The organism is Agarilytica rhodophyticola, assembly GCF_002157225.2.
Classification (GTDB): domain Bacteria; phylum Pseudomonadota; class Gammaproteobacteria; order Pseudomonadales; family Cellvibrionaceae; genus Agarilytica; species Agarilytica rhodophyticola.
The window spans coordinates 5,511,779-5,627,121 of record NZ_CP020038.1 but is presented as its reverse complement, the minus strand read 5'-3'; the positions used below and the strand labels follow the sequence as shown (position 1 = coordinate 5,627,121).

89 protein-coding genes and 1 pseudogene (2 of these 90 running past the window's edge) are annotated in these 115,343 nt (G+C 38.8%); 41 read left to right on the top strand and 49 right to left on the bottom strand.

The window, feature by feature from the left end; genetic code table 11:
* Window positions 1-1,149, bottom strand: the 5' portion of a protein-coding gene (dbpA, locus tag BVC89_RS23360) for an ATP-dependent RNA helicase DbpA (protein ID WP_086933522.1). Its footprint begins 240 nt before the window's first position; only the first 1,149 of its 1,389 coding nucleotides appear in the window; it begins with the start codon at window positions 1,147-1,149; the stop codon falls past the left edge of the window.
* A gap of 118 nt (window positions 1,150-1,267) precedes the next feature.
* On the opposite strand from dbpA, the gene BVC89_RS23355 reads away from it, so the two are divergent.
* Complete coding sequence (locus BVC89_RS23355) at window positions 1,268-1,456, top strand: hypothetical protein (RefSeq protein WP_086933521.1); 189 nt, start codon at window positions 1,268-1,270, stop codon at window positions 1,454-1,456.
* Window positions 1,457-1,490: 34 nt separating this feature from the next.
* Here the strand turns inward: BVC89_RS23355 and BVC89_RS23350 are convergent, their stop codons facing one another.
* The gene (locus tag BVC89_RS23350) at window positions 1,491-3,191 is read right to left on the bottom strand and encodes a DEAD/DEAH box helicase (protein WP_086933520.1); all 1,701 of its coding nucleotides are present in this window, start codon (window positions 3,189-3,191) and stop codon (window positions 1,491-1,493) included.
* Window positions 3,192-3,548: 357 nt separating this feature from the next.
* On the opposite strand from BVC89_RS23350, the gene BVC89_RS23345 reads away from it, so the two are divergent.
* Window positions 3,549-4,823, top strand: a complete 1,275-nt coding sequence (locus tag BVC89_RS23345) for an MFS transporter (RefSeq protein ID WP_086934722.1) — start codon at window positions 3,549-3,551, stop codon at window positions 4,821-4,823.
* Window positions 4,824-4,997: 174 nt separating this feature from the next.
* Here BVC89_RS23345 and BVC89_RS23340 read toward each other — a convergent pair whose 3' ends face one another.
* Window positions 4,998-5,735 (bottom strand): DUF1223 domain-containing protein, encoded by a 738-nt coding sequence (locus BVC89_RS23340; protein ID WP_086933519.1) that lies wholly within the window; start codon window positions 5,733-5,735, stop codon window positions 4,998-5,000.
* Between the two features lie 510 nt (window positions 5,736-6,245).
* Between BVC89_RS23340 and BVC89_RS23335 the strand changes: the two genes are divergently transcribed.
* Together BVC89_RS23335 and BVC89_RS23330 are read left to right on the top strand one after the other, a co-directional pair.
* Window positions 6,246-6,989 carry a glycosyltransferase family 32 protein gene (locus BVC89_RS23335; protein ID WP_086933518.1) on the top strand — a complete coding sequence of 248 codons (744 nt, stop codon included), beginning with the start codon at window positions 6,246-6,248 and terminating at the stop codon, window positions 6,987-6,989.
* A gap of 242 nt (window positions 6,990-7,231) precedes the next feature.
* Window positions 7,232-7,684 (top strand): hypothetical protein, encoded by a 453-nt coding sequence (locus BVC89_RS23330; protein ID WP_086933517.1) that lies wholly within the window; start codon window positions 7,232-7,234, stop codon window positions 7,682-7,684.
* 68 nt (window positions 7,685-7,752) lie between these two features.
* Here BVC89_RS23330 and BVC89_RS23325 read toward each other — a convergent pair whose 3' ends face one another.
* Both BVC89_RS23325 and BVC89_RS23320 read right to left on the bottom strand, forming a co-directional pair.
* A complete protein-coding gene (locus BVC89_RS23325) occupies window positions 7,753-9,459 on the bottom strand; it encodes a sodium:solute symporter family protein (RefSeq protein ID WP_086933516.1) in 1,707 nt (568 codons plus the stop codon).
* 9 nt (window positions 9,460-9,468) lie between these two features.
* Window positions 9,469-9,735 (bottom strand): DUF4212 domain-containing protein, encoded by a 267-nt coding sequence (locus BVC89_RS23320; protein ID WP_086933515.1) that lies wholly within the window; start codon window positions 9,733-9,735, stop codon window positions 9,469-9,471.
* Between the two features lie 409 nt (window positions 9,736-10,144).
* Between BVC89_RS23320 and BVC89_RS23315 the strand changes: the two genes are divergently transcribed.
* Entirely contained in the window at window positions 10,145-13,570 is a 3,426-nt protein-coding gene (locus BVC89_RS23315) for a PAS domain-containing hybrid sensor histidine kinase/response regulator (protein WP_086933514.1), read from the top strand.
* Between the two features lie 37 nt (window positions 13,571-13,607).
* Here the strand turns inward: BVC89_RS23315 and BVC89_RS23310 are convergent, their stop codons facing one another.
* Complete coding sequence (locus BVC89_RS23310) at window positions 13,608-14,264, bottom strand: response regulator transcription factor (protein WP_086933513.1); 657 nt, start codon at window positions 14,262-14,264, stop codon at window positions 13,608-13,610.
* 374 nt (window positions 14,265-14,638) lie between these two features.
* On the opposite strand from BVC89_RS23310, the gene BVC89_RS23305 reads away from it, so the two are divergent.
* Window positions 14,639-15,802, top strand: a complete 1,164-nt coding sequence (locus tag BVC89_RS23305) for a DcaP family trimeric outer membrane transporter (RefSeq protein ID WP_086933512.1) — start codon at window positions 14,639-14,641, stop codon at window positions 15,800-15,802.
* Window positions 15,803-15,914: 112 nt separating this feature from the next.
* On the opposite strand, the gene BVC89_RS23300 is transcribed toward BVC89_RS23305, so the two are convergent.
* Window positions 15,915-18,449, bottom strand: a complete 2,535-nt coding sequence (locus tag BVC89_RS23300; RefSeq protein ID WP_086933511.1) for a TonB-dependent receptor plug domain-containing protein — start codon at window positions 18,447-18,449, stop codon at window positions 15,915-15,917.
* Window positions 18,450-19,181: 732 nt separating this feature from the next.
* Between BVC89_RS23300 and BVC89_RS23295 the strand changes: the two genes are divergently transcribed.
* The 5 genes from BVC89_RS23295 to BVC89_RS23275 all read left to right on the top strand — a co-directional run bounded on the left by BVC89_RS23295 (window position 19,182) and on the right by BVC89_RS23275 (window position 24,540).
* Window positions 19,182-19,484 (top strand): hypothetical protein, encoded by a 303-nt coding sequence (locus BVC89_RS23295; protein ID WP_216825030.1) that lies wholly within the window; start codon window positions 19,182-19,184, stop codon window positions 19,482-19,484.
* A 64-nt stretch (window positions 19,485-19,548) separates the two neighbouring features.
* Window positions 19,549-20,199: a LysE family translocator gene (locus BVC89_RS23290; protein ID WP_086933510.1), complete on the top strand. Its 651-nt coding sequence runs from the start codon at window positions 19,549-19,551 to the stop codon at window positions 20,197-20,199.
* A gap of 421 nt (window positions 20,200-20,620) precedes the next feature.
* The gene (locus BVC89_RS23285; RefSeq protein WP_086933509.1) at window positions 20,621-21,328 is read left to right on the top strand and encodes a BUD32 family EKC/KEOPS complex subunit; all 708 of its coding nucleotides are present in this window, start codon (window positions 20,621-20,623) and stop codon (window positions 21,326-21,328) included.
* Between the two features lie 87 nt (window positions 21,329-21,415).
* Window positions 21,416-23,713: a VIT domain-containing protein gene (locus BVC89_RS23280; RefSeq protein ID WP_158658091.1), complete on the top strand. Its 2,298-nt coding sequence runs from the start codon at window positions 21,416-21,418 to the stop codon at window positions 23,711-23,713.
* Between the two features lie 158 nt (window positions 23,714-23,871).
* Window positions 23,872-24,540: a YfaP family protein gene (locus tag BVC89_RS23275; protein WP_158658090.1), complete on the top strand. Its 669-nt coding sequence runs from the start codon at window positions 23,872-23,874 to the stop codon at window positions 24,538-24,540.
* 47 nt (window positions 24,541-24,587) lie between these two features.
* Here BVC89_RS23275 and BVC89_RS23270 read toward each other — a convergent pair whose 3' ends face one another.
* Window positions 24,588-25,061: a CYTH domain-containing protein gene (locus tag BVC89_RS23270; RefSeq protein ID WP_086933506.1), complete on the bottom strand. Its 474-nt coding sequence runs from the start codon at window positions 25,059-25,061 to the stop codon at window positions 24,588-24,590.
* A 227-nt stretch (window positions 25,062-25,288) separates the two neighbouring features.
* Between BVC89_RS23270 and BVC89_RS23265 the strand changes: the two genes are divergently transcribed.
* Window positions 25,289-25,726 carry a nucleoside deaminase gene (locus BVC89_RS23265; RefSeq protein WP_086933505.1) on the top strand — a complete coding sequence of 146 codons (438 nt, stop codon included), beginning with the start codon at window positions 25,289-25,291 and terminating at the stop codon, window positions 25,724-25,726.
* 58 nt (window positions 25,727-25,784) lie between these two features.
* On the opposite strand, the gene BVC89_RS23260 is transcribed toward BVC89_RS23265, so the two are convergent.
* The 5 genes from BVC89_RS23260 to BVC89_RS23240 all read right to left on the bottom strand — a co-directional run bounded on the left by BVC89_RS23260 (window position 25,785) and on the right by BVC89_RS23240 (window position 33,676).
* Window positions 25,785-27,512 carry a reverse transcriptase family protein gene (locus BVC89_RS23260; protein ID WP_086933504.1) on the bottom strand — a complete coding sequence of 576 codons (1,728 nt, stop codon included), beginning with the start codon at window positions 27,510-27,512 and terminating at the stop codon, window positions 25,785-25,787.
* Window positions 27,505-28,011 (bottom strand): hypothetical protein, encoded by a 507-nt coding sequence (locus BVC89_RS23255; protein ID WP_086933503.1) that lies wholly within the window; start codon window positions 28,009-28,011, stop codon window positions 27,505-27,507. The genes BVC89_RS23260 and BVC89_RS23255 overlap by 8 nt, the downstream gene beginning before the upstream one ends.
* A 2-nt stretch (window positions 28,012-28,013) precedes the next feature.
* Window positions 28,014-29,654, bottom strand: coding sequence for a hypothetical protein (locus tag BVC89_RS23250; protein ID WP_086933502.1), 1,641 nt, complete (start codon window positions 29,652-29,654; stop codon window positions 28,014-28,016).
* 9 nt (window positions 29,655-29,663) lie between these two features.
* Window positions 29,664-32,792 carry a hypothetical protein gene (locus BVC89_RS23245; protein WP_086933501.1) on the bottom strand — a complete coding sequence of 1,043 codons (3,129 nt, stop codon included), beginning with the start codon at window positions 32,790-32,792 and terminating at the stop codon, window positions 29,664-29,666.
* A gap of 635 nt (window positions 32,793-33,427) precedes the next feature.
* Complete coding sequence (locus BVC89_RS23240) at window positions 33,428-33,676, bottom strand: EF-hand domain-containing protein (RefSeq protein ID WP_158658089.1); 249 nt, start codon at window positions 33,674-33,676, stop codon at window positions 33,428-33,430.
* A gap of 359 nt (window positions 33,677-34,035) precedes the next feature.
* On the opposite strand from BVC89_RS23240, the gene BVC89_RS23235 reads away from it, so the two are divergent.
* Genes BVC89_RS23235 through BVC89_RS23225 form a run of 3 tightly spaced genes read left to right on the top strand, consistent with a single transcriptional unit; the run spans window position 34,036 to window position 37,593 of the window.
* Complete coding sequence (locus BVC89_RS23235; RefSeq protein ID WP_086933499.1) at window positions 34,036-35,478, top strand: sensor histidine kinase; 1,443 nt, start codon at window positions 34,036-34,038, stop codon at window positions 35,476-35,478.
* Entirely contained in the window at window positions 35,468-36,223 is a 756-nt protein-coding gene (locus tag BVC89_RS23230; RefSeq protein ID WP_086933498.1) for a hypothetical protein, read from the top strand. Before BVC89_RS23235 ends, BVC89_RS23230 begins: the two co-directional genes overlap by 11 nt.
* Complete coding sequence (locus BVC89_RS23225; protein ID WP_086933497.1) at window positions 36,220-37,593, top strand: sigma 54-interacting transcriptional regulator; 1,374 nt, start codon at window positions 36,220-36,222, stop codon at window positions 37,591-37,593. The genes BVC89_RS23230 and BVC89_RS23225 overlap by 4 nt, the downstream gene beginning before the upstream one ends.
* A gap of 23 nt (window positions 37,594-37,616) precedes the next feature.
* Here BVC89_RS23225 and BVC89_RS23220 read toward each other — a convergent pair whose 3' ends face one another.
* A complete protein-coding gene (locus tag BVC89_RS23220) occupies window positions 37,617-37,916 on the bottom strand; it encodes an SET domain-containing protein (RefSeq protein WP_086933496.1) in 300 nt (99 codons plus the stop codon).
* A gap of 589 nt (window positions 37,917-38,505) precedes the next feature.
* Between BVC89_RS23220 and BVC89_RS23215 the strand changes: the two genes are divergently transcribed.
* Window positions 38,506-41,460 carry a TonB-dependent receptor domain-containing protein gene (locus tag BVC89_RS23215; RefSeq protein ID WP_086933495.1) on the top strand — a complete coding sequence of 985 codons (2,955 nt, stop codon included), beginning with the start codon at window positions 38,506-38,508 and terminating at the stop codon, window positions 41,458-41,460.
* Between the two features lie 284 nt (window positions 41,461-41,744).
* On the top strand, window positions 41,745-43,673 hold the full coding sequence (locus BVC89_RS23210) for a S9 family peptidase (protein WP_158658088.1): 1,929 nt from the start codon (window positions 41,745-41,747) through the stop codon (window positions 43,671-43,673).
* 156 nt (window positions 43,674-43,829) lie between these two features.
* Here BVC89_RS23210 and BVC89_RS23205 read toward each other — a convergent pair whose 3' ends face one another.
* A complete protein-coding gene (locus BVC89_RS23205) occupies window positions 43,830-44,405 on the bottom strand; it encodes a hypothetical protein (protein WP_216825029.1) in 576 nt (191 codons plus the stop codon).
* Window positions 44,406-44,910: 505 nt separating this feature from the next.
* Here BVC89_RS23205 and BVC89_RS23200 point away from each other — a divergent pair.
* Window positions 44,911-45,567: a response regulator gene (locus BVC89_RS23200; protein WP_086933493.1), complete on the top strand. Its 657-nt coding sequence runs from the start codon at window positions 44,911-44,913 to the stop codon at window positions 45,565-45,567.
* A gap of 142 nt (window positions 45,568-45,709) precedes the next feature.
* Complete coding sequence (locus BVC89_RS23195; protein WP_158658087.1) at window positions 45,710-46,567, top strand: sensor histidine kinase; 858 nt, start codon at window positions 45,710-45,712, stop codon at window positions 46,565-46,567.
* 194 nt (window positions 46,568-46,761) lie between these two features.
* Here BVC89_RS23195 and BVC89_RS23190 read toward each other — a convergent pair whose 3' ends face one another.
* Window positions 46,762-47,682, bottom strand: a complete 921-nt coding sequence (locus BVC89_RS23190; protein WP_086933491.1) for a LysR family transcriptional regulator — start codon at window positions 47,680-47,682, stop codon at window positions 46,762-46,764.
* Window positions 47,683-48,026: 344 nt separating this feature from the next.
* On the opposite strand from BVC89_RS23190, the gene BVC89_RS23185 reads away from it, so the two are divergent.
* Both BVC89_RS23185 and BVC89_RS23180 read left to right on the top strand, forming a co-directional pair.
* Entirely contained in the window at window positions 48,027-48,986 is a 960-nt protein-coding gene (locus tag BVC89_RS23185; RefSeq protein ID WP_086933490.1) for a hypothetical protein, read from the top strand.
* Between the two features lie 186 nt (window positions 48,987-49,172).
* The gene (locus BVC89_RS23180) at window positions 49,173-51,191 is read left to right on the top strand and encodes an alpha/beta hydrolase family protein (RefSeq protein WP_086933489.1); all 2,019 of its coding nucleotides are present in this window, start codon (window positions 49,173-49,175) and stop codon (window positions 51,189-51,191) included.
* Between the two features lie 114 nt (window positions 51,192-51,305).
* Here BVC89_RS23180 and BVC89_RS23175 read toward each other — a convergent pair whose 3' ends face one another.
* A complete protein-coding gene (locus tag BVC89_RS23175; RefSeq protein WP_086933488.1) occupies window positions 51,306-52,373 on the bottom strand; it encodes a lipase family protein in 1,068 nt (355 codons plus the stop codon).
* Window positions 52,374-53,541: 1,168 nt separating this feature from the next.
* On the opposite strand from BVC89_RS23175, the gene trhA reads away from it, so the two are divergent.
* Window positions 53,542-54,195 carry a PAQR family membrane homeostasis protein TrhA gene (gene trhA / locus BVC89_RS23170; RefSeq protein ID WP_216825028.1) on the top strand — a complete coding sequence of 218 codons (654 nt, stop codon included), beginning with the start codon at window positions 53,542-53,544 and terminating at the stop codon, window positions 54,193-54,195.
* A 205-nt stretch (window positions 54,196-54,400) separates the two neighbouring features.
* Here trhA and gwsS read toward each other — a convergent pair whose 3' ends face one another.
* The 3 genes from gwsS to BVC89_RS23150 form a co-directional block, all read right to left on the bottom strand.
* Complete coding sequence (gene gwsS / locus BVC89_RS23165; RefSeq protein ID WP_158658086.1) at window positions 54,401-55,399, bottom strand: grasp-with-spasm system SPASM domain peptide maturase; 999 nt, start codon at window positions 55,397-55,399, stop codon at window positions 54,401-54,403.
* Window positions 55,400-55,618: 219 nt separating this feature from the next.
* Window positions 55,619-56,563 (bottom strand): grasp-with-spasm system ATP-grasp peptide maturase, encoded by a 945-nt coding sequence (gwsG, locus tag BVC89_RS23155; RefSeq protein ID WP_086933485.1) that lies wholly within the window; start codon window positions 56,561-56,563, stop codon window positions 55,619-55,621.
* Window positions 56,564-56,657: 94 nt separating this feature from the next.
* Window positions 56,658-56,864: a hypothetical protein gene (locus BVC89_RS23150; RefSeq protein WP_086933484.1), complete on the bottom strand. Its 207-nt coding sequence runs from the start codon at window positions 56,862-56,864 to the stop codon at window positions 56,658-56,660.
* A 177-nt stretch (window positions 56,865-57,041) separates the two neighbouring features.
* On the opposite strand from BVC89_RS23150, the gene BVC89_RS23145 reads away from it, so the two are divergent.
* Window positions 57,042-59,237: a peptidase domain-containing ABC transporter gene (locus BVC89_RS23145; protein ID WP_086933483.1), complete on the top strand. Its 2,196-nt coding sequence runs from the start codon at window positions 57,042-57,044 to the stop codon at window positions 59,235-59,237.
* Between the two features lie 2 nt (window positions 59,238-59,239).
* Window positions 59,240-60,565, top strand: coding sequence for an HlyD family secretion protein (locus BVC89_RS23140; protein WP_086933482.1), 1,326 nt, complete (start codon window positions 59,240-59,242; stop codon window positions 60,563-60,565).
* Between the two features lie 247 nt (window positions 60,566-60,812).
* Here BVC89_RS23140 and BVC89_RS23135 read toward each other — a convergent pair whose 3' ends face one another.
* From BVC89_RS23135 to BVC89_RS23120, 4 genes are all read right to left on the bottom strand, one after another.
* Window positions 60,813-61,172, bottom strand: coding sequence for a DUF2845 domain-containing protein (locus BVC89_RS23135; RefSeq protein ID WP_158658085.1), 360 nt, complete (start codon window positions 61,170-61,172; stop codon window positions 60,813-60,815).
* 208 nt (window positions 61,173-61,380) lie between these two features.
* The gene (locus BVC89_RS23130; RefSeq protein ID WP_086933480.1) at window positions 61,381-64,095 is read right to left on the bottom strand and encodes a TonB-dependent receptor plug domain-containing protein; all 2,715 of its coding nucleotides are present in this window, start codon (window positions 64,093-64,095) and stop codon (window positions 61,381-61,383) included.
* A 98-nt stretch (window positions 64,096-64,193) separates the two neighbouring features.
* Window positions 64,194-66,092, bottom strand: coding sequence for an AMP-binding protein (locus tag BVC89_RS23125; protein ID WP_086933479.1), 1,899 nt, complete (start codon window positions 66,090-66,092; stop codon window positions 64,194-64,196).
* A 579-nt stretch (window positions 66,093-66,671) separates the two neighbouring features.
* The gene (locus BVC89_RS23120) at window positions 66,672-67,646 is read right to left on the bottom strand and encodes a GlxA family transcriptional regulator (RefSeq protein WP_086933478.1); all 975 of its coding nucleotides are present in this window, start codon (window positions 67,644-67,646) and stop codon (window positions 66,672-66,674) included.
* Window positions 67,647-67,772: 126 nt separating this feature from the next.
* Here BVC89_RS23120 and BVC89_RS23115 point away from each other — a divergent pair, with 126 nt between their 5' ends.
* From BVC89_RS23115 to BVC89_RS23105, 3 genes are all read left to right on the top strand, one after another.
* Complete coding sequence (locus BVC89_RS23115) at window positions 67,773-69,581, top strand: acyl-CoA dehydrogenase (protein WP_086933477.1); 1,809 nt, start codon at window positions 67,773-67,775, stop codon at window positions 69,579-69,581.
* A gap of 107 nt (window positions 69,582-69,688) precedes the next feature.
* Window positions 69,689-70,690: an NADP-dependent oxidoreductase gene (locus tag BVC89_RS23110; RefSeq protein WP_086933476.1), complete on the top strand. Its 1,002-nt coding sequence runs from the start codon at window positions 69,689-69,691 to the stop codon at window positions 70,688-70,690.
* A 131-nt stretch (window positions 70,691-70,821) separates the two neighbouring features.
* Complete coding sequence (locus BVC89_RS23105) at window positions 70,822-73,233, top strand: zinc-dependent metalloprotease (RefSeq protein WP_086933475.1); 2,412 nt, start codon at window positions 70,822-70,824, stop codon at window positions 73,231-73,233.
* Between the two features lie 112 nt (window positions 73,234-73,345).
* Here BVC89_RS23105 and BVC89_RS23100 read toward each other — a convergent pair whose 3' ends face one another.
* The 5 genes from BVC89_RS23100 to BVC89_RS23075 all read right to left on the bottom strand — a co-directional run bounded on the left by BVC89_RS23100 (window position 73,346) and on the right by BVC89_RS23075 (window position 78,204).
* A complete protein-coding gene (locus BVC89_RS23100; protein ID WP_086933474.1) occupies window positions 73,346-73,897 on the bottom strand; it encodes a peptide deformylase in 552 nt (183 codons plus the stop codon).
* Window positions 73,898-74,167: 270 nt separating this feature from the next.
* Window positions 74,168-74,674: a hypothetical protein gene (locus tag BVC89_RS23095; RefSeq protein ID WP_086933473.1), complete on the bottom strand. Its 507-nt coding sequence runs from the start codon at window positions 74,672-74,674 to the stop codon at window positions 74,168-74,170.
* Between the two features lie 732 nt (window positions 74,675-75,406).
* A complete protein-coding gene (locus BVC89_RS23085) occupies window positions 75,407-75,703 on the bottom strand; it encodes a hypothetical protein (protein ID WP_216825027.1) in 297 nt (98 codons plus the stop codon).
* A gap of 71 nt (window positions 75,704-75,774) precedes the next feature.
* The gene (hemN, locus tag BVC89_RS23080; protein ID WP_086933471.1) at window positions 75,775-77,187 is read right to left on the bottom strand and encodes an oxygen-independent coproporphyrinogen III oxidase; all 1,413 of its coding nucleotides are present in this window, start codon (window positions 77,185-77,187) and stop codon (window positions 75,775-75,777) included.
* Window positions 77,188-77,574: 387 nt separating this feature from the next.
* Window positions 77,575-78,204, bottom strand: coding sequence for a hypothetical protein (locus BVC89_RS23075; RefSeq protein WP_086933470.1), 630 nt, complete (start codon window positions 78,202-78,204; stop codon window positions 77,575-77,577).
* A 201-nt stretch (window positions 78,205-78,405) separates the two neighbouring features.
* Between BVC89_RS23075 and BVC89_RS23070 the strand changes: the two genes are divergently transcribed.
* The 5 genes and pseudogenes from BVC89_RS23070 to BVC89_RS23055 all read left to right on the top strand — a co-directional run bounded on the left by BVC89_RS23070 (window position 78,406) and on the right by BVC89_RS23055 (window position 81,849).
* A complete protein-coding gene (locus tag BVC89_RS23070; protein ID WP_086933469.1) occupies window positions 78,406-80,457 on the top strand; it encodes a DUF294 nucleotidyltransferase-like domain-containing protein in 2,052 nt (683 codons plus the stop codon).
* Window positions 80,454-81,122: a 3'-5' exonuclease gene (locus BVC89_RS23065; RefSeq protein ID WP_086933468.1), complete on the top strand. Its 669-nt coding sequence runs from the start codon at window positions 80,454-80,456 to the stop codon at window positions 81,120-81,122. The genes BVC89_RS23070 and BVC89_RS23065 overlap by 4 nt, the downstream gene beginning before the upstream one ends.
* A 95-nt stretch (window positions 81,123-81,217) precedes the next feature.
* A pseudogene (locus tag BVC89_RS23060) lies at window positions 81,218-81,463 on the top strand (BrnT family toxin); the annotation flags it as partial.
* Window positions 81,464-81,515: 52 nt separating this feature from the next.
* Window positions 81,516-81,674 (top strand): hypothetical protein, encoded by a 159-nt coding sequence (locus BVC89_RS29945; protein ID WP_158658084.1) that lies wholly within the window; start codon window positions 81,516-81,518, stop codon window positions 81,672-81,674.
* Window positions 81,667-81,849 (top strand): hypothetical protein, encoded by a 183-nt coding sequence (locus BVC89_RS23055; protein WP_086933466.1) that lies wholly within the window; start codon window positions 81,667-81,669, stop codon window positions 81,847-81,849. The genes BVC89_RS29945 and BVC89_RS23055 overlap by 8 nt, the downstream gene beginning before the upstream one ends.
* A gap of 97 nt (window positions 81,850-81,946) precedes the next feature.
* Here the strand turns inward: BVC89_RS23055 and BVC89_RS23050 are convergent, their stop codons facing one another.
* The gene (locus tag BVC89_RS23050; RefSeq protein ID WP_086933465.1) at window positions 81,947-82,405 is read right to left on the bottom strand and encodes an Lrp/AsnC family transcriptional regulator; all 459 of its coding nucleotides are present in this window, start codon (window positions 82,403-82,405) and stop codon (window positions 81,947-81,949) included.
* Between the two features lie 127 nt (window positions 82,406-82,532).
* Between BVC89_RS23050 and BVC89_RS23045 the strand changes: the two genes are divergently transcribed.
* Entirely contained in the window at window positions 82,533-84,347 is a 1,815-nt protein-coding gene (locus BVC89_RS23045; RefSeq protein WP_086933464.1) for a trans-sulfuration enzyme family protein, read from the top strand.
* Between the two features lie 459 nt (window positions 84,348-84,806).
* Window positions 84,807-85,193 (top strand): hypothetical protein, encoded by a 387-nt coding sequence (locus BVC89_RS23040; protein WP_086933463.1) that lies wholly within the window; start codon window positions 84,807-84,809, stop codon window positions 85,191-85,193.
* Between the two features lie 429 nt (window positions 85,194-85,622).
* Here BVC89_RS23040 and BVC89_RS23035 read toward each other — a convergent pair whose 3' ends face one another.
* The 3 genes from BVC89_RS23035 to BVC89_RS23025 all read right to left on the bottom strand — a co-directional run bounded on the left by BVC89_RS23035 (window position 85,623) and on the right by BVC89_RS23025 (window position 88,852).
* The gene (locus BVC89_RS23035) at window positions 85,623-86,177 is read right to left on the bottom strand and encodes an NUDIX hydrolase (RefSeq protein ID WP_086933462.1); all 555 of its coding nucleotides are present in this window, start codon (window positions 86,175-86,177) and stop codon (window positions 85,623-85,625) included.
* A 234-nt stretch (window positions 86,178-86,411) separates the two neighbouring features.
* Window positions 86,412-87,107 (bottom strand): LytR/AlgR family response regulator transcription factor, encoded by a 696-nt coding sequence (locus BVC89_RS23030; protein WP_086933461.1) that lies wholly within the window; start codon window positions 87,105-87,107, stop codon window positions 86,412-86,414.
* A complete protein-coding gene (locus BVC89_RS23025; protein WP_158658083.1) occupies window positions 87,104-88,852 on the bottom strand; it encodes a sensor histidine kinase in 1,749 nt (582 codons plus the stop codon). The genes BVC89_RS23030 and BVC89_RS23025 overlap by 4 nt, the downstream gene beginning before the upstream one ends.
* Window positions 88,853-88,997: 145 nt before the next feature.
* On the opposite strand from BVC89_RS23025, the gene BVC89_RS23020 reads away from it, so the two are divergent.
* A complete protein-coding gene (locus BVC89_RS23020) occupies window positions 88,998-90,821 on the top strand; it encodes a serine hydrolase domain-containing protein (protein WP_158658082.1) in 1,824 nt (607 codons plus the stop codon).
* A gap of 75 nt (window positions 90,822-90,896) precedes the next feature.
* On the opposite strand, the gene BVC89_RS30620 is transcribed toward BVC89_RS23020, so the two are convergent.
* The 10 genes from BVC89_RS30620 to BVC89_RS22970 form a co-directional block, all read right to left on the bottom strand.
* The gene (locus tag BVC89_RS30620) at window positions 90,897-92,510 is read right to left on the bottom strand and encodes a M20/M25/M40 family metallo-hydrolase (protein ID WP_086933458.1); all 1,614 of its coding nucleotides are present in this window, start codon (window positions 92,508-92,510) and stop codon (window positions 90,897-90,899) included.
* Window positions 92,511-92,988: 478 nt separating this feature from the next.
* Window positions 92,989-94,167, bottom strand: a complete 1,179-nt coding sequence (locus tag BVC89_RS23010) for an MFS transporter (RefSeq protein ID WP_245929438.1) — start codon at window positions 94,165-94,167, stop codon at window positions 92,989-92,991.
* A gap of 39 nt (window positions 94,168-94,206) precedes the next feature.
* Window positions 94,207-94,857 (bottom strand): GrpB family protein, encoded by a 651-nt coding sequence (locus tag BVC89_RS23005; RefSeq protein ID WP_086933456.1) that lies wholly within the window; start codon window positions 94,855-94,857, stop codon window positions 94,207-94,209.
* 28 nt (window positions 94,858-94,885) lie between these two features.
* Entirely contained in the window at window positions 94,886-95,728 is an 843-nt protein-coding gene (locus BVC89_RS23000) for a sulfotransferase family protein (RefSeq protein ID WP_086933455.1), read from the bottom strand.
* Window positions 95,722-96,417 (bottom strand): SDR family oxidoreductase, encoded by a 696-nt coding sequence (locus tag BVC89_RS22995; protein ID WP_086933454.1) that lies wholly within the window; start codon window positions 96,415-96,417, stop codon window positions 95,722-95,724. The genes BVC89_RS23000 and BVC89_RS22995 overlap by 7 nt, the downstream gene beginning before the upstream one ends.
* 14 nt (window positions 96,418-96,431) lie before the next feature.
* Window positions 96,432-97,184, bottom strand: coding sequence for a sulfotransferase family 2 domain-containing protein (locus tag BVC89_RS22990; protein ID WP_086933453.1), 753 nt, complete (start codon window positions 97,182-97,184; stop codon window positions 96,432-96,434).
* 5 nt (window positions 97,185-97,189) lie between these two features.
* Window positions 97,190-98,539, bottom strand: a complete 1,350-nt coding sequence (locus BVC89_RS22985; RefSeq protein WP_086933452.1) for a coproporphyrinogen-III oxidase family protein — start codon at window positions 98,537-98,539, stop codon at window positions 97,190-97,192.
* Between the two features lie 5 nt (window positions 98,540-98,544).
* Window positions 98,545-98,820 carry an acyl carrier protein gene (locus BVC89_RS22980; protein ID WP_086933451.1) on the bottom strand — a complete coding sequence of 92 codons (276 nt, stop codon included), beginning with the start codon at window positions 98,818-98,820 and terminating at the stop codon, window positions 98,545-98,547.
* The gene (locus tag BVC89_RS22975) at window positions 98,813-100,129 is read right to left on the bottom strand and encodes an AMP-binding protein (RefSeq protein ID WP_086933450.1); all 1,317 of its coding nucleotides are present in this window, start codon (window positions 100,127-100,129) and stop codon (window positions 98,813-98,815) included. The genes BVC89_RS22980 and BVC89_RS22975 overlap by 8 nt, the downstream gene beginning before the upstream one ends.
* Before the next feature lie 2 nt (window positions 100,130-100,131).
* Window positions 100,132-100,644, bottom strand: a complete 513-nt coding sequence (locus BVC89_RS22970) for a chorismate pyruvate-lyase family protein (RefSeq protein ID WP_086933449.1) — start codon at window positions 100,642-100,644, stop codon at window positions 100,132-100,134.
* A 474-nt stretch (window positions 100,645-101,118) separates the two neighbouring features.
* Here BVC89_RS22970 and cysQ point away from each other — a divergent pair, with 474 nt between their 5' ends.
* Window positions 101,119-102,531, top strand: coding sequence for a 3'(2'),5'-bisphosphate nucleotidase CysQ (gene cysQ, locus BVC89_RS30615; RefSeq protein WP_281260973.1), 1,413 nt, complete (start codon window positions 101,119-101,121; stop codon window positions 102,529-102,531).
* A 31-nt stretch (window positions 102,532-102,562) separates the two neighbouring features.
* Here cysQ and BVC89_RS22955 read toward each other — a convergent pair whose 3' ends face one another.
* The 6 genes from BVC89_RS22955 to BVC89_RS22930 form a co-directional block, all read right to left on the bottom strand.
* Window positions 102,563-103,720, bottom strand: coding sequence for a serine hydrolase domain-containing protein (locus BVC89_RS22955; RefSeq protein WP_086933448.1), 1,158 nt, complete (start codon window positions 103,718-103,720; stop codon window positions 102,563-102,565).
* 220 nt (window positions 103,721-103,940) lie between these two features.
* Window positions 103,941-104,984 (bottom strand): helix-turn-helix domain-containing protein, encoded by a 1,044-nt coding sequence (locus BVC89_RS22950; protein ID WP_086933447.1) that lies wholly within the window; start codon window positions 104,982-104,984, stop codon window positions 103,941-103,943.
* 128 nt (window positions 104,985-105,112) lie between these two features.
* On the bottom strand, window positions 105,113-105,919 hold the full coding sequence (locus BVC89_RS22945) for a CPBP family intramembrane glutamic endopeptidase (RefSeq protein WP_086933446.1): 807 nt from the start codon (window positions 105,917-105,919) through the stop codon (window positions 105,113-105,115).
* Window positions 105,920-105,922: 3 nt separating this feature from the next.
* Window positions 105,923-106,171 (bottom strand): hypothetical protein, encoded by a 249-nt coding sequence (locus tag BVC89_RS22940; RefSeq protein ID WP_086933445.1) that lies wholly within the window; start codon window positions 106,169-106,171, stop codon window positions 105,923-105,925.
* 82 nt (window positions 106,172-106,253) lie between these two features.
* Complete coding sequence (locus BVC89_RS22935; protein WP_086933444.1) at window positions 106,254-106,928, bottom strand: VWA domain-containing protein; 675 nt, start codon at window positions 106,926-106,928, stop codon at window positions 106,254-106,256.
* 11 nt (window positions 106,929-106,939) lie between these two features.
* Window positions 106,940-107,173: a tautomerase family protein gene (locus tag BVC89_RS22930; protein ID WP_281261002.1), complete on the bottom strand. Its 234-nt coding sequence runs from the start codon at window positions 107,171-107,173 to the stop codon at window positions 106,940-106,942.
* Between the two features lie 1,015 nt (window positions 107,174-108,188).
* On the opposite strand from BVC89_RS22930, the gene BVC89_RS22920 reads away from it, so the two are divergent.
* The 5 genes from BVC89_RS22920 to BVC89_RS22900 all read left to right on the top strand — a co-directional run.
* Window positions 108,189-108,485, top strand: a complete 297-nt coding sequence (locus tag BVC89_RS22920) for a hypothetical protein (protein ID WP_086933441.1) — start codon at window positions 108,189-108,191, stop codon at window positions 108,483-108,485.
* A 769-nt stretch (window positions 108,486-109,254) separates the two neighbouring features.
* Window positions 109,255-109,824 carry an RNA polymerase sigma factor gene (locus BVC89_RS22915; protein WP_086933440.1) on the top strand — a complete coding sequence of 190 codons (570 nt, stop codon included), beginning with the start codon at window positions 109,255-109,257 and terminating at the stop codon, window positions 109,822-109,824.
* Window positions 109,821-110,915, top strand: coding sequence for a FecR family protein (locus tag BVC89_RS22910; protein ID WP_086933439.1), 1,095 nt, complete (start codon window positions 109,821-109,823; stop codon window positions 110,913-110,915). The genes BVC89_RS22915 and BVC89_RS22910 overlap by 4 nt, the downstream gene beginning before the upstream one ends.
* A 437-nt stretch (window positions 110,916-111,352) precedes the next feature.
* Complete coding sequence (locus BVC89_RS22905; protein ID WP_245929203.1) at window positions 111,353-114,556, top strand: TonB-dependent receptor; 3,204 nt, start codon at window positions 111,353-111,355, stop codon at window positions 114,554-114,556.
* Window positions 114,557-114,843: 287 nt separating this feature from the next.
* Window positions 114,844-115,343: the 5' portion of a SapC family protein gene (locus tag BVC89_RS22900; protein WP_086934716.1), read on the top strand. Its footprint extends 217 nt past the window's final position; the window shows 500 of its 717 coding nt (coding positions 1-500); the start codon lies at window positions 114,844-114,846; its stop codon lies beyond the right edge, outside the window.

The window sequence follows — 115,343 nt, the reverse complement described above, 5'->3', positions numbered from 1 at the left end:
TGTTGGTATTTCTTTTTCTAATACCTTTTTAGGTGGCAAAGTATCGCTTTGTATTTCTCGTCCTATATATTCTTCTAAAAGTGAGAGTTTATAAGACTCTTTTTGTGTATACAAAGAACAGGCTATACCTTTTTTGCCTGCTCGACCTGTACGTCCAACTCGGTGGACATGGACTTCTAAGTCGCGAGCAATATGATAATTAAAAACTGCATCGAGATTGTCGATATCTAAACCTCGGGCGGCAACGTCGGTAGCCACTAGAATAGAGACGCTTTTATTAGCGAAGCGGACTAGGGTTTGGTCACGTTCTTTTTGTTCTAGATCGCCATGCAGGGCCAGTGCGCTAAATCCGTGTTGACGTAATTCTTCTACTAGGGTTTGCGTATCTCGTTTAGTATTACAAAATATCACGCTTGATTGAGCTTGATAATTTAGTAGTAATAAACGCAAAGCTGTTAGACGTTGTTCATTACTTTCTACTTTAAAAAAGCGCTGTTGAATATTTGAGTGGTCGTGTGTTGCTTCTACCTGTACCGTCACGGGTTTGTGCATAATGCGCGTAGCAATAGACTGAATTTGGGCCGGGTAGGTTGCACTAAATAAAAGTGTTTGCCTTTTGTTAGGAATGTTGGCGATGATTGCATCTAAGGCTTCTTGAAACCCCATCTCTAACATTCTGTCGGCTTCATCGAGCACTAGTATATTAAGTTTATTAAGCTTGAGTGTGCCTTTACGCACATGCTCCTCAACTCTTCCAGGTGTCCCTACGACAATATGAGCGCCGTGTTCGAGCGACCCTATTTGCGGTCCAAAGGGCATACCGCCACATAGTGTTAGTACTTTTACATTATGAGTAGTGCGGGCAAGCCGGCGAATTTCTTTGGCAACCTGATCTGCCAGTTCCCGTGTTGGACACAACACTAACGATTGCACACAAAATCGTTTTACCTGTAGGTGGGCCAGAATGCCTAAACCAAATGCGGCGGTTTTTCCCGAGCCTGTTTTAGCTTGAGCGATAACGTCTTCACCGGCCAATATTGGCGGCAAGCTTCGCTCTTGTATTGGCGTCATTTTGTTATAGCCTAAAGATGCCAGGTTCGTCGATAAGTCTGAAGGTAACTTAAGAGATGAAAAGTCGTCAGCTTTCAAGGTGGCGTCCTATTGTCAAATTGCTAAACAGCCAATACGCTGAATACTATTAACCTGGCGGCTAAATATATCGTCCTGATATCTTTAGCCATAATCCTCTAAAATACAGCGCCGTTATGTGAAACAGCTTGATGTTAAAGGACTCGCGCGTGTCTATCGACATGCGGCGATGCAATCCTGCACCGTTATTAATCCGACATATACTGCCGCCAGGTTAATAGAAAATGACTCTACTATGGCAAATAGTGTAGCAAGTGTTATTGCGTTAAATATGAGTTGTAATACTTTAGCCGTTGGCGCATGTTAGGGGGAGGGTATTCCCCCCACTTAACATGTCTGGATTACTTCTTTTGCTTGGCTGAGCTTTTGCGCTTGTCCTTACGTGGTCGATGTTTCGCTGAGCTGCGCGAATCACCTTCATGTAATGAAATTTGCAACTGTTTCTGGCAAACCCAAACACGTTTCAAAGACTTAAATATGTCTTTAGGCATACCCGATGGCAAATCGACGGTACTGTAATCATCATGTATTTTTATTTGACCAATGTACTGACTCTCAATGCCTGCTTCGTTGGCGATAGCGCCAACGATATTGCCAGGGCTGACGTTATCGCTACGGCCAACTTCTATACGATAAGTTAGCATGTCTTTATCTTTACCTTTGCCGCGGGACTTGGTTTTTTTACCATCTTTATGGTCGTGATCTCGCTCTTTTCTAACAGGTTTTTCTGATAATAAAAGAGGTTGGTCTCCCTGGAACATTTTTGCCAAGGCTGCCGCAATATCCATAGGGTCAATATCATTTTCTTTTTGATATTCGCTAATAAGGTTTTTGAAAAATTCTAGGTCGCCTTCTTGTAATGTTTTATCTATTTTCTCTTTAAAGCGACTCAATCGTTTTTCGTTTATATCTGCCGCTGACGGCAAGGTCATAGCTTTGATCGTTTGCCCAGTAGCTTTTTCAATAGCTCGCAGCATTCGAGTTTCACGTCTTGACACAAACAGAATAGCTTCTCCGCTGCGACCAGCACGACCTGTGCGGCCAATACGGTGAACATAAGCTTCGGTATCGTAAGGGATATCGTAGTTGAATACGTGGCTGATACGCTCCACATCGAGACCGCGAGCGGCGACGTCGGTAGCTACTAAAATATCGATCTTGCCAGCTTTAAGGTGTTCGACAGTGCGTTCTCTTAAATTTTGAGAAATATCACCGTTGAGGGCGGCGCTGCGATAGCCTCTAGCTTCCAGTTTTTCTGCCAGCTCTACCGTGTTAGTTTTGGTGCGCACGAAAATAATCATGGCATCGAAGGGTTCTGCTTCGAGTATGCGAGTTAAAGCGTCAAGCTTCTGCAGGCCACCTACGGGCCAGTAGCGCTGATTGATTGTCGCTGCTGTAGTGGTAGCAACTTTGATTTTGACATGTACAGGATCATTCAGGTAAGTGGAGGCCACTTTGGCGATTTGTCGTGGCATTGTTGCTGAGAATAAGGCGATTTGTCGCTCTTCTGGTAGTTCACCCAATACCCATTCAACATCGTCGATAAAGCCCATACGCAACATTTCATCTGCTTCATCAAGTACTATGTGGCGAATATTATCTAATTTGAGAGTGCCCTTACGCATATGATCCATTACGCGCCCTGGAGTACCGACAACCACATGGACGCCGCGCTTTAACGCCCGAATTTGACTGTCGTAACCCTGACCACCATAGATAGGTAATACGTGAAAACCATTCATATAATGGGCGTAACTTTGAAAAGCTTCGGCCACTTGAATGGCCAGTTCGCGGGTGGGGGCCAATACCATTACCTGGGGATTTTTTTGTCTTAGGTTGATATCGTTCAAAATGGGCAATGCGAAAGCAGCTGTTTTACCCGTTCCTGTCTGCGCTTGTCCTAAAATATCTCGGCCCTCCATTAGTGGAGGAATACTCGCTTCCTGTATTGGTGAAGGCATTTCATAACCAATATGCTTTAGCGCTTTTAAGAGGTTGTTGTTAAGCCCTAATTGTTCAAAGGTTTGTGAAGCTTCGGTCATGTTATGTATCCAGGATAAGGTCGCGTAAATTGCTGGGTAAAAAGGGGGGCGGATTATACAGGTTTACTCATGCTATGTCTGTTTTTTACGCACATTAAATCAAGCTTATATATGCTTGCTTTCTCTTCTGTACAGGAGAAAGTAAATCTTTAATATAGATGATAGTCTAAAGATTGAGGTTAATGGTGTTTCCCTAGTCTTAGGACTGAGACCATAGAAACATGTCTCAGTGATCAATCTTCGCGGTGTTAGACAGCTGAAGTTGTGTATTTTGCCTTTAGCGCGAAGTGTAATACCATTTTTCTGATAAATCTATGGTGGAGCACTAGCTGGTTAGTGAGAACAGGCCCCAAAATTATGCGATCAAGATTCCTTATTATTTTTTGTTTGATTTTTGCAGGTGAGTTAATTTTTAGTTTGCCCTTTCATGTAGCACGTTTTTTCCGCCCGACTGTTTTATCCGTATTTAACCTATCAAATGCAGATCTGGGAGATATTTTTTCAGTATTTGGCGTAACTGCAACTATCGTGTATTTCCCCGGTGGCGCTTTAGCTGATCATTTTTCCGCACGTAAACTGATGACGATTTCGTTACTAGCAACAGCCGTGGGAGGCTTATATATGGCCACAATTCCCAGCCATCTAGGTTTGTCTTTACTGTTTGGCTACTGGGGGGTGACATGTATATTTTTGTTTTGGGCGGCTATGATTAAAGCCACACGAGATTACGGTGGTTCGTCCACTCAAGGTAGCGCCTTTGGCATATTAGATGGTGGGCGTGGTCTTGTGGCTGCTGGAGTTGCTACCGTAGCGGTCTATTTGATGGGGAGTTTCTTGCCTACAGATGTTGCTCAGGCGACAGAAGTAGAACGTCAAGCGGCTCTGCGTAATGTGATTTATTTTTATTCGGCGATGACAAGTATAGCCGCACTTTTTGTATGGTTGTTTGTGCCTGACTCTGAGCGGGTGATGGGTAATTCAGTTAAACAGTCTTTGGCGGGTATCACCGAGCTATTTAAACAAAAGAGTGTGTTGTTGCAGGCTGCCATAGTGGTGTGTGCTTATTGCGCTTATAAGGGCTTAGATAACTATGCCGTTTATGTAGTTGATGTGTTGAAAATGAACCAGCTCGAAGCCGCCCAGTTTACTTCTTACGCTGCTTATCTTCGTCCATTGTCAGCGGTTGCTGCAGGGTTTCTAGCAGATAGATTTCTTGCCAGTCGAGTAATTAGTAGTGGTTTTATGGTACTTGCGGTGATTTTCTTAGTACTTTCCTTCTTGCATCCCGACGGTATGGGGCTGAGTATTATTTACGGCTCGATCATCATTTCTTTTTGTGCCGTATTCGCACTGAGAGGTGTGTACTTTGCGCTTTTAGAAGAAGCCAAGACCTCCAATAAAACCACCGGTGCTGCGGTGGGTTTAATTTCTCTTATAGGTTTTACTCCAGACATATTTTTTGGCGCACTTACCGGAAGAATTATCGATGCTTCACCTGGTATTGAGGGTTACCAGAACTACTTTATGGTGATGATTGGAATTGCTGTTATTGGCTTTTTTGCCACTATGCTTTTTGCTCAAACTCTAAAGTCTTCAGCGCTAAAGGATTCTGAAGTATCCACTGTTGTATAAGTGGTATTCATGAAATATCGTTGTGAAGAGTTATGAAGATAAAAGAACGAGGTGTATAACAGGGGACCGGAATATACACCTCGTATAAAAATTGACACTGCTTATATATACTAAATTTATCTGTAATAGGTTCACTCTAACGTGTCCGACTAGTACCTATTTGTTAGTATCTATTTATGGCAAAAAACCACCAACAGCTTGTATCGGTGTTGGATTATTAATCGTGGTTACCCATGCTGCTACCGCAACATCTCCAGCATTTTTAGGTGCTTTAGGCAATTGTCCTTGCCAGATGTTGGACTTAGAATTATTACTGTCTAGCGATAATGCGACAAAATCGTGATTGAGCTTTTTGCCTGCATTTTCACCGCGAGGAACATCGGTGCTAATATCCATTCCCAGCAATGCGACATGCAAACTTAATACTTGATCGCCAATATTACTTTTAAAACTAGCGTGATAACGGTCACCATTGACAGTTAGTTTTAAATTTCCAGGCGTATAACTGCGTTGCTCAGGTAACTCTCTTCTAAGCCCAAACCAGCTTCGCCATTCTTTGCCTGCTACCACAAAACCTGGTGTGTAGACAGAATTGATATTGCCATATCGTTGATATTTTCGTTGTCGTTGACTAAAACTTGAAGAGGAGAACGGATCTTTCCAGCCCAGATAGTTCCAGTAATCCACATGAAAGGCAATAGGAACATAGCGTGACCACAACTCCTCTTTTTGAGTAAGAGAAGACATCCACCTATCGGCAGGAGGACAGCTACTGCAGCCTTCGGATGTGAATAATTCAATAAGCTGCACCTGTTTCTCGCCACTGTTAAAGCTTTTAGTGGCGCTTTCAGGCTCGGCAAATGTTGCTGATGCTGTTAATAATGTAAACAAAAATGTGATGTAGAACTTCATTCTGGGACTCTGTTATAAGCAGTAAGTAAGAACTTTGTCTATAACAATACGCCAATGTTCCAGGGTTACAAGCAGGTGTGATACTCTCGAGACAATTAATTGATAGTAGTTGATAGAATTTTTTATCTTTTTAATCGGTTTTTGAGAAAGTGCTTAAGATTCAGAGAATCATAAGTGCTAGCTATGGATAAACATCTTTAAATATAATTTTTTTGATATGACAATAATATCCTTATTATAAATTGTTCAGTGCTTTAAATTCTGTTTCTGTATATGACTTTTGACGTTGTTTTCATCTTTACTATAGTCCTTGTTTCTGTAATCACAGCTGTCAATCCTATACAATAGCTAGCACAATACATGTTAACCATAGGCTGTTTTAGGTAGGTACTTTTCACTATTCTAAGATATATAGTCTGTGATGGTAAATCATCTTAGCAATGATCAAATACCATGTATTAAAGTGCTTAATGACTGTCAATATGCTCGTACAAAAGTGGATGAGTTGAAATGGAAAGATACATACGAAAAGCAATTACTTTGGCTACTTTAGGACGTGTACCTACAAGTCCACCAAGTAAGGCCGTTGAAACGCGAATACCACAAACTGCACATTTTGTTTTTGGTTTGTGGAGTGATGGTTCACTACCACCTCATTATCAAGCAACTTTGGATAACTGGGAAAAGCAAGGTTGGAAGGTTCGCCTATGGGGGCCACAAGAGGTGAATGAGCTGTTAACTCGTTATCCAGAAGCGAAAGAGGTTTACGAGCAGGTGCCCCGCAATGTTCAGCGAGCAGATCTTGCGCGCTATGTCATTGTTTTAGACCAAGGTGGTTTCTATATGGACTGCGATGCCGGGCCAAAACATTTTTCCTTGTTAAATTTTTTACAAAAAAACAAAGATGTTTCAGCTATGTACTTCATTGAAGAAGTGCTTGCTCAAAAATGGATAGATTTTCGCAGCACGCATTTTATGAGGGAGCAGATTCCTGAAAAACATCAGCAAAAAATATGTAATTATATGTTCGGCTCAGAAGCTGGAAATCCAGTCACTAAAGCGATACTCGATGAAGCACTGCGACGCTGTAGAATGTTTGCCGGAAAAGAAATTGACGATCTTGGTGTGTTGACAACAACGGGACCAGAAGTCACTACCGATGTTGTGCAAGCTCATCGTGATCAAGTTCTAGTTCGTCACAATAGCTATTTTTGTGATCATGGTCGTACCGGCACCTGGCGAGACGAAGTATAAGCTTTACTTAATTCTATTGAGGGGTAAGTGTTGAATTACCCCCGCTACTTGCTACTCCTTTTGCTCTGTAAAACTCTTATCTTTATCACATTCCTATCCCTTCAATCACCACTGTTTTTATATTTCCTCGAATATAGTTATATGGCGTATAAATTTGTTTTAATCCCCGAGATGAAATAAGAAACTGACGTATTGAGATATATGTATATTGAAAAACGTAGATGATAGGAGTTAGGTACAAAATGATTAGTCACAATGTCACAACATTTGATATGGTAACTATGGAGTTTCCAACATCTTATGAAAATGCATTTCTTTATATTTCTAATCCTAAAAATATCCCAAAGTGGACTTTATATTTAGTTGAAGCTGATGAGACCTCAACAGTTATTGAGACACCAGAGGGTAAGAAAACTTACGGTTTTATTACCCAAGCCAGTTTTGGTAATGGCACCATTGACTGGTATGTCATTACCGCCGATGGACGCCAAGTAGAGCGATCTTGCTCGCGACTGACTCGTTTGCCTAACGGTAATTGTGTCTATTCATTTATGTTTTTTGCAGATCCTAATACAGTGGCGGATCCAGCCAAAAAAATAGCAGATAAGAAGCAGCAGATGGAAAAAGAGTTAGAAAACTTAAAAATAATATTTAATAATCAAAATAGTACTTTACAGGATAAAATGGATTTATAAAAAATAAAGGTGCTTAATAAAAAGGAGCTTAATAATAAGCCCCTCTACTATAGTTTAACAGAAAAACTCTAATGTTCTTGAGCTGCACTTGCTCCTTTAGGGTAGCGTATACTCTCTACTAGTTCTTGGATATGTGCAGGTGAGTCCTCGGTAAACTTATGTACTATGATGGCAACAATAAAATTCAATACCATACCAACAGTGCCAATACCTTCTGGTGAAATACCTAATAGCCAGTTATCTGAAACATTTGCAGCAGGATTTATAAATTTAAAGTAAATAATATAGGCTCCAGTAAATACAATGCCACTAAGCATTCCAGCCACAGCGCCGATATTATTCATGCGCCTGAAAAATATTCCCATAATAATAGCCGGGAAAAATGAAGACGCTGCGAGTCCGAATGCAAATGCTACCACTTGGGCAACAAAACCCGGTGGATTAATACCTAAGTAGCCTGCGACACAAATACCTGTCGCAGCTGCAATACGAGCAAAAGTAAGCTCCTGCCTATCGGTAATATTAGGCATAAAATTTCGCTTCAGTAAATCATGGGAAACAGATGTTGAAATTACCAACAACAAACCTGCAGATGTGGACAGCGCAGCAGCGATCCCACCTGCGGCAACGAGTGCTATAACCCATGCTGGCAAGTTGGCGATTTCTGGATTCGCTAATACCATAATATCCCGATCCACTTTCATTTCATTTCTATCATCGCCAGAATAAAACATTTTACCGTCATTGTTTTTATCTTCCCATTTGATAAGCCCCGTTTTTTCCCAGTTAACAATCCAACTAGGCGCTTCTTCATAGTTTGTCCCTGTTTGCTCTACGCCATTAATAGTTTCGATCATATTCACTCTGGCGAAGGAAGCCAAAGACGGCGCGGTGGTATATAAAATAGCGATAAACAATAATGCCCAACCTGCGCTACGGCGTGCGTCTCGTACTTTAGGTACAGTAAAAAAACGCACGATAACGTGAGGTAAGCCCGCTGTACCTACCATGAGTGCCGCGGTGATACAAAATACATCAATGGTTGCCTTTGTTCCGGACGTATATTCATTAAATCCAAGCTCGGTCGATAACCCATCCAATTTATCTAGCAAATAAACCCCTGAGCCATCAGCCATAGTGCTACCAAATCCAATTTGCGGAAAAACATGGCCAGTCATTAAAATAGATATAAAAATGGCGGGCACTAGATAAGCAAAAATTAGAACGCAATATTGAGCGACTTGAGTATAAGTAATACCTTTCATTCCACCGAGGACAGAGTAGAAAAAGACTATCCCCATGCCAATAATAACTCCCACGGTGATATCGACTTCCAAAAACCGACTAAATACAACGCCAACGCCACGCATTTGCCCGGCGACATAGGTGAAAGAAACGAAAATAGCACAAATAACGGCAACGGTACGTGCAGTTTGTGAATAGTAACGATCGCCAATGAAATCGGGTACGGTAAATTTACCGAATTTACGTAAGTAAGGCGCAAGACATAGAGCTAATAATACATAACCCCCGGTCCAGCCGAGTAAATAGACAGCGCCATCATATCCCATGAAAGAAATCAGACCTGCCATAGAAATAAACGAAGCTGCAGACATCCAATCAGCTGCTGTGGCCATACCATTTGCAACAGGGTGGACGCCTCCACCAGCAACATAAAATTCCTTTGTTGATCCTGCGCGCGCCCATATGGCTATACCTATATAAAGTGCAAAAGAAATACCGATAATAATAAATGTTAATATTTGAATATCCATGTTGTTCTCCTACTCTTCATCTACGCCATAGCGTTTATCTATCTGATTCATTTTTCGCACGTAAATAAAAATGAGCGCGACAAAGACATAAATGGCTCCCTGTTGTGCAAACCAGAAACCCAGCTTGAATCCAAAGAAGCGAATGCTGTTAAGCTCGTCTACAAAAAGAATGCCGCAACAAAAAGAAACAACAAACCAAACAATAAGTAATTTAATTACGAGCGAGATGTTGTCTCGCCAGTATGCTTTTTTATCTTCTTCTGACTTAAAGGCCATGGTGTTTACCTCGGGTTGACGTGATAAGTAGAGTCAAGCGTCTCTAGAGCTTATCGCAGTACAGGTTTAAAGCGCCTAGGCGTCTTATTTCTTATTTTTATAAGTGCTATCAACTCAGCGTAAATAGTCACTGGATTTGACACGATACTAATGTAAAGCCACCGAGGCATGAGGGGAATCAGACGATAGTCTTAGTCATCCGTCACTTATACCAGACTATGGTAAAGTAAAGCGAGTGAACGAGGCTGACCTTACAAAAGTCAAGCTTGCCTATAGTATGTGAACTAGCTTCAGGATCGGGTTTTTTTGCAATGCATCAAACGATGAGAAATATCCCTGCTATGCCTAGTTTATAATCTAGCAGGCCTAGTAAAATCTAAAGTGTCTTTCAAATGATCGGAGTCAATAAATGGCATTAGGGTGGATTATTCTTGCTTTGTTATATCTTATAACATTGTTTTGGATTGCGCGGTGGGGAGATATGGGGTCTCTATGGGCAAAAAAAATCACATCCCACCCGGCTATCTATTCCCTCGCCATCGCAATTTATTGCACTGCTTGGACTTTTTTTGGATCGGTTGGTGAAGCCAGTAGAAATACATGGAGTTACTTGCCTATTTTACTTGGCCCGATGCTACTTTACTTAGTCGGGTATCGTTTTATTTTAAAGCTAGCCTTGGTGAGTAAAAAGCAACATATTACAACTATTGCGGATTTTATTGCCTCTCGTTATGGCAAGCGGCAATCGGTTGCTCTGGTTGTAACAATTATCGCCTTACTCGCCATCGTTCCGTATATCGCTTTGCAATTAAAGGCGATTGGTGCAGCTTTTTCCTTGGTATCTACTCAGCAACAATCAGGTATAATTATCTTAATTGCGACTGTATTTATTGCTGTTTTTTCTATTTATTTTGGTACTAAACGTACCGATGTTACCGAATATCGTCGAGGGCTAATGTTAGCGATTGCCTTCGAATCAATTCTTAAATTACTGGCTCTGCTTATTGTCGCGTTAGTCAGTTACATGTGGTGGCAGAGAGAGAATGGGGGTTCTATTTTCCATTCATTCACTCAAACTAAAGTCGTTACTGGCATATTTTCTTTTTCTTTTTTTGCACAAACACTTATGGCAGCAGGCGCTGTGATTTGTTTGCCTCGGCAATTTCATGTAGCTATCATTGATAATTTAAGCTTGTCCCATATCAAAACGGCACGCTGGTTGTTCCCTCTATACTTGGCCTTGATTGCTTTAGTGATTCCTATTATTGCCGTTGTTGGTGAAAGCTTATTAGCAGAACAAGGTATTGAACCTGATACCTATGTATTACACTTAGCAATATTTTCAGACAACATTCTTATTGAAATTCTTGTTTTTCTCGGTGGCTTATCTGCGGCGACAGCGATGATCATCGTGGCCACACTCACTTTGAGTACCATGATCACTAACGATGTCATCCTGCCTAAGATACTTGCTAAACATAGACAAGATGAAAAATTATCGAGTTATACCCGTACTATCTTATCTATTCGTCGAGTGGTTATAGGTATATTGCTTGCTCTTGCTTACCTTTATCATCAACAAATGACTGATAGTCGCTCACTTGCGTCTATTGGACTTATTGCATTTTCTCTTGTTATTCAATTAATGCCAGCAATATTTGGTGGTTTATATTGGAAAAAAGGGCATGCGCAAGGGGTTTATGCAGGTTTAATATGCGGTGTTGTCGCTTGGATTTTATGGCTACTTATGCCGCTTCAAGGTGAAGGTCTAGACTTGCAAATTGATGCAATCTCCTATGGTGCGATGCTGAGTTTGAGTATTAATACTTTAGCGTACATTATTTTTTCGTTAACCGCACCTGTACGTCTTATTGATCGCATTCAAGCGCAAGCATTTGTAGCTCCGAAGGAAACAAAAACCAACCAGCATAAAAAACCTTATTCCACTACTGTTGGCGATCTTATTACTTTGCTGAATACTTTTTTAGGTGAAAATCGTTGTCAATATCTGGTTGAAAAGTACCAATGCAACGAAAAAATAACCCTAGTCGATTCATCTTCACCGCCTGATGAATTTTTAGTTTTTTGCGAAAGAGCCCTCGGAGGTGTTATTGGTGCATCAAGTGCTAAAGCGTTAATCGATAGCGCCTTAAGTGGGAAAAAACTAGATTTCGAAGAAGTCGTGAATTTCTTCGACGATACCACGCAAGCTATTCAATTTAATATGAGTGTGCTGCTAACGTCAATAGAAAGTATTGAGCAGGGTATAAGTGTTATTGATAAAAACTTGAACTTAGTTGCTTGGAATAAACGCTATCTCGATATTTTCAATTATCCTGAAGAACTAGTTAGTGTAGGTAATTCTATCGAAAAATTAGTGCGTTATAATGCAGAACGCGGTGAATGTGGTGTAGGCGACGTCAATGCTTTAGTTAACAAACGAATTGAGCATTTACGCAATGGTACTGCTCATCGATTTATTCGCCAGCGCAGTGATGGTCGCATGATCGAAATGGTGGGGAACCCTTTACCTGGAGGAGGCTTTGTCACCAGTTTTAATGACATTACTGAGCATATAGAAATTCAGAAAGCACTCAAAGAAGCAAACATCGATCTTGAGAATAGAATTCAGAAAAGCACCGAACAAGTACAGGCCATTAATGCCGAGTTACGTAAGGAGAATTCGCGTCGAGCTGAGGCTGAGAAAGAACTGATCCGCGCGCGTAAAGCTGCAGAAGAAGCGAATGCAAGCAAAACGCGATTTCTGGCATTAGCAAGCCATGATATATTGCAACCTCTCAATGCCGCTAAACTGTATCTGTCAGTACTAGATGAGATGAATTTGTCTAGTGATGCCGATAATATTGTACAGAAATTGAATGACAGTGTGTTGTCCAGTGAAGTTCTGATTGCCACTTTATTGGATATCGCTCGCCTCGACCAAGGCGAATTAAAACCACAGAAAGAGTCATTCCCATTAAGCGATGTGTTGCTACCTCTGATAGGTGAATTTTCCATAAATGCGAAGAAAAAGGACTTGGAACTTCGCGTAAGAACTCAAGATCTGTGGGTAAACTCAGATCGCACCTACCTCTATCGAATTATCCAGAACTTATTGTCTAATGCCATTAAATATACCGAGAGTGGAAAGATCTTATTGACATTAAAACGCCAAAGTAATCGAGCTCTATTGCAAGTGAGAGATACAGGCATTGGCATTGCTGAAGATGAGCAAAAGAAGATATTTGGTGATTTTTATCGTGTAGATGACAGTCATCAACATGGTGTTGGCCTAGGACTGGGAGTTGTTGCAAGGTTAAGTAAACAACTAGATACACCCGTTCAAGTGTCTTCCACTTCCGGTTTAGGAAGCTGTTTTTCTATTGCTCTGCCATTATCTGATGCCAAAATAGAGGATGGAGAAAGTAAGGCCGGCAGTAAGGCTTTGCTAAATTTTGCTAACATGAAGATTCTATGTGTTGATGATCAACAGGAAAACCTCGATGCACTTAATGCTTTGTTAATAAAATGGCAAGCACAAGTGATGCAGGCAACCCACAGAAGTGACGCAATGCAGTGTATTGCGGTTCAAAAGCCTGATATGTTAATGATCGATTATCACCTTGGGAATTCGGCTAATGGTTTGGAACTTATTCAGGAAATTCGTGAGTATTTGGCTGAGAATATTCCTGCTATTTTACTTACCGCTAATCGGGAAGATAGTATTGTTAAACAATGCCAAGTATTAGATGTGAATTATTTGAGTAAGCCAATAAAACCGGCAAAGTTGAGGTCGCTTCTGCAGGCGAGTTACCAAAGTCATAATATAATTTGATATCGCAAAAGTTCGCAAGACTACTTTTCATAAAAGTCTATGGTTGAGAGTCTATAGCCGGAGGTTCCAGCTGCAGTTGTGATGCAATTAAGACTGCCTGTGAGCGATTATTGATGCCGAGCTTACGAAACATTGCAGTTACGTGTGCTTTTACTGTTGCCTCTGCAATTTCTAATTTAAAGCCGATTTGTTTGTTAAGTAAACCATCGCGCATGCAACATAAAACTTTATATTGTGCTGGCGTCAGGCTTGCAACTTTATCTACCAGGTCAGAAAAATTGTTATCCATTTCTGATAGCTGATCGCCAATATCACTTTGTAGCCAGATATCACCCTCTAACATTGACTGTACAGCGCCTGCAATTTGTGATGCGCGTACTGTTTTTGGTATAAAACCGAGTGCACCGGTCTTCATTACTTTGGCGATAATATGTGGGTCTTCTAGTCCGGATACCACGGCGACAGGCAAATCTGGAAATAGTTTACGTATACGAATCAGTCCATATAAGTCGCCGCTGCCGGGCATATGTAGGTCTAATAATAGAAGATCGATTTCTTTGCTTTCCAGTAGCTTGACTGTTTGATTAAAGTCTTCTGCTTCATATAGCTCCAAATCCTCTAATGACAAAGAGAGAGCCCCACGCAAAGCATCGCGATAAAGAGGATGGTCATCGGCTATTAATAAATTTATCATTATAATTCCTAGTCCCTCTATTTGGGGAGTGTCCGATGAGTGTATCAACAATAGTTCCATCCGCCAATGCTGAAATGTCGCCGTTTTACTTATAGATATTTGTTTAACAAGCCTTAGCCATTAATTTAGAAAATGTGAGTATGAGCTTCTATACTACAAGCAAAATATAGAGGCTACTTATTCGATGTGTAAATTGGCGCCATTGTTCGCGATTTATGAATGTTTAGCCGTTTAAAATAAATATAGGGCAAATGCATGATCGTTTCTGTAACGTCTAGAAGTAATACTTTAGTCGTATAGACCATGCGCTAATATCCAAAATGATAAAGTTAATGCACATTAGCTGGCAGCTCAATTTGAATGGGGTCATAAGAATGAAAATAAAAAAACACTTGTTCGCAACATTCTCCGTATTTCTTGCTTGTTCCAATACATCTTTGGCAAATCCGCTTGACAAAACAAACATAAAATTTAACGGGTATATTAAAGCCGATGCACTATGGAGTGATTATAGTGACGGTACGCTAGCTCCAGGTAGCCTTGGACGCGATTTTTATATTCCAAGCCTTACTCCTGTAGGTGGTAACTCAGAAGGTGTTCAATTTGATACTCATGCTAGGCAAACGCGCTTTCGGTTTACATCAGATACCGATTTAGATAATGGTGAAAAACTTATCGGAGTATTGGAATTAGATTTTCTAGTAACTCCAGATGGTAACGAGCGTATTAGTAATTCTTACAATCCGAGGGTACGCCATGCTTTTATTAAATATAAAAATTGGACTATAGGACAAGCCTGGACAACTATGCTAGATGTCCAAGCACTCCCCGAGACATTGGACTTTATCGGTACTACAGATGGTTTACTGTTTAACCGCCAACCATTGATTCGTTATAGTAATAATGGCTTTGAATTCGCCTTAGAAAACCCTGAGACAACCGTGACACCATTTGGTGGCGGCGGTCGAATTGTAACCGATGATAATTCTCTGCCAGATATGGTCGTGCGCTACACGGCTAAAGGGGAAGGCGGCCACTTTAAGATAGCAGGAATAGTACGCCAGCTGTCATATGTCGACAAACAAGGTGGCGCTAATATTGACTCTACCGAGACGGGCTTTGGTATTAACCTAACGGGTAAAATAATGCTGGGAAGAGATGACCTCAGACTAATGGCTGGCTTCGGAAGTGGCTTGGGGCGCTATATATCTTTAAATGCCGCTAATGGTGTAGTGCTCAACGCAAATGGTGAATTAGAAGCTATTGACTCTTATGGCTTTGGTATTGCCTATCGGCATTTATGGAATGATCAATGGCGCAGTACTTTTACGTATTCATTTTTCGATGCTGACAACGATACCGCTTTAACAGGTACTGGCGTAACAGATACAACATTTAGCTCTAGAGTGAATGTACTTTATTCTCCCGTTAAACAGATGACAGTAGGCGCAGAAGTTACATTTGCTGAACGTACCCTAGAAAGTGATGCTGATGGTAATTTAACGCGGTTACAATTTTCGGCAACTTACAAATTTTAGGTATTGTTTTCATCAACAATGTAGATCCTCAAAAATAGGATCTACATTGCGATTACAGTCTTTGTACGCCTTAAAAAATTCTAATACTTTATAAATAAAATAAGATCATTATCTAAAAGCTGTAACGATAACGCGCATACCAAAATGCCCCATTGAAATCAAATGGTGTGTATTGGCTAAAAGTATTGCCCGAGCTTGTTGCATTAGGGTTATTTTCTGGCTCTTGATCGAATATATTATTGGCGCCAATGATGATTTCTGAATTAGATGTCACATTGTAAGCCAGCTCAGCATCGACCAAGAACTCACCGCTATATTTTATATCATCTTCACTGTCATACCATGAGCCATAGCGGCTAAGGCGGGTGAGAATACGCCAGTTCTCCAAAAGGTGTGTGGCACTAATATTACTCCTAAAGGTTGGCACTCCTTCCTCAACTTCGCGCACTCGGGTAGCATCTACAGTGGCAGTATTGAAGTCGGTAATATCTGTATTGGTATTATTGAGTACAAAATTCCATTCAGTGGTCCCGCCGAGCCACTCTGATGATGTAGATACAACAAGGTCTACACCACTTGTCTCTGTATCAAAATCGTTGGTGAAAAAACGGAAATTATTGACGCTTCCCGCGCCGGGTATGCTCGCGTCAAGGCTAATTTGTTCTGCATCGGTTAATTCAAATTCCGTGGATAGGTTTAAGCGCTCGTCAACTTTAATATTAAAATAGTCCAAAGTAATATCGAATACACCTACACTAAAAAATAGCCCGGCAGTAAAACTTTGTGACTCTTCAGGTTCTAGTTCTCGGCCGCCTCTTAATAAAGCAATGGGGTTGGTTGATGGTACGGTTCCATTACTTACCAGGACACCGTTTTGAAACTCGGTGGTTACGTTAAATGCATTTATTTGTCCTGGGGTAGGGGCTTTAAATCCCGTACTGAAGGTAGAACGAATACCCACCGAATCATTAAATTGATAGTTACTACCTATTTTATAATTTGTTGTAGTGCCAAAGCCATCGAAGTCCTCCCAACGTACCGCTGCGGTGCCGAGCCATGAATCTGTTAGTTGAACTTCTGTATCAAAGTATAGAGCAATGTTTTCTCGCGTGAATTCACCCGCCGAAAATGTTGGGAAGCCTGCAAAGCCATTTGAACCTGTACTAAATCCTTGATCCGCTAGAGGCCCAATAGCAAAAGACTCCGCTTGGCCGGCGGTTATTTCAAATTCTTCTTCTCGCCACTCCGCACCCCAAGCGAAAAAAACTGTATCGGATAATTCGTAACCGAAGTCCGCATTAACATTAATATCTGTTTGCGCATATTTACCGGGGTCGAATGAAGTTGGTGTATTTGGGCCAAGGCTCGCGTTAACTGTATCGCCTATAAAAAAGTCCACTTCATGATGTCCCAGATAACCACTTATATCCCAAGATAAACCTCCTTCTGTTTCACCTCTAAGCCCCGTTAAAAATGAATAGTCTACAGCATCGCCGCCAAAGAACGGGGTGAAGCCTCCAGGAAATAACTCAGTAAAATGAAAGCAGTTTGGATCCGACTGTACATCTGCTAATTCAGCCAGCCCCTGCGCATCTAGCATGCCACCAACAACGCGGATATCTGTATTACAATTGCCGCTGCCATCAGCGGTGAGGTCTCCAACTAGCAAGGCTGAAAAGTCATCGCTAGTGTCACTGGGGGTACCATTATCGTTAGTGTAGCCATTAACTCCACTTCGAGTCAGTGGATTACGAAAGAAAAATCCCCCTGTTACTGTTTTAGAAGCGTAGTTTGTATGACCATATAACTCTGCGCTTGGACTTAATTCAATGGCAAAGTTAGCCAGTGCTTTAATATCATCCTCAATCTCTGGTAGACCCCATATTTGAGCGGGGTCACGTGCGGGAAATCCGTTATTGATAACAGCTATTGCATCCGTTCGCTGAGTACTTCGATCTGTCGGATCGGCATAACTGTATTCAGCGCTTAAATTAATAAAACCGTTTGCTCCTAAGGGCAAACCAATATTCCCCGCAATAGTCCCTTTTTGCCCGTCTCCTTCGGCGTATTCGCCTAACTTAACTTCGAAACTACCACCTTGTGAATCATCCTTAATATTAAAGTTAATAACACCAGCGATCGCATCGGAGCCATATTGCGCAGCAGCACCATCTCTTAATACTTCAACATTTTTAAGTGCAATAGATGGAAACACTGATATATCCGGACCTTGAGAGCCGTTCGATATACCGTTGCCCTGCCAAGTGATTATTGAAGCGCGGTGTCGACGCTTACCGTTTAAAAGTACTAAGGTGTGATCCGGAGATAAGCCTCGTAAATTCGCCGGCCGTACAATCGTGGCACCATCACTAATTGGCTGTTGATTAACATTGTACGAGGGGACAACATTACGGAAGAGTTCTTGTAAATCATTCCCGCCTTGAGATGAAAATTCTGCTGCACCAATAACATCTACCGCTGCAGGTGAATCAGTTGCCGAGCGAGCACTTGAACGTGTACCAATTGAAATCACTTCTTCATCAAAGCGTTCATTTTCTTGTGCGAGAGCCAGGTTGGATGGAAAACCTAGACTGTATGAAACCACCACAGGTATAGATAAAAATGTATTCTTTTTAAATAACTTCATAACGTACATTGACCCTTTGGGCAAATAAGTTGTAATAAAATTGGGGGGATATATAAAGAATTAGCAAAGGCAAAATTTATCTTGCGATAATAGAGTTAACTAAATACAAACTGTCATAATAAAAGCATTTGTTTTGCTATCTGTTGTCACCGCTTACCTTGTTCATAGTGTTGTAACTATGAGCCCCGTTATGAATGGCGGCAAGCGCTTAAACAGACATCAAAATTTCTCTCATTTCTTTACGACAATTTATAGTGAATTAGCTCTATAAGTGAGAATATGCCTGACTAAACATATTTTGTTCATATCTTCCGCGCCAATATAATTTTCTTAAAAGAAATCAGTCGTTAAAATTTTGTTTTTGTCACTTCTGGTGATGAATATTTAGTAGTGAAACAATATAAAAATATTTCGACCATCGGCGATGGGGCACTTAAAACCTTTTGAGTTTTCTGCTGATATGAAATATGTCTAATTTAACTAGCTTTTAGCAGTGCTGTTTGTTCGTTTTTGTGGGGGTGATTATAAGCCAAATAGAGGTTATGTGAACAAACATTAATATATTTACTTTGACAAATTTTATACAATAATTCGAGGTTTATTAGGCAGTACTTCTACATGAATGTTTTCTTAATTTTGGCTAGCATATGAAATGCAATTGCCGCAGCTCTCCATATTGGTTGCATATATTTTGGTGCACCATGGTATCGCTTTTTTGGTGCAGGCGAACAAATGGTGAGCCTTGCTGAGAGAGGTAGCTATGTGCCGACTCTTATTACGTCTGGCATAGTGATAGTGCTGGTTATCTTTTCTGCATATGGTTACTTTGCGGCCGGTTCGAGACTCACGTTACCTTTCACCCGTTATGTCCTTATAACTATTACTGCAATTTACTTCATTCGCGGTGCGGCTGGATTGTTTTTTATCCTCAATCCTCTGGGGCGCCCTCCTGAGTTTTGGTTGTGGAGTTCATTGATCTGTTTGGCTTTTGGCATTGTTCATTTTATTGGCGTTAAGCAACTCTATTGTGTTTAAATATTAAACTGGGATGCTTGCACCTGTTATTCTGTCAACTCAAAAACGCTAAAGAGACTTTATTATGCCTTCAAACGAAGTATTGATTGCATTTACTATTGCCGCCATAGTTATGAATCTTTCGCCTGGTCCTTCCAATTTATATGTAATGGCTAGAGCTATTGCCCAAGGTACAAAAGGAGGAGTCGTGGCTGCCATGGGCTTGGCTGTCGGCAGCCTGGTGCATGTTGTTGCTACTGTTCTTGGTTTATCAGCGATTTTTAAGCATTCACCAATACTTTATAGTGCTGTAAAACTCTTGGGAGCTCTATATCTTGTTTATTTAGGCGTGAAGTACTGGCAAACAAAAACATCTTCGACAGCTACAAAATTAGAAGAAGTGAGAGTGAAGTCTCTTATGTCAATTTTTAGGGAAAGTATTATTGTTGAAGTTACTAACCCTAAAACAGCACTTTTTTTTATTGCTCTTCTACCTCAGTTTGTAGCGCCAGAGTCAGGGCCTGTATCACAACAATTGTTAGTGTTGGGCGTTATTGTGACTTTATCAGCTATACCATGCGATATCTTAGTGGCTGTTGCTTCCAGCAAAGTATCATCTTGGCTACTTAAGCATGAGCAAGCGCAAGTTATTCAAGAGCGAATTTCCGGTACTATTTTATTTGGAATGGGGGGATATATCATCGCTGATGACATAGTTCATGCGAAAAATACGTGAATAATAAAGCCGGAGCCTGCTTTCATACTCTAACTGCAATCATGAATACCTTGTCAATGTTGTTTTTTGTCCTCTATTTATCTTTCTCATAACCCTCTCCCGTTAATATAATAAATTTTTTTTATCGAACCGATTGAAGGTAATCATTCACAAATGATGTGAAGATCTCTTGATAAAAACTATATAGATCCAACCTAAACCTAATAAAAAATAGTTTTTTAAGGAACTTATTGTCTATTTAATTATCTTAGCACTACTACAATGCTAAAGTTTTAGTTTGATAGCTGTTTTAACTGTGTAATCTTCTACGTTTAGCAAGAAAAAACTCTCAGTAAAGTTTACACCCTTTCTACTAGAAAGCGCAGGCATTGTATGTCATGTAATTTCTATTTTTTAAAGCGGTAAGTAAAGTGTACCGCTAATGAATATCGGTAATACCATGTTTACTCGTACATTTAAACCTGTTGATTTTGTTGATATCGATTGTAGATGCCATAAATCTCTTCAGAACTCTTTTTCACCGTTCAAAGCAAATGTGTTTCGTATGCAATGCGGGGATAAGAATACAGTGGTCAAAGACTACTCTCATGCTAATTTCTTTATAAGAGCGACTATTTGTCGTCTACTTATCAAAAGAGAAATTTCTGCCTTGCGTAAGCTGCAAGGTATCCAGGGAGTTCCCAAATTATATGGCTTTTACGGTAAGTATGGTTTTGCTATGCAAACCATTGAAGGTTTTCACCCTGATATGGCATTTTTCTCTGACAACCCTCCTATAGCGAAGCAGTTGGAGAGACTTGTTGAGCACTTCCATAAACAAGGGATGACACATAATGATTTACGCCTGAATAATATGATTGTCGATAAACATGGTTGTTTGTTTATTATCGACTATGCTGCGACTTTTAATAATAGTCACAAGTTTAATTTTTTGGGTAAAATTTTATCCTCAATATTGCAAATAACTGACCAAGCCAAAGTAATACGTGTACTTCAACAATCACCATCATTTAAGTTAACTAAAAGTCAGCAAAATATTCTAAAAAAAGCTAAGCGTTTACACATATTGACTGATCTTTGGAAGTCAATTCGTAAGAAGAAAACTCAAAAAGCCAAGTTGGTAATGTAAAAGATTGTTTCCGCTAGTTATTTAGGCGCAATTTTAGACGGTAGAGCTTGCGAATTTTGCCGATTAGTCAATTTCTAGTAAAAAATTTTGAATCTGGTAAGCTTGAAGAAAAACAAAACTCTTCAGGCTGCTGTAGATATGGAAATTTTCTTAAGAAATATTTTTGTTCTGATTGTTATTTGTACACTTTCTTCTTGCTCATCTTTGCCTTTAACTAATCCTTTTTTTTCTCAAAATATCGTCGGTTGTTGGGAAACTCATGACGACAATGATGATGACTATGTCGTGTTTCAGTTCAACAAAGATGGCAGCGCATTATCTATCATTTATGATGAAAGTGAATCATTATCCTATTCTATTAAAGGCAATACTATTACCTTCCTACAAAATGCCAGAGAGTTTAGTGGCCTTTATAGAAGAATAGGTCGAAGAAAACTCGAGCTTTTAATTGATGATAGTGATGAATATCTACTCTTTTCTTGTAAAAAAAATATACATTTCCCTTCTGTCGTTAGTGGCTTCGAACGCCATTTAATTGATATCAAAAGTATTCATTTAGACCTTAGAATCGATGGCGATCAGGCTCATACTTCAGTGATGCATGAAGTTTATAATGGATCTCAAAATGAGTTAGAAGCGCATTTAGAATTGCCTATACCCAGCGATGCAAAAGTAACAGCTTACGCATTAGATATTAAAGGAGAACTTGTTGAAGGTGTTGCCACTTTAAAAGAAGATGCTCGTCATTCCTTTGAAACAATAGAAAGAAAACGTATTGATCCAGGTTTGCTAGAGGTTTCAGAAGGTAATGTATTTACTACTGAAATCTATCCTGTTATGCCACAAGAGTCTCGCTACGTAAGATTAGAATACATCCAGACGCTAAAACCCAATAGTCATGGAGAGTATGAGTACGACTATCCTTTTTCAAAATATCTTAATGATACTCAAGTAACTATATCCATTTCGAGAAATCGCAGGGCGCCCCTGAAGTTTAAAAATTTCCCAAACAAAGGAAAGAAACCTTATAAATTATTCACTCATAATAAAAAGTGGAAGGCACATTTTCCAGGCAGAGATTCTTATCAAAAATCCCCTTTAAATGATTTTCGTTTTTCCTTTAAACAAGAGGATATTGGCCGTGCAGTTTTGCAAAAAGCCAATGATGGAAATTATTACTTTTACAAAAGAGAAAAGTACAATAAAAATGATCTCGTGCCTACTGACGTTCCTGAAGAAATTACCATTCTATGGGATGTTTCATCCTCAATGGAGGATAACCATGAGGTATATAATCGGATATTAAATAGATTGTATAAAAATTATTATAAAAAAGGAGTAAAAAACCTAAATGTTGTAACTTTCTCAAATAAAATACTATCTTCTCGCAAGTTTAATTTACGCAATTTAACAATGGCTGATCTTAGTAAATTATCAAACAATATTCGTTATGATGGAGCCACTAATTTTAAGCATGTTCTATCTTCCGTTGAAAAAGAAATAAACGGATTTTATTTATTGTTTTCAGATGGTGTTCATTCCTTAGGTTCTTATGATCTTGACGATGTTGATTTAAGTGGAACAACATCTATTTATCCCATTACACCTGAAGTTCATCATAATATATCATTTTTGGAATACCTTGCTGACCAAACTGGTGGTTTTGTTTTTGAGCTTGGGAAATCTTCAGCTGATGATGTTGTTGACCTCATAGGTGCTTATTTGCCTGTTGATAATATAGGAACTCCTTCACTATATATGGAACATATAAAGCATAATTATGTTATTGGTAATTCGCTTTATGTCGAACACGTTGCTAGAGTTAATAGTGAAATAAATAATAAACAAAACGATGTTTCCATACAGTTGGGCGAAGATAGCTATAAGTTTTCAAAAAATAGTATTATTAATTCTGAAATTTCAAAGATTCGATTTCTTTCTTTAACTTTGAGTAGGCTGTTGTCTAATCCTAGTAAAAATAAAAACCAAATCATTACCCTAGGACTTGAGAATAATTTTGTAACGCCCTATACCAGTATGATTGTCTATGAAGATATTGAAGATTATATGTATTTCAATGTGAAGCCACCTAGTAATCACCCAGATTACAATAAGTATTTGATTCTAATCGAAGAAGAATCTCTTAGATCTGTGGACGTTGAAAAAGATGAGCAACATTTTTTATCTAACATTTTAAAAAACTGGAATAGAAGAATTAACTGGTGGCATAATATTTATACGTCTAAGCAATATAACTACTCATTTTCAACAGGGCTTTATAGGCCCTCTAAGAGATCTATGCCTTCTAGACTAGACGGGTATGAAACTGATGGAGCTAATATAGAAGGTGAAATACTAAAAATTCAAAAGAACACTATACATTAGCACCGTCTAAGGTCTATAAAAAATACCTTGAATTAAAAAAAATTAATCGTAATTCGGCTGTATTCTATATTGATAGTGCGCGTTTTTTTTACCAAATTAAAGAGTATGAATTAGCTCTTAGGATATTAAGTAATATTGTAGAGCTTTATCCTGAGCATGTGTTTTTTCAACGAATGCTGGCATTTAATCTTTTGGAGTTTAATTTCTACACGGAAGGCATCGAGGTGTTAGAAAGGGTTAAAAACATAAGGCCTTATCAGGGCCCTAGTTATCGTGATTTAGCTATTGCTTGGCAGCGATACTCAGAACATACAAGAAATAACCAAGATGCTGCTCAAGCATTTGCTTATTTTAAAGCCGCCGTATTTGAACATTGGGGAGAAGATTCTGATGGAAGTGAGCCACTGAGGATGACAGCATTGGAAGAGCTAAATCATCTACTGTATAAAAACGACAGTAATATCTTTGATTTAGAGGATATACAACCTAATTTATTGTTTTCTATGCCAAAAGATATTCGCATAGTTGTTTCATGGAATTCGAGGGCAGCAGATGTTGATCTTCATATTACAGAACCTTCAGGGGAAGAAGTATCATATTCAAAACCACTGAGCAAAACTGGAGGATTAATGCCCTATGACGATGTGGATGGATTTGGCCCAGAAGAATATATGATTCGTAATGCTACAAAAGGAAAATATCATATTAGTCTAGATCTTTTTTCTAATAATAGCATTGAGCTATTTGGCCCTGTTAGTGTTAGTCTTGATGTTTTTACGAATTACGGTAAAAAAAATGAAAAACATAAAAAACAACTATACGCCTAGATAAAGAAGGTAAGAACATCCCTGTCGGTGAGCTTATACTATAAGGCTTATTTTGAGTGCCACTGCTTAAAAGGATAAGTTAGTAAACTGGAGTTGTAGTATTTGCTGTCACCGCTAACTTCAGTTGTTACCCAAGTAGGAACTTCGAAATGCTCACTTTCGTGGTTAAGTTCTATTTCTGCTACAACAAGACCTTCATTGTCGCCATGAAAAATATCTAGTTCCCAGTTATGGTGACGATGGCGGATGAGATAGCGAGTCTTTTCTATACTAGGCCCCTTGCATAGCTGAGATAGCATCTCTTTAGCATCCTGTTGTGGTATCTCATATTCAAATTCTGTACGCGTAAGGCCTTTATTTTCCCCTTTGAGTGTAAGCCATGCTTTGGTTCCTGCAATACGCACGCGTACAGCTGTATTATCCGCTGTGGGAATATATCCTTGTTTCATAAGGACGCCATTTTCCAGTGTCCCTACCCTGGTAAGATCTACAAGATACTTTCTTTCGATTTCGTTTGGCATGGTATTTCTTGATCTAGAATCTGTTAATACAAGCCTTTAATTATGGGATAAATATTGGACTTTGTTAAGAACTTGATAGTGCTGTAAAGTTATTTGTTGGTTTTTTGTTCTTTTTTGTTGGCAATAACTACTGTAAAGAAAACTCAGCCATAGAGAATGACTTTCGTCTGTCGATAATCCAATGTATATTGATAAATAGACTCTTAACAATTTTTTGGAGGTGAGTAATGGATTCTTTTTTGGCTGCGGCTATTGAAGAAGCGCAGATAGGCTTAAGCGAAGGCGGCATACCTATTGGTTCGGTGCTCGTCCATGAGGGCAATATCATAGGCCGTGGCCACAATAAAAGAATACAGCAGGGTAGTACTATCTTGCATGGCGAGATGGATGCACTGGAAAATGCTGGTCGCTTGAGTGCTTCCATTTATCAAAATAGTACTCTTTATACAACTCTTTCTCCTTGCGCTATGTGTTCAGGTACGATGTTACTCTACGGTATACCTCATGTAGTGGTTGCTGAAAATATAAATTTTATGGGAGAAGAAGAGTTGCTTAGATCACGGGGTGTGAAAGTAGAAGTATTGCAAGATGCAACGTGCATCGAAATGATGAAAAGCTTTATTGAGCAAAACCCAAAACTATGGAATGAAGATATAGGCGTGTAAGCTTAAATATTTCAAGTACACTTTTGGTTTGGGGCCTTTGATAGGCCCTCAAAAAATCCTAATTTTTTAAAAATGAATAAGCTATAGCAAGTGCTGTTACAAAAAGAAATATTTTTAGCATATTGTAACCCGTAGAAGATACTTTTTTATCGTCTTGAGAAAGATTTGTGTTAGCTTGTGTCCAATGGTTTTTATTGTCTCTATCTTTACTCTTTTCTTGTTGATCTGTTACTTTGCTTTGTTTTATTTCCTCTGCTGTTTTTTCTTTTTCTGGCTTTGCCGGCGGGAGGGCTTGCCACCACTCTTGCCTTGGATGTTCTCCAGCTGCCGCTTTCAGACGCAATAACTTTTTATTCAAGCTAAGCACTTTACCTTTTTTAACATTAACACCATATTTTCTTTTAATATGTGCAACTTGTTGTTGTAGGGCTATTCCTTTATCTGGAGATACCATAGCTACATAGTTGGCATAGCCATCTATAGCACAAAAAATATCGCCATTGCCCCAAGTTTTTCCATCTGGACCATCTTTATCGATCTGAAATAGAACCGCACGGAAACGTTTTAAGGTTTTTTTATCCACGCCCATTTTGTCGTTGACTGTTATACCTGTAACCTCCTGTTTTTTGTGTCGACGCATAATCCTAGTTTTTTTGGGATGAATGACAAAACCTTCATCTTGTACTATTTTCCGGCATCGCCACAATAGTTTTTTAACTTGTTGCTCATCCTTGCTATCACTAGAAAATGTTAAATCGTCCGCGTAACGGGTATAGGTAAAACCTAGTTTTTCAGCCATTCCGTTTAGTCTAGCATCTAGTTTTCTACATAAAATATTAGTTAGGTTTGGGCTAGTAGGGGCGCCCTGAGGCAAATAACGTTCGCCGTTGCCAACAAACCACGTTTGTCCATCTAGTTCCACCTCTTGTATATTGCTTTGAGTACACAGCAAACCTAATATTGTCGCCAAATGCTCACTGTAGCCGAGCGTATGGAATACACCTTTTATTCGCGGGTAGGTAACGGTCGGAAAAAAATCTTTAAGATCAAGATTAATAACAATATCTTTACCGACGTGAGGTATGGCATTCGATACGATTGATCGCTTTGGTACAAACCCATGTGCTGCATCATGAATAGATAAGGGTTCCAGAACGTTTGCTAAAACCCAATATTGAGCGCGCTTTAAACGAGGCATAGGTGCCGAGATCAAACGTGAGCCACCGGTTTTTTTAAGAATTTCAAAATGTTGGTAATGATTAACTGCGCTAACATCTTTTTGATAGGCTAAAAAGCGCAATTCATTTAAGGTAATACCCATTGCACCGGCTAGATCTTTACTACTGTGTAATACCGGTAGCCCTTGCTGTTTCAATTTGTCTTCGTGACTTTCAACGTTATTCAAGCTTTTAGAAAAGTGATCACCCACATAGGTAATGAGTTTTTGCTGTGTTGTATACCAACGACTCGCCCTATCGTAACGTGCTTGATTACGCTCCTGTCTTTTTTGTTCTCTACGTTCTAGTGCTTGTTTCTTTCTCTGCTTATGAAGTTCTTTTAACGCAGCTTCTGGGTCACTATAAAGCCCTTGTTTCTGTCCTAGTTCACGTAACTTTTTGGAAATTTCCGACTTTTCATTAATAAATTCTTCTGCCAGAGAAGGCTTGTCAGAATCCTCGGGCCAAAAGCCCAGTCGTTTCATTTCTGAGAGGATGTATTCATCTTTACTGGTTTCGCGGATACGTTGATACAGTTGTTGGCGTGTCAGCTTATTCCCATCAGACATGAATTATTCTCCCTGGTATGTTAGTTCGTGTAAGCAGTTTTAAATAAAATAGCCAAAACAAATTAAAAATAAGTGGTAGCGTTTTGCACCTGCTTTTCTCACTTTGTGCCTTGTGCTGTGTTTTCTTTATTTGCAGGTGATAGAGATTTTGTACAAGTGCTTTATTAGTGATGCTGCTGGCTATGAGTGTTTTAAATAGGAGAAAGCGGACAATACAAAAGGTTAGCAGTGCAGCAGGAGTTTCCTTCGTAGGATTCTCAGAACTGGATCGATCAACTCGACGCCGCACGCCACTACTATCGCTCTTTGGCTTCATAGAAGCCATACCGCAAAAGCGATAGTAGTGGCAGTGCGGCATTATAAAGATCGAGCCAGTGATGCGTGAACAGGCTATAAGCAAGGACGGCGATCCACCGCCCGCATTGCAAGGTAGGCCTGCTGCACTGCTATTGCGCTGTAGTATAACAATGCTGCTAGTATTATAGAAGTCGCTTTTCATTATTATATTTCTTTACTCGCTGCCATTTTCCTTAACGCCAGCATATGTTCGCAAGGGCCTTTGCGTAACTGATTTTGCTGAAAGAAATGACATTGACATATTGCATCTGTTAGCCTTTGATCTGCGTCTATACTAATTCGCACTGACATTGAAACAGCATTATCTAAAACACTCCCTTCTAAGTGTGTTATACCTTCTCTGTGTGTATGTTGTTTTATTTCAACCAGATTAGCTGTTACAAAATTTGCAGCTTTTTCTTCCCGTTCACTGGAAAAACGTAAAGATTCTAGAGGCAATGGTTCTCGGCTTAATTCTCGAATGCGGTATACGCCAGAAGCGAGGTCAAAAAGTACTTGACCACTCTGGCTGTAAATAGAAAGAGCAGATTTCACTAAACCTTCATCCAACTGCAAACGCTGGGCGAGTGATCGGCTGGACTCCTGCCAAGTCTCAGTTAATGCCTTGTAGACACGTTTCATGGATATTTCATCCACTTCGGCTCTTGGTGCTAATAAATCGAAGTTGCCCATACGCGACCAATCATTCGCCGTCCAGCCGGATAACCCTAAAGTAAAACTAATATCGCCCATATTGGCAACGTAGAAGCTGGGTAAACCATCTCCCATTAAATAGAGTGTAAAGTTATCGGCGATAGGTATTAAGCGTTCCAGTATATGCAGACGCCGTCGCCCCCATACACGAATATTTTGTGGTTTCTCCCCTTGATAAATACTACGAGCGAGCACTACCTCATTATTCCAAGGTTCAAACGCCACTTTAATCGCTTTCCCTGGTACCAATTCAAAACGCATGGCACGTGGCCCAATGCGCTCTTTCTTGCGACGTAGCGTGTAACATAAATTATGGATATCCATTGGGTGGCAGTTGAGTTTTACCATCGGCATAGTCATAGCCGAACTCACCTGTAAAAAACCGCGTACCCAACTCTCAGGTAGGTCGATTTTCTTTTCGTCGAATTGTTCCTCATTTGTTGTTTGGATACTAAAGCCGTCAGGATCTATGGCCAATGTGGTACTACGATAGTCGCGAATTTTTTGAAACTCGTTATACAAACCTTCCGAGTAATCGATATTTGTTGTGCCACAAGCGGTTTCGCTGATATTGTCAAACATATCATAGCGGCAACTGAGCTTGCCGTAACTTGACTCGTCTTCAGAAAAACATTCGAAGAACACTTCATCAGGATGTACCGTGATGACTGGGTCAAGGACAAACCAAGCATCGTAATCATTTTTGTACAGATACTTAAAATATGTGTTTTGTGCTTTAAAGTAGGGGCCTAAGATATCGCTACTTTGTTTATTTAATTCAGCCAAACGTTTTTGTAGAGGTAAAGCTTCTTGCTCTGCTTGGCTTTTTTTGTTGATAAACTCAGCTAATAATCGTTCATTTTCCGACTCAAGCCATTCCATATATACCGAACGATCTTTCGGTTGCGTGCGCAAATCAGAGGTTACCACCTTGTGTAAAGCTGAGATCGCTTCCCTAAATACCAGCTTTTGTTTGAGTTGACCAACAAAATATGTTGGTGGGCGCAAACTGTCTGGCGCGAACGACAGGGAGGTGCTGTCGCTGGCATTAGATACTTGGCTTTTTCCTCGGTAACGGTAGCGAAATTCCATGAGGGGTCCTTAAGCAGATATTTTTATGGCCGGTTTTTTTGTTGCAATAGGCAGCTTTAAATTAGGGTACAATGTCTGTAATTGCAGCATTGCTTTAATCAGTGATGATTTGTCTTTATGCACAACAGTTAAGGATATGCGTGTAAATAATTCGGCACTCATAGTAGCAACCTTTTCATTCTTACTTGCTTCATGCAGTAAGAAAGAAATAACACGATCTTTACAAATTCTTCCTTTATTTACTTGACTTAGTACACTTAGGAAATACTGCTGTAAACTGAGAATTTTTTCTTCTTGCCCACCGGCGTGTTCTTCAAGAAAATTACTGACAAACAATTGCACATTACTTGACGGATGCTGACTGAGTTTATGTAAATACTCTGCGCCATCTTGCGCATTGAAAAAACGCTGGAGAATTTCTCTACCATAGTTTTGCACATCATCTCTTACACTATCACACAAATAAACAATAGTTGCGGGATCCCAATCCTGATCGGTGAAATTGTCTGTAAAATATTGGAAGCCAAATTCGCGGCCATCTTGCCAGTTATTATCGAGAATGAGCAAGGCATCTTTACGGTAGTTTCGGCAAAGATCAATATTTTCAGAAAATGCTGCAAAAGCATATTGTCGAACTTGTATATTGGGGTTGCGTGCAAGTAAAGCCCATTGTTTTACGGAGTAATCTTGATGATACCGAGTTACTAATATTTTGGCACCAATACTTTGTGCTGTCGATGACTTAGCCTGCAGCAAGCGCCAGACCATGTCTTTATCAAGCTTATTACTCGCTTGCTGTAGATGATTGGCAAAAAATGTTTCAAGTTCTTCTCGTTGTCCTTCCTTCTCGGTTTTCGTGAAAATTGAATTTACCATAACGTGCATAACTGCAATCGCCCACTGAGAATCGGCTGTTACCAAACGTTCGAGTATAGTCAGTAGCGATTTGCGTTCGTGAACCTCTCCTTGTTGATAAAGGCTTACTAGTAAGGGAATTTGATTGGCCAATGCTTCATCTGTTTGTTTGCCTAGTAGTGCCGCTGCCATCCCTCTAACAGCTTCAGACGAAGAAGTATTTATTTGCTCCAGCATTTTTTGGGGGATATCGCTGAAGTCTATGGCGTGTCCTACTAGTAAATATGCTCCCAGCAATTGCTTTGATATGTGTTCGCTGCTCAATAAACGCTCTACCAAAGTGAGTGCTAAATTTTGAACGGCTTCGGTGAGGTGATTTAATAAGAAGTCAGCAAGGGCTTCTATATGTTTCTCACCCAGTTCTTCTTTATACTCACAAATCTTATTAACAACAGCATGTAATAAAGTTTTCGCTGAGTCTGCAGTAAAATTAAGTTTTGCTAAATGACTAAGTACAGTTTGTTGTACATCATTATGTTGCAGCAATAAGAAATCTACAATTAAATAAGTATCATTGGCTGTTAGTGGAACACGAGTTAAACATTCCAAACCAAATTCGCGGGCCGGCCTTAAAGTGCTGTGTAATAATGCTAGTAGTAAATCTGAAGTTAACACACTAGCATTCTCTTGCAGACGTTTTTTTACGATCGCCAGAGCAAATTGACAGGTATCGTCATAAGGGCTACATAGCAGTACTTCAATGTCCGACGCGGATAGTGTGTTGGTGTACATGCTGTTTGATGCTAAAACTTTACGTGCAAATGCATGTACAGGCTCACATAAGCTTTGCTTTAGCAGCAATAGCGCATAGTCAGGCTGTCCATCCCAGAGATCGGGAAAGCACTCAGTTCGATGAGTTTCTGTTTGTTCTGCATTATCCTGTGCTTGCACTTTCTCCCAGGCTCTGGCGCTTGGGCTTAAATGATATGTTTCACTGTGTTCGAACAAAATATGATTAAAGGCTAAAAAACTTGCAAAGCCACCATAATTCTTGCTGGATACTAATTCTCTTCCCCAGCGCCCGCCGTTTTCTTGCCATCGATATACCACAGAGTTTCGCTCTTGTGCTGCGTGTTCGTCCTTTATAGACAACAAAACATAGGTGGCCATTTCCACATAACGACCATCGTTAGCACTACCTAGCCGGTATAAGCTACGCCAGCTTCGGCGGCGTAAGTAATCTCGTGTTTTATTGGAGTAAGCGAGTCGACTATCTGGTTTTTTCAGCTCTTTTGAAGGTGTTACATAGCCGCCGTCTGGAATATAGGCCCAATCATAGTCATAGCAGTTAAAGTAGGAGCGCGTAGTTTCGATACGCTGTGTGAGTAGGCCAAACATCTTAGCATCAAGACGCAATTCTGCAGCCTTATATATGGCGCGTATGGCTTTAAAACTGCCCGGTGCAAACACTTGTGATTGTAACTGCATCAGTAGGGCTTGATGTAAAGCAGGGTAGATCAGTGATAGGCGATAGCAGCTGACCAGTAAAATGTTGGTATCTATCTCATCCCAGTTGCAAGCAGCGCTCAATTGCTGCTGTATGTTCACAACTTTACCGCTATCTAACGCTCCACGTAGCGCGACTGGTAGGTTTTGTAGCGCGTCGGCGAGTAGCTCTTGCTTTGCAAATGTATCACTGAGTAATAGTTTGCTCTCGAAAGCTATGGTGCGTACGCCTTCATTTTTAGATTTTAATAAGGTTTCTATATCTGACAGTTGGCTTGTCGCTTGCAAACGTCCGAGTGCCCAAGCAATGGAATAATCCTCTAGCCAACCGCCACGCTTTATGTATTTTGCTATTTCGATTCCGAGATCGCTATCGCCTAATTCCGCCAAGCGCCAAATAATTCTGCTGCGGTGTTCACTCTTACGTTCATTTTTAAGTTGCTCTAGCATCTGCTCTATGGGAGCTTCATCATTGACCGAGTCAACGACTGAAGTTGCAGGTTTGTGATCTGCGGCGCCTGCTGAGTTACTGCTGTCATAATAGCCCTTGTTGGTCTTAGATATGACGACGCTGTCAAATAGTTTTTCCGCTGCTTCATATGTAACAGGGTTGGCTGTCTTAGTGCCTTCTCTGAGCTTGTGACCTCGTTTTCCATAGCGAAAGTTGACTAAATAACGCTCATCTTTGCGGCTGGCCAGTTCACATAAGTCAACTTCATAGACTTTATCTGAATTGCCCTCCTTAAATGCTAAACGAGATTTTTTAATTAACTTCATTGTTATTTCCCTGGTGCATGGTTACGCCTCTAAGCGCTTGATTATACCAAAAAATGCTAAATATGCCGCATTAAATTGAATATTTTTATGCTATAAATATTTAAGGTTATAGTAATACTAAAAATTTGAAAAACTCGAGAAACCGGGAGCGCTGAGGAAAACATAAGCCTAAACACAAGACTAATAGAAAAACTATATCAAACAAAAAATGCTTCAAAACTCATATAGCGAAACCCATGTAGCTATATATGAGGTGATTCCTTATTATAAATGAGCCTTTAACGCAAAATTATTGAATGGTTTTTAATTTGAGGATACTTCTAAGATATTAACCGTGAGGTAATCAAACGCTATTTTAAGTAGTGAATTACTACTTGTATTGGTAGTTCTTATTGTGTTAGTAATTCTTATTTTGGCTTTTTAGTATTAGCTTTTTTGACTTCTCTGGTAATAGATAATTTGATAGTAGATAAAGAATATATTTATATAAATACTTCAGGTCATCAACAATATCGTAAATTGTCTAAATAAAGTAAAAGGAAAAAAAATAATAGGGTACTAAAATAAAAAAGACCCGACATAACGTCGGGTATCAAGCAAAGGACCTATCTAATCATACTCAAAAAAATTAGGTGTTACTTGATTAAGCGTGTGAATTCTTCTTTGCTGATTAAGCCATCTTTGTTGGTATCTACCGCTGCAAAGTTTTCTGCTAGCCATTGATGGCTTTTAGATTCTGCTAAACTGATGTTGCCATCACCGTCAGCGTCTAGATCACTAAAACCTGTTTGATCACCTTGTGCTTGTTGAGCTATTGCGGGAAGCGCCATAAAAGAAACGGCAGTAATAGCGATAAGTGTTTTAAATCTAAATGGTATATTCATCTTACTCTCTCCAGTTATTGGTGCTCCGTGCTTCATCAAACATCGATGCAATCATTTGCTGTAATACTGATATAGCCAAATCTGTGCCAAGTAAAATATATCCGCATATTCAGTGGCTTTCAGGGAGTTTTCAAATTTTTTCTTTTGTTTTTTATTTAAATAGTGTTGTCAATTAGCAACACTATTTAAGTTTTTTTTGTATTTTTAAATTATATCCTTACTTGGATGTCTATAATTTCTGCCTTAATAGGCCGTTAAAATAAAAAGTAACAAAATGTTGTTATTTGACAACAGTTTAGTTTTTTAGGAAAAAATATTTATAATAAGACTATCTAAAGTTTTGGTTGCAGGTATTTTTAGTGTCTATTGTGCGTACAATATCTATTGTGCAGCTTATCCTCTTTGCTTTTATCGCCGTAGCTCTACCCCTTGTTTGGGCAGTATTAACTGCACTTTACCAGGTAGATAACTTAGTCGAAAAAAATACCAATACCATGGTACAAGTAAAAAATGAAACTTTAGTAAGTCGTTCACTTGCTGATCATTTAACTTCTATGGAGCGCAGTGCCAATCAATTTCAAATACTAGGGGACAGCGCACTAGAAGAAGTGTATATAACTAACAGAAATCAGTTTCATGCGCTGTTAAATAGTTTTCGGCAGAGTCAGCCTGACAAGAAGCGTTTAGAACTAATTAATGAGCTTTATTCGGGTGAACAACGCCTATTTCATTTATTACAGCCAAGTCCTAATAAAGCTACCATTCGTGAAGTGGAAACTTTAATTGCTCAACTGCATAACTATGCGTTACAACTGGTTGAACAAACGGATGCCATGCTTGTTAAACAGACGGAATTTTTAGGCATCGAAGCTAAAGACTTGAAACAGCAGTTACTCGCACAAGCTTTTTTGGCACTACCTATTACGATGGTTCTTGGTATTTTATTTGTAATTTTAATTACTAAGCCCATTCGCCAATTGGATATGGCGGTACGTGACCTGGGAAGAGGGGATTTAAGTTTAAATGTAAAAGTTGGTGGACCACATGATCTAAGAGAGCTAGGTGTGCGCCTTAATTGGTTGCGCGACAGACTTAGAGAGGTAGATCAACAAAAACAAGCTTTTTTGCGTAATATGTCACATGAGCTGAAAACACCTTTAGCGAGTATTCGTGAGGGGGCGCAGCTGCTTACAAGTGAGAGTGATCACACTTCTTTTGTCGAACAACAAGAAATTATTAGTATTATTAAAAGAAGCAGCCTTCACCTACAGTATCTCATCGAAAATTTACTTAAGTTTAATGAACTGACAGCTACTGGCGGTGATATTCAAACTATTAACTTTGTCACATTAGTTAATGATGTTGTATTGCCTTATCAGCTGACAATAAGTACTAAGAAACTATCCATTCAAAAACATATTGAACCAATTAGCGTTTCAGCTAATCCTAATCATATAAAAATCATTGTCGATAATTTACTGTCTAATGCCGTGAAATTTTCACCAGACGGTGGAGAAATTAAGATCGATGTTAAAAAGGTGAAAAAAAATATAGTGATTACAGTGCAAGATAGTGGCCCGGGAATTTCACGTGATAGTGTCCCCAGAATATTTGATTTGTTTTTTCGCGGCTCTGAGCTTCCATCAGGGCCTTTAGCTGGGAACGGTTTAGGATTGGCAATTGTCAAAGAAATTGTAACCCGATTAAGGGGTGGCATAGAAGTGGTGGATATAAGTAAAGGTGCGCTATTCCATATAACCTTACCTACTAATGATAACAATGGTTTGTATTATGGCCGCTAGAACCTTTATCGTAATTTACTTAATTTGTATTGTTTTTACTGCTGGCTGCCAGTCATCACCAGGAAAAAAATTACCGTTGCAAAAAAATCAGTCCTTAAATAAGGAAACAAAAGAGTCATTGAATAAAGAAAATTCTCTGCCAGTCATCCGTTCTTCTTGTGCTAATAATTGTATACCTAGTTTAGATAAAGATATAAATGGGCAACAGGATGATGAATACTTACTTACGTCTAATACTTATTACAATCAGATGGATCTCGATTCAAAAAAACGACAGAAACTTGTTTCACAAAAAAAAGTATTGAGCGAAACACAAAAAAATGCATCTATGGTAGCAGAGCTTATTGTTTACTTTGTCAATGCTAAACAATTTTCACCATCAAGTCTTGAGCAAGAAACTGAGCTGATGGAAGATAGATTCAAAGAAGATGCGAATGCTATTAACAGAATTAAGCTAGCTTACCTTTTAAGCTTGTCAAAATGGAGCCCTCGCAATACAAAAAATATTGCCAGCTTGCTAAATGGAGTGCGGCAAAATAGCCGCGCTGATGCTAATTACAAAGCGCTAGCAGAGTTTCTAACTTCTTATATTAACACACAAAATGACTTACGGTTTCGTTTGCAAGTCGAGCGTAAGCATAACAAGGAACTGAAAAAACAGCTCGATGCACTGACTGATATAGAAATGAAGATTAATGAACGAGAGCCAATCCCTAATAATAGTATTGAGGAGTCTGATTTATGACCGCTGCCAAAGTACTTGTTGTTGATGATGATGAGGGACTACTAAGGCTGATTTCTATTCGCTTACGTCGCTCAAAATTTGATGTAGAGGCGGCCACTAGTGGCGAAGCGGCGTTAACACATCTCATTGAAAGCCCTCCTTGTGTTGTTATCACAGATTTACAAATGGATGGGATGGATGGCATGACGTTGTTTGAAGAAATTAAGCATCGTTTTCCTTTGCTTCCGGTCATTGTTTTGACTGCACATGGAACTATTCCCGATGCTATTGAAGCCACCAAACAAGGTATTTTTGCATTTTTAACCAAGCCCTTCGACGGTGACATTTTAGTGAATCATATTCAGAATGCTGTAGCTCTCAATATGCAACCACAGAGTAATATTAGTGTGGATGCAAATAATGCTTGGCGAGAACATATCGTAACGCGCAGCAGTATTATGGAAAAACTGCTCGCCGACGCGAAAGTTGTTGCAGCGAGCGATGCTAGTATTTTAATCCAGTGCGATAGCGGTACAGGTAAAGAATTACTCGCTAAAGCCATTCACCAAGCCAGTGACCGCTGTGATAAAGCTTTTGTCGGTGTTAATTGTACCGCTATACCTGATACCTTATTTGAAAGTGAATTTTTTGGCCATGTTAAAGGGGCTTTTTCTGGGGCTACATCAAATCGAGAAGGCTTGTTTGAAAATGCTAATGGCGGTACTTTATTTCTTGATGAAATTGGTGATATGAGCTTGGAATTTCAGTCAAAACTGTTGCGCGCATTAGAGGAAAGAGAAGTTCGTCCAGTGGGAGCTAACAAGTCTGTTGCTATTGATGTTCGCGTTGTTTGCGCCACCCATCAAGACCTTGACAAGGCTGTTGCTGAGGGGCGATTTAGGGAAGATCTATATTATCGATTAAATGTTGTTTGTCTGGAGATTCCGCCTTTAGTCAAGCGCCGAGAAGATATCCCATTGTTGGCCAATACCTTTCTTAAAAATATTAAGCTACAAAGTAAAAAATCACCTAATCGATTCACATCAGAAGCTATGATGGCCTTAATGGCCGCACCTTGGCCGGGTAATGTCAGACAATTGCGCAATGTGGTTGAGCAATGCGCAGTCTTGTGTAAAGCCTCTCTCATTCCTGAAAGCTTTGTATTGCGCGCATTGCGCAATGATTCCAGCGGTGGCAGCATCACTCCCTTTGCCCAGGCTAGAGACGAGTTTGAATACGCGTATCTTGAGGAGCTTTTACACATTACTTGCGGCAATGTAACTCGGGCTGCAAAATTAGCAAGGCGCAACCGCTCAGAATTTTACAAATTGCTCAATAAGCACGACTTAGATGCAACAAAATACCGTCGTCTAGTCGATCCTAATCATTAGTGTGAACATGCCTTAATGAAGGTTTACAGCCATTCCTCACCATAGTCGTGAGTCAATTCATCGCCAGGCTTTATAGACCGTAAGGAAACTACAGATAAATCACTGTAGTATGCCACATTTGGTGTCTTCGAATGATTAATATATTTTAGTTTACAAGTAACGTCGACATCATTGCCATCCTCCAGGCTGAGTGTGTATGGCCCTTGCTTTTTCGATGTCTTAATTTTACACATCCCTATCACTTCGCCTTTTCGAATTTTTACAGTACTGAATAAACCCTTACCATGAATGGCGCTTTTTTTTATAACCAAGCTCGATTTCATATAGACGTCTTTATATTATTGTTAATAATGCATGAAGTTTAAGAGTTAAATTATTATTATCAAATCGCAGAATATCAAGAAATATATTTTTATTCTTTACTAAATTGAGGATAAATTTAATTTCACTGATGGATAGTAAGATAAATCCTATATATTGAAGCATTAAGATTGAAAACCTTGTTTGGGTTGATCGTTCTTAACTTCTGTTTAGTAAGTATTTTAGCGTTCATTATCGGTGCGATAAGAATTTTTTTATTGCACTGTGCACTCCACTGGTGCCTTTATTATTAAGGTTACTTCAATATCTAAAGTCCCATATTTTATTCCAAAAAGCGGTATGATTTTTTTGTATAACCTATGCCATAAACAGCATTGCTGTAGCGCAGGGGATTTTTATAATTGATATGGCACCTCAATTTCTACTTTTTTACAGTATTGGTCAATAAGTTCAGTATTCAAGATCGATGTAATAGGTAAAAAATCTAGATACTAACGTTGTATAAACACCGCAAAAAAATAAAAAAAAATGGTGATAAAAATAAAATCCAGAGAAGTCGAGTATTGGTAATCATAAAAATGGGGCATCGTAATGAAAAAATTCTCTGTCAATATATTAGCTTTCGCCGTAGGTCTTGTAGTTAACCACAATACCTTCTCGCAAGAAGTTACAGCAGCTGACCTTAATGAAAACCTTAACGATGATGCAGCTATTGTCGAAGAAGAAGTAACTGTTACCGGTTCGCGAATTAAACGCGATACTTTTTCCACACCGATGCCGATGTTTAGCATTAACAAAGAGGATATTATTTCAATAGGCTCCAATGCTTTGACCGATGTTTTATTGGAAGTGCCTTCTATCGTATCAGGCTTGAGCCAAACAAATACCACAACGAATTTGCAAAACTCGGGTCTGTCGTCGGTCGACTTACGTAACCTAGACGATAACCGTACCTTAGTTTTAATAGACGGTCGTCGGACCGTATCCAACAGCGCCAACGGTAACCGTGTGAGTTTAGGAACAATTCCAGCTAACTTTGTTGAGCGTGTTGAAGTAATTACCGGTGGTGCTTCTGCCGTATATGGCTCTGATGCTGTTGCTGGTGTGGTTAATATCATCACCGAAAAAAATCATGAAGGTGTAGAGATTAATGCTCGTTTTGGTGAAGGCAGAGACGGTGCCTTTGATGATAAGACATTTGATATCAGTTTTGGTGGCAAGTTCAATGATAACAAAGGCTATGTTTTTGCCAGTGTCAATTACGATGATGAGTCAGGCATTCGTGCCGAAGACTGGGACAGAGCGCTAATTCAGGCCAGTTGGGATTATGTTGATGGTGTCAATGTTTTTGAAACGGCTGATGGCGATCAGCCGGCGAGAGACTTAACAGTAGATCAATACGCGGACTTAAGTTCTGATCCTGATGGTGGCCGCTTTGACGGCAGTAACTTTTGGTATAATGATGAAGGCCTACAGCAGGATTTTGTTACCAACCGAGATGGCTTCGACTTTCGAGCCGACGACGATATATTAATTCCACGTGAGCGTCTCAATGCTGCAATTAAAATAGATTATCAATTCTCTGATGATTTGGAAGCATTCTTTACTACTATATATAGTAAAGTAGATACGGACAATCTGCGTGAACCAGAGGGGGATGACTACAACGATCCCCACACCTTATTTGATCCAGCGACAGGAACCTCCAGTCTAATTCAAGCCGGTCGTATCCCTATTGACAACCCTTTTGCACCACAAGAGATTATTGATGCAGAATCCAGTCGAGGTATTCGTTGGGATCGTCGTTTTGTAGAAGTAGGTTTACAGCGCACCCTAAACGAACGTGAAACGTCCAGGTTTTGGGGCGGTTTGCGCGGTACCTTCGCCAACGACTGGGACTGGGAAGCCAGTGTCGGCTACGGTAAATATGAGCAGACCCAATTGCGCTTTAATGAGATTAATATTGTTAGTTTACGGCAGGGTCTAAATGCTGAAGTAGGCCCCGATGGTGCTATACGCTGTGCTGACGCTAATGCCAGAGCCAACGGCTGTGTACCGGTGAATCTGTTTGGTCGTGGTTCTATTACTCCTGAAGCGGCTGATTATATTCGCGCGGATTTAGGTTTAACTTCCGAGGTGGAGCAGATTAATGTCTTGGCTTATACCACAGGTACATTGTTCTCGTTGCCCGCAGGTCCTTTTGATGTAGTGCTCGGCTTTGAGTACCGGGAAGATGAAATGGATTTAACGCCAGATGAACTCAATCGTTTTGGTGGGCATTCATCTAACTTTGTGCCAGCCTTTGATGCTAAAATTGATGTATCTGAAGTATTTGCTGAAGCCTCTATTCCCCTGATAAAGAATGTGCCGGCTATCCACGACTTGAATATGGATGTCTCCTTTCGCTATGCTGATTACAGCCTCGATAAGGTTGGCGGTGTTACGAGCTTCGGCACTGGTATTCAATGGTTTCCTGTACAAGAATTTAATGTAAGGGCGTCTTTCAACCGAGCCTTACGCGCTCCAGACCTTACAGAAGCTTTTTCTCCCCCACGTGGTGACTCAGACAGCTTCGATGATATATGTGAAGGCGTCACCATCGATTCTGTTGGTGTTATCGCCAATAACTGTCGTAGTGATGCCGGTGTACTGGCAAATATTCAGGAGAATGGAGCGTTTGAAGATGAAAGTAGTAGTAAATTCTCTCCCAATGCTGGTAACCAAGACCTGGTCGAAGAGAGCGCTGATACCTACACCGCAGGTTTTGTTTGGCAACCAAGTTTTATTGAAAATTTAAGCCTGGCAACGGACTACTATAGTATTGAAATTGAAGATGCCATTGATTCTTTTTCGAATGCGGAAATTCTACGTCAGTGCTATGGCAGTGAAGATAACTTTGGTGACAATAACTTTTTCTGTCAGCAGATCACCCGTGACGATGATGGCCAAATTGTCACTTTAGTTCAGCGCGAACAAAATCTTGATTCACTTGAAGTTAGCGGTGTCGACACAACGCTACGTTACAATTTTGAGTTAAGTAGTATTGGCTTACCCGGAGAATATGACCTACTTTATATCCACTCCCATCTCATTAAACACCAACAGATAGGACAGGGGGATGATGGCTTAATCATAGAAGATAACAAGGGTGAGCTTGCAAGTGGTAATTTTGAAGACCGTTCGCAATTGCGCTTAGCGTGGCGCTATGGAAATTTTAGAGCCACTTGGCGTGTGCGTTATTTCGGCTCAATTAATGATGACAATGATCTTGAAGATGATTACCGTGAAGCGTTAGCAAACGATCCTAATGCTGAAAAGCCATTTTATTTGGATATCGATAGTGAAGTCATTAACGATCTATTCCTTTCTTATAGATTTGATTTTGCTGGCGCAAGATATCGCTTGTTTGGTGGCGCTAGAAATATCTTCGATAACGACGGGCCTTTCTTGCCAGTTGGCACTAGTGGTGGTGCCGATAATCACGATAATATTTATGGCAATATACGTGGACGTTATGTCTATGCCGGCATAAATGTGAGATTCTAGAATTCGTGATAGTCCACTGAGGAGGTAGTAATAATACCTTCTTACAGTGTCAGCCTTACCATTCAAGGCTATTTTCGGAATTGTATTTTTCACAACTATATTTTTCACAACTATAAGAGTAGCAGCACTTTTCCTATATTTTTCTACCATGGCTCTGCTCGATAATTAATTGAACTAATCTTATGCAAAGAAAAATCTTTATTGTATTGTTAGTGTGTTTTTTAAGTTCATTCGCAACAAGCTCCCTATTGGCTAAAAACACTACTATAAAAAAGCCTAAAGCTATGACTGCGGTAGATGTATTAAATATTCCTTCTCTATCACAACCGCATATATCCCCAGATGGTAAATCTGTTATCTATACTAAGTTTGTCAGTGACTGGGAAAAAAATAAACAAATAGGAGATATTTGGCTGAGTGATATTGCCTCTAAAAAAGTACGCCAGTTAACTTTCGATGTCTACAGCGAAAGCAACTTGCAATGGTCTCCTGACGGTAAGTTTATTAGTTTTGTCGCTGAGAGAGAAAAAGATGACCATAAAAGGCTATACCTTCTGCCATTAGCCGGCGGTGAGGCTTTCCCTATTACCGACGATAAAAGTGATATTTTGCGTTACACCTGGACTCGTGATAGCAGGTCGATATATTTTCTTGCCAATGAACCGGTTAGTGAACTTGTGAGTAAGCGTAGAAAAAAGAAAGATGATATGCAGCCTTATGAGCGGGCGTTGACGTATCGCCATATTTGGAAGCTCAATGTTGAGGATAGATCTGTATCTAATATCACAAGTGGTAAATTTCATGTGACAGGCTTTGACTTATCGTCGGATAATCGCTTTATTGCCTACAACCGCTCCCCGGGTATTAATATTGACGATGCTCACAATGCAGATATCTGGTTTGTTCGTAGTGATGGTAAAAATCCAAAACAACTAACGGATAACAATTTTGCTGAACGACGTATTCAGATCTCGCCAGACAATAAAAAGATTTTATTTATTTCAGATATAAACGAAAAAGGCGATTATTTTTATGACGCTAATATTTTTATATTATCCATTGCCAATGGTAAAATAAAACCTCTCGCCCTCGATCAAACTTTTGAAGTGGAATCTGCCCGTTGGGCGAAAAACGGCAAAGATATTTATATTCAAGCGAATATGGGGGTACGCTCAGAGATTTGGGCCTTAAATGCTAAAACGGGTAAGGCCAAACAATTAACTGATGGCGAGCATACCGTAAAGCAGTGGCACTATGATGCTAAATCTAATAAGCATCTAGTTGTGTTAGCCACACCTAAAAGCCGAGGTGATATATGGCTAATGTCAAAACCTGGTAGCAGCTTACGTGCAGTTACTGAGGTATTTGCTCATTTAGAAGATAAGTTTTTACTACCGCAACAAAAAATTGTTCGCTGGAAAAGCCATGACGGCGTTGAACTAGAGGGGCTATTATCTTTACCGCTGAATTACCAAAAAGGCAAGCGTTATCCTATGGTACTTCACACACACGGAGGGCCTAGGAGTTCCGATCAATATGGACAATTGCGATGGCGCACTTACATACCTCTTTTGGCTGCTATGGATTATGTCTATTTTTCTCCAAACTATCGCGGTGGCCGTGGTTATGGTGATGAATTTATGCGTGACACGGTAGGTAAGTATTTTAATAATATGCACCTCGATGTTATGTCTGGTATCGATCATCTTATTGAACAAGGAATTGTCGATCCTAATGCATTAATTGCCACCGGCTGGAGTGCTGGTGGCCATCTAACAAATAAATTAATCACTCATACCAACCGCTTTAAAGCCGCGTCTTCAGGCGCTGGCGCTGTTGATTGGGTTTCCATGTACGGTCATAGTGATGTACGTTATAGCCGTACCCCTTGGTTTGGTGGTACTCCGTGGCAAAAAGATGCACCCATTGATGTCTATCGTGAGAATTCACCTTTAAAGGACTTATGGAAAGTAACAACTCCTACAATTATTTTTGTCGGTGGACGAGATCGGCGAGTACCAGCTGCTCAATCAATTATGCTCTACCATGCTCTGCAAGACTTGGGTGTGGAGTCCACTTTGTATATCGCGCCGCGAGAACCTCATGGCTATCGTGAGCTGCGTCATCGCTTATTTAAAATTAATGCAGAACTAGAATGGTTTGAACGCCATGTTCGTGAGCGTCAATATACTTGGCAGCATGTGGATAAATAATTGTCTTGACCAAAACTATTGTTTTAACCAACATCAATATAGATCTATTTTATTATTCAATTATTATAAAAACGGTGGCCGGAGCCACCGCTTAGCGGATACTTCTCAAACTGCTTATAAAAATTGGTCTGGTGAGTTAATGAGAATTATTTAGGTCTATTTAGGGTTGTAAGGAAGCGCTGAGTGATGAAGGTTAATCAAAAGTGCACCACCTTCTTCATCGTCGTCATCATCATCGCCATCTTTATCTCGCACATAACCAAAAGTAAATTCTACTTTAACTTCTTCTCCCGTATTGGCGTCTGTGAAAAAATAATTACCCATGGCTACAGCGGAATCAGAGTCAATGATAATGTCGGCATTTTCAAATCGAACAGCTGACCATGTCTGCAGAGCAAATCCCTTATCTTCAGCAACAACACCCGTTACAAAGTAGGAAACCGCATCGAGCTCGTTAAGGCGGAATTGTTGTTCGGCAGCTTTAGTCGGTTTGAAAAGCACAGTGTCTTGATCATAAGCATAAAGAGTTGCCACATGGTCAGCGGCTAAAGCTTTATAATCTCCACCATTTGTATAAGCATCGCCGATGGCGACGATGCCTTCTCCCCAAATTCTTTGTGCTTCATACACTTCAGCTTTTGTAATTGCGTCATCGTCATCATCAGAAAAACAAACGGTACTCCCTAAAGACAATGCAAGCATACTGATCATTATAGAAATAGTTTTTGTCATAGTTTATTACCTTTCGATTATCGTAGATAAAATTGGAATTTAGTGTTGATGATCATAAACACGAACTTATTTTTTGTTCGTTTCTACGTGCAGGGAATGTAAATAACAAAACTTAAGTCAAACTTAAGAAGACAAAAAAAGCATGTGATTTTTGAACTGAGTACCAAAAAAGAAAAGTTAGGATATTATGAATATCCACTTAATTGTTGTTGTTAATAATTTATTAATAAATCAGCTATCATAGATAAAATGGTCAGAGCAATCTATGAGAAGATAAAACATAAATAAGTAATACTTTTCTACAATAATATATACATATGCTTGTATCACAGTAGCAAATACTTGACTCGGTTCACATTATTATTCATCGTCTAGATATAATCGCTTTAACTTAGGGATCGCAATAGGCAAGACTTAAAATAGTCTGGTATGAATAGGCCCTAGACTACTTATTATTATCACTCGAACATAAGGCAATGTGCCTGTTTATTCAGGGGTCATCAAAATGAGAGTACTTATTGTAGAGGACGACCAAATTATTGGAAGCGGCTTAGTTCAAAGCTTGACTAACAATAATTATACCGTTGACTGGGTAGAAACTGTTGCATCTGCACAGGCGGCACTGGTTACACAAACATATGATATATTAATTTTGGATATCGGTCTTCCCGATGGTTCGGGTTTAGATATACTTTATAAATTACGTAGAGAAAATAACCAAATGCCGGTGCTTATACTCACTGCATACGATGAAATCTCTTCCAAAATTAGTGGGCTGGATGCAGGAGCAGATGATTACTTAATAAAGCCATTTGATTTAAATGAGCTATTAGCTAGAATGCGTGCATTAAGGCGGCGATCAAACGGAAGTGGCTCTCCTGTTTTGCAAATTGGTGATGTTGTACTCGATCCAGTTAGCCATAAAGTTTTACTCGATAATGAAGAGGTTGAGCTGGGCGCCAAAGAGTTTGCGATTTTGCATGCTTTAATGGAAAAGCCTGAGAGGCTTATATCGAAAGCACAGTTGGAAGATACTCTGTATGGGTGGAATGCAGAAATTGAAAGTAATACTGTTGAAGTTCATATACATGGCATACGAAAAAAATTAGGTAAAAACATTATACGAACGGTTCGTCATGCAGGCTATCAAATCAAGCATTAAAAATAAAAGTCGCACATTATCATTCGCTGTTTTCACACTTATTTCATTGTGGGTAATCGCAATACCGATACACCTGTTGGAAAGTCTATCTATTCTTTCTATTTCCTTTGTTACACTATCGGTATTTCTCGTAACATATATTATGTGGCAACAGAGTAACCTTATTCCGATAAAAAAATTTCAATACCTTGTCGATCTTGCTGAAAACATTAAAGATCAGGTAAATGATGACCGTATACCTGTTGATTCAGAAAATTTACCATTAGAACTTAAACCACTGGGTGAAGCCATTAATGCTCTACTCGAGTATGATGCAGATCGAATTCAGCAGGAAAAAATGTTTACAGCCGATGCGTCCCATGAATTGCGAACGCCACTGGCGGGTATACGTTTGCAAACACAGCTAGCTATGCAAAGTCATACTGATGAAGAACGAGAACTTGCATTAAATAACGTTATAAAATCGGTAGACAGGGCCACCAGGATGGTTGAACAGTTGCTCATTATTACGCGCCTGACAGGGAATCAAGTAGACCTATCTATGGATAAAATTGAATTAGGTCAGATCTGCGAAAAAATTGTCGATGAATTTAATGTTGAAGCACTTAACAACAATATTCATATTACGTTTTACTCAGAAAAAAATGAACACCACTATATTCATGCAAGCGAAGAAAGCGTTATTATCTTAGTGCAAAACTTATTGAGTAATGCACTTAAGTTTACACCTGCAGGCGGTAAGATTGAGATTTGCCTATCACGCAATAATGATATTGCTCGATTGCAAGTAACCGACACTGGTGTGGGTATTAATAAGGATCAGCGTGAGCGTGTGTTAAGGCGTTTTCAAAAAGGAGATAACAAGAATACCTCTGGAACTGGGCTTGGTTTAGCTATTGTAAAGCGTATTATTGAATTGCACTCAGGTACACTTTCACTCAATGATAACCCTAAAGGTAAAGGATTATCGGTATGCATAGAATTTCCATTGGATTACTAAAAAATAACGCCCGTCAGCTATAGAGCTTGTCAGCCATAAATTAGCTATAAAATAGCCCCTTTCTCATTTTCTTTGTTTTTAAAATATTTCTTTAATGTAAGCTTGGAAAATTTAAAGCAGTGCTATAGTCGCTTAACTTTTATTTAAAATAGGGGTGAATAGGCTTACTTAAGTGAACAATACGAAGATAGGTCTTATGTGTCCATGTAGTTATTCACAAGTTTCTGCCAAAAACCCATAATTTCTGCCTTGGTATTGAGCATATGGCGGTGAATTTCAATGACCAACGGAATATAATACTTTTCATTGCCAATCACTTTCAGCTCTCCTGATTGTATTTCCTTTTCCACAGCAGACTCGGGTAGCCAGGCGACACCATAACCTTGCATTACTAGAGATTTAATACTCTGAGCAGAGCTGGTTTCCATTACCGTTTCCAGATAAATCGGTGCGACACTGCTAAGTGTGGTAAGTTGAATAACCTCCTTAGCGAGCAAAGAGTAGGGTTTGTAGCTGATATAAGGCAGAGGTTTGTCTGGGGTTCCTGGTAGGAAATACCGCATGCTTTCTAGTAGTGATGACTTACATACAGGGATTAGTGATTCCTGGCCTAGAGTGAGAGAAGCGAAGTTTTTGGGATCGAGTAAGCTGACATTAATTGCACCTCGATAGCAAATGAGGAAGTCATATTCTTGCGAACGCAGAGATTCAAAAAAACTAACTCCAGATTTAATGCTCGACAACAACGCAAAATAATATTCAGGAGAGCTACCTTCTATTTGCCGCAACCATGAAGGAAAGAAATGTATTGCTAAATGGTCAGCAATACCTATGGTCAAAGAGCGTCGTTTACTGCTGTCCTCACTATTAAAATCATTTCTAACCTTATGGAACAGATGAACAGATTGCTTCGCTGTTTCAACAAAACGTGTACCATCTTCCGTTAGACGAATCGGATGAGATGTTCTATCGATTAACGTTGTGCCCAGCCATTTCTCAAGGGCCATAATTCTGCGGCTAAAAGCCGATTGTGTTACATTGCGATTTTCCGCTGCCTGGGAGAAACTACCGATGTTTGCAAGGCAGATAAAATCTTCTAACCACTTGAGTTCCATAAGTTTTTCTAATAATTATCTAATGTTAGTGTGGCCTAGTTGGATGCTCCAAATATATCGAAATCAATAGGCCTTTGGCTTAAAATAGAGACATTGCCTCATCATCGAGCCCCAGAAATAGTATGCAGCATGTTATGAAATATGTATAGATGGAATTAATGCATAAGAGAAAGGGTTAAAATCATTCGCCTGTTGGCAGATTGCGTAAAAAGTTTTTTCATTAGGTGGGCTTTTGTGAGAACTTTTAGTGTTGGTAAGCTCTCGAACTCAAGTAAAGGTAATTTTTCACTATAATCTTTCTACGCCAATTAATATAGTATGTAGGTGTTGATTGTGGAGTTCTTATGCTGTTGACTTATCGAAGTTTGCCTCGTTTCAATATGCCTTCATTGGCAATATTTCTATGCCTCTGGTTTTTAGTGCATTCACCAGCATCATACACCGAGGAAGGTAAAGTTTCTTCCGATACAGGGGAGCTTGTTAAAATAGGTGATAGTGAGATAGAGGTGGTGTTCACTGATGGTGGTTTAAAGAAACTTAGAGAGCAAGCTTTGATTTGGGTGGAAAAATCGGCCCAAACGGTAGCTAAATATTATGATGGCTTTCCGGTATCCAATTTGGTAATTGCACTAATCGAAGGAGAAGGAGACAGTGTTAGTTCAGGCATTGTATTCGGTGGAGAGCTGCCGGTTATTAACGTTTGGGTAGGCAAAAATGCCACTGAAAAATCGTTTATAAAAGATTGGGTGATGGTGCATGAAATGGCACATCTAGCCATGGCCAATGTGCGACGTAAACACCATTGGCTTGAAGAGGGACTTGCGGTTTACGTGGAGTCTATCTCACGCTTGCAGGCGGGTGATCTAACAGAAGACTATGTTTGGCGAGGTTTTATGAAGGGGATGCCTAACGGTGTCCCCAAGCGCCATGAAACGGGTTTGGATAATACTGCCACCTGGGGTAGAACCTATTGGGGAGGCGCGCTATTTTGCTTGCTCGTGGATATTGATATCCGCCGACAAACAGACAATCGCCATGGTATACGCGATGCTCTGAGGCATATTGCAGCATCTGGTCATACTATGGTGCGTGAAGCTGATATTCTCGATTTAATGAAACTAGGGGACGATGCCTTAAAAGTCGATGCATTTAAGCGCAACTACCGCGAGATGGCATTACAGTATACTCATATCGACTTGGATCAGCTCTGGCAGCAGCTGGGAGTTAGTATGAAAGGCGATGAGATTGTCTATAATGATAATGCGCCGTTGGCTAAAGTACGTAAGAAATTATTAGTCAATTAATGCTATTATACATCCTAATTTAGGGATAGTGATTATTTGAAAGGATTCGAGATGCACTTCATACTTATTAGCACCCATTTAACCCCCCCTTCTTCTCAGGATCATATTCTTCCATTACTTATCCCCAGCTATACTCTTAATACCTCGGTGTAGGCTATATTATTTACTTAAAGGATCATCTGCGTTATGGATAAACGTCAACTTATATATTTTTTATCTACTCTATTTTTCGTCTTTAGTACCTTTTCTTTGCGCGCGGAAGTCTTGCCTATCGAAACGTTTATTAAACATGGGGATTATCTCGATATAAAAATATCGCCAGACGGTAAACATCTAGCTGGCAGGCTTAGAGGTAAAGACGGTGTGGCATTAATATTTATCAATATCGAACAAGGAAAAATAGTTGGCGGTACTAGAGCTTTCGGTGGTGGTGACATCCATTCTGTAGCTTGGGTTAGCGATGAACGCGTTATCTACGAAATAGCTGAAAGACGCCCAGGTCATGATAGTAAATTTTCTACCGGTGAGTTATTTGGTATCAATATCGATAACTCAAAGGCAAAATATCTCTACGGCTATCGCGCCGGTGATAAACGCACTGGCTCTCGTCTATTCACCAAGGATGATAATTATTCCAGTTTAGAGGTACTCAACGTCCTGCCAAAAGATAAGAAACATATTCTAATTATTGAATATCCTTGGGAACAGCAGGGAAATTACTGGTACGACAGGCGTTCGCGCTCTGCAATTATAAGTAAATTAAATATTTATTCAGGGAAAAAGAAAAAAATTGAATTTATTCCTTATAACAATGTATCTGCATTAGCCGACGATAACGGCAACGTTAATTTTATTCGTTGGCAAACAAAAGACAATAAATTTCTTTCGGCTTATCGAAAGAAAAATAAGCAAGAATGGCAAATGTTGTCGCAATCCCTTGGTATTGATGACGATATCAAACCTGTTGCCATAAGTAGAGACTCTACCAAAGCTTATTTCGAAGTAGCGGAAGGGGATGCCGGTTTGACTAATGTCTATGAATTAGACTTTGCTGAAGGTGGATTGGTAAAAGTGTTTAACAATACTGAGTCCAATATTAATAATTGGATTTATGATCCACATAGCTTAAAGCCTGTGGTAGGTGTCGCTTATCCGGATAAAACCCAATATTATTATACCGATTCAGATAGTAATGTTGTTAAAAATCATAAGAAACTAGTAAAAGCTTTTAAGGGGCAAGATATATTTTTTACTAGCCGAACTAGGGATGGAAAACTTATTTTAGTGCGTGTCGAGAGTGATATAAATCCGGGAGAGTACTATCTCTATAATACCGAAAGCAAAAAGGCTCAACTCGCTTGGATAAATAAATCCTGGGTCGATCCAAGGTTGATGCGTCCGGTAAAGCATATAGCGTTCAACGCTAGAGATGGTATTAAAATTAAAGGCTTTCTTACTTTACCTGAAGTTAAAGGTGGTAAAAAATCACCTTTGGTTGTACTGGTTCATGGTGGCCCTCACGGGATTAGAGATTATTGGCAATACGATGATGAAGTGCAACTACTTGCCAACCGAGGCTATGCTGTTTTACAGATAAATTTTCGCGGTAGTGGTGGTTATGGCAATAAGTTTGAGGATATGGGCAATCGCCAGTGGGGTAGCGGCATAATTAACGATATTCTTGATGGCACTCAATATATTTTTAAGACAGAAGCCATCGATGCAAACCGCGCTTGTATTTTTGGTGCAAGCTATGGTGGTTACGCTTCGTTAATGGCTGCTGTACGAGAACCTGATACCTTTAAATGTAGTATTGGCTATGTTGGTATTTACGATCTGGAATTAATGTACTCTAAAGGTGATATTCCTGATCTATGGGGTGGGGAGGCATATTTGCAAAAAGTACTTGGTCACGATCAGCAGCAATTAAGAGAATTCTCGCCGGTTAATTATGCCGATCAAATCAAAGCAGCAGTAATGTTAATTCACGGCGAAGAAGATCTAAGGGCACCACTCATACATGCAAAAAAAATGCGCAAAGCTTTAAAACGCGCAGGCAAGGAGCCAAAATGGTTATTGTATGGCGATAGCGGCCATGGAGTTTGGAGCATGAGAAACCGCAAAGATTTATACAGTAGGCTCATTAAGTTTCTAGATAAGCATATAGGACAAGATGTTGCTATCCCTGCAGCTAAAGCTCAATAAACCCAGTAAAATAGTCTGCTTAGCAGACTATTAATAAATGGCATACAACCCTTAAATACTATTATGCGAAATTTAAAGGTGTATTTTTATTTACTTACAGCCTTAGCACTATAATTATTGGGTATTTTTGCACTGCCTATTGTAAGCAATTATTTTTAGCTTCTTCCGGTAAATTTCCACAGAGTGATCCGTCAATATTTTTGACCAGGGCATTTTTTTCACAATAAATGCTTTTACTCTGAATAAAAAACTAACAGAATATAGTAATTTAACATCTTCATAATACCCCTGAGGGCAGTTAGTTAAATAACGCATATCCCCACCGTGATAATAACCACTAAATCTCGATAGCAATGTATTTCTAATATCGTCACCAATATAAGGTATAAATTTTGATAGCCAAGCCAGTAAGCCAATCAATTCGTCACCTGTGGGCATCATGGTGACAGGGTCTGCGGCATTCACGATGCGATAAAGAGGTGTCTTCATATCACTGAACCAAACTCTATCTGCAACTCTAGGAGAACCGTATGTATAACATGCTGCAATACCTGCCGTATGAGTAAGTTTTTTTGCTGCTATAGTAGCTAAGGCTCCACCCAAACTATGGCCTGTTATAAACAAAGGCTTGTGTTGTGCTTGTTCTTTATCTAATGCGATTTGAATGTCGACGGCTACTTTATCATAGGCCTGGCTAAAGCCTGAATGTATTTTTCCTCCCGACTTACAGGGGATTGTGGAAGACTTAAAATCTGTTGTTATGTCATTTATACTGTTGGGCTCGGTTCCTCGAAATGCCAAGATAATCGAGGTGTCGCTCTCTAATAAAATTGCTTGTACGCCATCATTATCAAATGTTTCTTTTAACTCCATTTGTAAAAAATCAGCGTTTTCCTCTAGTTTTTTCCTTTCTTCTTCTGGATCGTACTCAAAACTTTTAATGAGTTTAAGCAATGGCGTCATTTTGTGCTGATCAAGAATGCTGGCCACTCTTTCGACAAGGTATTCCTTCTCTTTATGCTTGAATATGGGGTTAAACTTCAAATAGGAAAGCTCTGCTATACAAGCCATCAGCCACGATGTTCTATCACTATAAGCCTGCCGGTAATGAGGCATTTTCTTAGATAGTAGATATTCGACCTCAGCTAGTTCTTCTGTTGAACTTACTAATATATTTGACATATACAACCTTGATCAGATGATATTTGATTTGCAGTAAACACTATTTTGCTAGGAGTTTCTAGAGGCTTATTGTGAACATAATATAAGCAGTGCTATAGCTTTATTAATGTTGCTTCTCTGCTTAAATATTGTTATTTAGCTTTATTGTGAAGCCACATGCATTTGCTTTCGTCTATAGCAACATGTTTAAGCCTAAAGTGGACATAAAGTGTTCTATTATGTTTTCCGGTAGAACACTTATGAGAATTATTAGTAATCATGTTATTGGGTACGAGTGAGATATTTGTTTATTGTTGAAATTTTACAATCACTTATTATTGAATTGCGGAAATAATACAAAAAAATAAGTGCATATGGGATAACGTTGGTTATCCCATGATAATTTGCTAAAACGTTAAATAATTTGTACAAAACTACATCTAAGTCGATGACGGGGCTTGGCAATCATTATGTTTCTATCGACGCTATATTTTTAAGAACACTATATAAGCACGATAAATACTATTGCATCATATTGATAATGACTTCCAGACTAGTAGCATTTAAACAGCATACAATGATAAATATTAAATATTGCTTTAAGGTCATAGTATCAACTTTACGATAACGGTTCACGAGTGCCCATAAACTATGAATGGAATCTTAAGTAATCAATTTTTAATAAATAAAAATAGAAGATAAATGATTTTGTAAACAAATGTAATATCGATGTAAGCGATTTTGCTAAGGTTTTACAAAGTGCAAACTTGTATGCCATATCATTGCTAAAAAACCTTAAGCGTATCGATTTCCAGTGGTTAAGTTTGGCTATTTATCCATGTGAAGACTATGGGTTTAATAAGAAAATGGTCAACAATTCCCAATAATTGCATGCCCTAAAAAAGGGCTTTTAGGTGAAGTCTTGAAGTATGTGTCTTAAATAAGTATCACTACCATCAAGCTTTTTAGACGCTTTTATAATCGATTGACGCTAATTGTTGTATTTATAATGAATTAAAACTACATCAAAGGTTCATATTATTGAAGAAAATAGATGCTAACCTTAAGTAGAGGGCTTGGATAATATTGTTCTAAAGCTCTATTATTGTACAACTATCAGTCAAAAGTAACCGACAAGGATCAGCCTAATACACGCCCAATACAAGGGGCTGTAAAGGAGTTTATAAACGTGGAAACCGTTAATGAGCTTAAACGAGCTCACTCTGTAGGCGAGCAGATTGCCAACACCGTCAGTCATGGTATTGCCATGCTGGCAGCGGCGGCAGCGGCGCCAATTTTAATATATGCTGCTGCCCAACAGGGAAGTGTGTGGAGTATTGTAGGAGCGAGTATTTTTGCTGCAACTATGCTTTTGCTTTACGTTACTTCCACTATTTACCACGTTCTACCTAGTTGTCGTGCGAAAGAAATTTTTAAAATTCTCGACCACGGTGCTATCTTCTTATTAATTGCCGGTACATATACACCCTTTACACTGGGTGTTTTACGCGGTACTTGGGGATGGATTTTATTTGGCTTGGTATGGAGCCTCGCATTAATTGGTATTGTGTTAAAAGTAAGATCAAAAGCAAAAGACTCAAGAACATCCACCATTCTCTATTTGGTGATGGGCTGGTTGGTAGTAATTGCCATTGAACCACTCCTGTTGCATATGTCATCCTGGGGACTATTTTGGCTCTTTGCTGGTGGCATTGCTTACACGGTAGGCGTTATATTTTTTGTTCTAGATCATAGGGTGAAATACGCTCATTTTATTTGGCACCTTTTTGTAATTGCCGGGACATCTTGTCATTTCTTTGCTGTTTTATTTCACTCCTATTGACGCTGAACTTCCTGACCAAGGGATAGAAATGATCGCCCAACATAAAAGAAATCGTGTAAAACCAGCAGCTTAGGATGGATGATTGAAAACTTTTTTGATTGACATTGAATTTTTCTCTCGTAGATTTTAAAAATAAATTCCTATCAGGTAATATTATTTAAGTTTAAAAGTCTTCCTAATTATTTCAGTTTAATAGTGTAATTATCTAACTGACTTCACGCCAAATTAGAGCATTAGGATCATAGTGACACTTCGAGGGTTTGGCATAAAGGGTATTATCTTGAGTAAATGCTCTACAGTCTGAACAGATATATCGAAACTCACAATCTTTACATGTATCGATATCATCTTTTTTTATCGTCCATGCTTCACGAAATGCATCGTCTTTTATAATATCCTCTAGCTTTATGTGATCTATATGACCGAAGCTATTTTTCATTGCGGGACAGTTTTTTATTTCACCGTACTGATCAATTGATATTTTTCTATTGAGACAGGTATTATGTTGTTGTGCCTCTAGAAATACTTCTTGATTTATTCGCATATTCAAAGGGTGGATAATACCACAGTGTGTTTCGTCATAAATAACCTGATCAATAAATACGATGTCGTCGCGGAATATATCAAGCGATGGTGAGCTGTGAATAGTAACCGAATTCAAGCGTGAGTGCATCTGAATAAGAAGTTCAATTTTTTCGCCTATGAATTCTGTTCTATAAGGTATGATCAAATCTATAATTTTTATTCGGCTATTTTCTATATAAGAAGCGATTATATTAAGATCATTAAGAGTAATGTCTGAATCGTTAAAAAATCGTAATTGAATTTCTGGGCAACCGAGACTATCTAGCTGAGAAAATAAGTTACCAAAGTCATGCTGACTATTTTTACCAATATCTATAATTGCATTAGATACTTTTCTAGGTGAATTCCAGGTTAGATCTAACTTGGGAAAGTTTTCTGGTGTTGCAGTAATGAAACCATATTCTTTTTCTAATAGAAAATTTATTTCTTTGTTGATTGTAATTCCGCTCGGCTCCTTAAGGGTTTTTTCGAGATCAATATAAGAATAATTTAATAGTAAATTATATAATTGAGAGCTAATAACTTCATAGTCGCTACGTTGTAGGTCACAAATAATATTGCGTTTTGAACCATTCACAGGAATACAACTAGAAAATAGTATGAAATAACCTTTATTCATTGATTTTCCTATCATAATAATAGTAATTAATTGATTTAGATATAGGCTTGTAGTTACCTGAAGGTAACGATAGTCGGCTTTGATAAAAGTCTACAGATAGAAAATTATCTTCTTTCTCGTTATTTAAAAAGATACTATCTTCATTTGGGGTATCTAAAGAGAGGTCGAGTTGATAATTAATAGGTAATTTATTCAGGTTTTTTTTTGGAGTGTTCATAACTATCCAATTAAATATTCTGTGATTTTTTTTGATAAGTTATAATTGCAAGGGTAAGAAGTCATTTCGAATTGACCTACTGGGTTAACTTCTAAAAAAATATAATCGTTACTATCAGTAACAATGATATCAATCGATCCACTATCCAAACCAACATAGTTCATAAATAAAACCAACTTCTCTTCAATAACTTTAGGGAGTTTGTAAGGAACTGTTCTGTTGGGCTTTTCATCATTATAGTTCCTAAAGTCAATTTCTGTTTTAGAGTCGAGTTGTGAGAATATGGCCATGCTATAACAAGTTCCGGATAAATAAAATATTCTCAATTCGTAAGCTTTTTTTATTCTCCTTTGAATAAGAGAAGGCATAAAATATTCGTCGAGATTGGATAGGCAATCATGAGTTATAGATTTAGTTAAGCCTGTACTCATATGAAGTCCTTTACATATATACTCCCCACTGTGCATAAACGTAAGTGCACTTTCCTTGCGTGAAGTGCTAAGCGACTGTGGTACCATTAGGCCGGCTTTCTGTGCATAATATAGCGAAGTTAATTTGCTTATTTCAGTTTTATCTTGTATGCCTAAACCTCTATATTCTTGATGCAAAAACATATGAAAAAATTCGGATATAGCAGATCTGTCTCGTTGGATAAAACTCTCTACAAGTTCATAGTTGGGTATATCTTCTGATATATTAATGTCTATATGCATATTAATAAATCCACGTCTATACCATACGCCATGAATATTATCGGAGTAAATTAATCTTCCATCAACTTCCAGTGTGAATGAAATTTGTCCATCATCAATAACTAATTTGTTAAGAGTAATCGTGTCATTTTCATTAATTCGAATAAACGAGTACCCGATATAGTCGATCCAGTCTATTACTGTTTCGGTACTAAGGTCTGCTTCTTCGCTGATAATAAGTATTAATTTTGACATGACAAGTCTTCTAGTGTGTATCTTTTCTATTAGATTAAAGAATTCGCTTTTTCGAATTTCAAAAAAGCGAATCTTTGAAATGACTATATAGTCATTATACTTGTTTAAGAGTATTCAAGACGATTTCTCGATGGTCTCCACCGTTGTTACCTTGTATACAGCGACCGGTAACAGTGTCACTACCTTTGGACTTAGTTTGAGTTGCATCGTAGCGAGCATTAGTTCCTGCTATTCCGCCTTTGATATTATTCGCAGCAGTATTAGCTAGTGCATTAGCTTTAAAATCATTTAGATCTTTCATTTTAATATCTCCAAAAATTAATTAGAGCTTTCAAACCGTTGAAAGCATAAAAATTATAGAGCTGAGATGATTGGCGTTTCTATCCCCCCATATGGGGGGGAGAATTTTTTTAGGTGAAAGATAGAATTAGTTATGAAGATTTTTTAAAGTGATGGACATATTTTAAGTGAACTAAGTATGAAGTTTTTTAACCAAGTTAGTTTTCCTTTCTGTAGGCAATTTGATCAAATGGATTGTGGGCCAACTTGTTTACAAATGGTTGCGAAGTATTATGGCCGCCAATTATCATTAGAAAAGTTACGTGAGCGTTGTTTCCTTTCCAGAGAAGGAGTGTCTTTGTTAGGCGTTAGTGACGCTGCAGAAGATATAGGCTTAAGATCCTTAGCTGTTCAGGTTCACATCGATAAGCTAATCCAGGATGTAGAGTTACCTTGTATCGCACATTGGCAACAAAATCACTTTGTGGTGATATATAAAGTTACCAAGAGTCGTATTTATATTTCTGATCCTCGATTAGGTAAAGTTTCATATACTAAAAAAGAGTTTTTAGAGAATTGGGAATACGAAAATAAAGAAGGTGTTCTATTACTCCTCCAACCTACACCAGAATTTTCTAATAAGAACCTTGAGTTGGATGATGAGAGGCATTCGATTTCTTTCATCTTAAATTATCTGAAGAAATATAAAGCCTATATTATTCAGTTATTCGTCGGCATGCTATTCGGTAGTATTTTAAGTTTGATATTTCCGTTCTTAAGCCAATCCATTGTGGATTATGGTATTCAGCACCAAGATATGGAGTTTATTTACTTAATATTGACGGCACAAATTCTTTTATTTATTGGCAAAGTTGCTATTGAATTTATTCGCAGCTGGATTTTACTTCATATAGGGACACGCATAAATATTAGTATTGTGTCAGATTTTCTTACCAAACTAATGAAGCTTCCCATGTCTTTTTTTGATACTAGAATGATGGGTGATATTATTCAGCGGGTTCATGACCATGAAAGAATTGAAAATTTTTTAACGAATTCAACATTAAATGTGCTTTTTTCCTTGGTTAATCTCGTCATATTTAGCTTTGTTTTAGGTTTCTATAATTTGAGTATATTGCTTGTTTTTATCATCGGAACACTTTTTCACTCAGCATGGATCTTTATTTTCTTAGGAAAACGCAAATCTATCGATCATATGATTTTTACCGAAGAAGCTAGTCATCAAAATAACTTGATACAGTTAATAACGGGTATGCATGAAATTAAGCTATATGGATGTGAGAGAAGCAAACGTTGGGAATGGGAGAGAATACAAGCAAGGCTTTTTAAAATTAATGTTAAAGGGTTAACTATTGAGCAATACCAGGAGGCTGGCGCACTTTTTATTAATGAGCTAAAAAATATTTTAGTGGTGTTTTTGTCGGCAAAACTAGTTATTGAAGGTGAAATTACTCTGGGAATGATGATGGCTATATCTTATATTATCGGCCAGTTAAACAACCCAGTTATGCAACTTATCCAGTTCGTTCATTCCCTACAAGATGCCAAAATAAGTTTTGATAGATTGAGTGAAATTCACAATAAGAAGAACGAAGTAGATGCAAATTCGGTAGTTGGTATTTATAAGAATAAGACTGAGGGCATATATCTAAATCAAGTAAGTTTCCAATATTCTGGGCCAAATTCAGAAAAAATATTAGAAAAAATTACTATGCAGGCACCTAAAGCAAGTGTGACAGCTATCGTTGGCGCCAGCGGTAGTGGTAAGACAACATTGCTCAAATTATTGCTTAAATACTACCCTATTATTGAGGGTAATATTAGTATAGGAAAAATAAACCTCAATAATATCAATACTAGAGAATGGAGAAAAAATTGTGGTGTTGTAATGCAAGATGGTTTTTTATTTTCTGACTCCATACAAAAAAATATTTCTATAGACGATGAAAGTACTGATATTGATCGACTATATGAGGCAGCTAGAATAGCTAATATCCATGACTATATACAAGAGCTTCCACTAGGTTATCAAACAAAAATTGGTGCGGATGGTCATGGTCTAAGTCAAGGTCAAAAGCAGAGAATATTGATAGCTAGAGCTGTGTATCGAGATCCTGACTACTTATTCTTTGATGAGGCGACAAGTGCCCTCGACGCTAAAAATGAACGTATTATCATTGATAACCTAAGCAAGTTTTATAAAGGAAAGACAGTTGTGATAATTGCTCATCGACTAAGTACAGTTAAAAATGCTGACCAAATTGTTGTTCTAGATAAGGGTAAAATTGTTGAACAAGGAAATCATATATCTTTAACATCCCAAAAAAGTTACTACTATGATTTAGTTAAAAATCAGCTGGAGTTGGGTAATTAGATATGAATCAATACGTTAAGATAAGTTCTGAAAAACCATTAATAGAAGAAGGTTTTTCTACACTTACTATGTCTAATGAAACCCAAGAAATTATGGGGACAGTACCTTCATGGATTATTCGTTGGGGAAGTAGTGTAATAGCTATGGTTATCGCCATATTGTTGTTATTGAGTTGCTTGATAAAATACCCAGATGTTATTAAAGGGTCAGTTGTATTGACCAGTTCATCACCTCCTTCTCCTGTGGTGGCCAAAGGAAGTGGAAAAATAGAGCAGTTATTGGTGAAAGATGGCGATTATGTTAAAAAAGATCAACTTCTTGTTACTATGGAGCATATAGGTGATTTAGAACAAATATTATCGTTAAATTCTTTATTACAAAAAATTGAGAGCTACCTAGCGGAAACTAATAAGAACTATTCTTTTAAATTTCGTCACTATACCGATCTCGGTGAGATTCAACCATCATACAATGAACTTCTAGAGTCATTTGACCAATTAAAAAACTTCGAAGATATTAGTGACCATGAACGACAACTCAATGATGTTCAAGCTCAAATGGATATCTTGGAGAAAATTAAAAAAAGGCGAATTTCTAAATTGGAGCTATTAAGATCGGAGTATGCGATAGCTAAAGAACGTTACCAGCATAAGCTTAAATGGTTCAATGAATCTATTGTATCAAAATACGAACTTGAAGAGTCAGAAGAAAAGTTAAGTAGTATCCATATATTGTTACAGGATATTGAGTCCGAGCGGTTGGATACTCACTTGAGAAGTATTGAGCTTAGCCGTTTGGCTGAATCTATAAAACATAAATATTTAACGCAAAAATTAATATATAAGAATAAAATAAGAGAAACTATCCGCGAAGTAAAACATCGCTATAAAATTTTTGAAGATAGTTATTTACTGCGTGCTCCTAGATCTGGGGAGGTATCCTTTTTAAATTTTTGGAGTGAGCAACAATTTGTAAAAGCAAGTGAAAAAATAATGTATGTTGTAGCGAGTGATATTTTGCCTTTTGCAAGGTTAACTTTGACTAATCATCGTTTAGGCCAAGTTAAGAAAGGGCAGATAGTTCTTATTAAGCTTTCGCACTATCCTCATCATCAATTTGGAGCGGTAGAAGGTGTTGTTAATACTGTATCATTGGTGCCTAATGGTAGCAAATATGTTGCTGAAGTGATGTTACCTAGAGGCCTTGTGACTAATTACAATAAGAGGCTAGATTATAGCCCTGAAATGTCTGGTCAGGCTGAAATTGTTACTGATAAATTAAGATTGATTACCAGAATTTTTAATACATTTAGATCGTTACTATCTTAATTTTTAGATACTCAATAAAATTGAAGTGCAGTATAAATCGAAACCATTATCTAGATATTTATAATTAAGTTAGATGAAAAATTTTATTGTGGCAGAAGGCTACTTTGGTTGCTGTGTTCTAATCTAAGCTTACCAGGAACAGATATTCGCATATTAGAGCAGAGTGATATTTACTCACACTCGTGGTAGTTTACAAGTATCAACGCTTAATCTTGAATTCCGGTAAAAACAATAGGAAGTGCAAGACTTAATAACCATAACCAATGGATTTAATTCTAACCACTACGCCATCTTCAAATACAATACGTCGGCTTAGTTTGTTAGGGCCAAAGTTGTATTCCCACTCTTCTACTTCAATTTCTACTGATACTTCATCGTAAATCCCGACTCGTGCTCGTCTACGGTTGGGGGCTACTTGTTCTGAGCCTGATATACCGCCGCTACGAAAAATGGAACGGGTTCTGATATTCTCCGGCTCTCCGCAGTAATTCGCGACACGGGACAGTCCGTCGCCTTCTTTGATGACTTTAGAGCCACAGCGCAGCGCAAATGCTGATGTGGTGGCACTTAAACAGATAATTAAAAGACAAAATTTCGCTGCACGCATACGCTGACCTCTGCTGATAAAACCGTCACCCATTCCATTAATGTCATTAGAAGTGCTCAGTATTCTCTAACAATAGTCCTTAAAAATAATCCCTAACTTAAATACACGTGATTGTGATCTCTCACAACTGAATACAAGCTGAATCAATGACATTCTTCGCAAATATTACTTTGATTCTAATAATAGCGTTTTCGTTCCATCGGCGCCTCTAAAAGTTAAAAGTTAGTTTCGCGTAGTAGAGTCGTCCTCTTGGGTCGTGCACTTTTGAGTCGAAGCCGCCGTTAGTGAACACTTGCGGCGGTGTTTGGCCGCTGACATTAATTCCGCCAATAGTCAGTGCTGGCCAATGTTCGTTGCCAAGCAGCTCGGCGAGTTTCAAGTGGTACTGGAGGTCATAGGTGATAATACTATTGATTTTGCGCAAGGGGACGTCGTCGGGGCACTGTCCGTTAGTTGCGCTTGTGTCGTTAGCGCAGTTCTGATCATCATTGTAGCTGTCGATAAACCGGCCAAATACGTTGAAGGTGTGTGCCCCATTTGTCCATGTGATACCAGTATTAATACGTAGCTGAGGCGTTGATGTGCCAAAATTGTTAAAGTTACGTTGACCTGCGCCGTCAATATCACCCGCTTGAGGGTCTGAAATATCGTAGTTGAGGATATAAGTTCCTGCCATAAACGGCTGGAAACTCCCTATTGACGTATCTATGTCATAACGGGCGGTAAAATCGATGCCATCGGTATCGATCGAACTGGCGTTAATAAAATTAAGATTAACCCGCGTAATTTGTCCTGTGAGCGGATCACCAGCTCGAATAACGCGGCTGCTGTCTTGTGCGAAGGCATTGATCACGGCTTGTGAATTTTCTTGGATGATGGCATTGGATACGTCAAAGTGCCAATAGTCCAGATCTAAACTCAATGCCTCTGTTATATTGAATGTCCCGCCTAAGGTCGTGACGTCGACATCCTCCGGGGCGAGTTGTGAGTTTCCCATGGTTCGGGTGGCTACGAAGCCTGCATTACCTTGCGGAGATATGGGATCGGTAACTTGTTCAAGCACCGTTAAATTGCCCGATACTTGAAAAATCGATGGTGCGCGAAAGGCCGTTGAAAATCCTCCGCGCAACTGAATGCTGTCGTTAGGTGTATAGACCAGAGCAATTTTAGGATTAGTAGTGTCGCCGATACCATCGCCGTAGTCTTCATAACGCACTGCTAATTGAGCATTAATTTGTTCTGTTACGGGCACTGCTAGTTCGAAAAATACAGCGCTTACATCTCTGTCACTAAGAAAATCGGAATTACCCACGACGAAAGTAAAAGCGTCTTGATTACTTAAGTCGTCGTAATCATGTTCTAACTCTTCATTTCTGTACTGGGCTCCTAGGGCAAAGCTAATGGTGTTATCGCCAAGGGTGAAAAGTTCACCAAACACGAGGCCTTGAAAACTCTGCAGTTCCGATGTTGACGACAGTTGTTGGGTTTCGAAAATACTATTGATAACGTTCTGCGAATTTGGCAGTGTAGAAAAAGCGCTAGAAAATGGATTAAAAAATTCGCAATCGCCAATACCTGCTTGAGCATTGGGATCAGCGGGGCCTGTACAATTACTACCGCCGAAACCATTAAGTGCATTGACTAAATTATTGGTCACCGCATCAGGCTGCAAGCTCAAGCCTTCATTACGAGCATAAACTACGTTGAACTCCCAACCCAAACTACTATCAATGCTATCCTTTTTTACACCAGCGGCAAAACGAGTGGTATCGAATTCATAATTACTAACAGCTGGGTCGCCGCCATTACCAATAACACGCCCTAAAAATAATACCGGAGCATTAAAAAAATTCCCTGGATTATTGGCAGGCACCAGTGTTGGATTAAGTAATGGGAACGACGGAGAATTATTACGCGCAGCCTCCGTACGAGAATAAGCCACCTCTGCAAAGCCATGAATATTGTGATTGAAATCGTAGTGCCCTCGCAAAAAAGTATTTAAGCGTTCCTCTTCGGCGACTAAATTAAAAGAGTCGCCAAAGGTGAAACCGCAGGTGCCCACATCGAAACCGCTACCACCAACATCTGCAACAAGTACTTGTGGTATGCCACCGGCATCGGCGCAGCCAGGATCGATGATAGGAGCATTTGCTGGCAGGCCCGGAACTCCCAAAAAAGCTCCCGGATTTCCTAATACGCTACTATCGTCTTGCGGACGGCTTAGCTGTCTATCGGCTGTTGTTAAAGGCGAGCGTTCTAGATAGCTCAGTGCGGCAATAAGTCCCCCTTTATCTGTTTGATGGCCTATCAAGATTTGCGCAACACTTTCGTCGGAATCTCCTTCTTCGACGATTTGTTGATAGTCGAGACTTACTTCTACACCATCAAAATTATCTCGGGTATTAAAATTAACCACGCCGGCAACTGCATCTGAACCATATAAACCCGATGCGCCATCTTTTAAAATATCAATATTTTTAACCGCTATAAGTGGTAATAGCGCATTAGTGTCAACAAAATTAATTCCGTCGTTAGTTGGGTGACCACTTACTACTTGCCGTTGGCCATTTAATAAAACTAAGGTGGAAGCTACACCCAGTGCGCGTAGGTTAAAATTACTGGTTCCTGTTGTTCCTGCCTGGGTAAATGCATCTGGGTTATTTTCCGAGCCGCTATTGATTGTCAGTGTTTGTACAAGATCAACCACACTCTTAGCACCCGATGCTAGTATTGCTTCGTTACTGATGGATTGAATGGGCGAAGGAGAATTATATTGTGGGTCATGAGGGACATAGCTGCCTATTACCCTCACTTCTTCAACGTTGTCGTCTAAGTATTCAATATTGTTCTGTTGTGCATTAGCGAGTTCAATAATAATGGAGCTCGCTAACACTGCGGAAAAATACAATAACGGGTGTTTCATGGGAAGTTTCTATCTTATTTGACTCATCCCTGAAACAGTTTATGTAAGTGCCTGTTAATTAGGGTTGTTTTATTAACAAGCATTAAGTGGTTACTATGTTAATTAAAAACCAGTATGTGGCTGTCAGCTTCATTTGCATAAAGAGCTTCCACTTCATCGCTGCGATTCTCGATAGCTGTACGCTGATTGATCGTACCTTTATCTGATAGTTCGTGGCGGTTAGGGTCAGGTGCTTTGGCGGTGAATGCGAAGCGTGAAATGCGACTAGCACTACCGGGGTTGGCAGCATTGTATTTTTCTATAGCGGCTTGCAAGAAATTGATGACTCGAGGATGTCGGATAAGTTCGGCTATTGGAATATCTTGTTGTTGCGCAATGAGTTGTAACCCTTCGAGTTTTGGTACCGCCAGTACTGCTAGCGAACTTCTGTCATTACCGCACAGAATGAGATCGCTCAACGCAGGTGTTAATATATTAACAAGTTGCTCGCGCACTCTTCCGCCACATACCCAGGTTCCGGTTGCAAGTTTAAACTCTTCAGATAAACGCCCAGTAAATACCAGCCCTTGAGTATAATCATTGTTGTCGTGAAAGCGTGCGGTATCACCGGTGCGATAAAAACCTTCTTCATCGAAAGCTTTGGCATTGACTTCAGGCGCATTGAAATATCCTGGAGTCACACTAACACCGCGCAGCCGTACCTCGTATCGATCGTCAACAGGTACTAACTTAACATCGATGCCGGGCAAAGGCAGGCCTATGCCTACTTTTGTTGTATCAAAATAAATTGTCATACACGCGCCTGAAGTTTCTGTGGCGCCATAACCCGCTGTTACAAATATACGATGTCCAGTTTCCGCAACAGCAAGAGCTTGCATGCGATCGTAAATAGCTTGCGGTAAGGCTGCGCCACCGTACATTAGTGCACGTAGATTTTTAAAAAAACAAGTTCTCAGTGTTTCATCTTTCTCCAAAGATTCAACCAGTACAGCATAGGCTGCGGGAACGTTAAAGCAGGAAGATACTGAAATTTCACGCAAATTACGCAAGGTTTCAGCAAACAACTCAGGTATGGGTTTACCATCGTCAATATATAAAGTTGCACCTTGCAACACGGCAGCGAGCATTCCCGCCGAACCAGAAATATGGCTCCAAGGTAGCCAGTCTAGATAGGTTTCAGCAGGATTTTCTTTATTGCCTAGTGTTTGAAATACTTGTCGCCAGTTAGCCGCCATCATGCGTTGGCTCAGTGTTACAGCTTTGGGCATACCTGTTGAGCCTGATGTCAGCATATAAAATGCTGCAGCATCGAGATCATTTGATTTGATTTGTTGGTGAATACTTTTTGCTTCGGTATTACATAGATTTTTATATTCAATGCAAGGCAAGCCCATAGCTTCCGCATTACGCGTAACAACAGTACATTCTTCTATGTCTAAAGCCATTAAAGCTTGTTTAAAGGGGCCGCCGTGTTCGGCAAAAATAACCGTGGGGTTAAGTAGCTCAACTACATATTTTAGACGCTCATAGCTGCCACCTATTAGCGAATAGTTTGCGCTTATGGCACAGCTTGGGACGCCTGCAGCAAGAGCGCCAAACTTCATCATAGCGTGAGCGATGGAGTTACCGGTAAGAATTAATAAACGTTGTTGCCCTTGTGACTGACGATCTACGAACCATTGGCCTATAGCAGCAATATCATGTTGCGCTTGCGCATAACTATGTTTGATCCATTCACCCCTGGAGCCGTCTGCTAATAATTCACGTTGGGCATAGAGGGTTCTCTCTTGCGCTATATCTGCTTGCGACATAATCGCTAGAACAATGTTTGGCTCGTAGCTTTCGAGTGCATCACCATTGCGCAGAAGAATTGTTCCATCTGCTTTTTTTTCACTTTTTATATTAACAGGTGGTAGGTTAATGCCTCGTAAAGGTATTGTTTTGGTCGCATCTGCTTTGATTACTTCCGGGCTTAGTAATTTTTCTGCATCTGTCATTTTAATTATTATCCTAATATAAATAGTTATAAATAATATAGATGATACAGTCGTAAAACAGCAGGTAAAGAACAGCCATTTTAGAGACCATTAATAGAATCCAAGCAGTAGAGCCCAAACTATAAAAGCTAAGCAATAGAATTGAAGCATCAATTCTAAATGTAAGCGCCTTAAAGTTTGGATGGGTTAAGGCAGCTGTTTTTTATTTTTACCTTTTACGTTTATTTTTTCTTTCTCTTTATGTTATGGCTTCTTTTTATATGTGCTATTTCTACTTCTTGTTCTTGGTTTTTATTTTTGTTGTTAAAACAAAAAATGTGCTATTAACTTTTTTGTCGCAAAAAACTTCTTTTTTCTAGACTATTGTTAAACTTTTTTGTTTCTGTTCTTTATAGTTGAGCTAGAGTTTTTTTAATAAGTTTAATAAGTTAATGAAAAAAATCATAACACTTATCATATGTAATGGCATTATTTTTATAGCTATGCTTTGCAAATATTAAGTTTATGCACTTTTATATATTGCTTTTTGCTGTATAAATTTTGGCTTTATTATTAGGTGATATGACGTGGTATATAAAACTAGCGGCTAAATTTTTTACGATATTGGCTCGGTGTAATGCCAGTATGTTTTTTAAAGAGTCGTGTAAATGCACTAATATCTTCGTAGCCGACTTCACTAATAACCTGTTCAATCTGACAGTGGCTTGTTTCCAAGATGTTTTTAGCAGCGTCGATACGTAGTCTTTGTAAATAACTTAAAGGTGTTTGCCCGGTAGCGCGTTTAAAACGACGTATAAAAGTGCGTGTCGTTAAATTAAATTTCTCTGCTACTTCAGATAAATGAATAACTTCGTGGAAATGTTGCTCGAACCAATCTTGAATATCATTAATATCTGGATCTTGGTGTAAATGCTGCCTTTGCACATTCGCATAGATGGATTGATGTGTGCGTGACATATCGATGACATGGCTTTTCGCTGTCTGCATAGCAATATCTTTGTTGCAGTAGCGTTCTATCAATAAAAGCGCTAAATCGAACCAAGCCATACCGCCGCCGGCACAGAATATATTATCCTGTTGCGTAATCAGTTTATGTGGTTGTAGGTTTACATTCGGGTAGCGTGCCATAAATTGATTAGCGAAGCCCCAGTGTGTTGTCGCTTCCTTACCCTCTAATAGGCCAGCTTCCGCGAGAAAAAAAGAGCCGGTGCAGTTGCTAGCAATATCTGAATTATCTGGTTTACTTTGTTTAATCCACTCAATGAGTTCTACGTTGTTTTTAAGGACTTGCTCAATGGGACCACCAATGGTGGGCACGAGTAATAAATGGCTATGCTTAATGTCTTCTATCTTATGATGGACCTGCAATTGCATCTGATTGATACAGCGAATAGGGCGGCCGTCTATTGACGCCAGAGATATCTTAAAGCGGGGTGTAGGGGCTTGGGCTTGTATACGTTGCCAAGTGATGCCAGCCAGTGAGAATAAGTCGATGGCACCGGTGATGGCACTGGCCAGGGCTTGGTCGAAGCCTAAAATGGTGACATTAATCATTGCTCGGTATACCTAAGGCCTATCGCTTGTCAAAAATGGCCATAATTATGTCAAATATACCAATTAAATTCACTGCCTCTTTGTGACAATCTAACACTGGTGAATCAAATAATAATAAGGTTAGGTATGAACGACGAAGTCATTCGACAGCGAGAAATTGAATTTCAACTCTATGAAGTGCTAGATACACAATCCCTCTGCCAGCGTGAAAGGTTCGCCGAGCATAGCCGCGAAACTTTTGACGCAGCGCTAACTACAGCACACAAAATGGCCCGTGAATTATTTGCCCCCCATAATGCTAAAGCCGACAGCCAAGAGCCGACTTTTGACGGTGACAAAGTGTCTATGTTACCAGAGGTGAAGGTGGCGTTTGATGCGTTTGCGAAAGCTGGGTTTATTGCTGGCCGGTACGATTATGAAGAAGGTGGAATGCAGCTGCCTGAGGCGATAATGACGGCGTGCTGCGGATATTTTACCGCTGCCAATCCCTCGACCAATAGCTATTCCTTTCTCACTACTGCTGCCACTAATGTGGTTCGAACTTTCGCTTCACAGGAAATAAAAGACCTCTTTTATACTTCTATGCTGAGTGGCCGTTTCACCGGTACTATGGCGTTAACAGAGCCTCATGCAGGTTCATCACTGGCTGATATCACTACTAGCGCCACACCAACAGATGATGGTAGCTATCGTATTAAGGGTAGTAAAATTTATATTTCTGCCGGTGAGCATGAGTTGAGCGAAAATATTGTTCACTTGGTATTAGCAAAAATTAAGGGTGGCCCGCCAGGAGTTAAAGGTATTTCTCTCTTTGTAGTACCCAAATACCGTGTCAATGAGAATGGTGATATTGGTGCGAGAAACGATGTGGTGTTAGCTGGATTGATTCATAAACTCGGTAATCGCGGTACAACATCAACGGCCCTAACCTTTGGTGACAATGATGATTGCCATGGCTATTTGGTGGGAGAGCCTCATCAAGGTCTCAAATATATGTTTTTGATGATGAATGAGGCGCGCTTAGCAGTTGGCTTTGGGGCGGCAATGCTTGGCTATAAAGGTTATCTTTATAGCCTTGATTATGCTAAAGAGCGGCCACAGGGGCGTCTTGCGCCTAATCTAAAGCCTACCGACCCTCCCGTTCCCATTATTGAGCATGGTGATGTAAAGCGTATGTTATTAGCGCAAAAAGCCTACGCCGAAGGAAGTATTTCACTGTGCTTTTTCGCTACTCGTTTGCTCGATGATGTACACACAGCAGAAACTGAAGAGCAGCGTGAGAATGCATCTTTATTGCTGGATCTACTGACGCCAGTGGTTAAATCCTGGCCCTCAGAATATGGCACGAAGGCAAATGATTTAGCGATTCAAGTGTTGGGCGGTGCGGGTTATACAAGAGAATATCCGGTAGAACAGTGTTGGCGGGATAACCGTTTAAACGCTATCCACGAAGGAACCAATGGTATTCAAGCCCTTGACTTATTAACACGTAAACTATGGCTTCAAAACGGAGAGGGCTTAAATTTGCTTAAACAGCAAATTATGCAAGATTTTGCAAAAGCCAGCGGCCCGTTGAGTCAGTCTCTTGTTGATAAAGTCGCTGTTTATCTACCTAAACTTCAGAACATTATTGCTGCGCTGGCCATCGCCATGCAAGGTAAGGATTTGCCTGCGGTGTTAAGTAATGCTCAAGGTTTTATGAACGTTTTTGGGAATATTGTTATTGGTTGGATATGGATTCGACAAGCAATTGTAGCTGAGAGACAATTATCAAAGGATAAAGAACTCACCGCTTCTGAGCAGATGTATTATCAAGGCAAACAACAAGCAGCCAAATATTTTATTACATGGGTACTGCCTACTATCGAACACGATTTGGCGTTATTAGAAGCACTGGATGATACTTGCTCCACTATGCAAGGCGATTGGTTTTAGTTGCTGCTTTTAGTCAGTGGTTTTAGCGCCTGTGTCTAAAGGCTTGCCAAATGTTTACAATTTAATGTCGCCAACCACGGCGATAAACACTCACATATAGGATTAAAATGAAAAATACACAATTCTTACTTGCTGCAAGACCCGAAGGTGAACCTAAGAAAACGGATTGGGAATGTGTTGAAGTTGATGTTCCTGCTGCGCAGGATGGAGAAGTTGTCGTTAAAGTTCACTATATCTCCCTAGACCCAGCAATGCGTGGCTGGATGAATGAAGGCAAATCATATATTGAGCCTGTGCAAATTGGTGCGGTAATGCGCGCCGGTGCTGTGGGTGAAGTGATTGAGTCAAAAACGCCAGATTTTAGTGTTGGTGACCATGTTTACGGCCATTGCGGTGTGCAAAAATACTACGTAGGTTCTCCTAAAGCAGTGGGTTTTCATAAAGTTGACCCCAATATCGCGCCTCTTGAGCGTTATTTAGGGGTGCTAGGTATGCCTGGTATGACAGCATATTTCGGCCTTTTGGAAACCGGTTTGCCAAAAGAAGGAGAGACAGTAGTAGTTTCTGGTGCTGCAGGTGCAGTTGGCGGCGTTGTGGGACAAATTGCGAAAATTAAAGGTTGTCGCGTTGTCGGTATCGCCGGTGGCGCAGATAAATGTAAATACTTGGTTGATGAGCTCGGTTTCGACGATGCTATCGACTATAAAGGTGAAGATATACACCAAGGTTTAAAGCGTACTTGCGCGAAAGGCGTCGATGTATATTTTGATAATGTGGGTGGTGATATTCTCGATGCTGTCTTAACTCGCATTAATATGCGTGCACGTATTGTCGTTTGTGGTGCTATTAGCCAGTACAATAATACTACTGCGGTGAAAGGGCCTTCGAATTACTTATCTTTACTTATTAATCGCGCTCGTATGGAAGGCATTGTGGTGTTTGATAATGCCGCTAACTATGGTAAAGCTGCGGTAGAAATGGCCGGTTGGATTGCTGAAGGTAAGTTAAAAGCCAAAGAGCACATTGTCGAAGGTATCGAAACTTTCCCAGAAACACTTATGATGTTATTTAAAGGTGAGAATTTTGGTAAATTGGTAATTAAAGTTTAGATAGTCCTATATTCTTTTGTTCAAGAAGAAATACCCGCCTAGTGCGGGTATTTTTTTATCTCACTTTTTTTTTCTCATAAGAATGGGTAAGGTGGCAGTAATGTTTAACATCTAAACTTGGCTGAGGTTTTATGTATCGCTCATTATTGCTGTTGTTAGTACTTTCTTTGACATATCTATTTGCCCTCTCTGTGCAAGCGAAAAACTCGCCTAAACAAATACCAACAATTACTGAATTTACCCAGGGGATGAATCATAAAAAGGGCTTTTTCGATTTTTATTACCAACCAAGTCAAGACAAAATTTATGTGCAAGTTGATCGCTTTAACCAAGCGTTTTTATTTCAAAGTAGCTTGCCACAAGGGCTTGGCTCAAATGATGTCGGTTTAGATCGGGGACAGCTGGGCAAGACGCGAATTGTTCACTTTGAACGCTATGGCAACAAGGTGATGCTCAAGCAACTCAACACGGAATTTAGAGTGAGCTCCAACAATCTTGCCGAGCGAGCAAGTATTGATGAAGCCTTTGCTGATTCGGTTATTGCCGGCTTTGTTATCGCCGCACAAAACTCAAAAGCAGTATTGATTGACTACACCGACTTTCTACACAGTGATATTCATCAAGTTACGACACGACTAAAGCAAAGCAAACAGGGAGATTACAAGCTTGTAAGTAAACGCAGTGGTATCGTACAAAAACGCACTAAGGCTTTTCCAGACAATATCGAAATGGAAGCATTACTGACGTTTGTTGGCAGCAAGCCTGGAGAGTATGTTCGGCAAGTAGCTCCAGAACCCACCAGCATTTCAGTGCATACACATCACTCATTGGTGCGCCTGCCGGATGATCAATATAAGCCTCGTGCTTTTCATCCTTATTCGGGATACTGGAACATTGAACACCAGGACTATTCCGTAGCCATTGATAAGCCACTGGCTCAGCGTTTTATTCCAAGGCACAGGCTCTTTAAAAAAGACCCTTCAGCGAAAGTGAGTGAGGCGGTAGAACCTATTATTTACTATCTTGACCCAGGAATTCCTGAGCCTGTTAAGAGTGCACTGCGCGATGGCGCCTTGTGGTGGAATCAAGGATTTGAAGCCATCGGTTATAAGAATGCTTTTCAAGTTAAAACATTACCAGCTACTGCTGACCCGATGGATGTGCGTTACAACGTTATTCAATGGGTGCATCGCGCTACACGGGGGTGGTCCTATGGCAGTTCGGTAATAGACCCGCGCACAGGAGAGATAATAAAAGGGCATGTTACATTAGGCTCTTTGCGAGTAAGGCAGGACTATCTCATTGCTTTGGGGCTAACCAGTCCTTTCGATGTAGAAAATGCAGATACTACTAAGCAGCAAGAAATGGCTTTAGCTCGTATTCGTCAATTATCTGCTCATGAAGTAGGGCATACCTTAGGTATCGCCCATAACTTTGCTGCTAGTGCGCAAGGCAGGGCTTCGGTTATGGACTATCCTCACCCTAAAGTGACAGTCAAAGATGGTAAAGTTAGTCTTGATGGCGCCTATGACGTGGGTTTAGGTGTATGGGATAAGCATGTCGTCGCTTATGGTTATCAACACTATCTTAAACCTCAACAAGAAGAACAAGGTCTAGACTTACAATTGCAACAAACACGGGATAAGGGCTTGTTGTTTCAATCAGATCCCGATGCGCGTTCTCCTGCTTCTGCAAATTCAGTAGGTCACTTGTGGGATGGCGGAAAAACGCCTCTGCAAGAGCTGCAGCGAATTAGTGATGTACGGCAAGTAGCACTCAATCAATTTGGTTTAAATAGTCTACCGCATAATACTACGCTCTCTTCATTAGAAGAACGTTTGGCGCCTATTTACTTATTACATCGTTATCAATTAGATGCTGTGGCTAAACTTATTGGTGGCGTATATTATGAATATGAATCGAAAGGGGATTACTCGCAAGCAAAAGGTGTAAGTATTGTTGCTGCTGATCAACAGCGGGCGGCAATTAATGCGTTAATAGAAACTGCATTACCGAATTACCTTGCCTTACCGCACTCTATCACCCGACTAATTACGCCTAAAGCCTATGGTGAAACTCGGACTCGTGAAAGTTTTAAAGGTCGCACTGGCCCCACTTTTGATCCTATTAGCGCCGCCGAATCTGCGGCAGGCTACAGTATTTCCCTACTGTTAAACGTCCACCGTTTAAATCGTCTGAGCCAGCAGCATGATGGCAATAATACGCCATCAGTTAGAGAATTATTAGATAGCCTCTTGGGTAAAACTCTAATGGCCAACCAAGGCAGTAATACTGTTTTACAGCAACGTATTAATTTTATTGTTCTTAACCAACTTATGGAGAGCCTTGATCATCAAGAACTCGCACCTGAAGTGAGAGCCGAATTGAGCGTTGTTATTCTCGATCTGCAAAAATGGTTGAATAAAAAAGGGCGAATAACACAAAATAGAGCTATGGCTAAACAGCTAGAAATGTATTGGCAAACGGGAAGGTGGATCAGTACATTCAAGCTCAAACCATTACCTCCAGGTTCGCCAATTTGATTTTTACAATTGTTATTTAAGGCCTTAGTGTTTATCTTTAATTGTGAGATAGGTGCTAACTAAAATTTATATTAGGGCCTGCTTTTGGCCCTAATGGTTAAGAATTCTTTTATTAACCAACCATATATGCCATCATTTCTTTTACTTGCTTTAGGCGTAATGGAGTGTCTCTTAGTAGATAATCTACGGACAACATTTCTTTATTATCCGGCATGCGATCGGCGAAGAATATTCCATCTAAGTGATCAACTTCGTGTTGTACTAGACCTGACTCTTCACCATGCATAACACGCCGTTGTTGTTCGCCATTACTATCTAAATAGGTAACTTCTACCTCATAATGCCGACTAACAGTTCCACGCAGATTGTAGAAGCTGAAGCATTCTTCCTCAAAGTCGAACATTTGTTCAGATTTTAAAATAAACTCAGGGTTTATCATCGGTACGAATTCTCCATTTAAGCGTAACAGTATTATCCGCACCAGATGCCCTACTTGGGGAGCCGAAATAGCATTACCATTCTCACTGGAGATATTTTTAATACCGTCCAGTATGTCCTGCATTTTTTCTATGATGTGTACTATTTCCTGCGATGCTATATCTTTAGGATTAACTTCGGAAGATGTTTTCCTCAGAATTGGATCGCCCAATTGCCTAATTCGCATAGTTTACCCCCATTAGTTGTTATCGATACAATTTTCTTGCTGCGATATTACCAAAATGGAGCAACTTACACATATGTAAAATATATTAAAAGTGAGAGCATGTTGCCCCTAATATAGGGGGATATTATACCGGAGGGTGAGAAGCTTATTTTTGATTGTATCTGGGAGGGATTGCCTGATTATGTTACAAATACAAAAAATGCAGAATAGGAGCCTACTCTAGAGTAGGCACTAACTACTATAACTTCAGTGTTAAAGGTGCAATTAGCGTTAAGGTAGCCAAAATCGCTCAGCATCTCTGGGCAAACCTTCCCAGGACATAATTTTGCGCCTAGTGTTTAAACTTAAAGATGTGTTCTCAGGCTTTGAGTTTTGTCGACTGAGCAACCACTCAAGATCATTATCAAAACGGCTCTCCATTTTATAGCCGCCTTTATAATGTAAAATTATCATCATTTTGTTCCATTCATTCATATCATGATAATTTTTATTGTAACTGTTTAGTACTTTACATAATTGGTCAATATCTGCTTTCATATTTTTGTTAAAGGAGATTGGTATATGTATGCTACCTTTATCAACCTCGAACTCTGCTCGACACCTTATTTTATTGTTATCCATTTTAACAGCATAAAAATATACAAGAAAAAAGTCATCAATAAATGATGCTAAAACCTTATCCAAAATCTTCGAAATAATTTTTTTTGAATAATCGTTTTCAATATCGTTGCCTAGCCTGCTATTGATTTTATGTGTTTCAGTTTTTCTTTTTAACATATATATTAACCATCATGTTGAAATCTAAATTTTTAGTTATTAATAATTAACTACTATCACTGCACAAAATTATTAATAGTATTTATTTTTATTTTAAATTTTCACTGTTAATAAGTGGCTATTTTCGCTATAGCTTAAAAATCGATACCGTTGGTGTTAATAGCCTTTAGATAAGTATGACGAAAGCTATACTAAAAATACCTATACTATTTTTCCTATAAATATAATATAGACGATAAATTGTAATTTTAAGTTTACCTGTTTCATTTTTGTATAGGATACATTGCTGTTGATTATGGTGGCTTTACTTTGACCTTGAAGTTTCTATAACCTGATTTTTTGTGGGTGTTTTGGTCGGGTATGTGAGGCGCTTTAATTTAATAAAGCGACGGAGAAAATATCGGCACGAGAATTCAATTTTACTAGAAAAGAAGTGTCAATTTGTGAGTGCTTGCGATAAAGATTTAGTGTTTCTTACTTTTTGGTTATGAGCTTATTTCTTTAGTTTTTTTTATATTTGGAGGCAGTTTTTTTATCTTGAGAAATTGTTTAAAATACTCTTAACTTTTTGTTATAAGCACCTGATTATGTAATAAGCAATAAGTCTTTTGTGATTTGATATTTGTTAATAGAAGGTAGCTATATTTGAAGAAAAAGGCGCCTTGTGACGCCTTTTTCTTCGAGTTGGTTGACATAAAATTGAGCTTTTGATAATCGTTTGCTAATAGTTTCTTATTCATTTACTTGAATCCAGCCTTTAATTAAATCGAAGTAAACGAATTCAGCATCAATAGATTCTACCCGTCGTAGATCACCATTTTCTGGTGGATCATACTCTTCTAACCCTTCTAAGGCTAAAGCATTTGCCATTGTCGATTTGCGCCGGCATTTATTTGTTAGCTCGTTCATATGCAATTCTTCCGCACTCCAGCTTAAACCATCTCTTTCTACTGGTGATGCTTTTGCATGATCGGAAATTAGAAATACTGCCGATGTGCCGGCCATTTTTTTGTATGTGGATTCTGCCATTTTTTACACCGTATTAGTTTTAGTTACTGTAAGAGGCCCTGCAGTCATGATGATTAAAGTTCGATTCTGTTTTATAAAACCTTTGAATACTTTATGGTATTTAGCGAAGATGTATTAGAGCGTAAGTATTTATCAAATACCATGGCGATATTTCTTAGTAGTAAACGGCCGCGATCCGTTATTTTAATTGTATCCTGATCTATAGTAATTAGCCCATCATTGCCCATTGCTTCTAGTTTGATGAGCTCATGATTAAAATATTCTTTAAAATTAATTTTGTACTGTGCCCCTAAATCATTAAAATTTAATATGTGGCTACACATGAGGTGTTGAATAATGTCAGCACGAATTTTGTCATCCTCCGATAGCAAATAACCTCTTTGGGTGGCAAGTTCATGATGACTGATAGCGTTTTGATAATCGGGTAAACTCTTATGATTTTGTGCAAATGCACCGTTTATTTTACTAATAGCGCTTACCCCTAGGCCAATAACATCACAATCACCATTTGTCGAATAACCTTGAAAGTTTCGGTGCAGCGTACCACTTTCCAGACTAATGCTTAGAGGATCTTTTGGTAAAGCAAAGTGATCCATACCGATATGACAGTATCCTGCCTCTACTAAGCTCTCTACACTTAGCTTTAATAAGGCCAGCTTTTCTTCTGCACTCAATAGGTGCTCATCTTTAATAAGCTTTTGCGATTTAATTAATGATGGCATGTGGGCATAATTATAGAGTGCAATACGATCGGGTCGAGCTTCGATCATAGTAGTTAAAGTATCCTTAAAACCCACTATATTTTGTTTTGGCAGTCCATAAATAAGGTCGACAGATAATGACTCGACTTTTGATGCTCTCACAGCTTGCAATAACTGAAGTGTTTGTTCTTTACTTTGGATGCGATTTATAGCGATTTGAACCTGTTCATCGAAATCTTGTATACCAAAGCTCATTCTATTAAAACCTATCTCAGCCAGAGAGGATATATCAGCACTATTGGTTGTTCTCGGATCAATCTCAATACCGATCTCACATTGTGATAGTGGTGCTAATACAAAATTATCCTTTATACACTCTATCAGTGAACGAATTTGGTGCGCGGTCAAAAATGTTGGTGTGCCGCCTCCTAAATGTACTTGCCTTACTTCTCTATTTTTATTAAATAGTTTTCCTTGTAGCGCTATTTCTTTTTGTAACGCATGTAGATATATTTCAGATCTTTTCTTATTTTTAGTTATGACTTTATGACAGCCGCAGTAATAACATAACGATTCACAAAACGGTATATGAATATATAACGATAAGGGTTTAGTTGAATCTGTGTAATTACTCTGCGTTACAATTTGACGGTAGTTATTAGCCTTAAATGAGGAACTAAATTGCAGTGCTGTTGGATAAGATGTATAGCGAGGCCCGGATACGTCATATTTCTTCATAACGTCCTGACTTATCAAACCTTGTGGATATATTTTATTGCTCACTCTTAACACCTGAATATTTTAAATCTAGAAAATATATATGTATTTGATCCAATAGTCTGCGCTATCTGTTACTGGAGGTGTTGATTTAAGTCATATTAGAGGAGGTTTTGTTTACACAAGCTCATGTGGATAATACAGAAAGTAAAATCTCGGATGTTATCTAGTATTTGCTTACTTGATATATGTCAAAAAAGAATAAACTTTTATAGAAATGTTATTAGTTAGGGTCTGTTAACAGACCCTAACTGGCTTCACGTTGCAAGGTTAGTTGTTTGTGAAAACCACGCGTGCCTATCGAAACGCGCGATGCATCCATGCACTGCTATTAACCTGACATATACTGTTGCCGGGCTAATAACACTAATCAAAGTGATTGATTTAAATACATTAACCAAAAGTTACAAGGCAGCTTGAGAGGCCGTTAGGAAGTCTCTTATAGCCATTGAGAGAAATCAATCCTGTAGAGTATAGACCGAATCTTCCCTTGTTTTTCACAGCTACAATGAAGTGGCCGTAGGAAGTATCTCCACTAGGTTTTACGCCTTTTTGGCTGGCTTGGTATAGTTCTTTGGCGAACAGTTTATTACCCCAATTTAAACAGTCATAATCCTTAGGTGTGACCTTCGCAACAATGTTGCCGCGTACAGCATTGAGGTTAAGGTGCTTGCTATCGCCATCATGATAAAAATAGTAGTCTGATCCATGCTCTGAAACTACAATAGTGCAACCATTTACTCCACCGGTCATTACAATTGTTCCGTTAGCAGTATTCTTAGGCACTTTTACCCAACCTACCCCCTGTCTTAACCAGGGGTAAAAATAGTCACTATTACCGTTGGGGGCTTCTACTGCTTTGATATCATAGAAGCCATTCGCAAATTTCTTTTCTTTAATCGTGCATCTACCACCTTGGGCGATCGCTCCATGCCGTTTAAATGAGCCTTCTTGTGGCCCTGTACGGTATACATTGAATTTACAAGACTCTAGTGGGTTATTACGTAAACTTTGTAATGACATAATATTCTTCCTTAATAAAAACGCTTGTCTTCTTCAAAAGAGTATCTTTTGTTATTGCTGACTAAGTAACAAAAGAATCTAGTTGGTAACAAAAATATTTTATTTATCTATGAGCTTAAAGCTAAGGATTAGACTTAAGTTGTATTGAATATCCTTCGACTCCTATGCATGATGGGAAGTTATTCCTATCTGAGAAATGCTATGTCAACTGTAGATATCCAAGAAGTAGTTAAATTTTTGCGCTCTACCACGCCTTTTGCACAGCTTGAGTATGAGGATGTACAGCATCTGGTATCGACTCTAGACGTTATCTATATACCTAAGGAAGGGTGTGTTAAGTTTGGTAACAATGAGCAGCAAGCATCTATATTTGACGGACTTTATATTATCAGACGGGGAGCATTTGAGGTGTCTGATAGTGGAGGAGCTTTGGTAGATAAAATCGCTGATGGCGAGTGTTTTGGAATACTATCTGTACTACCATCCGACGCTGAGCCAGCATCTGAAGCTTTTGAAGCCACTGCACTTGAGGATAGTCTGTTATTTCGCTTACCCAAAAAGGACTTTCAAGTATTGGCACACAAAAGTCGTATTTTCGCTGACTTTTTTGCGGATACCGGAGCAAAACGGCTCGATAAACTATTTCTTAATCGACAAAATGTCACTGTAACTGATACTTCTGATATCGAGGCTAAGAAGAATACCCGTAATCCCAGCCTCACTGACAAGCCCATGGCTTATGACTCTATGGCAGACCAGAGCGTGTCTTCGCAATCTTGGGATGTCAAGGATTCAGGTCAGCAGCTGTCGCTCCCGGTGACACATATTATGTCAAGCAATTTAATTATGGTGAGCCCTGATTGTTCTATTCAAGATGCAGCTGCCACTATGACTCGTACGCGGGTGAGTTCTATCTTAGTTGTTGAAAATAATAATTTAGTGGGTATTGTAACGGATAGGGATTTACGTTCTCGTGTACTAGCTGCTGGATTATCTCCTTCCAAGCCCGTCAAGGCTGTTATGACCAAACAACCCATCGTATTACATTCATCAGCACTAAGTATGACCGCTCAGCTACTGATGAGTGAAAACAATATTCATCACCTACCTATTGTTGACAAAAGTATTAACAAGGATGTAGACAATAGTACTCACAATATGACCCCCATTGGTATAGTGACAGTTACTGATGTGTTACGGCATCAGCAATTAAGCCCATTATTGATGGTTTCTGAAATAAATCGTCAGCCTTCTATTGAAGGTCTGGTAAATGTATGTTCACGCCTGCCTAAACTTATTAAAAACCTTACGCAAGTAAATATAAACCCTGTGGATATGGGAGAAATACTGGCCAGTATTACCGACAATTTAACCCGCCGCTTAATTGCTCTTGCCATTGATACATTTGGCTCGCCTCCAATGAGATTTAACTTTTTAGTTTTTGGTTCACAAGCACGTAAAGATCAATCTTTAGGGAGTGATCAAGACAATGGTTTGATGTTAGAAAGAGAGCCGCTGCATAATGAAGTAAAATATTTTAATGATTTAGCGAGATTCATATGTGATGCGTTAGATAAGTGTGGCATCCCTTTGTGTCCTGGTAACATTATGGCGACTAATCCGCAATGTTGTTTAACTCAGACTCAGTGGCAACAGAAGTTTATACAATGGATGGATAGTGCATCACCAAAATCTTTGCTCAAAGCCAGTATTTTTTTCGATGTTAGAAATATTCATGGGCCGTCACATTCGGTGGATTCTCTCACTGAATTAATACAAGTATATGCTAAGAAAAATAGTATTTTCTTAGCAACGCTTACGCGAAATTCTACTCAGCTAAGACCACCGCTTGGATTTTTTCGAGATTTTGTGTTAGAGCATACAGGTGAACATAAAAATACATTAGATCTAAAGCACCAAGCGCTATCGCTTATAAATGACTTAGCTAGAATATATAGTTTTTCTACCAGTAGTTACCAAAGTAATACTTGCAAGCGTTTACAGCAAGTTGGCGACGAAAAGCTCTTAAGCCAGGATTACGTTAAAAGTTTACAGGACGCATGGCTATATTTATCTGAGTTACGCTTATATGCTCAACAATATAATTGGCAAAAAAACAATTCAAGGGGAGCGTTTTTAGATCCATCTTGTCTTAGCCCTTTGAATAGAAAATATTTGAAGGCGGCTTTTAAAACAATACTTGATGTGCAAAATGCTGCACAACATCGTTTTGCTAAAGGCGTTGGTGGATGAGCTTACTTGCCCTCAAGCACATTTTATATTCTATATTTCCTAACCTTTTATCGCGTGATGTTAAGCATTCCTGGTTACAGCAGCAATACTTAATACTAGATATGGAAACAACGGGCTTAAATTGCCTACAAGATAAAGTGATTAGCCTTGGTTGGGTGTCTATGCAAGATGGGGCGATTAAACTAAATAGTGCACGTTCTATATTGTTGGATGATGTTTCTATTGCTGGGCAGAGTATGGAAATTCATATGCTAACAGATAAAGATATCGCTGATTTTGGTCGCAACTCTGCAGCGGTATTGCGTTATTTACGCCAATTATTATTAAATAAAATATTAGTGGTACACCATGCGCCTTTAGATATTGGATTTCTTAAAAAATTATGGTCTAGCTATCAACTTAAACCTTTATCTATTATTGTGTTAGATACACTAGCCATAGAAAAATCCTGTAGAGAAAAGCGTTTAGAAATACTCAAGACGGATGCATTTCGCTTATCGGCCTGTCGCTCCCGGTACGGCTTACCCGATTATACATCACACGACGCGCTGACGGATGCTTTAGCAACAGCGGAATTATTGCTCGCGCAAATTCACCATCATCACCAGAATATTAACCTTAAAGAGCTTATACACTTAGGCGGAAGCGTTGTAAGACTAGGGTAGGCTTATTATTTGATATTGGTTTTGTATTCCCTAAATTTACTAATTGCTGATATTTCTGAGAACTCCATTGTTCATATAATGGAAAGAGGAATCAGACGAAACACGGTATGTCCTTAAGCGCAGGCGTTTCAGTATTTGACGATGATTTTAGGTTAGAGCTGTATGACGAGTATAATAGTGGCCCTTATGAAGATCGATATATCACTATTGGTCACAACAAAGTTTCAGATATAGTTTATGTTGTTTATACAATGCGTGATCACAATAAGGCGAGGTTAATTTCTGTTCGGCGTGCAGAGCCTCACGAGCGGCGTTTATATGAGAAAAGTGCAGGGTGGTAGGTATGAGTAAAATTGTTGGAACATATAAAAATCAGACGGAACAGATTTTACAGTGACAGAAGATGATTATAAAGAAATGCGTAAAATGACGGATGAAGGGGTTCACGAGGCAGCATTGTCTGATCCTGATGCTCAGCCACTTACAGAAGAACAAGTAAAGAAGCTTAAACCTATAAAATCTAAATCCAAGAAGCCTCAGGATCATGAGTAAAATTATTAAGAAAATAAAAGGCTCTGTTACATCTCATGCCCCAGGTGAGAGACAAGCTAAATTATTTAACGATAACGAAATCCATAAACGGGCAAAAGCAGACCCTGGTACACAACCTTTAACGGCTCAACAGCTTTTGATGTTTAAAGGTGTAAATTCTCCTAAGCGCAAATAGATATTGAATGGCTTAAAATAATATTTCTGGTTGGTATATTGAACCTCCGGTGGGTACTCGCCAAAAATACTTTCCAGCAGAGGTACCTCAAGTAGTCTCAATAAGCTTTAGGTAACTGCGTATTGTACTTCACCCGTCCAAAGGCAAAGCTCGATTCCAATTCTGCAATACCTGGAATTTTCATTAGCTGGTCGCGCACAAAGTATTCATAATTTTTAATACTATGGCTTACTACTAATAGTAAATAGTCGTACTTACCGGCCATTAGATAGCAGGCCATGACTTCTTCCAGAGAATGAATACCTTGTTCAAATTTTTGTATGCTTTGCTGATTTTGACGCTCTAGGCGCACGCTGACAAATACTGTGACTGGTAAACCGTATTTTTCGTGATCCACAAGCGTTGTATAAGATTGAATAACACCGCTTTCTTCCAGCAGCCTAACCCGCCGCAAACAGGGGGAGGGAGAGAGGTTGACCTTTTCGGCCAGCTCTACATTGCTTAAGCGGCCATCTTTTTGTAGTTCTCTTAATATCTGATAATCAGTATTATCCATAGCTTATTTTCTTCTTTTTAGCATATTATGCTAAAATTTACACCATTCTTCACATAAATAGCAATTTTCTGTCGCTTATAGCGTGCCATAATTCTAAGGAATACTTATCACATAAGAGGAGATTCCAATGGCCACATCCGAGCTCAAACAACTCAGCCCCGTCAGACACACAACTGTGGCCGAAGATGCCCTTAGCTTAGCCCATGAGCAGGCCAAGCATTTTGGCGTTGAACCAGATTCGCCTTATGGTAAGGCTATGGTTGATTTAGCTGCACAACTTTATAAGGCTAATGAGTCGGTACATTCTCTTTGGAAAATTACCACCGATACTTTGGCTAGTTTAGATAGAAGCGACCGGGTAGCTTATTTTAATTGCAAGCGCTTCTTGTGTTTTCAGATGGCAAAACTGCTTGATAATTTGCAAAATCCAATGCGGGCCACTTATCAGAGCATTGCCTGTGAAGATACGGGTTTTGCTGTTAAGGGTAACTTCCCATTATTTGATAATGTCTCCGCGCTCTTCAGTGCAACGCCGGTTATTACCAGAACTGCTACCTATTTATTTGCATGTACAGAATGGATTGAGGATGGTTTTAAAGGTAAAGAGCCTCTTCATGAAATTTATTCAAGGCTGCTCAATCCCACGTCGATCAGCTTGGCAAATCATATTGTGGATATTGAATGTGGGCCTTACGCTTCACAATATCTTGCCTGGAATTTTAACTCAGGTATGGCGGCCATTGATGCCTTATTAGCAAACTTGGTGGGCTATGAGGATATTCTATTAGTTAGTCGTAATATCTATGGCGGCAGTTATCAGTTGATCAATGATTGGTATGGCAAACGTTCTAATTTAAATGTCGCTATTGAGTGGTTTGACGGCTACGATGAAAATACATTTAAACAACGTTTAAGTGATGTTGAAAGTAAGTACCAGGACAAGATCAAGGAGGGACGAAAAATTTATGTGTATTTAGAATCTCCTTGTAATCCACATGGCAATGTTTTGGATGTACCTGCAATCAGTAAAATCAGCCATGAACATGATTGGCTGGTAATATGCGATGAAACTGTGGGAACGCCTTTCTTACATCCTTCTCTTAAGCGGGAAGATGAAGCGGAGCGGCCAGATTTTGTCGTTCATTCTTATACTAAAGATCTCGCCGGCTTCGGCAATACGACAGCAGGTGTTGTGATTGGTCGCAACGAGCGCATGTTTATGCCCAAAGGCGATAGCTGTGATATTACATTGCCCTCAGGTAATACCGAGACTATTAATTGGGATGCTACTGTTTTCTGGAATGTTTACTATATCAAAGGGGCTTTTTTAGATGCAGACAAAGCATTTGAAGTGTTGAATGGCTTGAAAACATTTGAAATTCGGGTGTTGAATAAATCAATTAATACACTGGTTTTATCCCAAGTACTCGATCAGCATCCTGCCATCAATGTTAACTGTCCAGCGCTTGAAAGTCATTCCAACCACAGCATTATGAAAAAAGTGATGCGTCAGGGCCTACCCGCTGGATTATTTACTATTGATATGGAAGGCAACGCTAAAGCCGATGTGGAAGCTATTGATAAAGAACATTTTAAGCGCTTCCTAGATAGTCTTGAACCAGCAATAGGTATGCAGGTAACACTAGGACAAACGAATACTACTGCCTTATGTCCGGCTCTCACTAGTCACTCTGAACTTTCAGAAGCAGCACTTAGAGACGCTAATATTATGCCCACCACTTTGCGTATTTCCGTTGGTTTAGAAGATCCTCGAGTGTTGATTAGTCATATAAAAATGGCGGCGAAGAATACTCTGCCCTCGCGTTTCTTTGAACAGTTTCCTGACAACAAAGAAATTGATCGCCTATATCGCGAAACTTACAAGCGTGTACATGGTGAATTTATCGATATGACACCGACTATGGATGAGTTATCGCTGTAGATAGTACGATAATAAATCTGCTTGGTAATTGATTTTAATAATGTTATGACATCAGATGCTTTTTTAAAAAGCATCTGAAATATTTATCTGATCTATTTTATTCGTGTATTAATTTGTATAAGATGTATGCGAATATTTCTATTCAGCTTCTCTCCTGACTTTAGAATCCGAAAATTTATCTAGAATAAGACATTCAAGGCCTTCTCATAAATCCACATCTCAGTGAACTATTTACGCTGATATCAAACACATATATAAGTGTTTATGTTTAGTTTCCAACAGAGACGTTTTGCTTTTCTTTATGCGATAGACTATGGACACTCTTATCTTATTTCCCTAAAGATATAATTGGTTTCATTTAATATGGGTATTTCTAACCACACTGATGCGTATGGAAGAGCTTACTTTTATTGCTCCGATTGCAATAAAAGTAGTTGGGGAGGGAAAAAGGAAGCAAGTATGCATTTCAAGTCTGCCCATCCCTTATCTGCTCTAATGTCTGGCAACTCAATGTCTAGTAATTCAAAAAAAAGAGCGGCTATTCACCATGTGGATAGATTGGGCAATTATAATGGTGATTCCGCAATAAAGAGATCTAAAACAGAACATATAAGTGAGCTCGTTCTTGCTTTAATGATGCCCGATGATATAACTTCACCACAGAAACAAGCTGCTTTTAATCGGATTAATGCTAGTCAAGCATTACTAAATCATTATAGCGTAGACGAGGAATTTGTAGATGATGGTTATACTGCAATACATAGCAAAACATCAGTGGGTAGCAAGTTTACCAGCTCTTTATCTATTTCGGGGGCATCTTTGGTTGTGCATGAAACTAGTAAATAGAAAGGGGACGAGTTATTTGCTTCAGATGCAATACTTAAGCAGTTAGCTATTCTTTCAGGAAAAGATTCTTCATGTATACCATCAAAGTTACCATCGGAAATTGTTCGCGACACTATTAGTAATGATAAAACCAAAACAGTTATTCGCTCGATTGCTAATTCTTTAAGGTCTGGAGACTCTTTTACTATAGAATTCAACAGAAAAGAGCCGGATGCTTTGGCCAATCAATATCTACTTCGCCTGCTACAGACACCTAATGGTAAAATGACAACTAATATGATCAAGGACTTCAACCTGTTATCTGGCACAAAATATTGCATCAAAAAAGCTGAAGTTGAAGGTTTAGATTCTCCCGATATAACATTCAGCTTGGCTCAAATGAATTAGAGATCATTATTTTAGAGTGAGCAATCCTGTATCACGATGACTCTATTGCTGTTCCATACGATCGCGAATGTGAAGAAATGGTGGGTCTTGTCGTGACATATATTGGTGAAACCAGGCGGCAAATAACTCGGGAGTTTGCTTAAGCTCTTTTTCTAGTTTTTCAATATTTATCCAGCGTACTGCTGATATTTCTTGTTCATTTAATTGTAGATTTAAGGCATTGGCGTCTACTTCAGCAATAAACATATGCACTTTCTCACTTTCAATTAAACCATCTCCTACATCAGCTTTATAATCGATAATACCAATATGCTCCAAATGAAGGGTGACCCCTAGTTCTTCATCAACTCTTCTACTTGCACAGTCTTCCGGTGATTCATTCCAGTCCGGATGGGAGCAGCATGCATTAGCCCACAAACCGGCGCTATGATATTTAGTATCCGCTCGCCGTTGAATGAGCATAGAATGCCCAGAAAAAATAAAAACAGATATTGCAAGGTGGTGGATACCTTCCTGATGAGCCTGTAGCTTAGCAATAGGGCGATGTTTGCCTTCTGGAGTAATCGCGATGATTTGTCTTAAGTCGTTATCTATCATGCTAATGCTCTTTGACGATTGTACACAAGGTAGCTTTGTGCTGGTGTCATTATAGCGATTGGTGTTTATAATTATAGTGAAATAATACCAATAGACATTATTAAGAGATATGTCGGTAGTATATTTACATTAATAAGTAGCTTGTCATTGCTTCGTCGAACGTTTATTCCCACAATTGATGTATAAAAAATATTCTATATGTTTGAATGACAGCGTACTAGACCCTAATCAGGTCTAGTAATTCAAACGCGCTTTTAGAGCTTTATAGCGTGTTCGCCCAACAGGTAGTTTTTCACCATCGAGTAAATTAACCCAGTATTTGCTGCCTTCTTCGCTGTGTATAGAAGTTATGGAATCTAGCGGCAGCGCATAAGATCGGTGAATTCGCTCGTAAGTATTGGGTAATACTGCCAATAATTTATCCATGTTTTTATCGTGCAATATAGTGGTATGTTCACGAGTGAATATTTCGCAATAGTGTCCACAGGCTTTAATATAATGGATATTTTTTATTGGCAATAGTTCTATTCTTCCTAAATGCTTGTATGCTATATATTTGCTGCGTCCTTCTCCTATGTTTTGCTGCATACGGTCGACAGCTTTTTGAATACGTTCTTGAGTGAAAGGCTTGGCGACAAAATCTAACACGCCAATATCAAATGCATCTATTGCCCTATCGGTATTTGCTGAAACAATAACGGTGTGAAAGCTTTGACTAAGATGTTGCTTTAGCAAGTCAAAACCATCCTCTCCTTGTAAATTTAAATCAAGAAACAATCCATCAATAATGTTTTCGGCTAGGTAGTCATTAGCGTCATCGATAGAATGAAATACCTGAATATGTATTTTGCTGTTTGAAAATGCATTGTCGACAAATCGTCTTAAACGTTTTGCTACCATATACTCATCTTCAACAATCACAATATTCATTCTATGACTCCAATATTTCTCTCAGCTTTATCGAAAATAAATAAAGGAATGTCAATATTAACTGTCCAGTGTGTTTCGCTGAGCTTGGTAGAAATATGCCATTTGTCAAAAAAGCTTTCGTTTAATCGAGCCTCGATATACTGACTCCCTATCCCTGTGTTAGCGGCAGTAACTTTAGATTTATGATTGACCGGAGCACTAAATAACAATATACAACGTTTTCCTCTGGTAACTTGCTCGACTGTGAATTCAATGATACCGCAAGAATAATTATTATGAGAAATAGCATTTTCTATAAGTGTCAATAATATCCCTGGTGGAATTTTGACGTGTAAATTACTACTAGATAGCTTCATTGAAAACTGAATATTTGAACGAAACTCCATTACTTTTATGTGGGATTGACACAACGCTATCTCATCAGTTAACGAAATTAACGACTTTGAAGAAATTTGTGCCATATAACGAAATTCTCGTGCTAAGGCTTGGATAAACATAACAGCTTGTTTTGGCGAATCTTCTATCCATTCTTCGACAGCAGTAAGCGTATTTAAAATAAAGTGAGGTTGTAAGTTCCTTTTCACCAACTCAAGTTCTAAACGCCCAGCATTTATCTGACTCTGTATCAATTGCCGTTGCTTAATCTGCATCGTTTGCGTCAGGCGGTACAATATTAATAAGATGAGCGCAGAAAATGAGATAAAAAAGTATTGATCCATGTACGAAAAACTGTCGATACTAATCGGCGCCAAAAACAGGAGTAAACCTATTAGCATTAGTTTTGCATCTTTATTTTTTTGATAAGCAGCCTGACAGCATATTGCAAGTGCTATAACTATCCCTATAAGAAATATATATAAACTACGATCATCATAACCATCGAAAGCAAATAGAACATAGGCCTGTAAGATTGCACCTAATCCGCACCAACATATGATCTTTCTTTTTTCAAATCTAAAGAAAAAAGTAAAAAATAATACTAATAAGTGAGCAATTAACGAAGATAGGGCTAACACTCCAATGAGTCTTGGAATTTGCCAGTCATATGTGTATCCCCAAAGGCCTCGCCATGACTCAACAATAATAAGAGATAAAATCGCTGTACAAAGTCCACTGAAGAGGAGGTAACTTATTTCCTTCAAAGTAAAAACATAAAGCACAATACAATATAGTGCGATTAGAAAAAGCGCCGCTGACATGGTCATAGGAAGGCTTGCACGCTTATAGGCGAACATGAGGAAGTAATTATAATCACCAATCAAGCACCAAAATGAACTCTGGCCGGGATAACCACTATTGTGATGCGTCGAGATCTTAAGACTTAAATTGTGTACCCCTGTTGTAAATAAATGCTGAGGGATGAGAATAACCTTGTCTATATCTCCGGGCTGCTCTGTTTTATTACTACGTCCAATAACGCCATTGCGACCAATAAGCACACCATCCCAGTAAGCCTCATAAGAGCCTAGCATACTTATGAATATCCCCTGAGGTCGATCAGATTCTTGTACATCAAAACTCATCTGCAACCATGCATTTTTACCGTGTAATTGCAGTCCTTGGTATAGAGAGAACTCTTGCCAATTAGTTTTATCAGCAACGAAGGAAGAAAACTCTGGGTTATCTTCTGTGGTCAAGTAGTAGCTTTCGCCAATATATATATTTGGATCAGAAGTTTCATCAGCTAACCCATAGCTAACTAGGAAGAATAGAATACCGATAAAGGCTAACACGTATCGCAGCAATAGTTTTTCCTCTTTTTTATATAATAGCAAGGAGTAGCGTTAGCAATGAGCAATTGGTGAATACTATGAGACGTTCACGCATTATTCTGTCCTGATTGGGTTTTGATTTCATATTATGCCTAAAAATTATTCAAGAGGCGTTATTATGAAAACTTCTATTTATATAGGATTGCTTTGTTATTTGCTCTTTCGCTCTATATTTTTTCCATTTTTGGCATATGCCAACGAGGCGCCAAAAAAGCTATCGCTAGTATCGTTAAAAAATGATGAAATAATAACCTACGAACAACTGCTACGCAAAAATAGGCTCACAGGCTTAAGTCTGGCGGTAGTTGACAATTATAACTTGATATACACACGCTCCGCAGGCTTTAAAGAAAATACAACCGCACATAAAATAGATGCTAATACTGCATTTTCCACAGCGTCTATTTCAAAACCCATAACCGCTACGATTACAGCTATGTTGGCGGAAAGGGGTCTATTAAACCTAGATGATGCTGTTGACCCGTACCTAAAAAGGTGGCACATACCCAAATCCCCCTTTACTAAAGATCGTGCGATTACCTTTCGTGATCTACTGAGCCATACTGCTGGAACGAGTCAGTCTGGGTTTGCTGATTTCTATTTGGGTGATGAAATCCCCAGTGCTATTGAAAGTTTAAACGGCATTAAACTACCCCGTTACAGTAAGCCCATATCGGTAGAGTTTAAACCAGGTAGCTATTGGAACTACAGCGGCGGCGGCTATGTTATTGTACAAATCGCTTTAGAAGATATAACTGGCAAGCCTTTGGCTAAGTTAGCTGAGGATATGATCTTTTCTCCTTTAGGTATGGCAAACACGACCATGTACCAGCACGGCCATCCCAAGTTCCTTAAAAACGTGGCTAAGGTTCACGATGATGATCAGCAAGTCATTAAAACTGGTATTCCTATATGCCCTCAGGTTGCACCTTCTGGAATGTGGAGCAGTGCGAGAGATATGGCGAAATTTATTATTGATTATCAACTCGCACTTGCTAATAAACCATCAAAAGTTATTTCACCTTGGGTGGCAAACGAATTAACGAAAGTACATACGCTTCAAAGGGTAGGTGGTTGGAGTGCCGGTTGGATGCGTTTTCAAGCGGATGGGAATTTGGATTGGTTTTCTCACGGAGGCTCTAATACTGGCACAGGTGGCCAGATAATGGCAACAATGACGGAAGGGCGCGCTATCATAATATTTGGTAATGGCGGTAATCCTTCACGTATAAGTAGTATTGATAGTCTAGTTGCTAGTGTTATCAGTCAGCTTGATTGGAATAAAAATATTCAGCAATATAAAAAGGCACCTAATGATAAACATATTAAACGTATTCTTGGCCGTTATCTTTCCGAATATAACACCATCTTAACAGTGGATAAAAAAAATGAAGAATTGGTTTATAGCGGCTATCTTTCAGCTTGGGGATCTGCGCCAGACGGTAAATTAATTTATAGTGGCGATAATGTTTTTTCAGTAGATAGTTTTGCTAACCAAATAAGTGTTGAGCGTGAACCGAAATCTCAACGAGATTACTTAGTTTATACCCGTAAGGGAACAGAACTAAAATATTATGCAATGCAAAAGCTTGGCAAAAACGAAAAAGTACCTTTCGAAGTAGTTGGCGAGGAAAACTTCGAGGAAAGCGTAAAAGCTTATAGAATCTGGCAGAAAAAATACCCGGATTCTCCTGTTTTCTCTGAGCAAGAAATTACGAACTTTGGCCGTAGATCATTAAGTAAGAAAAACTATAAAATTGCTCTTAACTTCTTTCGAGTGCTTACCACATTATATCCAAAAAATGCGAATAATTTTAATTACTTGGCCGAAATTTATATGAAAATAGGAGATAAAAAGAATGCAAAGAAGTTTTATCACATTTCATATAGCCTTGACACATCTAATGAAAATACAAAAAAGATGTTAGAAAAATTGCGATAGTACTATAACTTCATAAAGCCTAAGAAGGCGGTATATTGCCTTCTTAGTCTTTCAATTTGTATTATTTATAATAAACTAATTATTATAACTCCCTATGAGGGTGAGGCCTGAGAATGATCTATATGCTTTGACTCTCACATAATATTTACCACCAGTTTGATTAACATTACAACTCTCATTATTACCATTACGATAAGGGCGACAATCATAGCGAGAATCAGTTGGTTCGGAGCCAAACCTTACATATAAGTCTGCATCACCACTGCCTCCACTTATTGAAAAGTTAATATTACTTGCACTGCTTGGTACTTCCATAGTGAAAACAATATCATCGTCTCTTTGTGCAGATAGCTGATTCTTGGGTACATTATTAATAAGTACATTAGGTGAGGGTGTTGGTATAGGTGTTACCGTCGGAGTAGGCGTAGGGGTAGGAGTCGGGGTGCTCCCAGTTCCGCCTTTGGCTAATTCTGCAATAAATGTCACAGAAAGCTTGGCAAAGTTCATGGAGTGATCGACATCGTATGTAGAATCGTTACTGGAATGAATGGTTGGGTTAGAGTCGCTTAGGTTTGATTCAAAAGGCATTGATGCCGGAAACCCTTGGTTATGCCAAGAGGCATGATCCGAACAGCCATAACCACATTGGCCGAAACCATAGACAATGTCTTGGTGATAGGTGTCCAGAAGCTGGCTCATAAATTGATTTTGTCCACTATTAGTAAAGTCCGTCATAAAGACAATATCTCTGTTTGACGTTCCTTGGTAACCAGACATATCAAATTGGGCAACCCCGATAACATTTTTATTATCCGCTTTAAATGATTGAGCGATAGCATTTGAGCCTCGTAGACCAACTTCTTCAGCTGCGTAGCCCATAAATTTAATAGTTTTTTCTGGTTTATAACCACTGGCTACTATTGCTCTTAACGTTTCCGTTACTACTGCTATCCCTGAGGCATTATCATCGGCACCGGGTGCCTTACCATTACGCCGATTGGAGCCATTTATCGAGTCTAAATGACCTCCTATAACTACGATTTCATCTGGACTGGTTGTACCTGTAATAGTAGCGATAACTGAAGGTTGCTGCCAACTATGATTAAATAGCTCAACACTGAAGTCCGAGCGACTGGCTCCAATAGTTTGCCACGAATCTCTTATATAGACTGCCGCATCAGCGCCTGATTGCACATCATAATATCGATTGTGATATGCCTTTAAAGTATTCACCGTATTTACTAAGTTGCTCGCTTTTAGTTGCGACAAAAGTGTTGCGACGCCATTAGGGTTGTTTATTGTATAGTTTACAAGCATTGGTTGTATGTTCTGTATAGACTTAACATAATTTTGTGCTTCTTCTAGAGATTCATGAAAGAAATAACCGCCACAACGATTATATTCATGATGCATAATATCACTCAGCTCTTCTAAATCAGATTCTGAAACGCTGGCTACTGTCACCTTTGTATTTAATGTGCTGTTAGCCGAATTAAATTGCTTTTTAGAGACGTTCATTGGTACTGAAGATGAATATTGAGATTGAATCGTTTTTGCTGCTTTTTCTCCAATAGTAATCCAAACCTTTTTATCTTTACTATCTTTCACATTTAATTCGGTCTGAGCTGCGCTAACACCAAAATTTAATGTTGTTAGAGCCAAGGCAAATACTAAAGTTGATAACTTCATTAATATTCTCCGTATTTTGTACGTTGATGTTTATTACTTGTAAAAAGACGTTAAATAACAGTAGAGGTAAACTCGAAGAAGTGCTAAATACCGAAATGTATGACATAGCACTTTAATAAAAACTGAAATTACACGTGGGCTAGTGTAGTCTCAATTTAGTTTGAGTGTGATGATTGTGGTGGCAAACTGAAGCGAGTGAATGTTAGTTGGCATCATTTAAGCGTCATTGGTGTATTAAAATTCTGCATAAATATTGATTTAATAATATAAAGCGCTTGGGGCTATATATAACGATATGCCAGTGTTCACAGATGTCATGGAATATTTCAAGCTTATTTGAAGTTAGGTGTTTTTTTATTTTAAAAGCCTTGGTATAGATAGAATAATGTAGACCATATACTACTTTTAATTCTAGGTGCCACAAAATTATATTTTTCCGAAACGAAAATTTATTTATAGAGGTTTTGTGAGGGTTAGTTTAATTGTTGATTTTTTTAGATATATAGTTTAGGGGGTAAATTAAAATTAAACACAAAATTGATACAGAAAACATAGTCTTATAAGAACCGTTTTGTAGAAAATTAAAATAAAATAGCCATATGCTTGCAGTGAAAATGCGTGACAAAAAATTTGAATAAGACAAGACCTGGTTTATTTTTTCGTCGCTCCAGAAAACAATAGCTCTCGATCTATGTATGATTTGAATTTGTGATAAAAAACAGTAAGAAAGAGAAAATAATAAACATGTCAGTATGAAATTATTGTTTGTTGCATAAATAGATAATGATAATAAAATAACAGAAAAAATTGATGAGTTGCTATCTATCCATTTTTTTTGATGTTGTTTTATTTTTATTGTTATGTGATTAAATATAAAATTAAATAAGTTATATGATGAAAAAACTAGACCCAACATCATTGCTGTCTCTATAGAAAAACCAAGAATCTCCCCTGAATATATATTTTCAAATAAAGGCTGCCATAAGTGTAGTATTGGCATAAATAATATGCTTGTAATTATTGCTATTAGAAAATATAAAGAAGTTTTTTTGTCTAAGATTATATTGTCTTTTTGTGTGGCTTTATAAGTTTTGTCGTTATTGCAGTTTATCTTTTTTGGTGTCTCCACATAAGGTATCAAACAAAGGAAATAACTTACCGTAAATAGTAGTATTGCAGATGCTACGTAAGCAATATAATAACTATTAGATAAACTTACGAACAAAGCCCCTACAAACCCAACGACAACATTCAAAAGAGAAAAATATTTTCGCCTCATTCTCATGTAATCTATCGAGGATGATTTGTTTTCATTATTATTGATAATGCATGATTCTAGCCACTGTTCAAATGATCCGTTAACCAATGAAAACCCACAGCCATAGACTGCATAAGCGAAGACAAGAATAAAAATATTAGGTGAAAATAAACATAAGAAGAAATAAAGTCCCCAAAGATTAACTCCCATAATTAAAGCCCAGCGCGGACCTATAACTGCTGTTAGCCGAATCGAATATATTTCGGATATTAAATTGGAAATTGAAAAGGTCGCTTGTAGTAGAAATAGATATCTTAATTCTATCCCGGTAGATAACAAGTAGATAACATGAAAAGCGCCTGTCAGGAGTCTACATGATTCCGCACAGGAAAATAACACACATAATCTTTTGGCAAGCACTCAAATAACCTTATGAATCTAAACGATATTTTTATGCGCTCGCCATGTATTAGCTTCTTTATTCAAGCGGTAAAGTAACAAGGCTTTTTTAATCGAATATAGGACAAGATCATTATTACTTTCTCTTGATAATTTTGCCTTTAAGTTCATATACTCTCGTCTTTTATCTGGAAAGTAACGAAGATAATCACGAAAATTTAACGCAGCAGATACCCAAGGATTATTGGCTGTGCACAGATGTATTACCTTACTGACTGGATTAATGTTTTTGTGCCAGTGCCATGTTACATCAGGATGCACAGGGCTGCAGCCCCAATTTTTATAATTCATTAAGGACAATATATTTATTACTTGCTCGTGCGAACCAAGGTCATTAACTTGAATAATAATATCAATGATGGGCTTAGATGCTAAACCAGGAACTGACGTACTACCTATGTGATAATAGTTAATATTGAAATTCCTCAATTTATTAGCCATTTCTTCGGTAGATGTTTTAAAGCACTCTCCCCAGCGAGGATTATAAGGCTCTTGTTTCATTGGTATATCTGGTGAAGTTATGCTTTGCCAACGGCGAAAGCGCTGGAGTATGGGCTCACCATGGATTTCGCCTATTTCCTTCTTTAGCTGATTCAACAATCTCATGTGTTCTGTAGATTTCGTTGGCATAGATTTCTCTATCAATTCGTTTGTAGTGCTATGTCCAAGATAGAGGGAGATCTCGGCCGATTATTGCTGGTAAATTTCTCGACCTTTCAGTAGATTCTCTTCGTAATATTTCCATAACATCTTCAGATATAGTCTTATGTTTCTTTTGAGCATGCAGCTTTGATGCAGCAGGGTTGATTTTCTCTTTAATACTTGTTGGTAGGTGTCTCAGTTGTCTCATGGCCTTAAACTTGACCCGTTTTCTCGCTTCCACAGGGTCAAAACTAATATCAGCATCATCATCTATATTTAGCCAATTGCACAGCTGAGTAAAACTTTTGTTGGGGTGATGATAAAACTCTTCATAAAAAAGAATATTTATTTGTTCACGCTTAAAGTAAGAGAACCAAGTTTCAAGGGTATCATACAATTTAATCAATCGTTTGTAGTATAAACCAAAAGGAAAATAGCTATGTTTATGCACTTCTTCATTATTTCTTAATAACGCCAATCTTGGATCGGTTTGCGTTTCATTTCCTGTTCGTAGATAAAGATTATATAAGCTGACAATCATCTCTACAGGATTTCTCAACATAATAACGATCCGTGCTTCTGGATGTTCTTTAGATATTAGAGATGCTGCTGATTTACTATATAAGTACCAAACAGAAGCCTCCGCAACATATTTCTCATCTTTTGCACAATAAAATAGGTGGCTATATTCATCAACTGAAGTAACTGTATGAGGTTGTATTGGCATGTCCTGTGCGTAAAAGTGCGGCTCTTTTAGTACCGAAGTATATATTTGAGGATGTTGTTTAAATGCTGAATAGAGTGAAGTGGTTCCACATCGTGGTGCGCCAATAATAAATAAGTTAGGTGGTCTTACCATGGAAAAATATCCTTATCTTTATAAAATTTGCCACTAGAACCCTCATTATTTGTTGCTAGCCATAAAATTGTTTCAGCGCCTTGTGAGGGTGTTCTTGGTGCCGCAACACCACCTAGTTTGGTTCTTACCCAACCGGGAGTCATACAGTTAACACGTATTCCACTGCCGGCAAGTTCATCTGCGAATGCTTGCGTCAGAACATTTAGTGACGACTTTGAACTTCGATACGCTAAGTTATTTCCTGAGATTTTTGTAGAACTACCATGACCACTCGAAACATTAATAATATGACCATTTTCACTTTTTTTTAACAGTGGTAGCATTTGTTGAATAAGAAGCCAGGGACCGAAGAAGTTGACTTCAAACGTATCGCGGATTTGTTCTATATCCTCTTCGCTAGGCTTATCTCTAACCCCACGAGATATCCCTGCATTATTAACTAAGATATCTAATTTTCCCGATTCTTTTTCAATAATATCAAACGCAGGTGCAAAAGTTTCGGGTTTACTCACGTCTAATTGTATAGCTTGTGTTCTTTCAAGGTTTTTCCTAGTAATGGCTTTTTTACCACTGTCTATGTCGCGACATGCCATATACACTATTATATCTTTTTGTTCCAATAACTCGCAGGCCGCCAAACCAATACCCCTGTTTCCGCCAGTTACCAATGCTACTTTTTTTATCGGCATTTTAACTCCAGCACTCAAGATAAATTCATATACTGTGGAAAACGATGAAAGAGAAACTGTTCTCGTTGGGTAACGAAATTTTTTAGATCTTCGTTAAAATAAGAAAATGCATCGCTTTTTTCTCTCAACTCGAATGCCTCGTTAGGTAACACGGGTTTATGTACAAGAACATTATTTAAAATAGTTTCGTCGATATCGAACTGCACTAAAAAATCAGCTAAATCAGAATTCAATCTATCGGTGTGTAAAAAATGAACGCTGTATTCGTCTTTTAAATGCTTACCCTTTTTCAACTGAATCTCGTCAATGTCTGCGAATGCTTGCCTCGACTTGTGACAAAAAAAACGTACAAACTGTTCAGTATGCCAGCCCATTTTATCTTCGTTTGAAAGCTTAGTATTAATGTAACCATTTTCTTTACCCTGATGAGTATTGGTAAAGAAATCATTAGCAATATGAACGAAATCATAGAATGAAATTTCAGGGTAGTGAGGATATTTCTCAACAACTTTATCTATTTTGCAATATTCTTCGGGGTGTGTTTTCCACCACCCGTAGTGGTATTGTGATACGTAACGATCAAATGGTGATCTGAATACTGACAATATAGGTTTTGTGAGCTCATGTTCTGGTATTTCATCACAGGTAGCATGTTTGCGGCCGTATTCAATAGCTTTTTCGCCATATATTTCATGCAGTATTTTAGTAACGAAAGTACCACCGGTTTTGGGTAAGTGAACGAATACAAAGTCGGGTGTAATCAGCATAATATCTAAGCTCTAATGGGCCTTGATTCACCGGAGAAAATATTTCTTAACGCTGCACCAAGATATCTACCACAATAATCGCCGTATAATATGCCTTCTCTAGTTAGTTTTAAAAAGTTATCTTTTATTTCGATTAGCTCTGAATTTAGTAAGGTTTGAATGTCTTTTTGTAATATTATTTTTAGATCAATACCATGGTTCTGCTGATATTTATCTAAATCTACTACAGTTGTTTTTAAGCCCATTACTAGGTCTCTTAACATATAATCGGAGGTATTCATTTTTACAATCCGCTGATTTGGATTTTTCCCCTGTTCAACAGTATTTAGATATTCATCTATGTCACTAATATTTTGTCGTGAATAACCATTAATACTACCAAATGCTGACGCTCCAAAACCGTACATATCTTCGCCGCGCCAACGGCTTATAATATGATGTTGGGGATAATTTCCTTCACGGGTAAATGTGAAATAAGTAGAGGGTAGGTAATTATTTTCATTTAATTTGTTAAGTGCCCAACGAGCAAACTCAAGCTCTTGTTCGTTAGTAGGCAATGATAAATTCCCTTTCTTTGCATCTTCCATATAATTCGCATTTGAATATAGCTCCAACTTGTAAACTGTAATAGCGTTGACTCCCAAATCAATTGCTCGATTAACTGAGTGTTGCCAACTGGAGAAAGTTTCTCCTTCCAGACCTGAAAGTAAATCCACATTGACTACTATACCTGCTTTAAGTGCGCGCTCAATTGCTCGACAATTTTTTTCCTCCGTATCGTGGCGCCCAGTTAAAGCGACAACTCTATCGTCAAATGATTGTATTCCGAAGCTTATACGATTGACTCCTAGATCAGGAAGGCTATCTATTAGTCGGTTATTTAAAGTAACTGGCTCAATTTCAAAAACAAATTCTGGACTTTCTACTGTAAAAAATTTATCTATTGTATCCTTAACTTTCTCCAATTGTTTGGGTGATAAAACGCTGGGCGTCCCTCCACCAAAGTATATGGAGCTAATTTTTCTTCCTTGTAAATTATGGTCTTCGGCCACCTGTTCTATTTCTTTACATAAAGCGGAGACATAACGTTCACGCACTTCGTGTGAATTCTCTGAAAGAATGCCTATTTTGAAGAAGCAGTAACGACATCTTTGTAAGCAGAAAGGGATATGAAAATAAAGATGCAATGGGGCAGTATTTACCGAGCTAGGTGCTTTTTGTGTTTGCCAGTAACGTTGTGGTGGCCAAGCAACAACGAAACCATCTCGATTTGGTTTTTCATCGCTGTAGTGTATAACACTATCTTTTTGTTTTTTTCCAGAGCGTGCAATAATGGCGCTTTGTGTATTTGCCACGGTGATTAAGCCTCTTCTTTTATTGATTCCAACATCCTTTGGACTAAATAACAGACCCCTTCCAGCGAACCAAACGTATCTGTGTCTAAATCATCATCGAGTATTTGAATTGAGAACTCTGATTCAACTAGCTCTACAAATTCGGCCATACTGATGGAGTCAAGAGATAGGCCATCATCCAAGAGAGAAGCCTTATCATCAATATCTTTAAACTTTAAATTGAGATCTAATTTGTCGACAATTATGTTTTTTAATATGTCTAGTATTTCTCTCTTATCCACACTGATACTCCTCAACAAGTGCTTTTCTGTCAGGCTTACCACTCTTCAAGAAAGGCATATTATTAATAATTTTATAGTTGTCAGGCCTAGCAAATGTAGGCAAGTTATCTAAGGCGAACTGCTTCAATTTAGCTTCAGTCAACTCCTGACTATCAGCTTTAACTAACGCTGTGATATCTTGGCCTCTTTTTCCTGCGTTATTTGAAGATATTACCACTACAGAATTAACATCTTGCCAGGACATAATCTTCCTCTCTAAATCTGCAAGAACAAGTAGTTTTCCCGAACGATTTATACTTAAATCGGCGCGACCATGAATACGAAATGAAGAATCATCTGCTATTGTGGCAATGTCCTTTGTATTCCAGACAGCCTTAGTTTCCTGTAGTTTTTCATGGTTAAGTATATGTGTTGCTCTATAAGGGTGTTTTACTAATAAAACACATCGCTTCTTCTGTTTTTTCTTCGCAGAGATTTCGACTTTATCAAGTGCAATAAGTGATTTTGGTTTGCTCGGGCGCGATATTGCTATGACGCCAAGCTCAGAGCTACCGTAAAGATTAAAAACTTCACCGAAAGTGCTTTTCGCTCTATTATGAATGATTGCCGGAATTCCATCGCCTGCTAGAACAATGCCTCTGCTGAATTCTTGCCTAGGCCGTTCTCTGCGTAAAAGTGAGCGTAATAGATGTGGCGTAGAAAATGTAATTGTAGGCTTAAAATTTTTAATCGCTTCATTAAAATTAAGTATATTAGCTTTAGGTAGTAGCAGAATTTCAGCGCCACCAAGTATAGATGGTATAAGCGCCGCGCCCAAACCATACATATGATGGACAGGTACAGTGATTAGCACTCTATCTTTTTTGTTAATGTCTAGTCTTTGCATTGCAGCATAGGCATTTTTAACAAAGTTATTTCTATTGTGAAAAATCAATTTCGGCTGTCCTAAACTTCCTGATGAGAGTACTGCTAAACCTTTAGCTTTCTTTATTGCTTTTAATTTTTCTCGATTTTTTCTGACATCTACTAATTCATTATCTTTTAGTATTTCACTACAATACTCTGATATATGAGTATCTGTATCGGCTAATATGATATTGATGTTATCAACTAATGCACTATAAAGTGCGGCTATCATTTTTATTGATGATAACCCTACTAAACCAGAAAAACCCGATTGTTTCATGCTTTTCCATTGTTCTCTTCCTTGTTCTAGCAAGAACTTCATATCAACAGTTTCATCGTTAAGTGCTAATATGCTTTCGCTAGTTATAAGCTTATTTCGTTTTTTTATTATATTGTTCTTCACATCTATAATGCTCTTGCTAAAGATTCATTGTTAACTATTTCACTTATCTCCGCGCATGGTTTTTCTTTGTAGAGAAGGATAAAACGCCTGCAGATTGCAGTTTTATCATTTGTTTTTATAGTTTTAGGTGCCTCGATATAAGAAGTGCTAATATCTTGCTTCTTTATTAATCCAATATTGTTAGGGTCTAAAATTTTTCCAATGCCCTCACTTTTCTCAATAAGCTTTTGCTGCTGTTGTTTAGTGAAGTTCTCTAAAAAAATGCTACTTTTCGCTACAACTAAAATATTTTTTGTTTCTTCGAAATACAATATTGACGTTCTTTTGAGTGTTTTCCTATTCTGTCCTTTGATATTTATTACCTGCTGTAACACCTCCACGCGAACTTCTTTTGATGATAATGCCTGCAAAAAATAAGTGGTTGATCCATCAAGCTTCAAATATTTTTGCAAAATATTTGAAGCAGGTACTCTAATTGGCACTTGATCTAATTTTTTAGATAGTTTTTTCTGCATGGCAATTTTTTCGAAGCCTTGGATATTTTTTGGCGAGTGAACCGTTTTCCCTAGTAGAAGAGAAAATATAAACGTCAGGAATATTTTGTCAATACCAAAAATTGGTGATTAATTAAATTTAGCATTGTTTAAATTTGCTATTAATCTGTTAACTAATTAAATAGTTGGCTGATGTATTTATTAGTGAATGCATTTGAAAGGTGTTTATTGTGCCATTTTGTCGCGAATAACAAGAAAAGTAATTGATGATTACATCTTTATTACTTTTTTGTCGTCATAAATTTTATCTATAAATTGAAGTTTTCTTACCTTATTTAGGTTTCTCATGGAGATAATAATTAATTCTTTTGGGTTCTATGTTTTTTAATTTCCAATTTTATTAATTTTTGATGTTTGACTTTTTAAATTTAAATAGTCATTGTGTTATGGGTTTTTTATTCGTCATATTAATGTGTAAAAACGGATCTAATAATAATGACAGTTAGCATAGAAAAAGTTGTAGATATCGCAAAGGCGGCTGGCGATGCGATTATGAATGTTTATAAAAACAAGGATTTCAGTGTAGCTTTTAAATATGAAAATAGTCCTCTTACTCAAGCAGATATGGCATCTCATATTCTAATTATGGAGAGCCTGACTCATTTAGACCCGTCCATACCAATTATATCTGAGGAAAATGATACCTTTGATTGGGATAGTCGAAAAAAAAATTCGCAGTATTGGTTGGTCGACCCTTTAGATGGAACCAAAGAGTTTATTAAGAGGAACGATGAATTTACAGTTAATATTGCACTTATAAAAGACAGTAAGCCTATACTTGGTGTTGTCTATGCACCAGCGAAGGAATTACTTTATTATGCTGTGCGTGGTATTGGAGCATATAAAGCCGTAAAAAATTTCGCACCGCAACTTATTTCTGTAAAAGCTCCCCCTAAAGATGATAACTTATGGCGCATTGTTGGCAGTCGCTCTCATAAGAATGAAGAATTTGAGAGCTTTATTAAAAACTTTCCAAATTCTGAAGTGATCGGAGTTGGTAGTTCATTAAAGCTTTGCTTTATTGCCGAAGGCCGTGCAGATATCTACCCAAGGTTGGGATTAACGTCGGAGTGGGATACTGCCGCAGCGCAAGCTATTGTGGAAGCGGCAGGTGGGCAGGTGGTAAATTATGAAACTCAGCAACCTTTAGCATATAATCAAAAAGATTCCCTCTTAAATCCCCATTTTATTGCTTGTGCTGATCCATCAAAAATCCCACTAATAAATGATTGTCTATCTAAAAAACCTCCAGAGAATAAACATGTTGTGTGGCAAGACACTATTATTAATAAACGGCAGAGGGCGGAGCGCTTTAAACAGAAACCTTCCATTATTTGGTTTACTGGATTATCGGGGTCGGGTAAGTCTACTTCTGCTATAGCCTTAGAAAATAGATTATTTAAGGAAGGCTACAGTACTTACCTGCTGGATGGAGATAATGTTCGTCATGGTTTATGTTCTGATTTAGGGTTTAGTGATCAAGATCGTGTGGAGAACATACGTCGAGTTGGTGAAGTTGCTAAGCTTATGGTCGATGCTGGAATGATTGTCTTGGCTTCGTTTATTTCTCCTTTTATTCGTGAACGAGAAATGGTACGTAACATGGTAAATTCGCAGGAATTTATTGAAGTATATATGAGCACACCTTTAGCTATTTGTGAAGCGCGTGATGTTAAACAGCTGTACAGGAAAGCGAGAGCCGGTGAAATCAAAAATTTCACCGGTATTGATTCGCCTTACGAAATTCCTAAAGAGCCTGAATTAACAATCGATACTCAGCTAATGGCGACAGATAAGATTGTCGACTGTATGATTGACAGTTTAAGAAAAATGTCCATTATTGAATGATACTGGAGGCCCGGATGAGGCCTTATTACCATCAATTCGCCTTACTACTTTTATGCAGTACTTCTTCTAATGCCCTGAATGTATTACCGATAAGAGATGACGTTAGTCGACCACAATCACAATTTATATGGCCCACAAAAACTGCATCTAGTTTAGGTATGGCATAGGCGACTGTCTGATACCCGAATACATCGCCACTATGACCAACGAGTTTATCACCTGCGCGCGAGGTAATGACTTCTAAGCCCATCCCCTGTTTTTTATTGCGCCCGCTGGTGATTAATGTTTTTGTCATTTGTGATCCGATAGTATGGTTTCGGCCGTGTTCAAATACCAGAGATTCTAAAAAGCGGGCTACATCGGAAGCTGAGGCCTGCATGCCACCATCAGGGCCTGAATGTTCCCATAAATCATAAGTATCGGCCCAGGGGCGTAAAATGGTCCCGTAACCATGAATGCTGTCTGCCACTGGGTGCTTAACATTGTAAAGTGTATGATTAAGCTGAAGGGGGGAGGTGATAATTTCTTTAAACAGAGTATCTAGGGTTTTGCCTGAGGCTCTTTCAGCAATTTCACCCAGCAACATATATCCCATATTGGAGTAGTTGAACTTTTCACCTGGTTGATTTGTCGCCGCATTTCGTTTAGCCACAGGTAGTGTGCGAGGTAATGTTATTTCCTTACTCCAGTCTTGTAATAGATAGCTTCTAACATCGTAGTAGTCGGGAATACCGCTGCTATGCTCCAATAGCTGACGCACAGTTGCCAGCTTGCCATTGGGCAAACCATGGATAATTTCATCTGATAAAAGGCTATTGATAGGTGCGTCGAGTTCAAACATTCCTTGTTTATTGAGTTCTAGAATCACCATAGCGGTATACACTTTAGAAACACTGGCAATGCGAAGAGGGTGGGTTGTTGGCATGTTTTTACCCGAGCTCTTATTGCTTGTACCCGCGCTAGCAACGTATTCTTTGCCTTGATAGCGAGCTAGCAGCAGTACGCCAGGTGCTCCACCAGCATGGGTCGCATCGGCAATTTTTTGCAGTACAGATTGAATATCTTGATCAGAAAATTCTTCTTTTTTTAGCTTTGGTGGCTCCGTGGTATCGCGATAAATCATCCATGCGCTAAGAATGAAAAGTGCGATAAATAGAGTGATTGCACTAAAAATCTTTCGATAATTCATAAGATATTCCTGTTGTCAGTTCATTCTCTGAAGCGGTAAGGAACTAATAAGGTCATACTTTCAAGTTTTTGTAAGTAAGTGCTTATTATTGTTGTGCTTCAGTTATTTCAGATTTATAACAACAAAAATGTGGATGTCCGTCGTCTTTTTGGGCAAGGACGGACACGGAAATGCAAGGACAGACACTAAAAACATTATAGTGTGTTGGTTTTTTCAACAACTAAATATGAGTGTGTGACTGGCGGTAAGCACTGGGGGTTTTGCCTGTAATTTTTTTGAACGCGGTATAAAAGGAAGAGCGAGAGTTGAAGCCTGCAGCGAGAGAGATATTGATTACCGTGTCGTCACTCTCTGTTAGTAGCTTCATTGCCTCTTTCACTCGCCAGCCGTTAATGTAGTCAAAGAATGTTTGTCCAAGCTTGCTATTGAGTGCCTGAGAAACATAGTTTGGCATAACATTTATCTGATCAGAAAGCAGACGCAGCGATAAGTCAGGATCCCGGTATAGGGCCTCCGACTGCATAGCACTTTCTATCTTGCTAGCGATCCTATCTATATGGTCATCAGATAGTGCAGATTTTTCATACTTAGCCGATGTATTTGAAGATTTATCAATTTGAGCGATTTCTTCGGCCAGCTCTGGTTGTTGGCGAAGCCCCCATAGTGCGATTGTCCATATTAGTATCATGTTTAGGATACTGGCTAAGGGCTCATCAGATATGGATATATCACTGAATAGCTTTATCAGCATGAAGCTTAGTATAAATAATCCGTATACCATCAAAAGAAGAATCAAGCTGCTAATCCATCTAAGTTCCAGGTGAGCAGTAGAAGCAAAGAGATCCATAAGCCTAGTTCTATACTTTACCAGGCGCCGGCTAGTGGCAATGATGTAGCAGCAAGCCTGAATATTAGTGACAATGTATAAGCCAACTAGCAACAAAAAAAGTAGAGTTTGCCACATCGAGTTGCGATCCCTTTCACTACTGAATAAACCTAATCGCTCCTCATTGGGCATAACGGTAACCAACACAAACGTGATTAGCCCCAATAATGCTGGGGTAAAATGTGCGTAGTCCTGGCGCCGCCAATTTACCTTATCTTCAGAAGTTAGGCCGCGGACATACAGCCAAAATAAAGGTGCAAGGGTTAAATTGGCAAAAGTACTCGCCGCATTTACGATGTGCCGCCAGTAGCTGGCGGGGGAAGTTTCTAATATTGTGGCTAGCTCAGGTAAGATATTGGCAAAAAAGAACAGCGCCAAGGGAAGATAAACCTGGCGATGCTGTACTCGCACCAATAGCAAATTGGCGCACAGAAGGGATTGGCCGATAACGAATGCAGAAGCGATAGCTGTAAGTGAAAATGTCTCCAGGGTATGCTTCCTTAATGCTAAATAGATAGGGGGTATTCGAGTAATATAAAGTGCAAGATATTGACCCCAAAATGGGTTGCAATTGCGACAGATAATCGTCGTGTATAAGCATAGACGATACTGTAAACTGCGCCTGCAAACAAAAATAGCAACATAGCCGAGCCAGAGGATACTCCGTGAGCTAAGGCAAATAATATTGTTGAAACCGAAACTCCGATATATAAGCCAAGGCGTGCCTGACTAAAAAATGATGCAAGGTGTTGTTGTAGTAGCAAACGAAAAAATGCTTCCTCGGCAACTACTGTAATACATAAATTGACAATAATAAAATATATTAAGCCATCGGGAAATTTAGGCTGCCAGGCTATCCCAAAAAATATATAAGCAATGCTTAAAATAGCAATAACGGCCAATAAGGTAGCTATTACCGCCATTTTGGCCGTTGTCTGATTACTTGACGGGTATATATTTAACAACCAAATCAGCACTAGGTAACCGCTCAAACCTTTGCTTAAATTTACGTATAGTAAAAAACTTTTCCCACCCTCGAAAAGTTGTTCACTTTGCCAAATTAAGGGATAGTGAAAATCACTTGGACGATAAACCGCAATGAAGAAGCCAAGCAGAAGAGTCACCAACCATAGACTTATATCAATAGTTTTATAAGTAGATTTATGGTTAGCAATCAGATATAAGCCTAGAGCAAAAATAGGTAACAATAGAGCGTTGAGCCGAGGCAGAAAATGAACAAAGCCAAGCACGGCTGAGCCAATCACAAGTACTGTGGTAATAGCGACGGACTTTAGGTTACTCGGTGTAAACATCTCTTAAGGATTACATTGAATTGTTCTCGTTACCACTGTGTAAGATGCACCTATATCCACACCATTAGAATAAGCCGGAGAGTGAGGTGTAGCAATTTCTTTATCTAAATAAGTATAGTTTTCTTCTCCACAAAGCTTCTTTGCTCTTTTATCAATCTTGGCCTCAAGCGAAGAGATTGAAGCAAATATATTGCCCGAGGCCATAAGTTTGAATTTCCCTGGTTCTAGTTCTTTGGCTCTCGCCGGTATCATTTGTGCACAACCTAATAGGTATATTAGAGTTAGCAATATCAGTAACTTTTTCATAGGCGCTATAATCTTATAGTGATGGCACTTAGAGTATACCTTTTAATGAAGCTTCCTCAAGCCACTCTGGATATTCATTGAGCAAGCGTTCATATAATATTGAGTCATCAATAGAAGCTATATCATTGACATGCATGAACCCTGCATTATCCAAAAAACGATTTTGTAACTCATCGAGTTTTTTTAAATAGGGAAATTCTTCTTTACCTATACCGACAAACTGAAAGAATATAGACTCTTTAGAAAGCTCGGTAATTAATTCTGTCGTTTCTCTTTTGTCACTATTATTGCCATCAGTGACAAAAATAACAAAGATCGGATCGGCTTGATTACCTTGGTATTTATCTTTGATAATGTGTAAGGCGGTAGCATACTTAGTTGCTTCAATTATTTTGTAATGTGCTAGTATTTCGCGCGCTACATAACCTTCTAAATCTTCTAATGAAGCACTCGGTAGCTGATAAGCTCGTGTGCCAAAGAGTATGATATCAATATCCCCATCATCATCAAAGTTTAACGCTAGGCCCAAAATTCTCTCAACAAGGTGTTGAATAATTCCGTTTTTGTATAGCGCATTCATAGACTTCGAAATATCCAGCACTAGTACTACTTGTGATTTAGTACTTTCTAGGCCCTTTTTTTTAAGCTCTACTTTAGCCTTCTTACTAAGATCTATAACACTTTTTCTAAGATCAATAGACATAAGTTATCCCTTTATTTATCCTTATTTTTTCTGTCTTCGTGTAATATGCCACCTTTACCCCAATGGCTATCGTCATAATTCTCGAAAAAGACAGTAACTGCATCAGCAGGTAAATCATACGCTTCTTGGAAGGCTTCAGTTATTTTCTTGATAAGCAATTGCCGTTGTTCTTTGGTTCTGCCTGGAGACTGTTGGATGGTGACTATTGGCATGAAGGCTCCTCTATAGTAACTACTATTGTTGATATAGGGTTACTATGTGAATTAAATGAACGGATTACATCGAAACAACACAATAGCACAGTTTTCAACTTGATACTGATGTTAATATTTATCTAGCCGCGTAAGATGTCAAGATACGCAATGTAAAGTTTATGGTCGTCGGGTTGCTCAATAAATAGCCTTTTTGCGTGTTTGCTAGAACTAGACGATAAGCTTATTCGGGGTTCTTCCAATAACATTTTCATGCCGATGGACACTGGCCATACGGCCTGATATTACAGATGATATTACTTTGTTATTAGTGCAGGCATCAGGACTATTTGTTAGCGATACGAGATTGAAAATATAGAGCTAAAAACCTAAGTCTAAGTTTTAGTATCAAAACTTCATTTACTTTTTATATACAGAGAGTGAAGATTTTATTCCCTTACTTAAATTAAGACTAAGTACGTTATTTAATGTCGTGAATTAAATAAGGTAGGAGCTTTTAATCATAAAAGAAATCGCATCTTTATTCAGGTGTTCTATTGTAAGATAGTAAGTTAATTGTATGATTAATGTTTTCGAAATATCGCAGTATTTTAATAAAGTAATGCTGTTAATTTGCGACATAATATAGGGTATTAAATCCGCAGTTTTATTTAATACTGTTTCCATAGTGTTTACTGCTGCGCTTTTTGGTCATAAATGTTTATGATCGTAGAATGCATTTGATTGGTATGTAAAAAACAATAAGAATATGAAACTCCTATAACTAATGAAGATTTTCCTAATGTAGAAAATTTGTCGAAGATAATAGCTGCTAATACGTTTACTTATTCCTTCTGAAAAATGAATGTAGCTTACCCTTTATTCTTATGTTGATAGAAGTCAAAGAAACATATTTGTCACATAGAAAACCGAACATTAATCGATGAAAACACCACTATAAAAATGTAAATATTCATTAGAATATATTCTTTTAATTCTATTTTTTTATAGTATTAATAATTTATCCTAAAAATTCATACACTATTTATAAGGTTGTTTTATATACTCTATGAATACCATTAGTCATGCTCAAGACTTCTGCAAAGCGGAGGTTGCTATTGAACGCATTTTGCCTTGCCGTGAAAAGTCAAAATGTATCCATCGTTTTTTTTATGATACGAGTTGGGATCATCATCCAATATATAAGGAGGCGATGGATATTTTAGGTACTCCATTGGAGTATGCGGATTATACCGTCGATTTATACACCGATTATGAATATCGAAAGACCTTTTACCTAGGTGAGCTGGGTTATCGAATTTTAATGAAGCAATATAAATTTTCTAACAATGACGCCATGTCTTAAAGAGGTCATTTAAGACATAGTGTTTAAAACATAAAGTTTAAAAAATAATACCCCTATTCACTATAAAATTGATATTCCAACTTATTGTATTTTTATAAAACTTTAGAAATATTTGTAGCCTGAAAATATGCACATGCAGCTATTAAAAGGATATAGATAACTTTATTTTTTATATTTTTGAAAATTAGTTGCTGTAATAACTCTTTACTGATGACGTTAATAACAAAACTATGTCTTTTGTATTGTCTTGAGAGATATGATGCTCTGTTTATTATTGTTCCGGTGCTCGTTTCATACATAGTGAATAGGACAAGTTTTCATAGTCTCGTTAGAAATTTATCCCGCGATACAATACATATAATAAAGTAATAGGGTTTATAGTTGGAGGCTATGCCGAGTAGCTTATGTAGAAGAACCTTACGCCTGTGTGTTGCTTGTTTGGATCTTACTAAGAGATGGAGAACAACTAAAGAAGAGTTATATCTAACTGATGTGCTTTGAATGATTTTTATACTCTTAGCCCACTTGTTATAATAAGTTAAAAATCTTAAGTTATTGATTTTATTATATTAATTTTGATTTTTTTATGGAATTGGGGATGAAACCTAAAATAATCATTTTACCTATAGCGGAATTAGTGTTATGAATCGTTTATTTTATGAGTTTACGGGGTTATAGCTTGGTTACTTAGGGTGAAAAAGCTAGATCTCAGGCCTTTAGTGTTAGTTATAGTAGGCCTTAGCATGTTCTATAATAACGAATAAATATCATGTCCAGTAATAGTGAAAATGTAACAAATATTTTTATGTCCATCCGCTCAACTATAGCGCGGGTGGTTTCCCACATTGTTCCGCCAAAGGAAATTGAAGACATTGTGCAAGAGACTTACGTTCGCGTCTGTCAGGTAGAGAACCAAGATGAGATTGTTCATCCTAAGTCTTTCTTATTAAAGACAGCTAAAAATTTGGCACTGGATCATGTGAAAAAAGCGGAAACTCGACTTGCCATTAGTATGGATGATGATTTAGAACTCGAGTTTGTAGAACAGAGAACTCGAAGTGATGACACCTATGATCGTGTTGCTGCGAATCAGGAGTTTTCTCATTTTTGTGAAGCTGTTAGGCATTTGCCCTTGCAATGTCGTAAAGCCTTTGTGTTAAAGAAGGTTTACGGTTTTTCACAAAGGGAAATATCCAAAGAGTTACAAATTAGCGAAAGTACCGTAGAAAAACATATCGCCAATGGTATAAAGCGGTGTAGTTATTTTATGGAGTCTCTCAATAATCCAAGTGCTGCTTCAGTTTCAACTGTGGTGGGGCAGCATGGGGTAAATAAATGAGCAATATATACCAGTTAAACAACAGAGATGAGTTATATGATTCGGCGAGTATTTGGATAGCAAAGCTTGATCGCGGGCTTAGTCATGAAGAGGAACTGCTATTTAAACAGTGGCTGAATGAAGATGCATCTCACCGAAAAGTACTGTTTGATATGGCGCGCTTATGGGATAACATGGATATATTAACTCGCTTATCTTACTTATTTCCTGCGCCTGCAGGCCAATCGTTAGATAGTTCTCCTGCAAACAAAGCCAAACATAATAGCAAGCCACGCAAAATTCACTATGCTTTGGCAGCTTCACTTGCTTTTCTTTTAGTCAGTGGTATTTGGGGTGGTGTGTTGTTCTCCTCTTCACCGGTGCCTAATTGGTTATTGGCATGGCAAGGAGAAAAAAGTGCCGACGGTATCTACGATACCGGTATCGGTGAACACTCGACAGTTAATCTACCTGATGGCAGTCAGTTGGTACTCAATACTAATAGTTTAATTCATGTGAAATATACTGATGAAACGCGTTTGTTTTATCTTGAACGAGGTGAAGTTCATATTGAAGTTGCCCATGATAAATCTCGTCCACTTAGTGTGATAGCTGGAGGCAAGGTTGTGCAAGCTGTTGGCACAGCATTTAATGTTGAAATATTTGGCGACAAGGAAGTTGAGTTGATCGTGACGGATGGAAAAGTTCTTGTTGCTGAGCACGAGAGCAGTGAATTATTCCAAGATATTAAACAAGGTTCTCTACCTAAAGATTCGTTAGCAGTATCCATGGGTGAGAAAATTGTATTGGGCTCAGGCAATGAAAAAGTTGATAAAATTGCTGTAAGTGAGATTGAAGCTAATCTGTCGTGGCGACAGGGAAACCTGGTTTTTCGTGGCGAGACTCTTGAACAAGCGCTAGATGAAATTGGTCGTTATACTGATGTTAGATTCGAATTTGCTGATGATACTATCAAGCAAGTACGTATTGCAGGCTTATTTAAAGCTGGCGATATAAAGGGCTTACTGTCGGCATTAGAGCAGAACTTTCATATTGACCATGAGAAGCGTAAAACAAGTAAAGGCGATAAAGTTCTTCTAAAGGCAAATTAGATTGTTTGAATCTTATTTTATAATATTAATCTGTTCACATTGTTCAAATTTTAATTGACTTTCATTTTGGTTTCATTAACTGACCTTTAAGGCCGAGCATATTTGGCTCTGTAGCCGTGTCTCTAGTTGTATCTTTCATTGATACAGTCTCTTGTTCCATCTAGCTACTATTACATAAAGCTATCACTTATTAATTCCCACCTATCTCAGGTGTATCTCACCTGAGAATATGATTAAATAAACAACTATTGTCGTCTTTATTGTGTCGTCGCTTGTGAGTGATTATTACTCTAATTAGTGTTAACAGACTTGAGTACTTTTGGGTTAAAATATACGCGACAATTGGCAAAAATAAACGAAAAATAACTATAGTCATAATTTCTATATGCGAAAAATTAGCATTCATGTAGTGCCAAACATAGTGGAAAAATAAAGTCGTGTCGTCTACGCATTACGCAAGCACATTGCTTGCTGCTGAGAGTAACGAAAAATTTTTTTCTCACTCAATTGCTGTCGGTTTGTTGATGACGTCTCTGTCATCTGCAGTCTTTGCTGAGGATGAAATTCTATCGTTTGATATTGCTCAGCAACGAGCAGATCTGTCGCTTATAGAATTTGCCAAACAAACCAATATTACTTTGATTTTTCCATTTGACGAAGCAGCGGAAGTCATAACGAATCCCTTGGTTGGAGAGTATTCGATAGAAGATGCAGTAAAAATTCTTTTAGCGAATACACCTCTGAAGGTAAAGGTTAGCGATAGTGATCAGCTCACTATTATTACCGATCAGTCTTTTGGGGATATCGACTCAATGAATAAAAAGAATAAATTATCGAGTGCCGTTGTTGGTATTTTATCGACACTAGCTGGTGGCTCGGTGGTCGCGCAGGAAAATATTGAAGAAGAAGTTATCGTTACTGGTATTCGTGGTGGCTTGCAACGTGCAATGGATGTGAAGCGTGAATCCGGTGGCGTAGTGGATGCCATTTCAGCACAGGACATCGGTAAATTTCCCGATACCAATCTTGCTGAATCATTACAGCGGATTACCGGTGTGTCTATTGATCGTTCCGGTGGTGAAGGCCAATTAATTACTGTGCGAGGTTTCGGTCCGCAATTTAATACAGTGCTTATCAATGGTCGACAAATTGCCTCAGAAAATCTCAGTCGTGCCTTTAGTTTTGATACATTGGCATCAGAGCTTGTAAGTGGTATTGATGTGCACAAAACTTCAACAGCCACTATGCAATCGGGAGGTGTTGGTTCTACTGTTAATATTAAAACGGCGCGCCCTTTTGATATTGAGGGATTTAAAGTTGTGGGCAGCGCCAAAGTGGTTGATGATGAAAACAGTGGTGAAGCTACTCCTCAAGTATCGGGCTTAATTTCCTATTCTGACGATAGTTTTGGTGTTTTATTGTCTTTATCCCATCAGGAGAGGGAAACGAGACTAAATCAAGCTCAGGTGGATGGCTGGTTAGAAAATGTCGGCATTCCAACTGCTGAATTAAATGGTGGGGCTGGAGTAGCAGAAGGCACGACTATTTTTTCTCCTCGTAACTATGATCACAAAGTTACTTTTGAAGAGCGAACGCGCACTAATGCTAATTTAGTGCTTCAGTTTGCTCCCAGTGATAATGCAACTTTAACAGCTGATGTACTTTATTCCGATTTCGATATTGAAACTGATGCACTTTCTTACGGCCACTGGTTCACTGCACCAAATATAGAGAATGCTACTACTGATGCCAATGGCACCGTGATAGACCTCTACCAGGAGAGAGGTTTGGCCACAGATATGCACCATAAAACATTTGATCGTTTAACCGAAACGACTGCCTTTGGTTTAAACTACGATTGGGATGTTAGCGACAATTTAAATTTAAGTTTTGACTTGAATGTATCCAATGCTGAGCGTGAGCCGAATAATGGCGGTGGTAATCAGCTATCGCTTATCGGCTATGCCAACCGTGTGCGCTTTATCAACGATGGTGCTATTCTCCCTTATGTTACGGATTTTGCTGAGGCCAATGCCAGTATTTTTTCTGGGCAGCAAGAAATAGATGGCGTCGCTTATCGTGACCCTAGTGATCCCAATTTTGTCGCTCCTGCTGGTGTCAGTGATCATTTAGATGAAAGCAATAGCAGAGCACATGTGATGTTGCGCAGAGGCTGGGCAGTTGAAGATGACGTGACTCAGATTAAAATCGATGGCACTTGGAATGAGGACGCTGATCAAGGCTTAGTTGCGGCGAAATTCGGTATCATGTTATCCAATGAAGAAAAAGCACTAACCCGCTGGGATAATGAAGGGGTTGGTATTCATTGTACATTTTGTGGTTATCCCGATACTTTTAATGGCCAACCTATTGAGCTTGCCGACCAGTATATTTTTGATGCCGGTAGTGATTTTTTAAGCGATGTTAGCGGCAGTGGTCGTCAGCCAACACGTTGGTTGGCTCACGATGGAGAAGCTCAATTTGCGATTTTAGAGCGTCAATCTGGACTCAGTTTTGATGCCGTGCGAAGAGATAATTCTTTTGTTGTGGAAGAAGAAACCTTGGCCGCATATTTAGAATTTGATTTTGCTGGTGAATTGGCGGGACGCCCCATCTCTGCATCAGCGGGAGTACGCATAGAGTCTACTGATACAGAAGTAGATGGCACTAACGCGCCTATTACCGGTTTGACTATTCTCGATGAAACCGAAATGCTCGCCACCTTTGGCTCTGCTGAGCCGGTAAATGTCAGTACTAGTTATGATGCCATATTACCTAATATGAGTGTTAAGTGGGATATTTCTGATGACTTAGTCGCCCGGGCTGCATCATCGAAAACTGTTACTCGCCCCACATTACAAAGCCTATCTCCGGTAACAGTTATCACCACGACTCGCCAAGGTGGGGACTTAACTTCTACTAGTGGTAATCCCGAACTTGAACCTTTTGAAGCTGACAACTTTGATCTTTCTTTGGAATGGTATTACGGTGATACCAGTTACGCTTCTGTAGGATATTTTAAGAAAGATGTTGCTAACTTTATTGTAAATACTCAGGCAGATCGAACATTTACTTTAGCTGATGGGAGCACTCTGCGCGACCCTTCGACAGGTTCTGATACCGGCGCACCAGATGAAGATGATGAACTTGCAGTATTTACCAATACGTTACCTAGTAACGGTGAAACCGCTACGGTTGACGGCTTTGAAGTAGCTGTACAGCATGCTTTTGGTGAATCGGGCTTTGGTGTTATTTTGAATGCTACCTTAGTTGATAGTGATGCTGAGCTTGATCCTGCTGATACCTCGCAAACCTTTGCTCTCACAGGCTTAAGCGATTCTTACAACTTAGTTGGCTTTTATGAAAACGGCCCATTTCAAATGCGCCTAGCTTATAGTTGGCGAGATGAATTCGTGCAATCTCTCACGCAAGTTCAAGGAGATGGGCCGACGATTGTAGAAGACTATGAGCAGTGGGATTTTAGTGCAAGTTATGATGTGCTTGATAACGTAACATTATTTCTAGAGGGCATTAATTTAACTGAAGAGTTTGTACATAAGCGCGGTCGTTTTGACAATCAGCTACTTCTTGTGGAAGACAGCGGACGTCGTATTGCCTTTGGTGTGCGCGCCAACTTCTAGTTTTCAGTCTCCCCTTTAGCCACTGTTACTAAGGCATGTTGACACAATCAGTCTATGTATCTGTCGCCCTCAGACAATATTAACCCGGCATAAGTCAGGCCGGGTTAGTATTGTAGGAATAGTGTTAACAGGCCCTAACCTTGTAGCAGTGGTTTTTTTCAATTGTTGTTTTTATCGAAAACTACTTTTTAAATCGGTATAAATAAGTGTTAATATCATGAGCTAAGGATAAGCCTCTATTTGGGGCAATTACCAAAGGAATAAAGCAATAAATACTTGGAATGATTATGCCTAAGCTTGTTTCACTCAATAATCGTGTACATAAAGATATAAAAATAGATACCAATAAAATTGAAGTTATTGGTTCTAGTGAAAGAATGATTCCTGTTGTTTTAAGCGAATTCCTTAAGTTGTGTGTTCAATATCCTATTGTATTTACCAAAGATGCAGATACAGGAAAGTTTGTCTGTGTTGTGTTACTTGGCTTCGAACAAAGTGAGAATTTATTTTGGCTGAAGAACCAGTGGGATGGCATTTATGTGCCACTTAATATTACTAGGCAGCCTTTTTTTATTGGTAAAGAAGACTTAGATAAAGAGCAAGCAGTAATATGTATCGATATAAATAGCCCCTGTATTTCCACCGATAATGGAGAATCATTGTTTGATGCGCAAGGCCAAGATACTGCCTATTTAGGTAGTGCTAAATCTATGCTTGCCCAGCTGATAGAAGGTGAAAAGCAAAATTTTAATTTTATCAATACTTTGCTTAATCTTGATTTGATTAT

Excerpts from the sequence above, each read along its gene's own strand:
- BVC89_RS23350 (WP_086933520.1), bottom strand. The coding sequence starts at position 3,191 with ATGACCGAAGCTTCACAAACCTTTGAACAATTAGGGCTTAACAACAAC.
- BVC89_RS23345 (WP_086934722.1), top strand. The coding sequence starts at position 3,549 with ATGCGATCAAGATTCCTTATTATTTTTTGTTTGATTTTTGCAGGTGAG.
- BVC89_RS23340 (WP_086933519.1), bottom strand. The coding sequence starts at position 5,735 with ATGAAGTTCTACATCACATTTTTGTTTACATTATTAACAGCATCAGCA.
- BVC89_RS23335 (WP_086933518.1), top strand. The coding sequence starts at position 6,246 with ATGGAAAGATACATACGAAAAGCAATTACTTTGGCTACTTTAGGACGT.
- BVC89_RS23330 (WP_086933517.1), top strand. The coding sequence starts at position 7,232 with ATGATTAGTCACAATGTCACAACATTTGATATGGTAACTATGGAGTTT.
- BVC89_RS23325 (WP_086933516.1), bottom strand. The coding sequence starts at position 9,459 with ATGGATATTCAAATATTAACATTTATTATTATCGGTATTTCTTTTGCA.
- BVC89_RS23320 (WP_086933515.1), bottom strand. The coding sequence starts at position 9,735 with ATGGCCTTTAAGTCAGAAGAAGATAAAAAAGCATACTGGCGAGACAAC.
- BVC89_RS23315 (WP_086933514.1), top strand. The coding sequence starts at position 10,145 with ATGGCATTAGGGTGGATTATTCTTGCTTTGTTATATCTTATAACATTG.
- BVC89_RS23310 (WP_086933513.1), bottom strand. The coding sequence starts at position 14,264 with ATGATAAATTTATTAATAGCCGATGACCATCCTCTTTATCGCGATGCT.
- BVC89_RS23305 (WP_086933512.1), top strand. The coding sequence starts at position 14,639 with ATGAAAATAAAAAAACACTTGTTCGCAACATTCTCCGTATTTCTTGCT.
- BVC89_RS23300 (WP_086933511.1), bottom strand. The coding sequence starts at position 18,449 with ATGAAGTTATTTAAAAAGAATACATTTTTATCTATACCTGTGGTGGTT.
- BVC89_RS23295 (WP_216825030.1), top strand. The coding sequence starts at position 19,182 with ATGGTGAGCCTTGCTGAGAGAGGTAGCTATGTGCCGACTCTTATTACG.
- BVC89_RS23290 (WP_086933510.1), top strand. The coding sequence starts at position 19,549 with ATGCCTTCAAACGAAGTATTGATTGCATTTACTATTGCCGCCATAGTT.
- BVC89_RS23285 (WP_086933509.1), top strand. The coding sequence starts at position 20,621 with ATGAATATCGGTAATACCATGTTTACTCGTACATTTAAACCTGTTGAT.
- BVC89_RS23270 (WP_086933506.1), bottom strand. The coding sequence starts at position 25,061 with ATGCCAAACGAAATCGAAAGAAAGTATCTTGTAGATCTTACCAGGGTA.
- BVC89_RS23265 (WP_086933505.1), top strand. The coding sequence starts at position 25,289 with ATGGATTCTTTTTTGGCTGCGGCTATTGAAGAAGCGCAGATAGGCTTA.
- BVC89_RS23260 (WP_086933504.1), bottom strand. The coding sequence starts at position 27,512 with ATGTCTGATGGGAATAAGCTGACACGCCAACAACTGTATCAACGTATC.
- BVC89_RS23255 (WP_086933503.1), bottom strand. The coding sequence starts at position 28,011 with ATGAAAAGCGACTTCTATAATACTAGCAGCATTGTTATACTACAGCGC.
- BVC89_RS23250 (WP_086933502.1), bottom strand. The coding sequence starts at position 29,654 with ATGGAATTTCGCTACCGTTACCGAGGAAAAAGCCAAGTATCTAATGCC.
- BVC89_RS23245 (WP_086933501.1), bottom strand. The coding sequence starts at position 32,792 with ATGAAGTTAATTAAAAAATCTCGTTTAGCATTTAAGGAGGGCAATTCA.
- BVC89_RS23240 (WP_158658089.1), bottom strand. The coding sequence starts at position 33,676 with ATGAATATACCATTTAGATTTAAAACACTTATCGCTATTACTGCCGTT.
- BVC89_RS23230 (WP_086933498.1), top strand. The coding sequence starts at position 35,468 with ATGGCCGCTAGAACCTTTATCGTAATTTACTTAATTTGTATTGTTTTT.
- BVC89_RS23225 (WP_086933497.1), top strand. The coding sequence starts at position 36,220 with ATGACCGCTGCCAAAGTACTTGTTGTTGATGATGATGAGGGACTACTA.
- BVC89_RS23220 (WP_086933496.1), bottom strand. The coding sequence starts at position 37,916 with ATGAAATCGAGCTTGGTTATAAAAAAAAGCGCCATTCATGGTAAGGGT.
- BVC89_RS23215 (WP_086933495.1), top strand. The coding sequence starts at position 38,506 with ATGAAAAAATTCTCTGTCAATATATTAGCTTTCGCCGTAGGTCTTGTA.
- BVC89_RS23210 (WP_158658088.1), top strand. The coding sequence starts at position 41,745 with ATGACTGCGGTAGATGTATTAAATATTCCTTCTCTATCACAACCGCAT.
- BVC89_RS23205 (WP_216825029.1), bottom strand. The coding sequence starts at position 44,405 with ATGACAAAAACTATTTCTATAATGATCAGTATGCTTGCATTGTCTTTA.
- BVC89_RS23200 (WP_086933493.1), top strand. The coding sequence starts at position 44,911 with ATGAGAGTACTTATTGTAGAGGACGACCAAATTATTGGAAGCGGCTTA.
- BVC89_RS23195 (WP_158658087.1), top strand. The coding sequence starts at position 45,710 with ATGTGGCAACAGAGTAACCTTATTCCGATAAAAAAATTTCAATACCTT.
- BVC89_RS23190 (WP_086933491.1), bottom strand. The coding sequence starts at position 47,682 with ATGGAACTCAAGTGGTTAGAAGATTTTATCTGCCTTGCAAACATCGGT.
- BVC89_RS23185 (WP_086933490.1), top strand. The coding sequence starts at position 48,027 with ATGCTGTTGACTTATCGAAGTTTGCCTCGTTTCAATATGCCTTCATTG.
- BVC89_RS23180 (WP_086933489.1), top strand. The coding sequence starts at position 49,173 with ATGGATAAACGTCAACTTATATATTTTTTATCTACTCTATTTTTCGTC.
- BVC89_RS23175 (WP_086933488.1), bottom strand. The coding sequence starts at position 52,373 with ATGTCAAATATATTAGTAAGTTCAACAGAAGAACTAGCTGAGGTCGAA.
- gwsS (WP_158658086.1), bottom strand. The coding sequence starts at position 55,399 with ATGAATAAAGGTTATTTCATACTATTTTCTAGTTGTATTCCTGTGAAT.
- gwsG (WP_086933485.1), bottom strand. The coding sequence starts at position 56,563 with ATGTCAAAATTAATACTTATTATCAGCGAAGAAGCAGACCTTAGTACC.
- BVC89_RS23150 (WP_086933484.1), bottom strand. The coding sequence starts at position 56,864 with ATGAAAGATCTAAATGATTTTAAAGCTAATGCACTAGCTAATACTGCT.
- BVC89_RS23145 (WP_086933483.1), top strand. The coding sequence starts at position 57,042 with ATGAAGTTTTTTAACCAAGTTAGTTTTCCTTTCTGTAGGCAATTTGAT.
- BVC89_RS23140 (WP_086933482.1), top strand. The coding sequence starts at position 59,240 with ATGAATCAATACGTTAAGATAAGTTCTGAAAAACCATTAATAGAAGAA.
- BVC89_RS23135 (WP_158658085.1), bottom strand. The coding sequence starts at position 61,172 with ATGCGTGCAGCGAAATTTTGTCTTTTAATTATCTGTTTAAGTGCCACC.
- BVC89_RS23130 (WP_086933480.1), bottom strand. The coding sequence starts at position 64,095 with ATGAAACACCCGTTATTGTATTTTTCCGCAGTGTTAGCGAGCTCCATT.
- BVC89_RS23125 (WP_086933479.1), bottom strand. The coding sequence starts at position 66,092 with ATGACAGATGCAGAAAAATTACTAAGCCCGGAAGTAATCAAAGCAGAT.
- BVC89_RS23120 (WP_086933478.1), bottom strand. The coding sequence starts at position 67,646 with ATGATTAATGTCACCATTTTAGGCTTCGACCAAGCCCTGGCCAGTGCC.
- BVC89_RS23115 (WP_086933477.1), top strand. The coding sequence starts at position 67,773 with ATGAACGACGAAGTCATTCGACAGCGAGAAATTGAATTTCAACTCTAT.
- BVC89_RS23110 (WP_086933476.1), top strand. The coding sequence starts at position 69,689 with ATGAAAAATACACAATTCTTACTTGCTGCAAGACCCGAAGGTGAACCT.
- BVC89_RS23105 (WP_086933475.1), top strand. The coding sequence starts at position 70,822 with ATGTATCGCTCATTATTGCTGTTGTTAGTACTTTCTTTGACATATCTA.
- BVC89_RS23100 (WP_086933474.1), bottom strand. The coding sequence starts at position 73,897 with ATGCGAATTAGGCAATTGGGCGATCCAATTCTGAGGAAAACATCTTCC.
- BVC89_RS23095 (WP_086933473.1), bottom strand. The coding sequence starts at position 74,674 with ATGTTAAAAAGAAAAACTGAAACACATAAAATCAATAGCAGGCTAGGC.
- BVC89_RS23085 (WP_216825027.1), bottom strand. The coding sequence starts at position 75,703 with ATGGCAGAATCCACATACAAAAAAATGGCCGGCACATCGGCAGTATTT.
- BVC89_RS23075 (WP_086933470.1), bottom strand. The coding sequence starts at position 78,204 with ATGTCATTACAAAGTTTACGTAATAACCCACTAGAGTCTTGTAAATTC.
- BVC89_RS23070 (WP_086933469.1), top strand. The coding sequence starts at position 78,406 with ATGTCAACTGTAGATATCCAAGAAGTAGTTAAATTTTTGCGCTCTACC.
- BVC89_RS23065 (WP_086933468.1), top strand. The coding sequence starts at position 80,454 with ATGAGCTTACTTGCCCTCAAGCACATTTTATATTCTATATTTCCTAAC.
- BVC89_RS23055 (WP_086933466.1), top strand. The coding sequence starts at position 81,667 with ATGAGTAAAATTATTAAGAAAATAAAAGGCTCTGTTACATCTCATGCC.
- BVC89_RS23050 (WP_086933465.1), bottom strand. The coding sequence starts at position 82,405 with ATGGATAATACTGATTATCAGATATTAAGAGAACTACAAAAAGATGGC.
- BVC89_RS23045 (WP_086933464.1), top strand. The coding sequence starts at position 82,533 with ATGGCCACATCCGAGCTCAAACAACTCAGCCCCGTCAGACACACAACT.
- BVC89_RS23040 (WP_086933463.1), top strand. The coding sequence starts at position 84,807 with ATGCATTTCAAGTCTGCCCATCCCTTATCTGCTCTAATGTCTGGCAAC.
- BVC89_RS23035 (WP_086933462.1), bottom strand. The coding sequence starts at position 86,177 with ATGATAGATAACGACTTAAGACAAATCATCGCGATTACTCCAGAAGGC.
- BVC89_RS23030 (WP_086933461.1), bottom strand. The coding sequence starts at position 87,107 with ATGAATATTGTGATTGTTGAAGATGAGTATATGGTAGCAAAACGTTTA.
- BVC89_RS23020 (WP_158658082.1), top strand. The coding sequence starts at position 88,998 with ATGAAAACTTCTATTTATATAGGATTGCTTTGTTATTTGCTCTTTCGC.
- BVC89_RS30620 (WP_086933458.1), bottom strand. The coding sequence starts at position 92,510 with ATGAAGTTATCAACTTTAGTATTTGCCTTGGCTCTAACAACATTAAAT.
- BVC89_RS23005 (WP_086933456.1), bottom strand. The coding sequence starts at position 94,857 with ATGCCAACGAAATCTACAGAACACATGAGATTGTTGAATCAGCTAAAG.
- BVC89_RS23000 (WP_086933455.1), bottom strand. The coding sequence starts at position 95,728 with ATGGTAAGACCACCTAACTTATTTATTATTGGCGCACCACGATGTGGA.
- BVC89_RS22995 (WP_086933454.1), bottom strand. The coding sequence starts at position 96,417 with ATGCCGATAAAAAAAGTAGCATTGGTAACTGGCGGAAACAGGGGTATT.
- BVC89_RS22990 (WP_086933453.1), bottom strand. The coding sequence starts at position 97,184 with ATGCTGATTACACCCGACTTTGTATTCGTTCACTTACCCAAAACCGGT.
- BVC89_RS22970 (WP_086933449.1), bottom strand. The coding sequence starts at position 100,644 with ATGCAGAAAAAACTATCTAAAAAATTAGATCAAGTGCCAATTAGAGTA.
- cysQ (WP_281260973.1), top strand. The coding sequence starts at position 101,119 with ATGACAGTTAGCATAGAAAAAGTTGTAGATATCGCAAAGGCGGCTGGC.
- BVC89_RS22955 (WP_086933448.1), bottom strand. The coding sequence starts at position 103,720 with ATGAATTATCGAAAGATTTTTAGTGCAATCACTCTATTTATCGCACTT.
- BVC89_RS22945 (WP_086933446.1), bottom strand. The coding sequence starts at position 105,919 with ATGTTTACACCGAGTAACCTAAAGTCCGTCGCTATTACCACAGTACTT.
- BVC89_RS22940 (WP_086933445.1), bottom strand. The coding sequence starts at position 106,171 with ATGATACCGGCGAGAGCCAAAGAACTAGAACCAGGGAAATTCAAACTT.
- BVC89_RS22935 (WP_086933444.1), bottom strand. The coding sequence starts at position 106,928 with ATGTCTATTGATCTTAGAAAAAGTGTTATAGATCTTAGTAAGAAGGCT.
- BVC89_RS22920 (WP_086933441.1), top strand. The coding sequence starts at position 108,189 with ATGAATACCATTAGTCATGCTCAAGACTTCTGCAAAGCGGAGGTTGCT.
- BVC89_RS22915 (WP_086933440.1), top strand. The coding sequence starts at position 109,255 with ATGTCCAGTAATAGTGAAAATGTAACAAATATTTTTATGTCCATCCGC.
- BVC89_RS22910 (WP_086933439.1), top strand. The coding sequence starts at position 109,821 with ATGAGCAATATATACCAGTTAAACAACAGAGATGAGTTATATGATTCG.